We start from the raw sequence: 100,894 nt of genomic DNA on the forward strand, positions 1-100,894 counted from the left end.
CCAAGTTGGAAATTGACGGGTTCAACCAAGCCGTCACCGAACGCTTCGGCGAGCGTACCATGCTCACCAATGCCGCGCGCGAACCCTCCGGAAAGCTCTTCGACAAACTCTCCGAAGGGATGCTGCCCGAGCAGAAGGAGCGTCTGACAGAGGCCTGGCCGATCATGCGCACGTCCCAGCAGCTCGCCGCTCATGAGCGCACCGTTCAGACCCTGCGTCAGGCCGAAGATTTGCGTCTCGCCCAGCGCCAGACGCTGGTGATGAAGCAATGAGGCGGCGCGTTCTCCTGTTCCTGGCCGGCCTAGGTGGGATGATCGCCGCTCTGGCGGCAATCGCATACTTCGGCGGCTTTCGATTGAACCTGACGCCGAGCGAGCCGCTTGGGCTCTGGCGTATCATGGCCCTGCAGCGTCCGGTCGAGGTCGGCGATCTCGTGTTCATCTGCCCACCGCCGACCGCGTCTTTCGAGGAGGCGCGGCGCCGCGGCTATGTTAGGCGTGGCCTCTGCCCCGGTGGCTTTGCGCCGCTGATCAAGACAGTGGCGGCGCTTCCCGGACAGCATGTGGAAATCGGCGTAAATGTCACTGTCGACGGCAGGCCTCTCGCCTCATCGATCAATCGCGCGAGCGATGGAGAGGGCAGGCCGATCACACCATTCAAAACCGGCATCGTGCCACTGAGAAATCTGTTTCTTCACTCATCCTTTGCGAGCTCCTATGATAGTCGGTATTTTGGACCGGTTCCCGACACGGGCCTTCTCGGCCTGGCGCGGCCAGTCCTCACTTTCGAACCGTAATTGGCGGCGATCCTGCCTGCTTATCGCCGTATCTGTTGCTTGCGGCTGGACTGCCTGGAGCGGTCATGTCCTGACCCTTCCGGTCGCTGTGTTGTTTCCGGCGCTCTGGGCGATGTCGCCGTCGCGGCTAACGGCGATGCTCGTGTCGGCCGGATATTTTCTGGCTGCCTCGCGTGGGCTGCCGCAGGGTGTCGCCAACTTCTATGCCGCCGATCTCTGGCCCGGGCTTCTGCTCTGGGCAGTTGCTTCGCTCTCCTTCGCCGGCGTGCATGCGGCGCTCTGGAAGGGGCAACCGGAAGGCAAGTCTCCGGGAGAAGGTCGAACGGGAATGGCAATGGCGGGGCGCTATCTGGCGGCGGCGATGCTCATGGGACTGCCGCCCCTCGGCATAACCGGCTGGGCGCATCCGCTCACCGCTACCGGTGTGCTCTTTCCGGGATGGGGATGGTGGGGGCTGGTCGCGATGACAGCCGGCCTCGCGATGATGACATCGCGATATTGGCGGGCTGTCGCCATCGTCATGGGAGGATTCTGGCTCTGGTCCACTGCCACGTGGACATCACCGAAACTACCCGAGGGATGGAAGGGCGTCGACCTCGAACAAGGTCAGAAACTCGGACGAGACGGCTCGCTTGACGATCACCGTGACCTGATCGCAACGGTGCGCGCGGTTGCGGGAGAGAAAACCCGGTTCATCGTTCTTCCCGAAAGTGCATTGGGCTTCTGGACGCCGACCGTCGCGAGGCTCTGGAGCCAAGGCTTGCAAGGCTCGGAGCTCACTGTGATCGCCGGCGCGGCCGTCATCGATCCGGGCGGCTACGACAATGTAATGGTGGCGATTTCGGCGGAGGAAGCACAAATTCTCTATCGCGAACGCATGCCGGTCCCGGTGTCCATGTGGCAGCCATGGCGGGCATGGACCGGGCAGGGCGGTGGAGCCCGCGCCAACCTCTTCGGCAATCCAGTTGTGCAAAACGACGGCCAGAAGGTCGCCGTGCTGATCTGCTACGAACAGCTTGTCCTCTGGCCGGTCCTGCAGTCGATGCTGCATTCCCCCACCGCAATCGTCGCCCCGGGCAACGGATGGTGGACCGCGGGAACGTCGATCGTCGCCATTCAAAACGTGAGCGTGATGGCCTGGGCAAAACTCTTCGGACTGCCCGTCGTCACGTCTTTCAACAGATAAGGAATTGTTTGCGATGGTCGATGCCGCCCTAATCAAGGAATGCAGCGATCCCGGCCTGAAGCCGGCGATCGTCGAACAGTTCATCGAGCAGGCAGGGTCGCAGGATCCATTGGCGGTCACGGTTCGCTCCGGAAACCGCGTCGTGCTGGTGCCCAGGCCGAAGACGGCGGAGGAAGCGTTGGCGCTGATCAGAGACAACCTCGGTCGCAATACCGTTCGCGTCGGGATCACACAATATCCGGCCGGCCTCGGCATCCTGGAGGCGGGCCAGCTGAAGCCGGACCTGGTCGATGCTTGCGAGAACATCCGCATGGGCACGGCACTCTTCGCCAAGGTCTATCGGATTGTCACGAAATGGTATGGCAATCCGACCGAGAGGCAAGTCCTACCGCAAGTGTTCGACGACGCGATCATTGCCTGGCAGACGGGATACTTCGAAGGAACGGCGGTGTTTCGAGCGGAAGATCCAGGAAAGATGAAACTCGCCGATCCTGGGCCTGTGAAAAAGGACGGAGCTGAACCGGCCACCAATGAGGCTCCGGCCGGTGACGGCTCCGAAAACGCAAAACAGGACGACGCTCCGTCCGATCCAAACACTTCCGACATTCGCATCGATCTGTCGGGGATTGGCGCTCGAAAACCATAGGATTGACCCTGGTTTTACGTGGTGGTCATCCCCAGCCTTTCGCTCAACCTCGTCATCAGGTCCATGCGCTCATGGAAAATGCCGACAATCAGCGCGGGCTCGTTGTCGCGCGGCAGGCAGAAGACGTAGTGGTGCTCGCAATGGACCATGCGGAGCGTCGGATAAAGCTCGCCCAAGTCTCTGAACGGTGGTTGCCCCGAGGCAAGCCGGGCAAAACCTTGCTCTAGCCTGGTAATGTATCGGCGCACCTGCGCATCGCTCCATTGTTTGCGCGTGTAGCGAATGATTCCGCGCAGGTCCGCTTCCGCGCCATTCGCCAGAACATAGGTTGTGGTCAACCGCGGCTATCCTTGGCCAGTTCCTCGTCAAGAACCTCGCTTACGCTACGGGTGGACACTTTTCCCGCCAGACTTTCACCGATGCGATCGCTCAGCAGCGATTTCAACTGCTGCCATGCCACTTCACCATCCGCGTCCCCGGGAAACAGGCGTTCCAGCGCATATTGCTTGATCGTCTTTCCCTGTAAAGCGGCAGTGGCCTTCAGATTTTGATGCTGCTGGTCGGTAATATCGATTGTCAGTCGGCTCATACAACAAGCTCCGGATATTGTCACAAACCCACATTAGCACAAATGTTGGCATCTGGCCAATTGGGCTGTTCTCGGGAGGCGCATGCAGCGGAAAAGTGCGTACATTACGGCTGGGTCCGGCCACATAGTGTGTTTCGCCAAACTGCAGGCGATGCCAGCCTCACATGAGAAGGAATTTCCACCACTTGTCGTAAAGCTGGAACAAGTTTGTCCCATGATGGCGTTGTATGGTGTTGAATATCTTTGGCCGAGGACAGGATGTGAAGATTTGCACCGCGGTGATTTCGATCGACACTGGCGTCATTCTGGAATGTTTCTTATAAGAGGGCACGCAGTACGTGCTGCGTTGCGGCTTAGAATCCGCAGATGAACGGTTGGCGCTGACCGGAATGGCGCCAGGAACCCTCTGACCTTGTGTCCGGGGGCCTGTGACGTATGTCCAGGCTCCGGCTAAAGGTCGCAGGGCCGATTCATCTCGGATTCTAACCCCCGGGCAAGGGTTCAAAGGGTTCAACGTTTGCGGGGGCGTACCGCAGACTAACCAGGGTTAGGTCAGGAATGGAACTGGAAGATGCAATCGTGACGAATAGGGTCGAGCTCCGCCCATTGATCGGGCTGACGCGTGGACTACCTCCGGCGGACCTGGAAGCAATCACGATCGATGCTATCCGGACACACCGGCAGTTGGTGGAAAAAGCCGATGAACTCTTCCAGGCTCTCCCGGAGACTTACAAAACCGGAAAAGAAGCTGGCGGCCCACAGCATATTCGATACATTGAAGCGAGCATCGAAATGCATGCGCAGATGAGCGCCCTGAACACGCTGATCAGTATTCTTGGCTTCATTCCCAAGGTCGTCGTTAACTGACAGCGGTCAAAGTCAGGCGCCGACATCATCGTGTGATGGCGGATATGGCTGTATAGTTTGGTTTCCGTGCTTAAGCTGCGCGATCTAGTGGTGGCGTTGCCCATTGTGCTCCCCGGCGGGAGCAAGCTTATTCTGTGTCGTCGATCATTTCAATGATTTCGAAGCTTTTGATGAGCGTCGAGATGTCTTCATTTAGTAACACAAGCGCCACGTTCGGCGAAATTGCGCGGATCTGAATTTTCACGAGATAACCGGTTTCCACACATGTTCAGGATACTCGGCCGCCTCGCGCTTAAACCGGTAAACTGCCTCACGGGCGGCATCCGAACTCTCGTAAAAGTAAAGGGCCATGACCCCGGCACGGACAGAACAGACTTGACTAAGTCGCAATCAAAGGGCCGATTGACAGCGACCCTTCCAGCGCTCCTCGCTGGTTTGCCTATCGGTGGCCGCTACCAACAAGGCATTTTGCTAGGTGTCATCGGTGCTGACTGGGACGACGGGGAGGTCTGCTTAAACGTTGAAGGCTCTAAGCGCGAATGACAGAAACGACAGTTGACGACAACTTGATGTCTTAATCTTCAAACAGTTTGTTCAGTACTGACCGCAGGAGAAAGAGAGCGGACAGACTACCGCAGATTGCTCTTAAATTTATAAGTTTTTCTCTTCAGTATTCAAAAACAGTAATCTTTTTCTTAGCTGCGTCGGAAGATGGCCAGACCAACGCTTTGATGATGCCGAAGCTGATCAATTGTGCCGTAAAACTACAAATGAAACAGAAAAATTCTTAATCGTCTCCACCCGAGTAGCATATTATCCTTTGATGAACAAAGGAGCGATATCATGAGAAATTCGAGTTTGCATGATGCATCTGGGAACGACGATGCACAGGTACCCCACAAAACAGAATTGCTTGATCTGCCAGACCTTGTGCTGACGGAAGTTGCCAAACGTCTAGCGACTGACAATCCAGTTGAGTCCGCGGAGAATATAGCTAATTTTAGCAAATCCCATCGCTCGACAAGGGACGTGGTTCGAACGGAACCTTTAGAAAAATTCTCGTCACGCCTTAAGATCCTGGCGCCACAGGCGAAACTGTTGTGTCATGCCGTGCGGCAGGCAGCAACACTGCCGGATGGAGAACAACTAAGTGAAGCGCAACTATTGCAAATGCAAAATGAAGTCGCAATTCGCCCAGTCTTAGGCGTAGCGTATACCCATCACGACGGCCAACCAGGAGAGAGTTTGTCAGGGAACGACCTGAACCGTAAAATTGAGAATATTCCTGATTTGGTCTTCAATGTTGCGGAACCCATTATGTTTAATGAGATCTCCGCTACCGAGGTGATGGCAAAAGTTCGGCCTATCGCCAGATCGATCAAAGAGGCCCACGACGATGCGCGAGCGGAATTGATGTCGGTGGAAAGGCCTCGAGGAACGCGCGGTCTATGACTATATGCGCTCTTCGACGCGCGCCTAGAAGGACCTGCTCGCACTCTTCTTAAGACTGGCGGGTTGGGTACACGCGGCCTGATCTGATGGGGGCCAGGTTTTGCGACTTGGTGCTCGCGACCTTTCGTGCGTCTGAGTAAATCACGGGGAGATGGAGCCACAGACAATGCGGCGCCCGCTCTTCCGGCGTGGCCAAGGCAATGTGTAATTTTGTGGAGCCCGTTATGAAATCTTTCCCAATGGGCGACGATGATTGTCCCTAGCACTGCCATCGCGCCGCCGAGGATGGTGTAGATGGATGGACTATCGCTGAGAGAAGCGAAGCCAAACAGCGTTGCCAGGGAGCGACGAGATAGAGGAAATTCACCGCCATGCCCGCCGGCGATTTGCCAGGTCCGTAATCGCAGGCGAATTAGGCGAGGAGGGTCAAAACACAACGCTAACCCTGTCGCTGCCTTGGTAGAAGACGAGGCCTGCATGAACTGCATTGCCGTCTCCGGTGCCCATGACAGCAGCAACAGGTTGGCCGAACATCCCAGCCATCCGAACAATCTGAAGCGCTCGCCTGGTATTTCCATGCGAGAAGCACCGTCATGATGGAGTAATGTTGGAGATGAAAATGGCCGGCGGTGCGCGAATCAAACAGGATGAGAGGCTTATATCGATCGCATATATGTTCGACTTTGCCCTACATTCCGTGCGAGATGCGCACTGGCGGTGGCGGACCTGATGACGGGCATATTTGACTTCCGCCGGTTCTCGTGGCCATCGTACCAGCGCAAGAGCTGAGACGGCGGAGACTTCGCTCTATATGATGATCGATCTCTGCTGTACCGAACGCAATCTGTAGATGCATCTAATCAGCCGCCTCGGACGCCAACTCCATTGTCATAAAAGTCACGGACAATAACAAGACAGTCAGCAAATTCGACCTCAAGGCAAAGCTCGCGATACTTGCGGACAACAACAGAATGTCTATCAAAACGATGGTGGCTAAATTCGTCGACTATCAAATAGTCGACTTTCCGATCAATGCATAATTGCACGCAATCTCTTACCTGCAGCTCTGACTCACAGATATAGACAATTGTGCACGAAGATGAATTCGACGGCTTTTCCCGTCTAACCGACACGCGCCACGGTCTCATCAACATGTTTTTTGCTGATTCAAGAAATCTACACATCAATGCTTGGCCCTCTTTCTGGGACGGCATATTGGTGCATTGAGCTGTCCTAGCAATCCATGTTGGAAAAAACCGGGTTTCAACTGAAACACTGAAGTTTTTGTGGCAGGTTCCGGCAGAAACAAAAAGCAAGGCGACATAGATCGCCGGTGTTCCAGACGTTCGTGAAGGTATCGATCTCCCGTGTCGCCTCGAGTTCGCATGGGAGGGCGAAAGATGGCGTGCTCGATTTCATGGTCGAGCTGCTGCAAATTCTGTCTTTAACTTAGCTCGCCGTCACGAGGTGGTGTGCGTGGATCACCAGATACTTCTTAGCCATGTGATTGAATTCGGTAGCGTTGTATAACGAACGACGTCGCTCCCCAGTATCCCCCAGCAGCAAACCGATCGCGGGCGTTACTGCTGAAACACAGTTTCTGTTTAACCAGCATTCAGGGAATGATAGTCCTGAAGCGAGATCGCGGCCAACAGGGACAATTCGAATATCCCTGAATATATTGTTACAAAATCGGTATACTGAAGAGATGTGTTTTGTAAACCTGTATTGATACAGCATTATCTAAATATAGATATCGTATTAACATGATATATATAATGACAATTGTGCGTATATACAAATATGGAAAGTATGTATGGCTAAAAGTGACGCTTATAGGCTAATAATATTTGATTTTGATGGTACATTGGCCGACAGCAGCGCCTGGATGATAAGCGCTCTGAGGGAAATGTCCGAACGACACCGATTTGTAACGCCCAGCGACACTCAGATTGAATATCTGCGTGGCCTTTCAGTTTGCCAGGTTTTGAAATGGCTGAGAGTACCGGTATGGCGCGTTCCTCTGATCGTGAGAGATTTGCGTAAACTGGCTCGCGAAGCAACGTTCGATATGTTCCCTAGGACAGAAAAGGTCTTATTTCTCCTCCAAGATCAAGGGGTGGAGCTTGCAATCTTAAGTTCGAACAGCATTGAAAATATTCAGCGCGTGCTCGGGCCATTGGAGAGATACTTTGCTTATATAGAGGGTAGCTCGCCGGTATTTGGGAAGGGCAAAAGGATCAATAAGATACTTCGCCGGTGCAAAAAGTCCCGGAATGAAGTCCTTCTTGTCGGAGATGAGGTTCGTGATATTGAGGCAGCGACGAGTCAAAACATTGCCTCCGCGGGAGTTACGTGGGGTTATGCCAAGAGAGAGGCTTTGGCCTGCAGCAATCCCACTCACATTCTCGAAGATATTGAGGATTTAATAGACTTGAAACCTCTATAGAGAAGAAGAACAACTCTTGCAGTGCTAATGCTGTTATATTTACATTGAAATTACTTCACATGTCGGGGCTTCGGGCTGAAAGCAGATGTCGTCAGATTTGCCAGCAGTCGTTCAACGTCCCCCTCATCGGCGGTACCGCGCATCTTTTAAGCCAACGGAGTGATCGCCTTGGAACGGCAGTCACGGCATCCGTTCGATTGCGCTAGACGGGATTATCTGGGGTCATCATTGGTGAGCGGGGCGGTTTGAGTACCGCAAAGCCGCGCAGCCTGCGTCGGCAGAAGCATATTACAATTGAAATGAAATACGGCGAACCTGAAATGACCGGTTAACTCACCTCTTACAAGATTTGGGAGCGAAGCGAAATCTGTTGGCTCACTAAACTTGGCAGGAGCTGTTATGCACTCAACCAGATTGCGAACAAATGAAGTTGCGGTCGCGCTACCCGAAGACGGTGACGCATCGCTTTTCTTTGTTGGAAAGATCCGGACCCCCTGGAAAAGTCGAGCTGACACTCCTCGGCAGGGCAGTGAATCGGGGCCACTATGCACGCTTGAGATTTCGGAACCTTGGGCCTTGGCGCTGAAGGGTGTCGAGGTGTATGCGAAGCTTGAAGTTCTTTATTGGCTGCACGAGTCACCGCGCGATATTGTCCTACTAAGTCCCGCTGACGATGGAGAGATTCACGGCGCTTTCTCTCTGCGATCACCTGTGAGGCCCAATCCGATCGGAACGTCGATCGTGAAGGTGGAACGAGTATCTGGAAACTCGATTGCCGTACGTGGCCTTGACTGCCTGGATGAAACACCGCTGTTGGATATCAAACCGGATCGCTCGTTATCAAAGCCGCTAGCCCCAGTGAGGAAAAGTCCCTCGGTTCCGGCCGCCTGACTGGCATGATGCACCACCCTTCGTTCCGCAGAGAAAGCCGCGGGTCGAGATAGGCATTTACGGTGAACTAGGTTTTCGCGAGGTTTCGGACGAGCAGCGCAGCGACGGAAGCACACCTTTTGCCAATTCCACCATCATTGCAGAAGTGGCTGCTGCTGCAAACGCGTTCAATCGAATTGATGAACTTGCGGCATGGGCTCCAGGATTTCTCCGAGGCGAGTAGTCGCGACATTCCATTTATCCCGTGAGTTTGAGCTGTTAAGACTGGACTTAAGAGCCCACTGAGCAATTCATGCGATATAAACGTTTTGCTGAAAGTACCGGAGCGGCGTTTCCTTCCAAAGTGTGCTCAAATTGTTCGTTTTCGATCGGAACCGTGCTGTTAGGCGGTTAAGGGGATGCTGGGGATCGACAACGTTCGCCGTGAACTCTACGGCCCCTTGAGCAGATGGAACTGCAACTCGCGGCAGACCCGAATGAAGACGAACTTGCGGCTGAAAGTGCAGCCAAATCCTCAGCCCTCAAAGCGTTCGAGCGCAAACGCCCATCACGCAAACCATTTTCTGAACATCTGCCGCGCGAGTGCGGCCACGGCCCCTCCTTCTATGTGACGTCCCGCGGACGCACCTTGTCGAGAAGTAACTGGACAACCTACGCGTATTGGGTTCGCCCCGTCACAGCACGATTGATGCGTTAACTGCCGGATTTGCTTTAACCCTCAAATGAGTTTTCGTCGGATTGCCAGCGCGGTAAGATGCGCGTTGGGCAGACGTCGAAGCGCTTCATGGTTTCGCGAAGCTTGACGCGGACGCTGTTGTATTTGGCGCCTTCCACGTCAGCGATTTCTTCCATCGTCTTGCCCAAGGCAATCCATCTCAGATAGGTCGCTATCCTTCGGATCGAGCCATACGGCACCTTCCGCACTGGGCGTGGTGCGAAGGGATGAAATACGGGCATGGATCTGTCCAATGGTCGCCGCTACTGCAACTGCATCGATCTCACGATCGAGATCGATCGCGGGCTTCTCCGATGCCAGTATGCCCGCGACCGCTCGGCCAGATGCGGACTCATGGCGTAGGTCCCGCACCATGGCATGACCAGCGCTGCCTCCGTCGGCGCGGACACCCATGAGCAGAAAAGCTCGCTTCTGCACATTTCGCGGTGGCGACCTCGACTGCTCCCTGGAGCGATGATCTCCTTCATCAAATGAACATCGAGCGGCGTTCGGAACCGCTCAAATTTCTGTTGGGGGGAGGGGCGATGTGAACGTGCCCATGCAACCTCTCACCCTCAGACCATCCACGCGCTCGACGCCGCGAGCAATCGGCAAAAACAGCTGGATCTGGCTGAAGTGTGAAGGGGTCAACAAAACAAATCATTCATGCCAATTTCTCCCGCCATGAGTGAATCAAAATACTGCCGAATTGGAAAAACCATTAAATAAGGGCGAAGCTAAGCACTCTAAACGTTATTAATGTCTTAGGCGTGTCACGAGGCCTGAGACGATGCGCTTAGACAATCCATTGAAATCATTATCAAAATGATGCCCGCCACTAAAGCCAATAACTTCGGCGCCGGTCTGCCGGAGCGATGGGCAAGCATTATTGCGGTCATCGCGCCCGTACATGCATTGGACGATTGTTGGGTCAATCGATGTGAGGTCATTCAGAGGATTGCCGCCTTTACCTTCGGTTTCGAGTTGAAGCCAGCCCCTGAGTGAAACGACATAGTCGACCTGATGTGACAATGCCAGGAGGGAGATTTGCTTAACCTGCATTCTTTGCTCGTGGGTAAGCCGATTGAAGCTTGCTGGCATGACGTCAGCGCCGAAGGAATATCCTACAAGTAAAACATTCTGCACGCCGAAAAGCTTGGTGTAGACATCAATTAAATGTCCAAGATCTGCCGCAGTTCCGCTTGGAGACCGTTCGGACCAAAAATAACGGAGCGAATTGACGCCAACGACGGGAATCCCTTCCGTCTGCAGATAGTTAGCAATCTCTTCGTCGATATTCTGCCATCCAGCATCGCCAGAGTAAAAGATCGCGACCGTGTTCTTGGTTGGATTGGCGCTAAACACGCGAAGAGGAATCCCTAGTCGATTTGCGCCTCTATTCGACCACATGACATGGTTGACGCGTTGGTTTGCGTATGCGGAATTTACTCCGGGAATAAGTGTTAACGCGAATACCAATAACAACTTTATTACCATGTCGAGACCCTGCGTCAGTTGTTAACCTGCGTGTCGGATATGGATAATTTCCAACTGCTGTTTCAAGTTGATGTCGGCTGTGTTGTGAGTTGTTACAGATGAAACAGAGGCAGATAATCTTACCAGCGATGGATTAAACTCGCGGCCAGGTGGCTCATCAAAGGACGGCGCCACTGCCAAATCTTTGGTGATCAACAAGGTGAAGCCTCTGGCTGGCTGGGGACGAATGAAAATTTCCGTCTATATCAATGTTTTGGCGCGGGCTCTCCGCCAGAACGCCGAATTGCTTCCGAAGCATGTCTGCTCCAAAGTCCTCATCGCGCCTCTGGCCTTTGCCCCACCTCAAAAGCCATGCGGGCGGACGCCGAAAAATACTCAACTCTCCTTGGCGTCCACATCGGCATAACTGGGGCAGATCTCAAACAATGACTTGCGATCCCAGTTCGACCACGCGGTTGGCTGGCAGGCTGAAATAATCTGACGGCATTGCGGCAGCATTTGCAAGTACGATGTAAAGTCGGTCCTGCCAGTAGGGCATACCCGACTTGGCATCCGGCAGGAGCTTACGGCGACCGAGATAGAAGGAGGTCGACATGATGTCGAACTTCAATCCGGCCTTGCGCAACGTCGCCAGGGCTTGAGACACATTATGCGGTTCCATGAAGCCGAAGAGCAGTTCGACGCGAGAGAAACGCTCGGAAATCTGTTCTATCTTGTAACGGGCGTGGCTCGGTACACGCGGTTTGCTGATCGTGCGGATCGTCAGGATGACGTTGCGGTCGTGAAGCACGTGGTTGTGCTTGAGATTGTGCAGCAAGGCGGCGGGGGCGGACTCCGGATCGCCGGTCAGGAAGATCGCGGTGCCCGTAACCTGGGCCGGCGAATGTTCACCCTTGCGCTCGATCGAGCTAAGGAAGGAGGCAAGCGGAATATCGGCGTGGCGGGTCTTTTCCATCAGGATCGCCGTGCCGCGACGCCAGGTCCACATGACGACGGTAAAGGCGGTGGCGATCATGATCGGGATATAGCCGCCGTCGTGGATCTTCAAAAGGTTGGCGCCGAGGAAGATCATTTCGAGCACTACCAGTGGCACGAGCGCGATCACCGCAACCGGGAGCGACCAGTTCCAGCGGGCGCGGACGAATTCGAAGGCCATGATCGAGGTGACGACCATGGCGCCGGTGACGGAGATGCCGTAGGCGGTCGCCAGTGCGTCCGATGTCTTGAAACTCAGAACCAGGAAGATGACGCCGATGAACAGCACGGCATTGACCGAAGGCACGAAGATCTGCCCGGCATTGGTTTCCGAGGTGAACAGGATTTCCATGCGCGGCAGGAAGCCGAGGTTGATGCCCTGGCGCACCATCGAGAAGGCGCCGGTGATGACAGCCTGGCTGGCGATGATCGTCGCGGCGGTCGCCAGGATGACGACAGGCAGCAGCGCCCATTTCGGATACATCAGATAGAAGGGGTCGGACATCGTCCCCGGATTGCCGAGAACGAGCGCGCCCTGCCCGAGATAATTCAGCGTCAGCGACGGGAAAACCAGCAGGAACCAGGCCCACTGAATCGGACGACGGCCGAAATGGCCAAGATCGGCATAGAGCGCTTCCGCGCCCGTCACCGTCAGGAACACGGCGCCGAGCACGACGACGCCATCGAAGCCCTCATGCAGCAGGAAGCTGACGGCATAATAGGGATTGAAGGCGGCCAGAATGCCGTAGTCGTCCGAGATATGAGAAATGCCGGCAGCGGCCGTGACGAGGAACCAGATGGCGGTGATCGGGCCGAAGAACTTCGCGACGGCGCCGGTGCCACGTGATTGCACGACGAAGAGCAGCGCCAGGATCACCACCGAGATCGGCACGATATAGCCCGCGAGGCGGGGTGCGACGAGCTTCAGACCCTCGACGGCCGACAACACGGATAGAGCCGGGGTGATCATCGCATCCCCGAGGAAGAGGGAGGCACCGATCAGGCCGAGCAGCATCAGGATGGCGGTATGGCCGTTGGCGGTCTTCATCAGCAGGGCAAGTAGCGACAGCGTGCCGCCCTCGCCGTCGTTGTCCGCGCGCAGCAGGAAGAGCACATATTTGATGGTGACGATGATCGTCAGCGCCCAAATCATCAGCGAGATCAGGCTGATGATCTCGAAACGGGTGGCGCCGTCATGGACCACCGGCTTCAGCGCTTCGCGAAAGGCATAGAGCGGGCTGGTGCCGATATCGCCGTAGACGACACCGACAGAACCCAGCGCAAGACAGAACCGCTTTCGCGGCGTCATGTGGCGTTCGTTCAGATGGCTCTCTTCGGACATGAAGTTGCAACAGGCTCCTTAGAGCCAGCCTCTTTTTCCCACATTGTTTAGATCGCCTAACGCAAAAAAGGCGTTCGTAGAGGCGGGCGATCATTGACGCGGCGCTGTTTTCCTCGCTGATGCGAGCGTTCGTTGAGGCCTTATCTCACAAAGTCAAAATACAAGGAAAGTTGAATCGAACTTCATCTGTAATGCATAAGAAGTAGCAGATGTGTCGGCCGAATTGCTGACTTGAGGGGGCTCTTCGGAATCCTAAAGCGGCAGATTCTCGGCAATAGCCAGATATTCCTTATTTGACAATCTTGATCGAAGACAAAGCAGCACGCTCGACCCGCCAGCCAATACGCCTTCGATCGACAAAGATCATGCATTTTGCCGAGGGAGCGAAATTTGGTTTCGTTTGTAACAAGCGACCACCAGTCAATTGAAGTCCGCAGTACGTTTAAGATAGAAGACGGCTGAAGGCTTCCTTTTGAAATGCTTGGATTGACCGCCATGTTCGTACGAGCCGATGCTCTCTCCAGCGTAAAGCCTTCTGCCACCAACGTCATGTCGCAGAGATTTCGTGAGCTTAAAGTTGAGCATAGGGACTTCGTCCGCCTTAAGATCGGCGGGCCAGATTTAGATACAGCCGACAACATCAAAAAGGCAGCCATCGACGCGATCAACCTCGGCGAGACGAAGTATACACCGGTTTCCAGCAGTCCTGGGCTGCGCAAGGCGATCGCCGCCAAGTTCAAGCGCGAGCACGGCTTCGAATATTCCTGGAGGCAGGTGATTGTTGTCACCGGCGGCAACCACTTCCTGTTCGACGCCTTCATGGCGACGCCGAACCTCGGCGAGGAAGTCGCCATCTCGGCGTCTTACTGGGTTTCCTATCCGAAGATGGTGACGCTTTGCGCCGGTACGCTGGCTTTCGTTTCGGTCACGCACGAGAACAACTTCAAGATCCAAGCCGCCGATCTCGAAAAGGCGATCACGCCGAAGACCAAGTGGTTCATCTTTCACTTGCCTTCCAACACGACGGGTGCCGCCTATGCTCATGACGAGATGAAGGCACTGACCCAAGTGCTCGTCAGGCATCCGGCATGTTTGGATTCTGACCGACGACATGTACGAGCACTAACCTATGGCGACTTCAAGTTCATCACGCCCGTCGAAGACGAGCCCAAGCTTTACAACTCCACGCTGACGATGAACGGCGCCTCCAAGGCTTCTGCGACTAAAGATCCTCTCGAGCAGGCCTGTCGCCGCATCCAGCGCTTCTGCTCGAATTTTGCCAAAGACTATATCATCTGGAGGTTGCTATGAGTGTCGAAGTCCCTCAAGAAGCGTCGGAAGAAGCCGGATCAATCAGAGCTGCCTTCCTCGACCCGGACAATGTTAGTGTCTCAGACTTGGATCGCTGTGGCCACGCTATTTTCACCGAGTGGCGGCCAAAGCGCCCCTTCCTTCGTAGGCAGGACGGCGTATATCTTGTTTTGAGGGCTGACGATGTATTTGGCTTGAGCAGCGATCCGCGCACCCGTCAGATAGAGACGGAGTTGATGCTCAATCGTGGCGTCAAAGAAGGAGCAGTTTTCGACTTCGTTCGCTTCAGCATGCTTTTCTCAAATGATAAAACCCACAGCAGGCGTCGCTCTCCTTTTACCCGGACTTTCGCATTTCGCATGATTGAAAACCTGCGTCCGAAAATAAGGCAACTGACCGAGATCCTTTTTCAAGATTTGAAAGAGGTTGGTTCCTTCAACTTCGTCGAAGAATATGCTTCTAAGCTCCCAGCCGCTGCTATAGCAAGCGTGCTAGGTCTTCCGCCAGGCGACGTTCCTTATTTTACACAGCTTGTCTATCGGGTTTCCCGCTGCCTGAGCCCTTCATGGCGAGACGCAGATTTTTCAGACATGGAGGCTTCAGCAGCAGAGTTTAAAAACTATGTGCAGGCGGTGATTGATGATCGTCGAAACGATCCGCGCGATGATTTCCTTTCATCGTTCATAAATGCCACGCGAGAAGCAGAAGATCTCTCATCCGATGAAGGGGTCGTGCAACTGATGCTGATTATCTTGGCTGGAAGTGACACAACCAAAACCGGCATTACTGCATTGATCGGCTTGCTTTTGCGACACCGACAGGCATGGGAAGCCCTATTGAAGGATGAGACTCTTGTGCCCGCTGCCGTCGAGGAGGGATTGCGTTTCGAGCCACCAGTCGGATCTTACCCAAGGATCGCACTCGCAGATATTGACCTTAATGGGTTCCTGCTACCAAAAGGTAGTCTTCTCGCGCTTTGCACGATGTCTGCGCTACGAGACGAGAAACACTACCTACACCCTGAACTTTTTGATATCCACCGCAAGCAGATGCGCTGGCATATGGTTTTTGGTGCGGGTGCACATCGATGTCTTGGCGAAGCGCTGGCTCGTTTAGAGTTGCAGGAGGGACTTGCAACAATACTCAGACATGCTCCCGCTCTCTCTATCGAAGGGGCGTGGCCGACGTTACATGGTCATGGAGGGGTGCGTCGAATTGCGGAAATGAGAGTTTGCATCAGGGGGGAGAATTGAAACCGGGGCCTCGTGGCGCCGATCGTCGTGGAGGTGAGGAAGACAGCATCTAAGCGCCGCCGCCTATAGTCTCGCATGGACAGCTTGGTTTCTGCTTGTTTGGCTGGAATTTTCTTCCGTGCGGCAATTCGTATCACGGATGTAAGAATGATAAGTAATTCCGGGGTGAGATCATCGGGTGACGCTAATCCCTCGACATCCGCATAATCGGGTCGGCTGTTGCAAAGAGAGGTAACTAAATGACTTGGGATCGTTTGTTACCTTCCCGGAAGGTTCTGCTCGCTATCAATTCCTGGTACGTTTTAGCATTGGTAGTTGCGGCTATATCTTTTGCGGTTCTGGCCATTGGACCCTGGAAAAATGAAAAAAGCAGTGAAGCGATTCTAACTGAGTTGCAGTCAATCGACGTCGATTGTGCGCTGCTCCAGCGGAACGTGTTGCGTGCTCACGCCGGCCTTCTTCGGAATTACCGTCCTCTTATCGTTCCTCTGGGGCGAGTGCGCTCGAGCATCGCAAATCTACAGCAGCTTTTTAAGAAGGCGCGTCTTGAAGATGTAGGGGAACTCTCCGAACTGCTTGCGCGACTGAAGTCCTCGATAAACACGACCGACGCGGCGGTTGCATCGTTCGGGGCGCAAAATGTGGTGTTCGAGGATTCATTGGCGACCTTTAATCAGTCAATAAGCTCGCTTCTGAGAACCTCGGATAGCCGAGATTTGAACGCAGCGAAGGTGCCTGAGCTGGGCTATTTAATGCTGCAGTTTTCGTTTCGACCAAACACCGAGCTCGCACTACAGATCACTCAAAGTCTAGACCAGCTTCAGATGTCGACGAACGCGGATAAGGTCGCTATTCAGGAGGTCGTCCGTAATGGAAGGGTTATCCTAGGCGTACTGCCGAGGTTGAATGAAACTGTAAAGCTGGTTCAGGCCTCTGGAACGTTCGAGAATACGAAGAAGTTGCAGCGGGCATACCTGGAAGCTGACAGCTTGGCCAGAGTGGTTGAGCAACGGGTACGAACATTTCTCGGTGCTGTTTCAGTATTCTTCTGCTTTGGGATAGTAATTCTGGTTCACAAATTGCGTCGACGAACCGACAGGTTGGCGAGACGCCTGGATTTTGAAGAAGTTATCAAGAAAATTGGGGTTTGCTTCGAAGATTCTACAGAAACAAAGCAGTCACTGAAATCCTCAGCGGAAGCCGCACTGGGAACTATTGAGAATTTTTTTGAAGCTAACCAGTGTGTGCTAGGGTTAGTGAACGTTACTGAAAACGAAATTGCCGAGACGTTTTCCGCAAGCGCGCCTCCGCCGAGCTGGAACGAGCGGCGGATCCGGAAAATTGTTTCTCTGGTCCAGGCCGACGAGCACGGATCGATCTTTCGAGACTATCCTGCCCGAAAGGCAAGTTGCTTTAATGAAGACGCCCCTGGCCGGTGGGCGTTGGTTGCGTTCAAGGTGTCCGATCGACTAGTTGCTGTTTTCGGCCTTAGGTTCGATCGAGACCCCGTGCAGCCAGCGTCAAGTGAAGTTCAACTTATGGAACTTGCCGCTGGCTGTGTCAGCCATTATGTGGTCATTCGGTGCAAGCAAACCCAGCGAGACATTCTTGAGCGTCGTTTGAAACATGCGGAACGGCTTGAAGCCGTTGGGACACTTGCAGGAGGCATAGCGCACGAATTCAACAACATTCTTGGGGTAATTCTCGGCTACGCCGAAATGGCACAAAACATTCTACACCGCCGCACTTACGCTCGACACTACATCGATCGCATCAATGCTGAAAGCAATCGAGCGAGACTGATTATTGATCAGATTCTTGCGCTTAGCCGGCGACGTGAACGGACAGCAAGGCCGTTCAACCTGTCGGCGTTGGTGAGGGAGATTGCACCTTCGTTACGTGTTGCGCTGCCTTCAGAGGTGGAGGTCGATTTCAATATTCAAAGCGCTCAGATGATTGTCGAAGGAAATCCGCTCGAAATTGAGCAGATACTGATGAACCTGTGTAAGAACGCCGCAGAGGCTTGTATAGGCTCCGGGCGTATCGAGGTCAGCGTCTATAGATCGTTTGTATGGAAGCATAAGGTACTTGCGAACGGCACGATACCCGCTGGCGATTACATCCTTCTTTCAGTTGAGGATAACGGTGGAGGCATAGGCGAAGCCGCATTGCCACATATTTTTGAGCCTTTTTTTACCACGCGCGCGCAATGCGGCGGCACTGGGCTGGGGCTCTCCACCGTGCACGGCCACGTCAGCGCAATGGCGGGTTTTGTCGATGTGATCTCAACTGTTGGCAGAGGTACGCGCTTCGACATTTATCTGCCAACTTCGGCGAAGAAGCCAGTGAATTCAGAGAGTTTTTTTGGACCTGAAAAAATACCGCTCGGTAGCGGAGAGATTGTCGCTGTGGTTGAACCCGATCCGGTGACGCTTGAAAGGTATGAGGAAACGATCGCGGCGCTCGGTTATGAGCCAGTCGGCTTTAACACGTTCAAAGGGCTGACTGACTGGGTTTTGGCAGGCAAAGAGGCAGATATTGTTCTGATTGATCATTCATCGTTTCTCGATGGAGAACGTGTAGGCTCCTGGGTCGCGACACTAGAAAAAGTGCCGATCATCATGATCGGGCAGCATCAAAAAAACGTTTCAATTTCGGCGGACGGCGAGGCATCTAACCACTTTTTGCAAAAACCGGTGTCATCCAAGGCTCTCGCCTATGTGGTTCGCGCGAATATCAGAACGGAATAAATGGACAGATTAAGGATGGGGTCGGCATAATTCGGGTAGAGATGCAACGCAATAAAGCTTTCAATGACGCACGAACTGGGTGGGATTCCGGATGACCCGAGATCTCCTGCGCTACGGCAGCGAGATGCCTCCAATGGCGTTGCTGAGACACTCAGGGGACAGCATTGTTGAATAGGCCGACTCGATCAATCTGCTGGTCGTGATTACTCGAATGATCCCGTATGCGCATTTATATGATCTGTTTTGACTGCACCGCCGTGACAGCCCCGCGAGATTTGTGACGTTTCTCGGTCAACGTCGGTTAAAACTCAAAACAAAGAGAAATGTGCTTCTCCGCAGCGGAACCAAAGAAGGCACGATTCGACAGCAATACCTGCCCCACGCAAACAATCCGCCCGACCGTCTCTTTTAGGTGAAATTGGCTCGTACTCAGCTCGGCCAACCAAACAAGCATCCATCAACGACGTCATTTGCTTCAAATGAAATCAATAACGAAAACATTAAAACCCAAGAGTAACAGATCCTTCCCATAGTCGCGATCGTTAGCGGTCACGTCATCTTGAGACTGCAGCGAAGATCAGTGCGAGACGTAGGAGATATAGAATGCTGAAGGCGGCAGGATCTTTCGGGATCATTTTTCTAATGGTCCAGCCAAGCGAGGCCGCGCCGCTCTCTCCGGCCGATTTCAGTCAGCTTGCTCGCGAATGCGCCCCTTCGGTTGCTCCATCTACGCTTGCAGCGATTGCCAAAGTCGAAAGCCGATCCGATCCACTCGTGCTTCATGACAATACTACCGATGAAACTCTTCACTGGACTGATCAGGCGGATGCCAGGCGAAGTGTGGAAGATCGTCTCGTAGCAGGGCATTCAATCGATGTCGGCCTTATGCAGGTGAACTCGAGCAATTTCGCGATGCTGGGTTTGACGTCTAGCAATGCATTTGAGCCCTGTGCGTCTCTATCAGCCGCGGCGCGACTGCTTGTACGGCACTTTACGGGCGGGAACACGGCGCAAGAAGAACAGCTCGCGCTTCGGCGAGCAATCTCGGCGTACAATACCGGCAATCTCAAGCGCGGCTTCACGAACGGATATGTGCGAAGGGTCGAGTTGGCGGCTCAGCAACTCGTGCCTCCACTAGCTCAGTCGGCGAAAAATCAAGATCATGATGAGCAGAGCCCAGAAGAACCGTGGAATGTCTGGCGTTCTTACGACAACACCCGCTCAGCAGGTGGGGCAGGCGGTTCATCTGGTTCGCCAGAGCCGCAGGAGCCGAATGAACACAGAACTCCGGAAGACGATCAAGTTTTTTGAATTGAGTAATGGAGATGTACCCTCATGGCATGCTTTGAAAAATACCGCGTGCGTTCGACGTTGCGTTGCCTCAGGGAGTTGGTTGTGCGCCTGGCGGTTACTTACCTGCCGAGCCTCAGCGGCGCGATCGGCTGGAGTTTGCTTTTCTCTGAGCCAGCCGCTGCACAAGCGGCGGGCGGAACCGATCCCGCCACCATGGTCAACAATATCTGCACCTTTATTCTTGGTCCGTTTGGTCAATCGCTCGCAGTTCTTGGCATCGTAGCCATCGGCATATCATGGATGTTCGGTCGAGCTTCTCTTGGTCTCGTAGCTGGCGTCGTCGGCGGGATCGTTATTATGTTTGGAGCCAGCTTTCTCGGCCAAACGCTCACCGGGGGCGGCGGATGAAGGACCGTCTCGAAGAAGCCACACTCTATTTAGCGGCGACGAGACCTGCATTGTTCTTTGGCGTGCCGCTTACGCTGGCTGGATTGTTCATGATGTTGGCTGGCTTTCTTATCGTTATTGTCCAGAATCCGCTCTACGAAATCGTTCTCTTGCCGCTGTGGCTTGGAGCCCGGCTCGTCGTAGAGCGCGACTACAACGCCGCAAGTGTGGTCTTTCTGTTTCTCCAGACGGCGGGGAGAAGTGTTGACAGCCATACGTGGGGCGGGGCGAGTGTCAGTCCCAACCCAATCAGAGTGCCGCCGCGAGGAAGAGGAATGGCGTGATGTTCGGAACAAATGGAGCGACCGAGCGATCTGGTGAAATCTACCTGCCTTACATTGGACACCTCAGCGACCATGTCGTCCTTTTGGAGGACGGCTCCATCTTGACCATGGCACATATCAGTGGTGTGCCCTTCGAACTGGAGGAGGTTGAAGTCCGAAATGCGCGCTGCCGTGCCTTCAACACGCTCTTTCGCAATATCGCCGACGACAACGTCTCGGTGTATGCCCATCTTGTCCGTCATAACGATGTGCAGGCACCGCCCCCAAGGCATTTTCGAAGCGGCTTCGCTTCGAACCTAAGCGAAACGTTCGAGCAACGTGTTCTCGCCGGCAAGCTTTTTCGGAACGACTACTTTCTCACACTCATGGTATATCCTCGCACTGCTCTCGGCAAAGTGGGAAGTAGGTTCACCAGGCTGTATGGGAAGAACGCTGGCGATCTTGCACATCAGATCCGGCATCTGGAGGACCTTTGGAATGTTGTCGCTGGCGCGCTTGATGCCTATGGTCTCCGCCGCCTTGGTATCCGAGAAAAAAACGAGGTGCTTTTCACGGAGATTGGTGAGGCCCTCCGGCTGATAATGACTTGTCGCTTTTCAGCGGTCCCCGTCGTTAGCGGTTCGCTTGGCGCCTCCATCTATACTGATCGAGTCATTTGCGGCAAACGTGCCTTAGAGATTCGAACGCCGAAAGATCACTACGTCGGATCAATTTTCTCATTCCGTGAATATCCCGCGAAGACGCGGCCTGGTATGCTCAACACGCTACTGTCCTCAAATTTTCCGCTGGTTTTGAGCCAGAGTTTCTCTTTTCTCACTCGCGCGCAGGCTCACGCCAAGCTCAGTCTTAAGTCAAACCAAATGACCAGCTCCGGTGACAAAGCAGTCACCCAGATTGGCGAACTCGCGCAAGCAGAGGACTCATTGGCAAGTAGCGAATTCGTGATGGGTTCGCATCATCTCAGTCTTTGCGTCTATGCCGACCATCTCCATACTCTTGCTGACCATGGGGCGAGCGCCCGAACAAGCCTGGCGGATGTAGGAGCGGTTATTGTCCAGGAGAGCATTGGAATAGAGGCTGCGTACTGGTCTCAGCTTCCAGGAAACAGCAGATGGCGTACGCGTCCTGGGGCTATCACCTCGCGCAACTTCGCAGGACTGGTCTCCTTCGAAAATTTCCCAGGCGGGAGGACTTCAGGCCATTGGGGTGGTGCCGTTGCACGCTTCCGGACGAACGGCGGGACTCCCTTCGACTATATTCCGCATGAGAACGACGTTGGCATGACGGCAATATTCGGGCCTATCGGTCGAGGAAAAACGACACTTATGACCTTTATCCTGGCGATGCTCGAGCAGAGCATAGCCAATCGCAGTGGCACGCTCGTCTTCTTCGATAAGGATCGTGGCGGTGAACTGCTGGTGCGCGCTACCGGAGGGACTTATCTCACGCTGCCTAGAGGTGTGCCAAGCGGCCTTGCACCTTTGCGCGGCCTGGAGAATACAGCATCGGCGCGCGATTTCCTCCGCGAGTGGATCGTGGCGCTGATTGAGAGCGACGGCAGGGGCGGAATTTCACCGGAAGAAAATCGCCGGTTAGAGCGCGGTATCCAACGGCAGTTATCGTTTGAGCCGAACATGCGGTCGCTTGTGGGCCTACGAGAATTCTTGTTGCACGGGCCGTCTGAAGGTGCAGGAGCCAGATTGCAGCGGTGGTGCCGGGGGAATGCGCTTGGCTGGGCGTTTGACGGCGAGTCTGATGAAGTGAAGCTAGATCCTTCGATTACGGGCTTCGATATGACTCACCTCCTTGAATATGAGGAGGTATGCGCGCCAGCCGCGGCATACCTTTTGCATCGAATAGGCGCCATGGTTGATGGCCGACGGTTCGTTATGAGCTGCGACGAGTTTCGCGCCTACCTGCTGAACTCGAAATTCGCAGCAGTCGTCGACAAGTTCCTGCTGACTGTTCGTAAGAATAACGGAATGCTAATTCTCGCGACACAGCAACCTGAGCACGTGCTTGATTCCCCGTTGGGCGCCAGCCTCGTCGCACAGTGCATGACAAAGATCTTCTATCCATCACCCACGGCCGACCGGTCCGCCTATATAGACGGGTTGAAGTGCACAGAGCGAGAATTTCAAGCTATCCGCGAGGACATGGCAGTCGGCAGTCGCAAGTTCCTGCTTAAGCGCGAGAGCGGAAGTGTCGTTTGCGAATTTGATCTTCGCGACATGCCCGAATACGTTGCTGTGCTGTCCGGGCGGGCCAATACGGTGCGTTTGGCGGAACAGTTGCGCGAGACCTATGGAGGGGATCCCTCTGCCTGGCTCGAAAAATTCATGACGCGCTACCATGAAGCACAGGATTGATCTGGAGATCGAAGTCATGAAAACCACGAAGCTTGCAATAAACGCACTATTCATATGCCTGCTTCTGTCGGGGACCGCCAGAGCACAGTTTGTTGTCAGTGATCCTCCGACGGAGGCCGAAACGCTGACAACGGCCATCAATACCGCGGCGAACCTCGAACAGTTGATCACGATGGTGACAATGTTGACATCGTCGTTTGGCGTCACCGGCCTGTTGTCCGCGCTCGATCAGAAGAACCAATATCCTTCTCCCAATCAACTCGACAGGGAAATGTTTTCGCCCCAGATGCCCGCTTCGACAACGGCGCGTGCGATCACCTTGGATGCCGACCGGGCAGTCGTGGGTAACGACGCTGAAGGAAGTCTCCTGCGCGAACAGATTGCGGGCGCTGCAAATGCTGCCGGTGTCGCTGCTGATAATTTGGATGCAATGGACAAGCGCCTTACGGCAAATTCTGAGACAGCGACCCAGCTCTCCCGTTCACGCAACATTATGCAGGCAACTGTCACCAACGGGTTGCTTCTCAAACAGATCCACGATGCAATTATCCAAAACATTCAGGCAACCAGCCTGTTGACGATGACCACAGCACAGGCGGGCCTGCACGAAGCTGAAGAGGCGGTGGCCCAACGAAAGGAACACCAGGCAACTGCGCTCATGTTTGGCGCGGCTTCGCTTCATTGAGCCCCTTGCTCCTCGTCCAGAAGCAGAGCCGACCTTTCCTACAGAAATCTAAGGCTGAATCCAGGTAAGGGCAAATGAATTTTAGCATTCCAGCGCCTTTCACGGCGATACACACGATTTTCGATCTCGCCTTTACAGTCGGACTGGACACTTTGCTTGGGGATATTCAACGGGCAGTGAGCGCACCTCTCGTGGCTTGCGTGACACTGTGGATCATAGTCCAGGGCATCCTTGTAATGCGTGGAGAGATGGAGGCACGCAGCGGCATTACTCGGGTTATCATGGTATCGATCGTCGGTGCCCTTGTCGTTGGGCAAGCAGACTATCATGATTACATCGCCTCGGTTTTCGAGGATACGATTCCAAACTTCATTCGGCGGTTCAGTGTCAGTGGTCTTCCTTTGGAGACCATCCCCGCCCAACTCGACACGATGTTCTCGCTAACACAGGTAGCCTTCCAGAAGATTGCTTCTGAGATCGGGCCGATGAACGACCAAGATATCCTCGCCTTTCAAGGCGCACAATGGATCTTCTACGGAACGCTTTGGACGGCGTTTGGAATTTACGATGCAGTCGGAATTCTCACCAAGGTGCTGCTGGCGATCGGCCCATTGTTCCTGGTGGGCTATCTCTTCGATCGCACCAGAGATATGGCAGCGAAATGGATCGGCCAACTTGTCACCTACGGGATACTTCTTTTTCTACTGAACATAGTGGCGACTATTGTGATTCTGACGGAAGCGACCGCGCTCGCAGTAATGTTGGGAGTGGTCACTTCTGCCGGCACGACCGCCGCCAAGATAATCGGCCTTTACGAGATCGATATGTTCTTCCTGACGGGAGATGCTCTGATCGTCGCACTTCCGGCAATCGCTGGAAATATTGGAGGTAGCTACTGGAGCGGTGCGACGCAAGCTGCAGGTAGCCTAAATCGCCATTTCGCCCGGGTAGTCCGCCGTTAGCTTAAGCCCCATGAATGGAGGAATCCTATGAGATATTGTCTGCTCTTTCTGATCCTCGGCCTGGCGTCTTGTCAATCACATGACCAGTTGGCGAGCCCCAAGGGGCCCATATTCCCGCTGAACGTCGGGCGATGGCAGCCTGCTCAGCCGGACCTTCAGCCTGGAAACGCGGGAGGAGCAAATGAAGGACCCTGAACATGCCCTGCTGGTAGAGCGGGAAGCATTGGCGGACCACTATAAGCAAGTACAAGCGTTTCAATCTGCGCGTGCCAAATCAGCTCGGCGAATTTCCAGAGCCTTGGGCGCTATGGCAATTGTCGCGGTCGTGGGAAATGTGGCGCAGGCTTTCGCTATCGCCACGATGGTCCCACTGAACAAACTTGTGCCAGTCTATCTGTGGGTACGCCCTGACGGTACGATTGACAGTGAAGTGTCTATTTCGCGCTTGCCTGCAACGCAGGAGCAAGCAGTTATTAATGCATCTTTGTGGGAGTATGTCCGTCTGCGCGAAGGCTATACGGCGGATACAGCCCAATATGCCTATGATCTGGTCTCGGACTTCAGTGCTCCAACTGTGCGCCAAGATTATCAGCAATTCTTCAACTATCCCAATCCAAGCTCGCCCCAAACCATAATCGGCAAGCGCGGAAAGCTGGAAGTCGACCATATCGGCTCAAATGAGATCATGCCGGGTGTGCAGCAGATCCGTTACAAACGCGCCCTCCTCATAGACGGGCAGACTCCCATAGTAACCACCTGGACCGCAACAGTCCGCTATGAAAAACTGACGAACTTGCCAAGCCGACTGAGGCTGACCAATCCAGGCGGTTTAATTGTCACCTCCTATCAAACCTCGGAAGATACGGTTTCGAACGCGACGCGGAGCCAGCAATGACCAAGCTTCTGTTTTTGGCACTGGCCTGTGTGCTTTTTGTTACGAGCGGGGCGAAGGCGGAAGACACGCCAGCGGTCGGCACCCAAGATCCACGAATGCGCTATCTCGCCTACAACCCTGATCAGGTTGTGCACCTTTCAACCGCTGTTGGGGCCACCGTGGTCGTAACATTCGGTGCCAACGAGACCGTGACAGCCGTCGCCGTTTCCAACAGCAAGGACCTCGCGGCTCTGCCCCGCGGCAATTATCTGTTCTTCAAGGCAAGCAAGGTCCTCCAGCCACAGCCCGTCATAGTGCTGACTGCAAGCGACGCAGGAATGCGGCGCTATGTTTTCAGCCTCACGACAAAGACGATGTCTCGTCTCGATAAAGAGACGCCCGATCTCTACTACAGCGTGCAATTCACTTATCCCGCCGATGCTGCCGCTGCTCGCCGAAAAGAGACAGAACAGAGAGAGCTGGCGGGCAGGCTAAGAGCGCAAACACAATACCAGCATCGAGCACAGGACTTGTTGGATCAGCCGACAGCAACCGGCGTCCCGGGTGCAAAAAATTGGAACTATGTTGCCCAAGGAAACCGTTCGCTGGGGCCGCTCGAGGTCTTCGACAACGGATCTACCACGACATTCCGCTTTCCCGGAAACGTGCGTGTACCTTCGATCTACGTCGTCAATCCAGATGGGAAGGAAGCCACTGCCAACTACTCAGTTAAAGGAGACTACGTGGAGGTCGCCTCGGTCGCCCGGGAGTGGCGTCTGCGGGACGGTCATACCGTGCTGTGCATCTGGAATAAAGCATATGACGCCATCGGACGAAAGACTGGGACTGGTACGGTCAGACCCGATGTAATGCGCGTGCTGAAGGGGGCGAGGCGATGAATGAAGTCAACTCTCAACCTGGAGCAGCTATAGATGCATCGGCATCTCTGGTCTCCGATCCTCATCGCCGACGTCTTTCGGGATCGCAGAAGCTTGTTGTTGCCGGTCTGGTTCTCGTACTGTCGTTGGGTCTGATTTGGCTTGGTGCGCGTCCAAAGAAAAAGACCGAGCCCTCTCCCCCAGACACAATGATCGACGCCAACACCAAGCCTTTTCGGCCGACGCCGATTGACATCCCCTCAAACCCTACGGCTTCCCAGCCAACCACTGAGGCAACCTCTCCGCCCGATCAACATCAGCGAGAACACAACGAAGTGCGGCCGGAAGAAACACCAATCTTTGCCTATAGCGGAAGTGATCAGAGTGACAAACCTACGCGGAACGCCGATATTCACAGCGACGGGGAGGATAATAGGAAATCCAGCTCATTACCGGAGTCTGAGGCGTCTGCTGAAAACGATCTTTCAATCCGCATGAACCCCACCGTGTTGGAACCCAGCCGTGCTGCGCTTTTGCCGCACCCCGATTTCACAGTTACGCAAGGGACGATCATTCCCTGCATACTGCAAACAGCCATTGATACAAACCTGGCAGGCTATGTAAAATGTGTGCTGCCCGGGGACATACGCGGAGCAACCGGCAATGTTGTGCTCCTGGATCGCGGCACGACCGTGGTGGGCGAAATCCAGCATGGGCTGCAACAGGGAGATGCCCGTGTTTTTGTTCTCTGGAATCGCGCCGAGACGCCGGCTCACGCCGTCGTTTCTCTTTTTTCTCCGGGTGCTGACGAACTTGGCCGATCCGGACTGCCAGGCACGGTCGACAACCACTTCTGGAAGCGTTTCGGTGGGGCTATGCTCCTGAGCGTCGTCCAGGGCGCCGTGCAAGCGGCAAGTCATTACGCTGGCAGTTCGGATGGCGGGACCAGCTTCAACAGTTTTCAAAATAACGGTGAACAAGCGGCCGACACAGCCCTGAGGGCGACCATAAACATTCCCCCAACCTTGAAGAAGAATCAGGGTGATACCGTCTCCATCTTCGTAGCACGGGACCTGGATTTCTCAGACATCTACCAGCTTCACATAACTGGTGGATTGGCGAAGAGTTGGCATCGGCGTTAATTCTCAGATAGCCAAAGCATCGGAGATGCACACATGGCAGTAAATCCGCAATTGCGCTTCCTTCTCAATCCCGTCTTGAAATGGCTCGATGATCCGAAGACTGAAGAAGTGGCGATAAATCGGCCTGGGGAAGCATTTGTACGCCAGGCAGGGGTTTTCACTAAGTTCTCTTTACCCCTCTCTTATGATGATCTCGAAGATATCGCCATTTTAGCGGGCGCATCGCGCAAACAAGATGTCGGCTCGCGCAATCCTCTTTGCGCCGCTGAACTCCCCGGCGGCGAACGAATACAAATTTGTTTGCCGCCAACGGTCCCATCGGACACGGTGAGCTTGACGATTCGACGGCCAAGCATTCGCGTTTCGGGACTGGGCGAAGTCTCGTCTCGTTACGATGCTCGCCAGTGGAACAAGTGGCGGATGCGGAAAACGTGCCAAGATCGACAAGACGAAGATATTCTTCGACACTACGACAGCGGCGATCTGGAATCATTCTTGCGTGCATGCGTCGTCGGTAAGTTGACAATGTTGCTTTGCGGTCCCACTGGAAGTGGCAAGACAACAATGAGCAAGACCTTGATCAGTGCTATTCCGCCGCAAGAAAGGCTGATCACCATTGAAGATACGCTCGAACTCGTCATTCCCCATGAGAATCATGTCAGGCTGCTCTACTCCAAGAATGGGGTCGGACTGGGTGCTGTGACTGCGGAACAACTGCTCCAGGCAAGTCTTCGGATGCGGCCTGATCGAATACTGCTGGGTGAGATGCGTGACGATGCCGCGTGGGCCTACCTGAGTGAAGTCGTCTCAGGACATCCCGGGTCGATTTCAACCATACATGGGGCAAATCCCGTCCAAGGCTTCAAAAAGCTGTTTTCGCTGGTGAAGAGCAGCGCCCAGGGGGCCAGCTTGGAAGATCGCACGCTAATCGACATGCTCGCAACGGCAATTGATGTCATCGTCCCGTTCCGCGCCTACTGCGATGTCTACGAAGTTGGCGAAATATGGCTCGCGGCCGATGCCCGCCGGCGCGGCGAAACGATAGGAGATCTTCTAAACCAGCACTAGATATCCATGCCAAAATCCTGGCTCCGCCTTTTGCAGCGTCAAGTCGGAGCAACCTTTGTCATCAAACTGAAACAAGCCGTTAGCATTGTCATGCGCGGTTTAGCCGAAAATTTGCCGAAGTATCCGTATAGCGAGAGAAAATTGACGAGCGGTACGATGCGTACAGCCTTTGCTTGTCTAGATACTGTGAGTTCCACAGAATCGGGAATTGAAAGGTAAACTGTTGAAACACGTTCTTGTCATCGATGACGATGCCGCCATGCGCCATCTTATCACTGAGTGTCTTACGGTCCACGCGTTGAAGGTCACTGCCGTATCAGACAGTCAACAATTCAACCGCGTAATGTCGTCTGAGACGGTCGACGTGGTCGTCGTCGATCTCAATTTAGGGCGTGAAGACGGACTTGAGATCGTCCGCAGTCTGGCCACAAAATCCGATGTTCCGATTATAATCATCAGCGGCGATCGCCTTGAGGAGGCAGACAAAGTTGTTGCGCTCGAACTGGGGGCAACCGATTTTATCGCAAAACCTTTTGGAACACGCGAGTTCCTGGCGCGCCTCCGTGTTGCGTTGCGCGTGCGACCCAATGTGGTGCGAACCAAAGACCGGCGCTTGTTTTGTTTCGCTGACTGGACACTTAGTCTCAGGCAACGCCGTTTGATGTCCACACAGGGTAGCGAGGTGAAACTTACCGCAGGGGAGTTCAATCTTCTCGTCGCTTTCCTTGAAAAGCCAGGTGATGTCCTGTCCCGTGAGCAGCTTCTCATCGCGTGTCGCGTGCGTGAGGAGGAAGTATATGACAGGAGCATTGATGTTCTCATATTGAGGCTGCGCCGGAAACTTGAGCGGGATTCGACAAACCCAAAGTTGATCAAAACAGCGCGGGGTGCCGGCTATTTTTTTGACGCGGATGTGAATATCTCTTACGGCGGGGTAATCGCCGCCTGACGGACCCGAATTTTCGCGTTATCGTAGTGTGTCACAATTCGCTTGGTTGATCCGACTGCCAGGGACAAACTTTCCTGGCCACACCTGCAAACGATCCGCCTTCGGGCGGCCTGTCGCGTCATTCTTAAGAGGTCAACGGCGGGTCTTTTCGCCAGCAAAGAAGGATGCCAGCGCCGCAGTGGCGAGCTTCTGTCCGAAGGCCCGCGCGGTCTCTAGTCCCACGGGATCAAAATGACTGCGAGCGACTTGGAGCAGCGACACCGGGAACATACGGGAGGTCTGAACAAGGATGGACTTTTCAGGGGTGATATCACGGACCGGATAGCTTTTCGGCGCGGCACGAAACGATCCATCGGCCAGCATTATCTCGAAATCGCTGAGCGCTCGGCGCAAGATCATTTGCAGCGATTTGCAAGGGCTGTATTGACGGATAAGGTTGTCATAAACCGCCGATACATCTGGCGCAGGCGGACGGGCCGAAAGAAACACTTGTACCTTCTCGGAACCTGCAGGCGCGCTAAGGGCATCGACCGTAGGCGTTGGATGCTGATCGGGATGATCATGTCTGGTTGCGGCTGGCCGACTTTGACGCGGCGCCAGATCGATATCGGTGGAAAACTGCGAAACGGCCAAGTTGGGGGCTGCTATCGGCAGGAGAGGCCGTACTGTCTCGGTTCGAGCAACAGCAAGCTGCCTAGCCTTCTCTACCGACAAAACGGGTTTGCGAATTCCCATTTTCAGGTCTCCAAGGCATCGCCGATCAAGTGTGAAAGGACGACGAGTTCATCCATTGCGATCCTGAGGTTCCGCTCGATGAGGCGCATCGTTGGATCGGTTTTCGTATTCAGCAGCGTTAGATGCAACATGCCCCGTTCTTTCATCGCCGCGAATGCATCTCTCTCGTGCATGGGCGACTGAACGACGGGGAGGTTCTCTAGCATGTCTGACATTGCCCGTTGCGAGGCGGTGAGGCGGCCGACCGGCATGCGCTGGCGTAACACGGCCGTTGGAATCGTCAGGTTCTCGCTCAACAAGAGCTCGATCACATAGCGATAAGTTGAAAGTGCTTCATCAACATCAAGCGGCGTTAACATAGTCGGGATCAAAAGCATGTCTGAGCTAGCGATAATCGTATTGTTGAGTTCGCTCGAACCACCATGTGTATCCGCTAGCGCATAGTCGAAACCCTGGCGCTCGGCCTCCTCATATCCCGCTTCGAGAAGCGACATTTCCTCTGCGCTATAAACTTCACAGAGAGGATCCCAAGTGTTGCTTCGTATAGCATTTTCCTTCCATCGCCTGAGTGGTCGGTTCTCGTCCGCGTCCAATAGAGCCACTCGTCGACCGCTGTTTGCAAAGGCGGCACAGAGACCCATAAGCGCAGTCGTTTTGCCAGCGCCTCCCTTGAATGAGCAAAATGTAAGTAGTTTCATGTGATTCCTGCCGTATCGCGGGTGATGACAAATTGTATTTCTGTTGGTTCATGTATTCGCACGAATAGCATGAAAGGTATGCTGGTTCACGCGATTTTATATTTCAGATTCGTTTCATATAAATTGCAGATGTAACGATAGACTATGCAGTATTCCTCTTTTATTCTTGATTGCGATCGTTTTGAGCACTAGTTATTGACTTTGCCAACGCGGTGGTTCCGCGAAAAAACTAGATCTTTCCATCCTTCAGTGGAGGAAGCTATGTCGCAAAACAGCACGCCCACCTCGAATGGCGTCGCCACCGCCTCGTATGAAAGTGTGAAGATTGAGAGCTTCAAAGTCGTGAGCGCGCGTTTGCGATTGGCCGAGTACGAGAGTTTTTCCAGCCAGGCACGGTTGCTCGGGCTCTCCGACAGTATGGCCATACGAGTCGCGGTACGCCGCATTGGCGGCTTCCTCGAAATTGAAGCCGAGACCCGTCAGAAAATGGAGGCAATACTTCATTCAATAGGAACGCTTTCAAACAATATCTCGGCGCTGCTTTCCGCCTATGCCGAACGTCCGGAAATGGATTTGGAGGCTCTGCGAGATGAACGCATCGCTTTCGGTATGGCTTTCGCTGATCTCGATGGCTTGCTCCGTTCCATCTTATCCGTATCACGACGACGGATAGATGGGTGCTCAATGCTTAAAGATGCTCCGCAGCATTGATGTTGCGCCTGCTTAGGAGGGTGCGGGATGGCCGATCCAGCTCAGGTTGTCATTCGAATTGTGCCTAGGGGCGGAACTAAAACCATTCAGCAGGTTATTAATCAGTGGGAATATCTCTCCAGGAAGGGCAAGTTGGAGCTCCGGCTCTCAGCCCGGCACCTCGATATTCCGCTACCGCCTGATCAAATTACCAGGTTTGCTCGGAGCTGGGTTCTGGAGACCGGAAATTATGACGAGAGCCTGCCGGACGAGCAAAGGCAACAGGACTTAACCACGCACATTATCGTAAGCTTCCCCCCAGGTACGGATCCTACGTCGGCTCATGCAGCAAGCCGCGAATGGGCGGCCGACATGTTTGGGTCAGGCAATGGTGGCGGCCGCTACAACTATCTTACAAGCTTTCATACAGATCGCGATCATCCGCATCTGCATGTCGTGGTCAACCGACGGGAGCTTTTTGGGCGGGAATGGCTGAAAATATCCCGACGCCACCCCCACCTCAATTACGACGCATTGCGTGTCAGGATGGCAGAGATATCGCTTCGCCACGGCATTGTTCTTGACGCAACCTCGCGAGCAGAACGTGGCATTACCGAGCGGCCAATCACGTATGCAGAATATCGCCGTATCGAGCGCGAACAGGCCGAACAAGATCGTTTCGAGGATTTTGATGTCGAATCGTGGTCGCCGGGAGGAACTCACCGGGAACTGAAACGATCTTTCGATTCTTCGCACGGTGAGCCACTCCCAAATATGCCAGAAGGCTCGGCACGAAACGGGCGTCTGCAGTCGGCGTCTGGCTACGATGCTCAACCGCGCAGCTCTGAAGCCGATGGGCGCGATCACAATTTGAAGAACGGCTCTCCCAGTGTCGCCGGAGACACCGGGCGGAACCTTGAGGGGCGTTCTGGTCCTCGCCGCCTGGCAATAGAACCCGTCACGCGCACAACAAGCAAACGTGACGATCGGCAACGGCTTCATCCAAAACGGTCTCGCCGTGACGAGGAAGAGCAGAGCGGCGCAAAGCGCATTAGGGTGAACAATCTTGAGGCGGGGAGGGCCCACACCGGCGTAGGGGAGGACCGGGACGATCCGGATACATCGCCGATAGAGCCTGTTGAATCAACTCCTCTGCGGGCCCCTGGACAGACCAACAGCGCAGCAGACCTGTTGCCGCCTCCAGCCGATCGGCCGCGGCAGGGAGAACCAAATTCTAAGCGTCCACGCGATGATGACGCCGAACCGAGCGTTCGCAAGCGTGCAAGAGATGGGCGCAGCCAGGATGGATGAGACATCGAAGGTGGAAAGGAACTAAATTATGGCAGACGAAGAGTTCCGTCGAGACTTCAGCAGCTCCGCTCCCGTGACTTCGAATAGCCCAGGAGCCAGAACTGTACCAGTCCCGCTCACACCACGATCGACCGCTGTCCGACAAGACGGCACGGACCCCATGACAACAACTGGTTTCTCACGATCACCAATTTCTGGCGGCCTACCCGACCTTCCGGGTACTTCAACCGCAAATCAGGGGCCAGCAGCCCATGTCCGGAATACCCATGCCGGAATCCCACTGAGATCAACCGAGGCTCCCGCGGGCGGACCTGCAGATTTACCGATGAGCGAACGGTATCTTCGTGCGACAAGGCAATACTTGCGTGAGACTGAACAGGAATACGCCGCCGAAGGCCGCCGCGAAGCGACTCCATCGTCACGTTTTCGCAAAGGAGGAACAAAGCGATCACGCGAAGATGAGCAGTCTGGTGACGATAGTGAATCCGTTGCGAAGCAGCGCGCCCCCTCAGAAAACGAGATCAATATGATTGCAAGACCTCTGACTGTGGAGGAAGGCGCGACTACGGCGCCCAGGTCGCAAGGGTCGCACGCGTCTGTGATGGGGCTGGATGATCTCGAGGAGATTGAAGAGAGTTATTCGGAACCTCAACATGAAATTTCGACGCTTCCTGTTGACACAACCACGTTGGTTTCAAGTCTGGACACCGTCATTGCAGGAGAGGGGCAACCTGAAGAAACATTCGACGCTGCGCCATACGCGATCGAAGACGACAGGGATAATGAGGGGGCGGCTAACAGCGTTCCGTCGACTCCACAACTTTCCTCATGGCCGGGGTTAGATGACCTTCATGAGTTTGACGATAGTGCTTCGCCTTATGGACACAGTACTCAGAGTTTTCCTGCTAACATAGCCGCTGGGGATTCAAGCACTGACGCAGGGTCCCCCAGCATTGCAAGCACCCAAATCCTCGAAGACGTTAACACTGACGATTCCGACGAGCGGAACGAGCTCGATGGCCAAACAGTTTCAGGATCGATCCATGAAAGTTCGGTTCAAGCTGTGAGGCCGCGGCAAGAGCGCTTCGATGACTTCCCCGATTTGACCGACGAGGAACTGGCTAGAATCGACGCACTATCTGAAACTCGCACCACTTCGAAGGGGAATTCTGCATCCGATATTCATGCGGTCATGCCGGATAATGTTCTCTCGCGAGTGGATTTTGCTGTGGGTGCCGACGAGCTGCGTGCAATCCCTGCGGTCCATCGGGAGGGTTCTCGGCTCGAGTTGAACCCACCAGAAGGAAAGTTCGATGACTTCCCCGATTTGACCGATGAGGAACTGGCGAGAATCGACGCACTATCTGAACCTCGCACCACTTCGAAACGGGATGTTGCACCCAATATTCATCCGGTCATGCCGGATAATGTTCTCTCGCGAGTGGATTTTGCTGCGGGTGCCGACGAGCTGCGTGCAAGCCCTGCGGTCCATCGGGAGGGTTCTCGGCTTGAATTTAGCCCACCAGAAGCAAAATCCGATGACTTCCCCGATTTGACCGACGAGGAACTGGCTAGAATCGACGCACTATCTGAAACGCATTCCAAGAGACCTCGCTCCGCGCGGGATGTTACAGGCGATTTCCATGGGGTCAGCTTGAATGAGGCTTTCGAGAAAGTGGGTTCGCCCACTATTGCCCCGGAAACGAGCATCGAACGCGCGCCTGGATCATCACAAGCGATCCGCAAGGACCTTCCTGGCTTGAGCACCGTAGAGCCCTCGCATATCAGCGAAGCATCGCGTGTTAACATAGCTTTTGAAAAGGGGAAACAAAAGGTCGCGTTAGGAGATGAGGTTCGGCCAGACCTCAGCACGTCCCAAGCTTACCAGCCGCGGCACCCGTCAACCCATACGATTTTTGATGCTGAACATATTGGTGATAACCTGCTGATCGGGAACGAGCCAGTTCCCCCGTGGCCCCATCCGTGGGAGCATGTCGTGCTCTTTGAGACATGCCGACAAATATTTGAAAGAAAAGGGAAGTGGCCCATTGCGGAGGACTTGGACAACAGTGTGATCCTGGTCAAAAAAGTGGATGGCGCACAAACATCTTATATGCCCCGAAATCAGCTTCTTTTGCATCTCGGTCCCCAAAAGTATCTCGAACGAATGAAGGCGCTCGGTCTTTCCGAGAACACTTTCAGCAGGCTGAAGACCGATAGGCAATATCACTATAATACACCTGCTGGACCACGAGTCAGCGATCATGACTATGAGTTCCCGCTACAGGCAGGTGTGCACAATCCGGAGGTGATGGTTCAGCATCGTGGTGGAACCTTCTTTGCGTTTTGGCCAAAGCTCCTCAGGCTGGAAAAACTTGCCACTGTGACGAACACGTATGGCACGGAGAATGTTTGGCTCAAATCACCAGACAACGCTTACATGACGCCGGCGACGTATAATTCCAGAGCGGCGGATGGCGCCGAAGACCTTTTTGCCAAGTTCATACATCCCGCTCATGTCTTCGACCACGCCGATAACCCTGAAACTTCAAGCGTAAAAAATGTCCGCGACATCATGCCCGGCGCAAATCGCGCGCAACCTACCGATCGCACCGGGGCGCAATCCGTGGGTCGCAGCGGACACAGCCGCGACGCGCCGCTTGATACGAGGGAATCCCGTATGCGTGAAGACTATGGGCGGTAGTTTCAGCTATCCGCACAACAAGTTGCCCTTTCCGATAGGGGATCGAAGCGTGGTCACGTGATGAATTCAGGCAAGTACACGCCAATACGCCTAGCTATAAGCATAGTATGTTCACTGGTCGCTGGGTTTTGCGCGGCAAGTCTCTATGCAACATTCCGCCATGGCTTTACTGGCGAAGCGATGATGACGTTCAGCGTTTTCGCGTTCTTGTACGAGGCACCACCTTATTTGGGATACGCAAGCCCCATCTTCTATCACGGATTGGCGATTATATTTGCCACCTCCGCGTTCATACTGCTGTGCCAACTATTCCTATCGATGCGCGATCCCGAGCATCACGGAACTGCTCGCTGGGCCGGGGTTGGCGAAATGCGATACGCCGGCTACCTCCAGCGATACAGTCGCATCAAGGGCCCCATCTTCGGAAAGATATGTGGGCCGCGCTGGTTCGGAAGCTATCTAACCAATGGAGACCAACCTCACAGCCTTATTGTCGCGCCAACCCGCGCCGGTAAGGGCGTTGGCGTCGTTATTCCGACATTGCTAACCTTTCAGGGCTCGGTGATTGCTTTGGATGTGAAGGGTGAGCTTTTTGAACTCACGTCGCGAGCGCGTAAATCGAGCGGCGACGCGGTTTTCAAGTTCTCACCGTTAGATCCAGAGCGGCGAACGCACTGCTACAATCCTGTACTGGATATCGCCGCGTTGCCACCCGAGCGGCGCTTTACCGAAACGCGCCGCCTCGCCGCCAATCTTATCACAGCCAAGGGCAAGGGAGCAGAAGGTTTCATTGACGGCGCAAGGGATCTTTTCGTTGCAGGCATCCTGAGCTGCATTGAGCGCGGCACACCCACAATCGGTTCCGTTTACGACCTATTTGCTCAGCCGGGCGAGAAATACAAGCTTTTTGCTAAACTCGCGGAGGAAACCCAAAACAAAGAGGCTCAGCGCATATTCGACAACATGGCAGGAAATGACACCAAAATTCTGACATCCTATACATCGGTGCTCGGCGACGGCGGGCTCAATCTTTGGGCCGATCCGCTGGTCAAAGCAGCGACAAGTCAATCCGATTTTTCCGTTTACGACCTACGTCGGAAGAGGACCTGCATTTATCTTTGTGTCAGCCCAAATGATCTTGAGGTCGTAGCGCCGTTGATGCGCCTCCTCTTTCAGCAGGTTGTGTCAATCCTTCAGCGAACGCTGCCTGTTAAGGATGAACGGCATGAGGTCCTGTTTCTCCTCGACGAGTTCAAGCATTTGGGCAAGCTGGAAGCGGTGGAAACGGCAATCACCACGATTGCCGGTTATAAGGGCCGCTTCATGTTTATTATACAGAGTCTGTCGGCCTTGACCGGAACTTATGATGAGGCCGGCAAGCAAAATTTCCTCAGCAATACGGGCGTGCAGGTATTCATGGCTACGGCTGACGACGAGACACCAACCTACATTTCTAAAGCTATCGGCGAATACACGTTCCAGGCTCGCTCAACGTCATACAGCCAAGCTCGCATGTTTGATCATAACATCCAGATCTCCGATCAGGGTGCTCCTCTTTTGCGACCCGAACAAGTCCGCCTGCTCGACGACAACTACGAAATAGTCCTTATCAAGGGCCAGCCTCCTCTCAAACTCCGGAAGGTGCGATATTATTCCGATTTCATGTTGAAGCGGATTTTCGAAAGCCAAGCGGGTTCCCTTCCCGAGCCCGCATCTTTGATGCTCCCGGAAGACACGAATCTCTTTGGCGACAATCTCAGTCAACGAGCAACTGGCACCACTATGCTAGAGGCGGTGCAGATCGAACCGACAGACTATGGAGAAGCCGATACTTCCCTGAGTAAAACCATGGTTGATGGAGAGGATAGTGTCGCAATTGGGATGGAGGTTTACCCTGGGTCAAACGAAGTTGGTGACATTGGCGAGTGCAGCGGTTCCGCCGCCGCCGAACCTGTGTCCGAGATGCCTCCGGAAATAGCTCCAGCACTATTGGCGCAACGCGAGCTCCTCGAGCAGATCATTTCGCTCCAGCGACGCGGTGAAATTGCGCCTGACACTTGAAATGCGTTGTGACGACATTTCCGATCGAGCCTTGTGAGCGCCGTTAGATGCCAGTTCGTGAATTCATGACCAACGAAGTTTGCAGATTGATGAAACATCGCCATGAACCCGCCGGGAAATTCAAAAATTGGGCTCACCGCGTCGGCTAGATCCTCGCCCGACGTTCACTCCGGAGTTAACCCTGTCCTTCGTCCCAAGGAGTTCAGGAACCGTTGTGCTGGCTCCTCATCTGGCAGTCAAACGGATCGCTGGGAAGAATCATCTGCATCTTTCTTTTACGATGGAATGAGACTGGGCGCTGCAGAGCGGTCGGCATACGAGGCCTGGAATGAAACGGGCCGACCGACGTGGAAAGACCTCGTGCTGAGTGCCCGTCTTAATGATATCGACAGTTCCGCTTGGAATTTCGATGGCAGACAAACGACCTCGTCGGTTTTTGTCTATGAGGGTGTTCCTCTGGGGGAAGGAGAACGACGTGTCTACGAGGAATGGCCGGAGCCCGGACAGCCGGGGTGGCAAGAGCTCGTTGTGAACGCTCGCATTGCAGAACTACACCCGTCTGCTTCAGTTTCGCATGAGCGCGATCCCCCTGAAAGAAGCACGGAGTTCCGGTCCGATGCGCCCAAGCGCAAGCGGAAAGGCTCAATAGACCAAGACGAGAGTGTCCCTGCATCATTTTACTATGATGGGATGAGGCTCAGCTCACCCGAGCGCGAAGTATATGACAACTGGAGCAAACCGGAACCACCTTCGTGGAGAGACCTGATAATAGACGCGCGTCTTGATGCTATTGACAGGTCCGCCTGGTTCCATGAATCGGGAGGCGCTTCGGTCTTTGAGTACGAAGGGATCCCGCTGGGTGAGGGGGAACGCCTGGCATATGAAAGGTGGCTGGAGCCCGCGCAGCCCGGATGGGAAGATCTCGTCGTGAACGCACGCGTTGCTGAATTAAACCAGTCTGATCGGACCTCGTGTGAGAACGAAAGTCTTGAAGCAGGAAAGGAACTTCCACCTGACGAATTGGAGGGCATGTTGGGCTCCCCAATTGACGGTGCGCAGGACGCTCGTGCATCCTTTGTGTATGATGGAGTGACACTCGGAGCGCCCGAGCGTGACGTGTACGAGAACTGGGACAAGCCCGAACGACCCTCATGGGAAGATCTAATCCTGGATGCCCGCCTCGCTGCGGTACAGGATTCCTCGATCTCAAGTTTGGCGCCTGGAGAAGAAACCAACTCAGCTTTCTTTTATGACGGGATTGCGCTGGGAAACGCGGAACTCCGGGCATACGCAAGGTGGAGGCAGCCTGCTCAACCGCGGTGGCAGAATTTGGTGGTGAACGCGCGTTTGTTGGAACTTGACCCTTCGGCTTGGATTCGCGATGAACATGACCCATTTGAGGAAGTCGAGGAGCTCAACTCGCCTTCGCGATCGACTTCCCCAAGTGAGGCCAAGCGCACTTTGGGTAAGCTTGATCTCAATCGACCGGCCCACAGATGTGAAAAAACTTCAAAAGAAACGTGTCAGACAGGGCCCGGGACGTGCCTACGGTCGGAGATGCGGAGCGCAGCTCATGTTGAACTTTCTGGACTGAACGCGTGTCGGGAGAACACAATTGCCAGTGGCCATGCTCTCAATGGCGGAGGCAAGATAAAGAGGCTCGGCTTCAAAAGCCACTTGACTGGAAACGGGGCTCTCCAAGGGCTGAATCCCGGTACGAAAGGAACAGCGTCCGACGAAGGCGGACAAGTTGTTCCGCCAGTCCGATCCAGTTGCCCGAGAGGCGATAATATCGGCACATACGGAAGTCGTAGGAACGAACGGGCGCGGCTCGCTACCGAGACTGGACAATTCGAGTCGGAGCACATTTTTGGCTTTAAGGTGGTCCACGAAGTTTTACGCAGAACGAAAGAAGGCCGTCGTCTCGAAAGGCCAATGCCTGCCTATCTTGAATGTAAAGAGCTTCATCGGCAGCATGTTGGAACTGGATGGAGGCGAAGCGGGCTAGTTGGGCGTGGATGGACAGATGATTCCAGTTATCGCTCAGATCAACGAGCAACCTTGTCAGACCCTGTCGCGTCTGCTGAAGGTGCAGCGGCTTCAAACGGATATCAGTTGAATCAACTGGGTTACGCACACCAACTCGCCAAGGATGGCCTGCAAAGCGTATCGTCCGACAGCGTTACTATGCCAATTCGTGTCGCAACAACCAGCTACAATTATACGGTAAGCCGTGATCCCCTGCTGTCACCTCCCAGCAAAGAGCAAGAGCCGCCAGTGCTTCATCTTGGGCCTCGTGGGCAGACAGAAGCTGTACTCGCGCGCGAGACTGCACTGACCGGACAATGGCCAACGCGCGATCGTGAACGTGAAGTCTATGGAGAGTTCCTGGCCCTGTACGATTTCAAGATGAAACTTGAGACCAGCTCGCTCAGTGTACGGCAAAAGAGAAAGGAACTCGTCTCCGCGTTGGACCGAACCGCCAGTTTGATAGGGGCGGCGCCTTTGAAAGCTCAGTCGCAAAGCGCGGAACACTATAATACGGCTGAGTTGCCAGACGAACGGCGGGAGTATGATCCGCGCGAGCGAGGCCGACGAAGCCTCTTTCAGCGCTGACGGTGGTACAGGAATGACCAACCGATATCTGCAGGCCACCGCGTGCCGATCCTCTCCGGAAAATCGCGTCGAAGATATCTGTGCTTGGCCGTTTGCCCTTTTCGCATGAGAACTACCAGATCGCGCAAAGCTGAACGAGGGTTACAGATGAAACGATAAACCCGTTCAACAATTTGGTCCCGGATGGTAGTTTCGACATGTTGTCGATTTCCATCCGGACTCTGAATTATGCTGCAGGAAAGACCTGCTGGCACAGGAATCCGGAGAGATCAACAGGCTGTCACGACTGGCCATCGGACGACTCGCGCCCCGTGTCGCTGAGTTAATCGGCACCGCCACGTAGAGCAACCGTTCACGAATGACCGTGATTGACTGGAGCAGCAATCAACAGGAGCCGGGCTCTGCCCTGCAGGAGAACAAAAATGGCGATAGTCAAACTCAATCCCAGCAATAGCAGCAATTCCTCGTCGCCCGAGACACATCGAGAAATCCAACAGAAAAAGACCGATAATCACGAACCAAGCGGTTTCACACAGTTGGACCTCGACATGATCGAGCTGGAGAATTTTGTTCATCAGTGCCCGCTTCCCAACGAAGACCTGGCTGACTGAAAGGAGTTCGATAATGAATCCGAACAGTGAAGGCAGTGATGAAAACAGCGTCGTAGTGGGCGTGCACAGCATCGAAACTGCCAATGACGGTTCCACCAAGCGGCAGAAGATAGTCAATTCCGACACGACCAACGATTTCGAGATGGTGAGTAGCCAAGAAACCCACGAGTTTGGCGACCACGGCAGCAGCTCCGCTCAGACTGAAAGCCTCGAGTCCCGTCTGCATGAGACGAGCTCCCACCTTACGCAAGCTGACACACACAATGATTTATCCAGCTTGTTTGCAAACATGGCATTGCCGGGTCACGACCGGCGGCCAGATGAGTATATTCTTGTCCGACAAACCGGAGGTGACGCGGTCGCCGGTGTCACTAAAGGTAACCTCGAACATCTACCGACCAAGGCGGAATTTAATGCGAGCTGCCGTCTCTACAGGGACGGAGCAGGCAACTACTTTCCGCCGCCGCTCGCATTTGAAAGGATTGCCGCTCCGCAGGAACTCGATACAAAATCGCGTTTTCAACACAAGCTGGAAGTGTGGAATCGCGCTCATGCCGAGATGGGTATCACGGGTACCAATATTTTTTATCAGACAGATAAAAATATAAAGCTTGATCAAAACTACAGATTGAAGCCAGAAGATCGGTATATACAAACAGAGAAATATGGCCGCAGAGAAGTTCAAAAGCGCTATGAACACGAATTCCAGGCAGGATCGCTGCTCCCTGACATTCTGATCAAGACTCCGCAAAACGATATCCATTTCGTCTACAGGTTCGCAGGTGACAACTATGCGAATAAACCCTTCGATGAATTCCAACGCACCATAAAGGCCCAATATGGCAACGACACCGAGATCAAGCTTAGGTCGAAGTCAGGTATTATGCATGATTCCAAATACTTGGAAGCATGGGAAAAAGGCAGCGCGGATGTACGCTTTGCCGAGTTTGCAGGAGAGAATCGAGCCCACAACAAACAATTGCCGCTCGCGACGGTCAATATGGGACGGCAGCCAGACGGGAGCGGCGGGATGACTCGCGATCGCTTGGTTAGTGTTGGTTTCCTGATGCACAACGCACCCAATTCCCCCTGGGCGCTAGCGTTGAAAAAGGGAGAATTATGGGATCGCGTTCAAGTCCTTGCTCGCGACGGAAACCGTTATATGACACCTCCCAGACTGGAATATTCCGATCCCGAACACTTCACGCAGTTGATGGGCCGAGTCGGATTGCCCCTTTCGATGGGCCGACAAAGCCATGCGAACACCGTCAAGTTTGAACGGTTTACCGAGCAGGCAGCGGTGATTGCTTCGAATGGCGCGGATCTACGCGACATTCGAGACCTCTCTCCGGACAAAGTGCAGCAGCTGACGGATAAAGATGTGCTCATTGCGGATCGCAATGAAAAAAGCCAGCGGACCGGCACCTATACGAGCGCTGCGGAATATAAGCGCCTTATGATGAAGCTGCCAGAGGACGCTGCCCAACTGCTTGGCGGTCCCGCCGATAAGTATTCACGTGATTTTGTCCGCCCAGAGCCCACTTCCCGACCGATCATTGATAGCCGTCGGAGCTACGAAAGTCGGCCGCGGGGCCAAACTGAAAACAGCCTGTGACTTTGCTACTGCCGCGCCGGCAATGAGACTTGTCACGTCACAAGCATCTGATTGAAAGAGCTTAGTCATGGTCAACATCACAAAGAAAACGGTCGCGAAATCCCCTACAATCGACATGCGCCGCGCTACTCAGCGCCTGGTTGAGCAAATGCGCAACGCGGTGCTTACGGAAGAGAAGGCAATGAAGCGGCGCGGGCGGTTCGAAGCTCCGCAGAAGAAGCAAAAATACGCTGCGGATATTCGGCTCGTCGACAAGTTGGGCGCCAGCTTTCGGGGTGAAATCAGCTATAAACTTCTCGGAAATAAAAGGCTGCGAGTTGACAACGCAAGAGAATTGACGCGCGAGCACGGCCTACTAAGAAAAAACATGAAAGTTTTGAAGCGTAACCTGGAGACAGGAGCGTTTTATTTGAGTCTTCACGAAAGGAAGACGTGGGCAAGTGTTACCAGGCATCAATACGGTGAGGACGGCACTCTTCGTACAAAGCATGTAAAACATAGAGACGGACGTTTTGAGGAAAAATGGGAGCGGGACGAAAACGACACCCTGATCCGTACACGGTATGTCAACCGAGGCAGGCTCAACCGGCGGCTGTTTCAGGCCACGTCCGAAGAGATGACTGCGCCTTACCGCAGTGGACGAGAGAACAGACTTTATCGCAAACTAACCCGACAAGTAGGTTCCAAACGGGAAACATTTGAGCGGGACGACAAAGGTAATCTTGAACTTATCGCTCGCAAAGGACTTGGTTTTTCCAAGAATTCAACAAAATCGGAAGATCACAATACCTCATATACAAAGATTCGGAAACTTGGGGGCACTTTCAGCAAATCTTATAGATCTCTCCTGGACAAGGAAGGTAATGAACTGGGCCGAGATATCTTAAGTCACCGGCGGCTGTTCAATAAGAGATCGGCGATCTACGACGACGCCACAGGGGAACTGAAAGGCACTAAACATACTTTCGGCAAGCTTTATAAAAATGAAGCCGAATACCTGAGCGATCAGGTGATTAAAGTTTCGAAAAAAATACTTGGCGTGACAGTTCAACGGAGGCTGCGGGGGCTAAATGAGCAAGAACACGACGCCCAGACACTGCGCGCGTCAGAGTCCGTCCGTCATAAGCAGGCTTGGCAGGAGCGCGAGGCTGCTTCCAAATTCCCGACTCCAGATCGTCAAGCGAGAGTGGTGACTTTGGACGATAGCCGAGCGTTGCACATTCTCCCGCACCACAATCAAACCGGAGTGCAAGCGGGAACAAGCCTGTCGGAGCCTGTGGAACATCAGTTCTCGCCAACTTATCCGGAATCAAAGGTTCCGGCTCCTCTTCAGTTGGAGGGAATAGAGGGGCAGGGCAAACTCGAGGCATCGTCACACGTGTTATCCGGTGTGCGAGAACCGGCAAAAAAGGTGGATTCTCAGGGCCAGTCGGTGCCGTTAGTGCCGAACAGTCATGCGTTAGATCAAGGACACCAGGAGCTGTTGAACCTCCTGCAGAGTGTGCCAGTCCCGACTCTGCCAGCACATAATGGCGACGGGCTTGGGTACGATAACCCTGGTACATCCTTGCCAGAAAGCTCTGTGGCGGAGAGCTTGGTCCATGAACCTTCGGAGGGGCATGTGGGACGTGATCGCTTGACTAACGCCTCCATCGATCCACAAGCATTATTCGGCGAACCGGAATTGTCGCGCCTTTCAGAATTTAGACCAGCATCTCCCTCGCGAGTCGACCACCTGACAGGCTCGGAACAGGAAGCGTTGCTGAATGAGTTGCTTGGTATACCGCTACCTGTTTCTTCGCAGACGGTCGAACCGCGGGAGCTCAACACTCCTGAAAATTCGCGGAGTCGAGAACGCTCGGCGTCACGAGGTTTTTCACTCTAGACGGATTCACATACCAAGCAGCTCGAGCCTTCCGCCAGCGGAGCTGCGGGCTGAGACCGCCTTGCCAGGCTTGATGCGATAAGGGCCTTGGTCGCCACCATGATCCGTACGCGGTTCTTCCATGCGACCAAGCTGAAGAGCGGCATGTAGTAGAGCAGGTTGATTTCGTCCGGGTTCACCGGGTCAACACCGGTGCCCATCAACTCGGCGTCCACCATTACACTGAACAGATGGGTCTTTCTAATTGCAGATGGGGAGTCAAAATTGTTTTTTTGCATTCCGCTGCCGGGTCTATCGCGGAAAACGCCTGTCGCCCCCTCAAGGAGCTGGCCTTTCCACTGTTTATATGAGGTTTGTCAATCAGGGTGTTGATTAGGGAGGCATCTTGGCTTCTCCGATAGACTGCTCCAGATGTGAACCCTTGCGTGACGCGGCTTTTGAGCTAGCCGGATCCAGCTTATATACGGTCGCTGTGATGAGCAGCAGCACCAACATCCTGCTTTCGACGGACAGGGTTCAGGTGGACGATACCATACTTAAATATCGGCGTTTTGAATGCCAAACAGTGGATCGGCTCGCCCCACCTGGGGTCTTCCAGGACTGATCACATCCTGGAGGATGGCGGAATTTGAACGGTGGACGATCAGGCAGGCTGCACGATAGCCCCCTCGATGACCACGCCTGCGGTGATATATTTCCATAGGGCAACGAGTAGCTTGCGGGCAAGAGCGACAATCGCTGGCTGCTTATGTCGGCCGCCCGTTTGCGCCATTCGCTGCTTGAACCATACGGCGAGCGCCGATTGCGGCTGACGTCTTATGCGTCGACTTTGTACCGTTCACGGCGTCGTACCTGTGACGGCGGGAGCAGTCTTCGCCTTCCGGGGCAGATTGCCTCGGGATCTGCAAGGAAGCTTCACCGGACGCAAGCGACGCGTGAGCGTCCGGTGAGCTGTTTTTGCTGATCGGGCAAATCAGGCGATGTTCTGGCATTCGAACCAGCATTAGTGCTGACATTAATACCAGAACAAAGAGGTTTCATGGCTCGCATGGAGATCATGTCCGGTACCGAGCGCAGGCGGCGCTGGTCGGACGAGGCGAAGCTGAGGATACTGGCGGAAGCTGATGAACCCGGTGCTCGCATTGGTGAGGTGGCGCGCCGGCATGACGTTCATCCTGGCCAGATCCGCTTGTGGCGGAGGTCGTTCATCCGAAAAGACTTGCCTGAGTCCATGATCCTTGAGTACCCGCTCAAGGTCCGTCAGCGCTTGTAGCGATACCTGCGGCTCTCCCAGCTTCATCGCGGCACAGATCGCGCGGTCGAGCATCCACCGCTCCACGGCCGTCGTCACTCCAGGTTCGTGCTCAACAACGACGACTGCCGATCCGCGGCGATGTTCGCCGTAGTAACGGCGGACATGCCGACCGTAAAACGCATGCCAGCGGTAATGGATCTCGACTTCTGCCCCGATATGGGCAGAATGTTCGGTAGATGTGCCTCGGCAGAAAAAACTCTTATGACCATTATCAAGGTTTGAGGCGCGCTTTAAAACACCGCCTGCAAAGCAGGCAGTGTTTTAGCATTACGTAACGGTCGGGATGGGTCAGAGCGCCGGGAATACTCGACGGTTGCTCAAACTCTTGTCCTGGGATTGGCTACCCAATGGTGACGATGCGTCGGAAGGCTGCCTCGATCTGGCTGCGGACATAGGATAAACCCGTCCAAATTTTTGCCCGAGGATTCCTTCTCCGCTCCCGACGCCCTGACCATTCCCGATCGCTGATTATGGGTTAGCTGCTCAAGAAGCAGCCGACGTTGTTTCGGATTCAGTTTTGCGAGCAACATCCCATAGGAAGCCGACAAGCTCGCGAGCGACCGCGGTGATGGCCACGTTGCTCTTCTTACCTGATCCGACTAATTTGCGGTATCGTGCGCTCAACCTAACCTGGGCTTTCCAGGCGATGTCATTAATGGCCTGCGGGACGTCCGGGCGTCGCTTATGCATCCAGTTCCCAACCTTGGCCTGAACGCGGTAGGACCAGGCAGCTTCGAACAGCAGGGCGCGAAGGGCCGAGTTGCCTGTCTTGGTTATCCCGCGTGGCCGAACGGAACCGCCGCTTGAGTGCTCTCCAGGAATTAGTCCAAGGTATGCCATTAGCTTCCGGGGATTGTCGAAACGCGAAAATATTCCGATCTCGGCGACCAGTGTTGCGGCAATGACCAAGCCTATGCCTTTGAAAGCCTGCAGGTTCACCACTGTACGTGCCAAGGACCATGTCTGAGAAATGACAGCGATCTGATCTTCCAACTCCTTTTTGCGGGCCTCGGCCTGTTCCAGTCGATTCAGATAGCTTTGAAACGCGATCTGCTGCGCATAATGTTGGAAATGTCGATTGCGTAGCCAGGTCCTATGTCGCGACGTCCATGACTTGGCCGAATACCGAAGGTCATGCTTCAACAAAAACAGTTGGATCAGTGTTCGAGCTTTCCGCGCATCGTGAGACGCGACAGACCGGGCTCGCACTAGGTCCCGCATCGCCTCGTGCACGACATCAGGAACCCAAACGAAGGTAAGTTCTCCGGCGCGCAACAGCCTTGCAAGCATCACGGCGTCGCGGGTGTCGTTCTTCTGCCGATTGCCGGGCCGGACAGGGGTATGGCTTGGCGCGACTACCCGGCAAACAAAGCCCAACGCCTCAATTTGCCGAAAGACATTGTATCCACACGGCCCCGCCTCGTACAAACTCAACCCGTCCGTGCCTGCTCGAAAGTTTCTTTACAAGTTTGGAGATCGCGGCTGGCTCGTTCGGAATAGCTCCGAAGAGGCGGACCTCGCCAGAACGGCCAGCGTCTGCAATGGCAACGGAGATCGAGTCTTTGTGGACGTCCAACCCAATATATGCATCGTAGTCAGTCATGATGAATCCATCCTCCTATCGGCCGAAATGGCACCAGGCTATGCTGCGCTCACTGAGCGACATCGCAAGAAGGAACGGTCATAGCATCTGGTTATTCGCAGGCTCGGACAAGGGCGGTGAGCGCATCGCCAACATCCTGACCATCATCGAAACGGTCAAACTGCACGGCCATAATCCGGAGCTCTACCTGACAGATGTCCTGACCCGGATCCAGGATCACCCCAAAGACCGATTTGAAGATCTGCTGCCCTGGAACTGGATGCCAGCAAAAGCTCGATGCGAGGCCGCCTGATGGCTCGCTCGAGGTTCATCTATACGCTCAGCCAAGTCGCCGGCATGATCGGCGAAAACCTCGAACTGATCGAAGAAGTAACCGCAAACCCGGACAACATCTCCGAGGGCGAACTGGTTTACGTCAGCGATGGCAGTGAAGATGGCCCGAAGGGTCTGACCGGGAATGGCATCGAAGAACTTCAAAGCCTACTTGCCGACATCAGGACGTGGGACGGCGGTATCCGCGAGTTCCTCATCGACACACAGTGCGATCCTGAAATAATCGACCGCGTCATGGCCGATGAAATGAAACGCGGCTCGTAGCTTCCATCTCTCGACACCCGAAAACGCTTTCGCCGGACGCTCACAGCGACGCGGCGGCGGCGGCAGGATATATTGAATTGTAAATGTATCCAGTCTCGAGAATTATACACGGATCGCCAATGAATATGATGATAAAATTTGAATATAATTAAAACAAATCTATCTATTTAGTGTAAAGTGGAAATATATGTGAAGCACAGTTTCATTACATTGGGAAAATAAACAGATACATTTCGAAAAAATACATTGATTTGCTAAACCTAATAAACAAATTATTCTGGTTTCGATATTTTTATTCCGACGTTCCTACATCGACATCCAGATGGGGGCTTAGATGAGAAACTTCACGATCGATGCCCTGATTTCGCCATTCCCAGATAGCCATTTCATCTTCAGATCGATCTGAGATTACCCAGTCCGCAATCGTTGCAGAATTTCCTGGTGTTCCTTTTCTCCAACGTATGTGTTTCCGCTCGTCTGTCTCATGAGGTCGAGCCCTGCCTGTGTTAATGTCGATTGAGAACTCAGCCCTCTCGCCGGAATTCAGTAAGGCCGCGAAGTCGTAGCATCTGGTGACCGCAGCGAACTTTAGGTGAGGGCGTTTAGCTTTGATCATTGTATCCTCCTTGACGTAGTGCGCGAGTCTCACTGCAGCTTGATCAGAGTCGAAAGCCAACAAGACATCTTTATCGACAACCCGATCCAACAAATTTCTGGACACTTCGGAGAAAACAACATGTACCGCCACAACCCGCATGTCCTGCATCAGCAAGGAATCAATCCAGGCTTTGCCTGCCAAATACAAATCATCGACTGTGGGTTCACTAACTTGACGCAGACGGGCTAATCGGCAAAGTTCTTCAGGAAAAAGAGCGGGCATCAAAGCGATTGATTTTCTCCAATCAGATGCGGGCTGGGCTGTTAAAACTGCGTCGACAAAGGCACCACCGTCCGGGTATTCAAATGTGTAGAAAAGTACAACAGCTCTTTGATGGTATACCGGTCGGTGGCTAAGCCAAGCCACAATCACGTGAGCCTCGTAGTTCCTGCCGTCTAGGAAAATGGTGGCATCTGGATTAGCCGAGAATACCTTCCCCAATATTTCGTCTAACAAAGGAATATGATCAATGGTTTCACGATACCTATCCTGTATTATCCCATTGGACACCTCTCGAATAATAACAGGCACATTATTGATGTCTGATGAGTGAATTTCATTGAAAAATTTATCTCCCAGTTTTTCAGACACTCGCCAGGTATTAAGATCATGAGAAACCACAGGGATATTATCTGAAGTTAAACAGACGTCTAACTCGCTCAGATTACGTCCTCCTTGCCCCAGCGCGGCTAACAATGAGCTCGCGGTGCATTCTTGAATGCGGTTCCCTAAATTGAACATTCCTCTATGCTCAATGACCTGTAAGGGCAGGTTCTCCTCGAGCCGCTCTAGAAGCTTTGGGACAGAATGGCGTGCGAGAACCTCAGGGGGAGTGACGTTTTCTGGAAGATCCCAATGAAGCGTCCAAGCCGGCCAAGCGGTTCCTTCCATCTTGTGTGGCCTACGCTGACAAAGCACCTGCGCAAAAAAACGGGACGTCAGGACGCGTCTTGATGAGAAAACAACAAAGCATTCTTACATTCATAGCCATCTGCGAACTAAAGCGGATTGCCGGGAGCAAAATTTGAATTGTTGCGATCTCGAGCTAAAAGTGACAAGCAAAAAACTCGGTGCGACGTATAAAAATACCGGCAAGATATATATTTAAATGATGGATAAAGGCTGACAGTTTTAACTAATAATGTAGTGGGGCTCATTAACCTAGCTGGAATCACTGCCCGCCTAATCAGTCAGTGTCTTATTTTCGGTGTCAGTTTGTCCCCCACTATACGATTAGTTGCGCAAAATACTCAAACTGCAGGCCTCACATCGCGCCGTTGCCGGCGGTTTCACCGAAATGTGGGCCCTACTTTGAAAAATCGTCCAACAACATAAATTTGATGAGCTAAAAAACGAAATGCTTCGGTGCGTCTCAATTGATTCAAACCGCAATCCCGTGATTGATGCTATCGGGTAGCCAATATTAAGGGTACTCAAGCACGTATAATAATCAACCTAGACTGATTGACATTCAAAAAAGAACCCTCTTGTTCGATATGGATCACAGTCGGCCGATATTCAACGTTATCGACTGCTCGCATATACAAGACCGGCGTGAACTTGAAATCGTCCTACTTGCTACAAGGAGAGCTTATCTTAGGTTTGCACAACAGGATCTCATACCTGCTCAACGCTCCTGGATAGATTCTATCATTGATACCAATGTACCGATTGATCCAGCTATAGACGAAGTGGTCAAGCGCTTTCGCAGTGTTGCTTGCTTGCCAGCACCGGTAGGTATGTCCCTGAATATTGTACTCAATGATTCTCTAATGTACGTTTATTGTTCGTTTCAAGAAATGCGAAGGTATGCATGCGAGCGATTTTATGAGGGCTTTTCCGGCAAAGGCGTGGTCATCTCCACCGTTCCACCCTATTCCCAAGGAATAACAAAAGAAGCTATGAGGTGTTGGCAGAACGAGGTCTGTCACATTACAAACAATGAAAAAAATGATTTGGATGCTTATATTGCTTTCCTTCCGAATACTTCGCTTCAGAACACAAGTTTCTCGCACGTGAAGATCGACGGCGATGCCTTCCTGGCGCCATCCCGGGCTGACCCTTTCTGTGTTGAAATAGTCGCGGTCGGCAAAGCTCTCTTTCAGGATAACGGCCTGAAAAAGGCACCCAAGGCGGGGTGGTCAATGGCTCTCACCTCCTTGTTGAAGCGCTTGGTCTAATACGCACATCTGTGCGAGCGGGAATGAAGCAAAAGTGTCCGATTGTAACGAAATGTATCGATCCTATGTAATGATAATAAAATTATGTAGCCTGCATGCAGAGAATCAGTGTATTTTGAATATGTACTTTAATCGCCGATGTCGTATTGTTGTGTGTTTTATGAATAATAAACTATTCTCTATGGATATATCTGGTTAATATTTGGTCTTGAGCCGCAATCTAATCTTTGAGCCGTTCTGGCACTCAAAGCAAACTGTAGGTGCAGTCTATGGAGTTCTCTGATTTAATTTTACTTGGGAATCCTGACTGCTGAATTATAAAATAATTCATGTTCTAATCTGTGAAGACGCATTAACTATAAATTTTATATATCGATTTTTATTATATCAAGCAGATGTTTTGATTTTGGGAACGACAAAGACGAACTGAATATTCTATCAATTTCAAGAATAATTCTAAATGAAGCGCAGATTTGGAAAACAGCTAATTCAGAACATCGGGGAAAGAACGAAAATTTATCGCTTTTTCTAACGCTGCCCCGATTGCTAACAGACGGTGGTCTGAACCCGCTAATCCATCAATTTCCATTCCAACAGGCAAGCGATCAGGTGTAAGGCCGACAGGAAGGCTCAACCCAGGTAGGCCTGCGTTGCTGCTTGGATCCACGTTTCGCACGTAGATCTTGAAAGTGTTCACCATTGAGCCATTGTGGATGACTGAGGAATCCTGACCTATGGCTTTGGCCGCCAAGGGTGCAGTTGGGAAGAGGATTGCATCTAACCGATAGAGTCTGAAGTAGTTGCGATAAGCGGCTTGGAGCCTTGGCCTGAAGGATTGACGCGCCAGTTCATATTCAGCGTTGGAAATTTGATGTCCATCAATTTGTGCATTGACAATGTTCGCTACATCGGGACTACGAATTTCTTTGATAACGTCAGAAAAAGAAACTGTTCCCACAAAATCGTCGAGATACTGTTTTAGGGCGTGCGGAAATTCATAAAGCGCAATTGGCAAACTTGCACCGCTGTTCAGATCCTCTAGGTGGGGGATATCGGCTTCAACAAACGTTACGCCTCTGTTGGCCAGCAAGCGAATCGTCGTTTCAGCCGCGAAGGCCACATCAGCATCAAGGTCATCGTAAAAGTAGGTAGTGGGGAGGCCGATCCGAAGCCCCTTCAGCGGTATGGGTAGAATTCTCGCCGGTCTTCCGGAAATAACCTGGTCGAGGATTACAACATCGGCTACGCACTGCGCTATGATTCCGGCGGTGTCCCGGGTGGGGCTGACCGGTATTATCCGATCTCTTGGATATCGACCAAGCGTCGGTCGAAATCCTACTACGCCACACAGGGCTGCGGGTAGGCGAACAGATGCCCCGGTATCGGTGCCTATGCCGCCTAACATCAATCGGCTTGCCACCGCAGCAGCCACACCACCGCTTGAGCCTCCTGGTATCAGACTTGGATTCCACGGGTTCCGCACCGCCCCGGTGGCATAGTTGTTGCTCGTAATTCCGAACGATAACTCATGCATGTTTCCCGAGGCACCCGGCAGTGCTCCAGCTGAAAAAAGTCTTTCTGCGATGCGGGATGGTATCTTTGGCAAGTGGTTTATCAGCGCTGGCGTAGCAGCGCTTGTAGGAAATATGCCGGTCGCGATGTTCGCCTTGAAGCAGAGCGGAATGCCGCGAAGACCTACCCCGGCGTTTCCATGGCGATCAATTTTTTTGGCCCTCCGCCGCAAGCCACCCCAGTCTGTTGCCAGAAGGGCATTCAATGCTTTTGCAGCTTCACAACGCGCGATTAGAGTTTCTACTAGTTCTAAGCATGAGTAGTCTTTCCGTCTTAGGCGTTCTAGGGTTTGTGCTAACGAGGTAATGGGCACCATCTTTCTGGATTGGGGATTTTAAGCCCATTTCAGATCAAATAAATATACCGCGCTTGGGCCCAAATTGCGCGATTATTGGAGGGAATTTCCCAATCACGGCGTATGATGCGAATTATTGGAGGTATTAAGGGCACTTTTTCAAACGGAAACAGTATTGTATCAATCAATATTCAACCTGATTGAGCGGCGAGGTGGACCCGCGTGAATATTCTATTGAAAAACGCCAAAATTGTCGCTTTCCATTGGGATGTCAATGCACAGTATTCCCCGATTCTCAACTTAAATAGAAACGGTTGATGTCTTTAGTTATCTACACAAAGACCAATCTTCCCTAGCAATGTCAGCCTCATCTCTTCTTGATAAACAATGCGATCATTTCTCTACCAAAATTGTGGATCTGATAATGGTCGACAAGGCTGATGAGTTGGACCGCCGCGTTGCCGCAGCCTTCTCAGAACGAGAAGCTTCGAGGGAAAGAAGAATTAGTCAAATTTCCGGCGAGTGCAACGCTGGGTTAGCTTGCAAAAGGCTTGCCGACGGTCGCTTTCCGGAGATCTCAGCCGGTCAGAGGGTCGCAGTCCTCTCCGCTTACATCTATGTTGGCGAGGAAATTCTGAGGTGGATACTCGAACCAGAAGCTTCGGTGCGAACAAGAGTGAGTGGTCTCGTTGCCATCGACCTTGCACCATCTTGCATGGATATCTCCAGAGCTCAACTTCTCCAAACCATGAATTTGCTGAGTGGTAAAAGATGTGCACCCAGCGACCTTAGTCATTTCGTGGCCATTTCAATCTCTGAGACTGCCCGCTCCCGAACCCTGCAAATGGCGCCGTACGAAGAAGGCTTGTTGAAAAGCGTTACCGGGTTTACCGTAATCATTGAAGAGGCAGTACCATTTGACATGGTAGCTTATGGTCGAAACCTGATGCTGAAAGCCTCGGCAGGGTCCTTTCCAACGATCGACTTGCTCTACGACTACAGGTTGTTTCTCGACAAATGTTCAGATAGTGGGCGGATCGGCTTCTTTCCAGAAGATGTTCCCAGGCCAAAAGTAGCGGTCATTGGGGCTGGCATTTCCGGGCTCGTGGTGGCAAGCGAACTGCTTCATGCTGGCGTAGACGATGTTACAATATATGAAGCAGGTGATCGGGTTGGAGGCAAGCTTTGGTCACATGCTTTCAAGGAAGCTCCGAGCGTCGTGGCCGAAATGGGGGCGATGCGATTTCCTCCTGCTGCATCGTGCTTGTTTTTCTTCCTCGAGCGGTACGGTCTGTCTTCGATGAGGCCGTTCCCAAATCCCGGCACAGTCGACACTGACTTGGTCTACGAGGGTTGCCGATACATGTGGAAAGCCGGGCAGCAGCCACCGAAGTTGTTCCATCGCGTTTATAGCGGGTGGCATGCGTTCTTGAAGGACGGTTTCCTTGAGGGAGATATTGTGTTGGCTTCGCCTGATGCTATCACTGAGGCCTTGAAATTAGGGGACATTAGGCGGGCTCATGACGCCTGGCAAATTTGGCTGAACCGTTTCGGGAGGGAGTCGTTCTCTTCAGCGATAGAGAGGATCTTTCTGGGCACGCGTCCTCCCGGTGGTGAAACATGGAGTTTCCCTCATGATTGGGACCTATTCAAGCTAATGGGAATAGGATCTGGCGGGTTTGGTCCAGTTTTTGAAAGCGGGTTTATTGAGATCCTTCGCTTGGTCATAAACGGATATGAAGAAAATCAGCGTATGTGCTCTGAAGGAATCTCAGAACTTCCACGTCGGATCGCCTCTCAAGTGGTTAATGGCGTGTCTGTAAGCCAGCGTATACGCCATGTTCAAGTCAGGGCGGTTGAGAAGGAAAAGACAAAAATAAAGATAAGGCTTAAGAGCGGGATATCTGAACTTTATGATAAGGTGGTGGTTACATCTGGACTCGCAAATATCCAACTCAGGCATCGTCTGACATCCGATACCACCATTTTTCGTGCACCAGTGAACCAAGCCGTTGATAACAGCCACATGACGGGCTCTTCAAAATTGTTCCTGCTGACTGAACGTAAATTTTGGTTTGACCATATGCTCCCGTCCTGTGTCCTCATGGACGGGGTCGCAAAAGCAGTGTATTGTCTGGACTATGAGCCGCAGGATCCGAACGGTAAAGGTCTGGTGCTCATCAGTTATACATGGGAGGACGACTCCCACAAGCTATTGGCGGTCCCCGACAAAAAAGAGCGATTATGTCTGCTACGGGACGCAATTTCGAAATCGTTCCCGGCGTTTGCCCGGCATTTAGTTCCCGCTTGCGCTGATTACGTCCAAAATGTTGTTCAACATGATTGGCTTACAGACGAGAATGCCGGCGGAGCTTTCAAACTCAACCGGCGTGGCGAGGATTTTTATTCTGAAGAACTTTTCTTTCAAGCGCTGGACATGACTAATGATACTGGAGTTTACTTGGCGGGTTGCAGTTGTTCCTTCACCGGTGGATGGGTGGAGGGCGCTATTCAGACCGCGTGTAATGCCGTCTGTGCAATTATCCACAATTGTGGAGGTGTTTTAGCAAAGGACAATCCTCTCGAACACTCTTGGAGGAGATATAACTACCGCAATAGAAATTAATCTGCGTATCCTGTTACAAGTATTGCACGTTTTATAAATTGCTATTAATGAATCTTGATGTTTTAACAACGAATATGATGGTGTAAATAAAATTTCTGTAATTCTATTAACTTCCATTATGTTGAAGTGCGCAGTAATATGTTGAGGTATAGTTAAAATATCAACTGTCGCGTTTATTGAAATGGTAATATTATTACAAATATAGAATATCTTTTATTTTGTCACAATGACAACGACTGCAAGAAGTAAATAATAGACACCGTTGTTAAGGAATTGCTATCATATGTGCCTAACAATATGGACATATTTAAGTCAAATATGAAATAGTCGCCCTTATTTTGACGTCTCACCTAATCAACTATTACAAACGATTTCACTCTCTCGCCAGCAATGATGATTAATCAGCGCAGACAAGTGGCAGTAAAGCGCGGAAAAACGTCCTCAAGTGGCATGAATAGCTGCCTCTATAGTGCTGATTTAGTCAGCCTTATTTTGACTTAAAGGCGCCTGCGTTGGTGACAAATTGCTTTCAAGGAAACAGCCGTGCCCCACACTTTGTTGAAAAACAAGTTGCCCTTTGGAGAGACGCTAAAGCCATTTGCTCTTCAATAAGGAATCTCGAGGAAGACAATATAACAGCCTGTGATGATACACTTCTCGAACCAAAAAAATATCAATTTGTATTCAAGATATCGCAAAACACTTATGGATCTCTGTCTAATTTTCGGTCCAACTTGTACAGGAAAGACATCGACCGCGATAGCTCTTGCCCAGCAAACCGGGCAGCCAGTCCTTTCTCTCGACCGGATCCAATGCTGTCCTCAACTGTCAACCGGAAGCGGACGACCAACAGTGGAAGAACTGAAGGGCACGACCCGTCTATACCTTGATGAGCAGCCTCTGGTGAAGGGTATCATCTCAGCCAAGCAAGCTCACGAGAGGCTGATCGCGGAGGTTTATAATAATGAGGCTCACGGTGGGCTTATTCTTGAGGGAGGATCTATCTCGTTGCTCAAGTGCATGGTGCAGAGCAGTTATTGGAGCAACGATTTTCGTTGGCGTATTATTCGCCACAAGTTAGCAGACGAGGAGACCTTCATCAAAGCGGCCAAGGCCAGAGTTAAGCAGATGTTGCGCCCCGCTGCAGGCCTTTCCATCATCCAAGAGCTGGTTCATCTTTGGAATCAGCCTCAACTGAGGCCCATACTGGAAGGGATCGATGGGTATCGATATGCTATGTTGTTTGCTAGCCAAAACCAGATTACACCCGATATGCTATTGCAGCTTGGCGCAGACATGGAGGATAAGTTGGTGGAAGGAATAGCCCAGGAGTATCTCAGGTATGCTCGCCTGCAGGAGCAGGAATTCCCTTCAATTAACGCAGTCGCTTTCGAAGGATTCGAGGGTCATCCGTTCGGAATGTAATAGGATCTCCTGGCGCCCTGGGGATTCGCTATGTTTGCGATTGGCAACGACGAACAGCCCTATCCGATGAAGACAAAAATCGCAGAACGAGTTGGTGGAAGGGATAGCCCAAGAGTATCTCAGCTATGCTCGGCTGCAACATCGCCGCTACGCAAAGCCAAAGATAGATCTATCTTTGCATAATAAAATACGATTAAGTATATTATGGAATGTTCGATTGGTATTCGTAGATGTTTTATTGTTCATGGGCGTGTTTCATTGTGTATTGTATTCTCATAGTTTTGAAACGAGACGTTTCATAAATAAAATTACGCACGACTAATAATAGTAATAATAATATGTGTTTGGGCCACAATTGCTGTATTTAGACCATATTAATTGCATTGCGAGAGACGAAAATGACGAATTTTATTTCGGTACTGGATGATATTAGAAACATGAAAAACAACAAGATTCAAAGCACGCGTTGATAGATTAAGTTTTCTGGTAACCGCGACACCTAACGTGTGAGATGGCACGATCCCAATGCGACAATGGGATAGTGAATGAGATCGGATAATTGGAACTCTCTCGTTTCCTCTTCCTCTTCCTCTTCCTCGTTTTCGATACCTTCGTTATCCTCTCCTTCCTCAACATAATTACCTTGCCTGGCGTACCAACCATAACCTTGACCGCGGATTACATCAGTCCTGATCCGTATGAACAACTGGCTCATCAGGATCGCTAAAAAAAAGCCGTTTGTACTCGGACCGTGGTGGTAATTAACGAAGCCTCCTTGACCGCAACTCTGTTGCAAGATTGCGTTCATTTCTTGTGGATCCAATAGCCATGGGGGCATTGCGGTAGCTACTGTCCCGAAGGCCGGAGAGTTGGACGGTAATAGGCGATTGAGACCACACAATTGCGCTGTTACTTCATCGACGTAAACATAGGTGAGCCTCTGGTCTGAAAGGAGATACTCGTCATCGTACTCATTTGGGTTAACAACGGAGCGGTTAAAGTATACGAGTTGTGACAGGGTGGATCTGAAATCGGTACGAGCCTGGCGCAAGTGTTGACTCAACTCACTAACTCGTAGGATGCGTCTAAGATCGCGAACCTGCCAAGTAGGAACCGTCATTTCGTATATTGCCGATTTGCCGAGGGGCTGTGACAGAAATGGAGTGATGATTCGTGTTCTTATAGTGAATGGGCAAGCGATTGTGGCCGACTCGATAGCATTTTCACGAGTGCACTTGGTAGCCTCGTCAGGCAATCAGCGCGCAATAGTCGCCGCATGTGGAAATATTTCTCCAATCAGGCGCATTTTTCGCAAAATGTGTCATATTTTTTGTCTTTTTTGTCCCAAAAGTCGTGGATTGGGTAATTAGATCGCAGAATGTGGCAAATTCTACGCCGAACTGCTTTTTGACATTTACGCCCCAACTTTTTCTTCGGTGGACCACCGTCGGCACGAATTGTTTGTCTTTTTTAAAGAGCGCTTGGTGCAAATTTCAGATTTCAGAGAAGATATCTATTCCGTCTGAGGCAAGTTTTCTGCTTCTCAATTACAAGTTGGAAATGGAATACAATCGTCCAATGTTCCGACCGAGATACGTCAAATTTGTATCTGATTCATCGTTGGGAGATTTCCGTCTTAGGGAATCTAGGGACGCATATGTAGGGTTTATCAATAGTACATTAGCTAGTGCTCAGAAAGTGTTGGAGGAATCAATTCTAAAAGCTAAGGTTTGCGCAGCCGACGGGAGGTTATCGCATTTTTCTGAAGCGCCGTGTCTGCAGGGTCCTTCTTTTGACACCTTGTATTCAGTGCTTCCCGGCACTGATTTGTGGTACGTCTACGGTAGTTCCGACCAAATTCATCGGTTTGTGGAGTGCGGAGAATTTTTGTGCACTACGGCTTCCAGATTTGTCGCCTGTACTGAATCGCCTTACACCGACGGAGTGACATCCCAGACGATATGGAAATGGCACAACCAGATCTCACCTGGCTCTCGGCTTTCCCTGAAGGATGTGGAGGCGTTTTTCGCTTTCCTGCCGAATTTATCTTTTTTCAAGACGAACTATTCACTTCTCGAAATCCATGGCATGCATCAGCGCAAGTTTCTTGCCCCAATCCCAGGTTCACGGTTTAGATGCGAAGTTGTCGCGTTTGGTGAGGCCTTTCCGCCGTCGCCTAAGCTCGTACCAGATGCGAAGATTGTCAGCGTTGAGAGGCTTTCTAAGTGGTCCTACGGTAGTTGTTTCCGGTGTTAGATTAGCGCAGAGTGTTGATTGCGGATGTGTATTGCTTTTCAAATATTAATGTTAACTGAATCTTGAGTGTGTTTTTAACGTTATATTATATCATGGGGTTTTTGTATTGTAATATAAAGTAATTCCGGATGTGATAATTAGTAGTTAAGAATGTCTGTGTGAGGTGATTTCCTCTAGGAAAAAATTTGCTTTTATACGAAATTAACATCCTCTATTTTGTTGCTAGATCAATATAGAAAACATAAAAATAACAAAGTCGAAAGCACAAAAAACACATCTGATAAGAAAAAAACGCGTTACATATTACATGAATATGATAATTCAACAGAAAATATATTAGATGCATCGCAATACGGTGATAGGGGTGCGGCCTTATGGAACTTTATTACAGGAGGTTGGAACGAACTGCTTGGCGCACGTCTTCTTTACTTCATCTTCTCGTCCTTAACAAATATGGTGGCACCAAAGCGGATCAAGTCTCCTGACCTGAAGTTACCAATCACGCTGGATGTTTTGTCAGTTGGCGGAAAGTTTCCTTTTCCCGCATGAATAATATTGATGAACGCGCGGGTGAGGGGCATCTCGATTTTGGTAATAGTTGCAATTGCCGCGATATCCTCCAATGAGCATAATTCCTCAGAAAAATAACGATGTTCCATGTTGTCAGGGCATGCATAATGCACGTTATGAGGTGATGGTGCGAGGCAATATTCCCTTAGGGTCGCATAATCAGTGCCATATTCATCGTTGCATTCCTGCAAGAGAGAATTGAGATGCAACCCACACGCTTTGGCAACCTTCCGGCGCTCTTGGTCTATCTGCTCTTGGACCTTGCAAACGTAAGTGTTGGATCCTTCACCATAAAAGAAAAAGCCCGTCTCGGCTCGTGGGGTTCGCTCGTCTAGTTCAAGAAGCCACTGCTCAGCTCTTTTGGTAAGGGAATTGACAGGGTCGCGCAGCCTTCCGATGTTCATGACAGCGGCAACCGCATGAGTGATATAGTTGGAAAAGAACAGCACCTGCAATGGTGGGATGGGGATGATCCTAGCCGTAAATAGCTGGGCGAAGATGATCTTGATATCTTCGGGTAGATCGATGACGCCAACATCATTTCGATGAATTGGGAAACACGACAGTCCGAAAGAAGCTTTCATTTCCTTAATGTTGACCTTACATTTTTTTTTATCCGATAGCTTAGACGTTGTGGGCGAATTATCCGTCTCGAGTATTCGCTTGCATTGCAGTTGCCTCTCGTACTTCATGGAAAAGCCATGGCCGCAGACGACGAGAATATCCTTTTCTGCGAGTTCACCGTTGAAGTTGGCGAGTTCACTGACGAAGCTGTCGTGAACGTCCGCACGGGTGACAATAATCAGTAGATGGCTGGAGCGAATAACTGCGAGCAGATCATCAGAGGCTGAGACCGTAAATGAACCGTTGATCACTCCCTCGGTGGTGACGACTCCTTCATTGGCTTTGATTGCTGAGATCGATCCTGGATGATCCGCTGGTGCCCACAGAGCCGTGGAAACGTGCCGAGAGGCGAACCAAGCCGCTAATGCAGTCCCAGCGTGACCAGAACCGAGGACCCCTACAGTCAAGGGAAGGGGATGATGACCTGCGGCGGGAACAGGTAGAGAAGTTGAGGATGAAGCGAGAGCCATTGTCGAATATTTTGGTTGAGAGAGAATATGAGATATCTGATTGAGTTCCGAAAGGAATTTATGTGGAACGTCAGTTGCGTTGTGGCAAGAAACTCTTGCTGGCTGACAGTGATCTGAGGCGACTTTTGTACGCACAATAGTGGTTTCTGACGTATGTGCTTAGCTCATTAAAGCTCTAGCAGCCGGCGGCTGAGTGACTCCTTCAACTTTAAAGTTCAATCCATCCCAAAATTAAAACGGCTTGTCCAACGTCATCGCCCGGGTCAATAGCGTGGCTGCCTTAAATTTTGCGCTCCTGATCTGTTCGTCATTTTCCGTAATCAATTGTAAATATCAGCGTTTGACAGGATATATTGGCGGGTAAACCTAAGAGAAAAGAGCATTTATTAGAATATTTGTATGTTTGTAAGGGCGTGAAAGACTCACTCGATCGTTCGTTTGTTTGTGCGTGCCCCATAGAGCCCGTTCTGGATGCTTGACGGTCGACGCGCTATTGGCGTCTCTTCAACTTGCCAAAGTTCGGAAAGCCTGACGACGCAATACCGCTCGAACGTTTTCACCATCAGAGTCAACCTTATGCAGCCTGAACGGTCGCACGCGCGCAAAACCATGGTAGACGGCTGTCTCCACCGCTGCGACCGGCGAAATCTGGTAGGCTGATCCAGCCAGCTGAATTTTTCCACCTTCGATACGGTTGCTGAACGGGGCAAGGATCCCATTCCTCACGCCATTCTGCGATTGCAGCTCTTCGATATCCCGATAGCCGTCGACGATACTTTCGCCTTCCTGTCCATCGGCACTGACAGTTCGCCAATCGAGAAGTGTCGCCCCGACCAATGCAATCCGGGCTCGATAACCGCGACCGGGGACCTCTATCGCATCGATGCCGGATACCATTGTCGTCAAGACCGATGTTAGGTCCGGGTTGTTCTTTGTGCCGAGCAATCTTCTCTCTCTCATATTAGTGGCTAACCAGGAGACCTTGAATTTTTCTCCGCTACCGGTCGATCCTAGTAAGGAGGCGACTTTCGCCGAGAAGCCCCTGCTCATCCATGATCGGATGGGCGACCGACGTTATGTGCGCGTTGATCCGTTTGAGGTCGCGCAAAATGTCGAGATGCAGGGAGCTTGTCTGGAGACTTTCGACGCGACCGGCCCGGAGACGCTCAAGATGGCGCTCCGCCGATCGCTTCTCCATCCTGCGCACATCGATCTTTCGCTCCATCAGCTGTCGCGCAAGACCCGCATCACGGGTCATCAGGATAGTCTGAGCGATACGGAGATTATCGATGGTGAGTTGGAACAGCTGCTGCAGTTCAGCAAATCCATCCTCGGAGAAATTCAGGCCCTGACCAACCTTTTTAGTCACTTCAGGCAATAGGCCTTTTTCGATGATGTCGCCGATATGTTCGAGGTTAATCGCGTAGTCGATTATGACAATCGACCGCCGGCCCTCCTCGTCAGATAATCCATTGCGGCCAAGCTTGGATAGATAGACCTTGATCTCCTGTTGTATTCGGTCGACCTGGCGCTCAAGCGCGGGAAGCTCAGTCAAACCCGCAGCATCATTCTGTTCGAAGGCGTTGGAAGCCCGCAACAACATTTTTTCAACGAGATCGCCGACGCCCAGCACCTCCCGCGCCGCGCTGGTGAGCGCAACGAGCGGCGTCGAAAGTTCATCCTGATCGAGGAATTTCGGTCCGTTTTCCGGCTGGATCCTGTCCGGGATGATTTTTGCCATCCGGGCTGATAGAAAGCGCGAGCACGGCCAGGCTATAGCGGCCAAAGCAATATTAAAGGCAAGATGGGCATCAACGGGAAGCTTTGACGCGGGTAGCGGCAGAAGTGATAGTAAATTTGCAAACTGCTCAGCGAATGGAAGGGTCAGGAGACAGCCGATCCCTCGAACAATTAGGTTTCCAAGCGCTACGCGTTTGGCTGCGGCCGAACCTGACAGAGTGGCAATCACCGGCGGGATCGCACCTCCCAGATTCGCGCCGAGAATGAGCGCGACAGTCAGGCCACCTGAAAGCATCCCGGTTGAGGCCAATGACAGAACAAGGATGACGGCCGCTAGGCTAGATGACGAAATGAATGCGATGGCCGCGGAAAGCAGCATTGCGACCGGCAAGGCATTGTCGAGTAGGCCGATAAAAGCTGCAAGCGCCCGCGAATGTCGAAGTGGTTCCGTCGCGCTACTGAGCAAATGAAGAGATAGCAGCATGATTGCGACGCCGATCAAAGCCGCGCCGGCGCCTTGGCGTGGGACTGACCTACTCCGATGGAGTACGATTCCAGCCGAAAGCAGCAGTGGGGATACCCATTCGATCCCGGTCGCAACAATCCATGCCGTGACGGCTGTTCCGATGTTCGCACCGAGGAGCACGACTTGCGCCATCCGCGGCTTGATCAGTTCGCGCTCGACAAAGGAAGAAACCATGAGAGCCGTTGCGGTCGAACTTTGCAACGCGACTGTCGCAAGGAAACCCGAGAGCAGGGAGCGCAGGCTCGTGCGCGTGCCTGTCGCAAGTCCCGTTCTCAACCTTGCTCCGAGCGCGCGCGTGGCGCCGTCCTTTACCAATGACAGGCCGAACAGCAAAAGCGCGATAGCGCCGAACAGATTGATCATGACGAGCGTAGAGCCCAACAGTTAATCCCCTCTTTCGGTTTGACGGGACCCATGGTCATATGTGCGATCCCCTGACGCCGAAGGGGAACCGCACCGAGCAAACATGTGGTGGACAGCGCGGGAGGAACGCCGTCCACCAACATCCTGTCGCTCTCGCCGCTTCGACAGGACTGAAATCATGGCTCCTCCATCGATGAGCTGTAGTCTGGGCGTCTCCCTCATTTGGATTGAAACTCCAGCCGCAGCCTGTAGCCACGGCTTTCGCCAGGCCCGAGCTTGCTACCGTCGACTGGTCGAAGATCTGATCGAGGTTCGATCCCAAGTGCAAATACGCCGGACTGATAGGCACGCCAGGTAGCAAACCTCGGGAGCGCTTGTTGATCATAGGTGAGGGAGAGCGAGAAACCGCATCGCTCGTTCTCAAGAACAATTGGCATGTCATGCGGAGTCACACGGCAGTCGACATGATCCACCTTCTCACCGAAATCATCATGCGGGATCGGCGGGGTCGAGTTGATCTGTGTTAGTACAGCTTCTGGAAGCCCTCTTATCGTCAAACTGTCGTCCAAGAATGGATATCCGACATTGAAGTGGTACAAAATAGCGTGGTCGGATGGCCGAAAACTTCTATTCGTCACGGTGTCTTCGATGAATACGACAGGTTCGAATACCGGCACGGTTATCTTGCGGTGCAGTTCCAAGACCTCTCCGAAAACAGTTGATTGCCGTACGGTTCCCTCGCAGATGATGACCAGTGTCTCGACGTCGACACCGTATCGATTCAGTCGCGCCTTTTCTGACGAGATCCGACCGTGCTGCGGTAGGCGGCGTGTCTTGAAATTTGGATATCCGTAATGCGTAACATCGGCCTCATGAGGCTTGCTGTACTGATCCAGACCGCAGGTCACGAGGAACCCATCGAAATTGCGGAAGAAGCCCAGTCCTTCCTCCGAATCCGGGTCATGTGGCGAGAACGGCAGTTGATTGGGCGAGTGCCACCCGACATTCACCCCTTTGAACGACAGGGATGACAAGTCGAAACCACGATCGACCGAGATCTCGAATCCGACGCCGGCTCCATTCCTGGCAACGATAAGACGTTGTCCCCTGCCAGGGCCGTCTTGCAGTGTTAAGAGCCTAGCGTCGGCAACCGAACGGAGGTCTGCGGTTCGGCGGAGCAAATCCATGTCCATCAACTGGTCCTCATTTCACGGCGCGGAGCGCTGACGCATCGGCAAAACCATAGTTTTCAAGTTTGGAGATCAAGCCACGAAGCTCCGGCTCCTTCACTGACGAAGCGGCTGCCGCCGGTGTGAACCAACTTAGTCTGCGCTCATTCTTTTCGGGGTAATCGGTCTCAAGTTCTTGCACATCGAGCAGGTGGACCTGAACCATTGCGGGGACGAGCTTTCCGTCATCCAGCTTCTTCACATAGGTGTAATGACCCCATGCCTTCTTGTGGATACGGCCTCTGACCCCGGCCTCCTCCCAGGCCTCGGCGCACGCAACCTGGTGGGGCTTCTTTTTTCCCATCGGCCATCCCTTTGGGATGACCCAGCGGCCGCTGTCCCTGCTCGTGATCAGCAGGACCTCGATCGCTCCGTCTCGGCTCGGCACGCGTCGAAAGCAGATAGCAGCATATTGCGTCCTGACATCGCCTTTTGGAAGCTTGTCGGCTACGGCTGCAAACTCCGTCGATGGCGAAAGTTCGGTATTTTCGTGTGCCAAGTCGAGGGCCTTTCACACTCTCGTCATGCAAGATTGCTATAGGATTGACGAACCAAGGACGACGAATGTCCCGACTATTCAACGCCTTGATTGACGAGGTGCTTGCGCGTTTTGTCTCATGGTGAGGGGCGTCGCACGTGTTCTCGCGCGACAACCGTTCGTACAAGGCGATCGAGGGTTAGGCAGCCGCCGAGAGATTGTTGAGCACGGGCTTTACTCGATTAAGAAATTCGTCCGAGCCGCACACGAAACGAAGTTTCTGGGGAAGCTCCGTCTTGTCCCAATCGATCGTGTGACTGACGCCCAAGCCGGCGAGAATTGGCAGCGCCGCCATGACGTCCCAAGTGGAGTCGCCGACAGAAACGTAGCCATCCGTCTCACCCATCATCACTTCGATCAACGAGAGCGTCGCTGACCCCGTGAAGCGGAAGCTTATGCGAAGGTCATCCGAGATGAAGCGCAGGACCTCCAACCTGTCAGCCGTCGAAACCGACGGATGAAAGCTGAAGCCAGTCGATGCACGAGACATGTCGAGCGCGGGCAATGGACCGAGAGGCTTCCCATTGAGTTGCGGTACGATGGCGTGACCACCAATCAACAGCAGATCGCGCGCGGGAGCGAAGATAACGCCAAAGGCAGGGCGGCGGTGCTCGTACAGCCCGATAGACACCGCCCAGTTCTGGGCGCCGCGGACATAGTTGAACGTTCCGTCGATCGGATCGATGACCCAGATGCGACCCGAAGTCCCGGTGATCTCGCCACCCTCTTCCCCGAAAACGCCATCGTCTGGAAAAGCTTCACGAAGCCTTGCGATAATCAGGGCTTCGACCTGTGTGTCGGCTTCGGTGACAAGGTCGAGGTGCCCCTTCTTTTCAACCGGCAAGGTGGCCAACTTCTTGAAATAGTAGAGGGCCAGGTTTCCCGCTTCTCGCGCAATACCCTCGACGATGGTCGCCTGCTCCGAAGAGACTGCTGTGATGGCCTTATCCACGAGCCTGATCCCGCAACCGTGCGACCTGTGCGACGTCGTCACCGAGGAGCTGATCGAGCTGACCTTCACGGACCCACTGGACGACCTGAGACTCGACGTCCACGCCGTACTTCATCAATTTCTCATGGTGGCCGGCCGGCAGATAGCAGAAGGCCGCGAAACCATCTTCGTGAAGCTGGCGGGCCTCGCCGCTGGCGAAATGGTAGACTTCGATATTCATGGCATCGAGATTGGCCTGGCGAGCAAGGGACGCAGGGTCGATAAGGCGAGAGTGCATCAGGCCGACCGTTGGAACATCCGGGATAGCTTTCTTGACATCCCTGAGCTGGACATAGTCGAACGACGAGAACTGCAACAGGTCCGCGGCGCCAAGCTCATCGATTAACGCCCGAAGCTTCGGGAAAAAAACGTCGTTCTGGTCGTAGATCTTGAGTTCGAGCTGATAAATGATGCCAAGCTCTCGAGCGAGTATGAGCGCATCACGAAGTCGCGGTACCTGCTCACCCGCAAACTTTTCATTAAACCAGCTGCCGGCATCTAGCTTAGCGAGCTCAGCATAAGTCATTTTGTGCACGATGCCGTGACCGTTGGTCGTGCGATCGACTGTCTTGTCATGCATGAGGACGAGTTCGCCATCGCTTGTAATCGAGAGGTCCGTCTCGCAGGTGGTCAGCGGACCGCCATACTCAAAAGCCTTGCGAAACGCGACCAGCGTGTTTTCCGGAGCGCCCGCACTGTGGCCGCGGTGGCCGCCTATACGCATGTTCTCGATCGACATTCTAAGGGGGTTCATTTTCTCTTCCTTCATTTATCGGAGGCGCGCGTCGAGACGATCGCGCAAATAGTCGCCAAGCAGGCTTATGGATAATGTTGTGAACACGAGGACTACGCCTGGGAAAGCAGCAAGCCACCAGGCAATCGCAAGGTAGTTTCGCCCGTCGGCAACCATAAGTCCGAGGCTTGTGGACGGCGGCTGGATGCCGAGCCCGAGAAAACTCAGACCACTCTCGAGCAGAATGAGCTCCGGATAATTTACAGTGAGTTGAACAACGAGCGGGCCTGCGATGTTTGGCAGTATGTGACGCAGGTAGATGCGCCATGATGGTACGCCGACGATCCGCGCCGCCTCGGCGTAACCGTCCTCGTTGGCACTCAGGACAAGGCCGCGCGTCAGACGAGCATAACGCCACCAGTTGTAGATCCCCGCTAGTAAGACAAACAGCAGCGGGTTCGAACCGAAAAACGCCAGTACGCCAAGAGCCACGATGATGAAGGGAACGGACTGCATGGCATCGGCAAAGCCCATGATGAGGTTATCGACCCAGCCCCCAAAATGCGCAGCCAGAAAACCCAGAATGGTGCCGATAAGCAAACAGATCACCGAGCCTGCGAAGGCGATCATCAATGTCATCTGGATCGCAGCAAAAAGGTTGCTAAGCACATCCCGGCCGAGATAATCCGTGCCAAGCAGATGTCCTGGCAGGGTGCCCGGCAACGCGAAGCGTGCAAGTGGCGACTGTTGCAGATAGTGGAAGGGTGCGATCCATTGCGCCGTCGCACCGACAATTACGATCGCAGCGATCCATATTATGCACAGCCAGATGCTGATCGGGGTTCGGGTGGCAAAATTCCAGAATTGCCCCCTCGGCAAGGAGAGTATCTTAGCGTGGGTCATTATTTCTGAAGCCTGATCTTCGGATTGAGGACCGCGTAGAGAATATCGACGGCCAAGTTGATCGTGACCATAAAGGCCGTGAAAAGAAGGATCATTGCCTGCACAACGTTGAGATCGCCGTGGGTCGTTGCATGAACGAAGCCGCTTCCGAGGCCCGGCCAGGCAAAGACGGTTTCGATGAGCACCGAACCGCCCAAGAGACCGCCTGCGACAAAGCCCAGCATGGTCACCATCGGGATGGCGGCGTTAGGCAGCGCGTGTCGAAGAATGACTTCCCACTTTGGTATCCCATCGGCTCGGGCGGCGGCGATGTACGGCTGCTCGAGCACCTCAATCAGCGTCGAGCGCGTGAAGCGCGCGATTGTGGCCGCGTTGAAAAGGCCGAAGGTTGCGACGGGCAGAATCGCGTGCTGCCAGGTAGAACTGCCAGAGCTCGGCAAGACACGCAGCCAAACGGCAAACACGAAGATGAGAGTGAGACCAAGGAGAAAGTTGGGAACGCTGTATCCGAGCACAGCTCCCGTTATGACGGCTTTGTCGACAGGGCTATCGCGTCGAACAGCAGCGACGATCCCGACCGGTATGCCGAGGAGCACACTCAGAATGAAGGCGGATACCGTCAACACCAGTGTCTTTGGTATGCGCTCGGCAATGATCGAAAAGACCTCGCGTCCGTCGGAGGATGAGACGCCAAAATTTCCTTGGAACGCATTGGCCACATAGATCAGGAACTGCTGGAGGATCGGCTTGTCGAGGCCCCAGTCGGCGCGGAACACCGCCAGCACCTCCGGCGTTGCACGCTCGCCCAGCATCGTCTGCGCTGGATCGCCGCTCAGTCGAAGAACGATGAAGACAAAAGTCACGGTGAGAAAGAGAACGACCAAAGCCCGAAGGGCACGAGCGATTATGAAGCCTATCATTATGCGATCTCCTTCCGGCAAATCTCGGATGACACGTCTTCGGCGCGGTGACATGCCACCTGCTGGCCGTCGAATTCGCGAAGCTTCGGCGTTTCGGACGCGCATCTGTCGATGGCAAACGGACAGCGCGTCCGGAAAACGCAGCCTTCGGATGGTTTGCTCGCATCGATTTCGCCCTGTAGCGGTGGCGGAAGGTTGCGCACGCTCGGATCCATCGTCGGAACTGAATCCAGGAGCGCTCTCGTATAGGGATGGCGGGGCCGTTCGTAGACCGAACGGATATGGCCGGTCTCAACGACCCGCCCGAGATACATCACGGCGATCCGGTCGACCAGGTGTCGAACGATGCGAAGATCGTGGGTGATAAACACGTAGGCAAGATCCAACTCCTGCCAAAGCGACTGGAGTAGCGCCACAACCTGAGCCTGGACGGATACGTCCAGCGCCGAGACGGCTTCGTCGAAAACCACCAGTTTTGGGTCGAGGATCAAAGCACGGGCAATGACGACCCGCTGGCGCTGGCCACCCGACATCTGGTGCGGGTACCGGGTCATCATCGCACTTGACAGCCCCACACGCTCGAGAATAGCGGCTGCGCGCTCATACGCGCTCGCGCGACCTGCAACGTGATGAACAAGAAGGCCCTCGGCGATCTGCTCTCCAATCGTCATCTGCGGGTTCAGAGCCGACAGCGGGTTCTGTTGCACAAGCGAGGTGCGCATACGGAACTTCGTCCAGTCTTTAGAGCTGCGGTCCTTGTGGTTCACGCCCTCGAACAAGACATCTCCGCTTGTCGGTGGGGTCAGGCCGAGCAGGAGCCGACCAAGTGTCGATTTGCCGCTTCCGGACTCACCGACCACGCCGAGGCGTTCCCGCGGCGCGAGGTCGAAGCTGATGGAGTTGACCGCAAGCTGGCTCGTCGGCTTGGCGAAGAACCCGGTCTTGTGGCTAAAGGCCTTGACCAGATCGTGGGTTTGAAGCAATGGCGTATTCATGCGACCACCGGATGGTAACAGGAGGCTTCATGGACGAGGCCTATATTTTTGGGCGCTGGGAAGCGTACGGAACATTCGCCACTCGCACGCGGACAGCGTGGATGGAAATGGCATCCCTCCGGAAGGCTATCGAGAAGGGGTACCGATCCGGGGATAGGGATCGGAGGTTCGCGGTCCGCGGGATCGATACTGGGCATACAATCGATCAGGGCCTGGGCGTAGGGATGAGCCGGGCGCCGGAGCAGTTCTGTCACGGGCGCCGTCTCGACGATCTTACCGCAATACATCACCGCTGCGCGGTCGGCCAAACGAGCGATTACTCCGAGATCGTGCGACACGATGAGGAGTGCCATGCCGGTTTCGGCCTTCAATTCTTCCAGCAAATAAAGGATCTGTGCCTGCGTCGTCACATCGAGCGCGGTAGTTGGCTCATCGGCGATCAGCAATTGGGGCTTTGCCGCAAGCGCATGAGCGATCATGACGCGCTGGTTCATGCCGCCGGAAAACTGGTGCGGATAGGAACGCAACCGGCTCTTGGCACGGTCGATGCCGACGCGCTCAAGAAGCCGCATCGCCTCCAGCCGCGCGTCGCTGCCCCTGAGACCCTGATGCCGGAAGAGGGCAGATTCGAGGTAGTAGCCAATTGTGTGCACTGGGTTCAGGCTGCTCGTCGGATCCTGGAAGATCATGGCGACCGATGGTGCTTTCCCCTGGCTGTCGGCCTGCGCACCAGAACTCAACGTTACCGTTCCGCCCGTTTGAGCAATGCCGCGCGGCAGCGCTTTGGCAATGGCATAGCAGGTCATGCTTTTTCCGCAGCCGGATTCGCCAACGAGGCCGAGCGTTTGACCCGCACCCAGCGAAAAACTGATGCCATCGATGATCTTGAGCGCGCGCGCCGGCACCTGAACGGTGAGGTCGCGAACTGCTAGTAGACTTGTCACTTGAAAACTCCTCCCCGGCGGCGCGCCTCCAGATACGCGCCACCACCAACGAAACTCACGCTCAGGCGAAGCTGAGGTTGTTCCGGAACTCCATCATTTCGAAGCTTACGGGCGTCCAGTGGACATCCTTGCGGGCGGCGTAGACGTCATAGGGCTGGTAGAGAATGACCGCGGGGGCCTCAGCTTCGAAGATATCTCGCATGCGATTGTAGGCGTCGGAGCGTTCTTTGCCGTTCGGCAGCACCGTGACCTTATCGCACAGCTCGTTGAATTCGGCCGGCGCTTTCCAGCCCCACCGCTTCTGAACCTGGCCGTTGGGCCCGAACTCGGGAACGATGGTGGCATAAGCGTCCGTCATCCACTGACCGTTGGACCAGTTCCGCATCCAGCTCTTTTCGTCAGGCACCGTTGTGCCCGGTGCATAAATTTCCGGCACGACGGTGACGCCGATTTCCTTCCACATTTCGATCATCATCATCAGCGCCGGAACTGCGTTGGCGTAGTAGTTGCCCATCGTACGATAGGTGATCGGCGTGCCGTCGTAGCCACTCTCCTTCACCAGGCGCTTGGCTTCCTCGACATTGTATTCCATGGCGGGCCGATTTGGATCGAAGGTTTCGCCATAGTTCGGGAAGTTGAAACCATGCGGGATCGAGGCCTTGTTCTTCCAAAGGGATTCGACCATCAGCGGGCGATTGACCGCAAGCGCCAGCGCACGACGAAGCGTCTTTTCCTTGAAAACCGGCTGGTTCATGTTGAAGGTGAACATCTGGAAGTTCTCGATGAGCGTTCCACGTGTTTCCAGGTCGGGGTAGCTGTTGATCAGTTGGATGTCGTCGGGCGTCAGCGTTGTGACGATGTCGTATTCGCCGCTGATCAGGCCGGCGACCCGCGTGGCTGGCTCTGCGACAAGCTGGTACGTGATTTTCGAAGCCGTCGGCTTTGAACCCCAGTAGTCGTCGTTCGCTTCCAGCACGACACGGTCGCCGCTGACGAGCTCGACAAACTTATACGGACCCGTTCCGATCGGCTTGTTGCCGAATGCAACCGCTCCAAGGTTCTTGTAGTATTCCTTGGGAACGATGCGACTCATCCAGGACGCAGCGTAGGTTTCGATGAGATAGCTCGGGGTTTTCGTGCGAAGCACGACCGTATACTTGTCCTCGACGACGGGCTCGTCGAAGGCGAGCGAATAGGACTTGCCGAGCGGGATTGTCTTGATCGCTTCGGGCCCCCAGAGCCGCTCCGACGAGAAGGTATACGCGACATCGTCTGCGGTCATCTCCACGCCGTCGTGGAACATGACCTTCTGGCGTAGCTTGAAGCGTACGGATTTGTCGTCGATCCGCTCCCAGCTCTCGGCAAGCGCCGGCACCAGCGTAATGCCGCTGCCTGGTGCGCCTTTTCCAAAAAAGTCGCGGGCCACGAGCGTGTCGTAGATCTGGTTCACGATACGCGGACCAACGTTGCTGATCGCATTCACCGGCTCAAGGGTCGGCGGCAGGCCATTAACGCCAATCCGGAGCTCGCGTCGTTGCTGCGCGAAGGCGAACTTCATACTTGTGGTTGATGCAAGCGCTGCAACGCTGGCACCGATGATGAAATTTCTGCGGCTAGTCGAAAGCATCTAAGAGCTCCTGCTTGGCATGATGTGAGGGAAAGGTGAGTGAGGCTTAAGTCGCGATGACAAACTTTTTGCGCAGCTTCTCGGGCGCGGCTTCGATGATGGTTTTCGATCCACTGTCGGTGACCACGATGCCGATTTCTTCGATCTTCCCGACGACAGACAGGCTGCTCTTGGTGAACTTAGAATGATCTGCGACGACAATCGTCCGCCGAGAGACTTCGACCATGACCTTCGCGATGCTCGCGTTGACCGGTTCAACGGTGCAGACCAGACCGCGATCGACGTCGATTGACGCAGCATTCAAGACAAGCTTGTCGACGTTGAACTGCCGAATGAACTGCTCTGCCAACGGACCGCGGAAGGAGTGATTCGAGTCGGTGTATTCACCACCTACGGAATAGATCTTGTGATTACCCTGGCGCGCCAGCTCCGCAACGATGTCGAGGCCGTTCGAGATGATGGTAAGGCTCTGGCGACCCGCGAGCATTTTCGCGACTTCTAGCGCGGTTGTGCCTGCATCGAGCAGGATCGTGTCTCCGTCAGAAATCATGCCAACAACGGCGGCAGCAATTGCAGCCTTTTCAGCCTGCTTCCAGACCAGACGGGCGGAGTTTGTCGCATCTTGCGCTACCTGGTTAAGCCCGACTGCGCCACCATGCGTCCGGCGAAGAACGCCCGACTCCTCAAGTTCCACGAGATCCCGACGAGCCGTTGCCACAGAGATCTCAAAACGCTCCGTTAGCGTTTTGAGATCAACGAAGCTCTGCTCACGCAGAAGCTCGACGATTTTTGCCTGTCTGCCTTCGGCCTGTGTCGGGATTGGATGCGTTTCATTCATGGTAATGACGTTTCTCGTTCATGTGTGAGCGTTATCTATCTACCCTAGATGACACCCATATGACGAAAACGGCATGCAACGTAAGTACATTGTATTTTGCGGGGCACCAATTCGATGCTGCAGTGCGCTAATCTGCCTCAGAATGAGCGATATCGTTCACGTTCTGAAGGATAAATTTATCTGAGAGTGTTAGGCATTCAATCACTCCTCGCGGGCGCGGTCTCAGAGTGGCATTAGGCGAGCACTTAGTCTTGGGTTCCCAATGCTTCGCCATTCGCAAGGCGGTCAAGGAGTTTCAGGCCCGAATGACACGCGGTGATGTCGAGCGTGGGCCGGAATAGGCCCGTGGCCCTTTTCCTCGCAAAAAGCCGACAGTATCGTGCGCTCCGCATCCCTATCAGGCTCTACGGATTGAAACGCAAAATGGGCAAGACGAGCTGGCGTTTCGATCGGGCGAAACGGGCGCGCATGAACCTCGCCGAGAACAGATGCACGATCGCGATGAGGCGAGAGCGCTTGTGTCGAATTCTCAGGCGAAGGTGTCATGGTGAGTGTCTTCCCAGTTCAGGACGCGGCCAGCAGGGCTTGCCGCCGGAGCAGCATTCCGAAAAGATCCCTTGGCTCGTCTGGGTCGGCTAGAAGGTCGAGTGGGCTGCTGTGGCTTGATCCCTCAACGCGGTCGCGGACGTAGCGCAGCGCCGAAAAATCCTCGATCGCAAATCCGACGCTGTCGAAAAGCGTGATTTGCTTGTCGCTCTTTCGGCCGACGTCCTGGCCAGTCATCACGCGCCAAAGTTCCGTCACAGGATGATCTGGCGCGAGTTGCTGGATCTCGCCTTCAATCCGGGTCTGTGGCGGAAACTCCACGAAAATATCCGAACGCAGCAAGATATCGCGGTGCATCTCGGTCTTGCCCGGGCAGTCTCCGCCGACACCGTTGATGTGGACGCCGGGGCCTATCATATTGTCACTCAGGATCGTAGCGTTGTTCTTGTCGGCGGTTACGGTCGTGATGATGTCCGCGCCTTCCACCGCCTGTTCGGCGGATGTGCAGGCCTCGATCTGAAACCCGAACCGCTGGAGATTGCGGCTGCAGCGAGCAGTCGCCTCCCGGTCGATATCGTAAAGCCGTATCCGATCGATACCGAGCAGCGCCTTGAAGGCGAGCGCCTGGAATTCGCTCTGGGCACCGTTGCCGATCAGCGCCATCGTGCGCGCATCTTTACGGGCCAGATACTTTGCCGCGATCGCGGAGGTCGCGGCCGTTCGCAAGGCCGTCAGGATTGTCATTTCCGACAGCAGCAGCGGATAGCCGCTATCGACATCGGAGAGCACGCCGAACGCGGTCACCGTCTGGCGTCCCGACTTCGTGTTTTTCGGATGGCCGTTGACATATTTAAAGCCGTAGAGCGTGCCGTCGCTCGTCGGCATGAGTTCAATCACGCCGTCCCGCGAATGCGATGCGATGCGTGGAATCTTGTCAAAGCTTTCCCAGCGCCGGAAATCTTCTTCAATATAGCCGGCCAGTTGAACAAGGAAGTTCTCGATCCCGGTGCTGACCGCCAAATCCATCATGTTTTCAACACTGATGAACGGAACGATGTTGAGGTTGGCAATTGCTGGCATCTTTTGGCCCCCTTTATTGGTTTGATAGACTGCCGGACGAGCCCCGATCACACGGGTTCGGCCGTGATCGCGTACCCGGTAACTACCCGTTTCTTGAGCGTGGGCAGATCCAGCGGGCCGAGGTCTGGAAGCAGGTCGTTTTCTTCGGAAAAGTCGCGTCCGTAGCAGGCGCTTAAAATTCGCACGCCGCTTTCATGCAAAGGCGCCGATACGCCGGCTGCTTTTGCCAAATGCAGGGTGGGGATCAGACCAAAGGGAACGTCTTCGAGCACGTAGCGAGTATCAACGCTCTTTGGGCCTGCCGGGTCGCTTCCGCGCTCGACCAGGATCGACGATATTTCCGAAACGGATTGGCCGGATATGTCGAACGACAATCGGAAGTGATCGAAGGTGGATCGGACCGTCTTGCCGAAGGCGGAAGCGATTGCCAACCTCTCCAGATCGAGCGCCTCAAGGAAGCGGCCGACGGCAGGCGTGACGTTGGTGTTCTGACCCCATTCCTCAGCTCGCTCGATACGTGACAGATTGCACAGCGCGATGCCCATATGGTCCTGGGGATTGAGATTGCTCAATGCGATCGTGAGGATATCGTCCTTCACGTCGAAGCGATCACCGAACAGAGCGACACAGGTGTCGTGCGCCCGTCCTGCGAAACGTGCCGGCACGGTCGCCATATCGACCTTTGCCCGGATGGCGCCGATGTTGAACGTATCCGCCTCCCGCGGCTTGCATGTCAGCACAGTTGTGCTCCATGCCGTGATTGGGATCTCGATTCCACGCTCGGCCAACCCTTTGGCGAGGTAGAGCGCCGCAAAGGAAAGATGGGCGCTGATGATCACCGAATGACGTGCGCTGAGGTGCGGCAGAAGAGCGTCGAGAACAAAGCGGTGACCATAGGCGGGCAGCGCCAGCACGATCACATCGGCTTCGGCCAATTCCTGGGCGTTCGTGCAGATATGCGGGTGGAACTCCGTGCTGATCGCACCCGTGATCTTCACCGGTGCGCCGGCAGAGAAAGCAGCAGTTCTTTCGCGTGAACGCGACCAGATCAATGGCTCATGTCCATTCTGCAAGAGGAACGCCGCATACCCAATGCCGATCGATCCTGCTCCGGCGATTCCAACCTTCATCTTCTTCCTCCTGGTTTCGAAGGGTCGTCTCGATGCGAGAGGCAAACCTCGATCGCACCGGGCCACACCCGGTGGTCAAAATGCTGTTGTCACCCTGTCGAACACGCGCCGGCCGAACAGGCTCGCGGCAAGATCGGTCATCAGTCGGGCCGTACGTCCTCGCTCGTCCAGAAACGGATTGAGCTCCGCAAGGTCGAGCGAGGTGACGAGACCGCTGTCATGGAGCATCTCCATGATGAGGTGTGCCTCTCGGAAAGTCGCCCCGCCCGGAACCGTGGTGCCCACCGCCGGCGCAATCCCGGGATCGAGGAAGTCGACGTCGAGGCTGACGTGCAATCTGCCCTTGGCCTTGCTCACGCGGTCAAGAAAGACGCCGAGCGGGCGTACGACGCCTTGCTCGTCCAGAACCCGCATGTCGGCGACTTCGATACCGATCTCGGCAACCCGGCGCCTTTCTTCCGGGTCGACCGAGCGAATCCCCATCATGGATACGTTGCGGGGATCCACAGGCGCGGCCAGCGGCGGTAGCCCTTCGAAGCCAGGCTGGCCCGTATAGTAGGCGACCGGCGTGCCATGAAGATTGCCGCTTGCAGTCGTGTGTAGGGTATGCAGGTCTGCGTGCGCGTCCAGCCAGAGGACGAATTGCTCCTTGTCGAGTTCGGCCGCTCGTTCGGCCACCCCGGAAACGGTGCCGGCAGACATTGAGTGATCGCCGCCGAGAAAAACCGGAAGATCGCAGCTGCGGGCCATCTCCAGCGCTTTTTTGGAGAGACTGCGCGTCCATCCCACCATAGCGTCGAGGTTCTTAACAGCGGAATTGGTGTGACTGATTTCGGGCTCCGCCGTCGGCGTCGCATCTCCGAGATCAGTGACGGCCCAGCCCAGTTCCGTCAAAGCTCGCGACAAGCCGGCAGTCCGAAAAGCATCAGGCCCCATCAGGCATCCGGGTTGGGATGCGCCGCTTTGAACGGGGGCTCCCAGGATTTGGCACGTCTTCAACTCATTCTCCTTGCGACGCCGCGAGGCGTTCATTTCTTGACTGCACCTTTGGTCACCACGCTGTGGCGATGGCCGAACGATCACTCATGTGTCGACGCTGAAACGACTTCCTCGGCCTGCTGAGCTGCAAGCATCGATACCGTTAAGGGAACGAAGGGAGGCCGCGGATTGAATAGGCCGACCTCGCCAGCGGTCAGACCGGCGACGGACTTCACCAGTTCGTGCACCGGGTAGCCGCACTGCCTTCCCTGACAGGGACCCATGCCCGCGCGTGTAAAACTCTTCAGCTGGTTAGGGCCTCGGCAAGCGCCACGGACAGCAGCTTCCCTCAACACGCCCGCGCTCAACTCTTCGCACCGGCAGACGATCGTTGCGTCGTCCGGCTGGGTCCGCGCAATATTCGGCGGATAGACTCCATCCAGAAATCGCCGGAACGCCTTTTGCCCGGCATGATGTGCCCTTAGCGGTTTTGTCTCGGCATCCGCCTGAGCGGCCGTCAGGGCGCCGTCACGAAGAAGGATACCGGTCGCGGCGATCTCTCCTTCGATCTCGGCATTGACGGCGCCGCCGATCCGAGCACCGTCCCCGGCTATGTACAGTCCGTCCGGACCTGCGTTCATCCACTCGTCGCGCTCAAGCCGGAACGCTGACTGGCCGACATCCCACATCAGTTGCGCGCCGACCGACACGGCCAACTGATGGCTTGGCACCAGCCCCTCGTGTACAAGAAGGGATTTGACCTCCAATCGGTCGGACCTGCCGTTTGAAGTTTCGAACCGTACAGTTTCCAGTCGTCCGCTTCCTTCGGCGCTGATTTTGACCACGTTGCGTACGTGCCGAACGCCACTGAACTGCGGTAACCAGGCAATCCCTTTCAGGATTTGGCCGGGCTCCTTTAGCGCCCCGCGAAAACCGCGCAGCGAACGGCTGATGAGACCCCGAGGGGTCGTATCGAGATAAGCGACGGGCTTTGTCCCGGCGAGCCGCATCTGCTGCATGTATAGTAGGGGAAGAGGTCCGCTCCCGACCACGGCAACTGGCCCCCGTGGCAGTTGGCCCGCCGTCTTAAGGAGAATCTGTGCGGCGCCGACCGTCATGATGCCGGGTAGCGTCCAGCCGGTGAACGGAACCGGGCGTTCCTGTGCGCCCATAGCGAGCAAGAGATGCCGTCCCATGACAGAACGAATTTCTCCACCCTTTACATATTCCACCGTCCAACCCTGGCTGAGCCTGCTTACCTGAGCCTCCGGAATGTAGTCGGCGCCGCAGGCCAGGAATGCTTCGATTTGCCGGATACCGCGTCGATATTCCGCCCCCAGAACGTTTATGACCGGGCTCGTCGCGTTGCGGCCGGCATTGCGCCAGATCTGACCTCCAGGCTGTGATTGCGAATCCAGCAGGATGACGGACAGACCGCCGCGCACAGCGCGCCTCGCGGCGGCAATGCCAGCGGGGCCGGCTCCGACGATCAACAGGTCGGCGCTCGAATGATGGTTCATTTCAGCCTCTTCGGATGGTCATGGCGTTCGACCCTCATGCCGGCTTGAACCGCTTGCTGACAGCTTCGGATCGTGCCGATGTCTTCGATGTACACGATACATTCGAAACAGACGCCCATCATGCAGTAGGGCGCCCTGGGCTGGGCGGAAGGAAAGGAGGTCCGCGTATGGATGTCGTCCAGACGCAGAAAGACGGCGGCCAGAGGCTCCCCATCACGAGCGGTCACAGTTCGACCGTCGATGGTGATTTCCACGCTTGGGCCGGAGGGAAAGAGAACTTCACTCGTCACGCCGCGATCCCCATCTTGAATCTGCTGCCGCGGAAAGCGTCGTAGGATGGCTCCCTTCCATCGGCTGCCAACCATTCGGCAAAAGGACCCGCATGCAGAGCGGCAAGGGTGACGCCGGAATGGCATGCGACGACATGGATGCCGGGGTATCGCCGCGACCGATCGTAGACCGGCACCCCATCCGGGGTCAGCACGCGGAGTCCCGCCCATTGCCTTATGACACGCAACGCGCCGACGTCAGGCATCACACTGATCGCGCGATTGGCGATATGACGTGCGCCGCCAGCTGTCACATCGGTAGACCGGCCCACACGTTCATTCGTAACGCCGAGCTGAAACGTGCCCGTCATAGTCTGACGAATACCGCTGGCGGCGTAAGGAAATACCGGGGCGACCCGTTCCGTGATGAGAAGCTGCCCCTTTTCCGGAACGAGCAGAAGTGGAAGGTCCAGGCTCTTGGCAAAAGCCATGGAGTCATTTCCCGCTGCAATAATCACCCGCTCCGCTTCTATCGTGAGGCCATCCGTTGCCAGTCGGAAGCCACCAAGCGTGGGCGCGATGCTGTCGACGTGTTCGCCCGTCACCAAGGTTCCACCGAGGCGCACAAATCCCTCCAGCAAAGCGCGAAGGACCAGGAGAGGATTGACGTCACCGTCCATATGACTGAACGACGCTGAACACACCTTCGGCCCGAGACGGATGTCGGGAAGCATGCGCTCAAGGCGCGAGCGCTCCAGCATCTCGAAACGATAGTCAGGATGAATGGCAGCCATCTTCTCGCCGATGGCTTTTTCTTCTTCCGCCTGAGCTTCCGACACACAAAAGAGCAAACCACCGTTGCGGCGGTACTCTACGTCGACACCGGTCAGCTCTTTCAACTCGGAGGCAAAACCTGGCCACAGCTCAGCGCTTTGCCGCGTGATGCGATGATATTCAGGATATTCGTCGCCCTTGCCTTGAACCCAGATCAGGCCGAAATTTGTTCGGGACGCACGCAGCGCATCGTCCGCGCCATCGATGATGATCACCCGGCGCCCCAACTTGGCTAACCCGTATCCAATTGCGGCGCCCACTACGCCGCCGCCAACAATGGCCGTCTCGAACTCGTGATCCATTTAACCTTCTCACAATACGAAGGCTTCCGTGCCCGGGCGAAACGTTCGATCCGTGGCCATTAGCCCCCAGTGAGCCAGACGCATCCTTCAATCCTCGTGCGGTCGGCTATACAGTGTGTCCAGCTGTCGCCGTTTGACGGCCAAGTTTTGAGGACCTTCTTTGCTTCGGTTTCATCAGTCTTGAACAGATGATCACCATGTGAAGCGGGTCGATTGCAGATCTGGCTATCTTGGAATTCTTGCCTTCCAGCTTAGGGATAAGGCGTTGCCGTCCATGCTACAAGGGCAGTAATAGGCATACGGCGATGTTCAAATGTTATGAAGGCGGCATGGTCCTAGGGCCGTCGCGAGCGACAGGACGAGATCTCAGTCACCTTCGTCGCCCTCAGTTTCTATAAAGCAGGCGAGTCTCATCCGTTCCGATTGATTGCCGTTGCCAATCAATCGGTGGGATATGCAAATTCTCCAAGCGGAGTGAGCAGCGTATTCATCGCTGAAATATCGCGATGATCATTCCAGGACGGAGACAGGTTTCATGCAGATCAGAATAGATCGAAATACCCCGCAGGCCGACCAACTGAAGAAGCGAGGGTGAGCGGCAGATGCTTAGAATCGGCGTTGATATCGGTGGGACGTTCACAGATTTTTGCGGGTGGCGTGAAGGAGAGGACAGGATCGTCACTCTGAAGGTACCTTCGACTCCTCCCGCTTTCGAAAACGGTTTCCGCGAGGGATTCGAAAAACTACTGGAACGGCTCGCGCCCGAGCCGGGCGAGGCAGCCTTCGTCATGCACGGCACCACGGTCAGCACGAATGCCGTAATCGAGCGAAAAGGCCCGAAGATCGCGTTCTTCGTAACGAAGGGATACAGGGATCTGCTCGAACTGCAGCGGATCGGCGTCCGCAACCCTCTGAACCTGTTCGAGATCCGAACCAGGCCGCTGATCGATCGCGAGATGGTTTTCGAGGTTGAGGAACGCCTGCTGCGCGGCGGCTTGGTTCGAACCTCGATCGACGAGGCCGCAGTCGAGGCACTTGCCCGTCGTGCAGCCGACGCAGGTGCTGCCGGCTATGCGGTCGCGCTGCTTCACAGCTACGCCAACCCGCAGCATGAACAAGCGGTCGCGCGGGCTATCCGTAAAGCGGTCGGCGAAGATGCCGAGGTCAGCCTGTCCAGCGAGATCTGGCCGCGGATCGGAGAATACGAAAGAGCGATCGTCAGTGTGCTCAACGCTTTCGTGAAGCGCCGGATGAACGAGTATATCGGTGCGGTCGAAACTTATGTGGCTGAACGGTTGCCAGGGTCGCAACTTTTCGTCACACGCTCGAACGGTGGTGCGATGGCCGCCAGTGAGGCGCGCAACTTCCCCGTCCATACGCTTCTGTCGGGTCCGGCGTCTGGCGTGACGGCTGTGCAATATCTCGGCCGCGCCTTGGGCGAACACAACATCCTCACCATGGACATGGGTGGCACCAGCACTGACATCTCGCTCGTGCGCGATGGCGAAGCTCTGACCTCGACTTCGGCCGAGGTGGGTGAGTTTCCGGTTGTCATGCCAGTTACCAGCATCGAGGCGATCGGCGCAGGCGGCGGTTCGGTCGTCACGATTGATGGCGGGGTGTTGCGTATCGGCCCGCGCAGTGCTGGGTCCTATCCTGGCCCTGCCTGCTTCAGCCGAGGCGGCACGGAACCCACGCTGACCGATGCCTTTTTACTTGCGGGCTATTTGCCTGAAGCCCTTCTTGGCGGCGATATGCTGCTCGATCGTCATGCCGCCGAACGCGCTATGGCGCCGATTGCGGAGACTCTCAAGACGGACGTGCTCAGCGCCGCGGAAATGTGCGTCACCGTCGCAAGCTCGAACATGGTGGCCGGTGTCTTGCCTTATCTCGCACGCCAGGGCGTCGATCCCGAAGATCTGACGGTGCTCGTTTACGGCGGAGCTGGCGCGATCCAGGGGCCGCTCCTTGCGGCCGAGATCGGCGTGAACCGCGTTCTTGTGCCGGCGACACCTTCCGTATTCTGTGCCCTCGGGGGCCTTGTCTCTGATTTGAGCAACGACGCGCTCGAAACCGTCCACGGCCTTGATATCGATGGTTCTCTCATCGCGAAGAAGTTTCAGGTCCTTCGCGAGCAGGGAGCCGAATGGTTATCGCGGCAGGCACCGCCGGAGCGTCTCGTGTCGAAAACGTTCGAGTGCTGGGCCGAGATGCGCTACGTCGGGCAGTCCTTCCAGGTCGACGTGCGGCTGCCGGATACGGCGATCGAAGCGCACGACATTGCCGCAATGCATGCCGCCTTCCACCAAGAGCACGAACGCATCTACAGCCATGCCGACAAAGCGGCGCCAGTCGAGTTCGTCGACCTGCGCATGCGCGTGCGTGGATCGATGTCGATACCTCAGCCCACAACACCGGAAACGTTCGGGGCTGGCGGTGCGCTCAAAACGGTTCGTTCGATGCGCTTCCACAACAAACTCATTCCCGAGGTACGCGTCTTCGATCGCGCATCTCTCACCCCCAACGATGCGATCCAGGGGCCGGCCGTCATCGAGCAGCGTGATGCGACGATCGTCGTTCCGCCAGAGTTCGTTGCCCGCGTCGGAGCCTTTGGCGCAATTCTCATGACCCGGAGCTGATCAATGGATGCCGTTCGTACTGCCGTCATGAACAATCGATTCAACGCGATTGTCGAAGAAGCCTCTGCCGCGATCTACCGCACCGCCCACACGACTTTCGTTAAGATCGTGCAGGATTATCAGTGTGCGATTGCGACTGCCGAAGGCGAAATGTTCGCTTATCCGATGTTGTCTGGCGTCAATGTCTTCGTCGGCTCCCCGTTGAAGCCGACGCTGGATGCCATCGGCCGGGAGAACCTGAAGCAAGGCGATATCATCATCACCAACGATCCCTTTGCCACGGACGGTCTGGTGACGCACCTGATGGACGTTACGCTGCTTTATCCGATCTTCTACGACGAGAAGCTGATCGCGATCGGCTGGGCATTTGTCCATGCGTCCGATATCGGCGGCGCCGTTCCAGGAAGTATCTCGCCAGCCTTCACGGAAGTATTCCAGGAGGGCCTCCGTGTCAGGCCAATGAAGCTCTACGAAGGAGGGGTGTTGAACGAAGCGATCAAGTCGATCTTCCAGGACAACAGCCGAATTCCGACCGAGTTGTGGGGCGACATTCAGGCCATGATCTCGGGCCTGAAGAGCATGGACCGGCGCGTCAGCGAGCTTTGCGAGCGATATGATCGTGAGAGTGTCGAGGAGGGGATGCAGGACGTCATCAACTACGCGGAGACCAAGGCCCGCGCGGTGATCAGGACGATTCGGGACGGTGTATATACCTTCTCGGACTATCTTGAAGGGATCCATGATGGTCAGCTGGCCTATTTCAGCGTGACCATGACGGTGAAGGACAGCGAGATCGAGGTTGATTTTACCGGCACGGATCCGCAATTGGCGGCCGCCTACAACCTGGTAACGGGGGCAACCACCCACCCCTACATTATCCAGTGCCTTTACGCCTACATCCTGACCGTTGATCCGCTGACGCCGCGCAACTCCGGTATCTTGCGGGCGATCCACGGCCATGCTCCGCGCGGCACGGTTCTCAACGCGGTCTATCCCGCATCCGGCGGGTCTCGTGCTGCATCAGCGACACGCGCCTACGACGTTATCCTGGGGTGCCTCAATCAGGCACTACCGGAGGGCCTTGCCGCAGCCGGTGGCGGTATGAGCGGGGTTATCGTCGTTTCGGCTCCCGATCCTCGTACAGGCCGTGACCGTGTCAACGTGGTGGGTACGATCGACGGCGGCGGCGGTGCCCGCCGTGGCGTTGACGGCCTGGACGGATCGGAAGTACGCTACTCACAGCGCAGCGTGCCAGTCGAAGTCATCGAGATCGAAACGGTGCTGGTCATGCGGGCGCTCCGCCTCGTGCCGGACAGTCGCCGCGCGGGAAGATTCGCCAGCGGCGCCGCGCTCGAAATCGAAATGGAAAACACGTCAAATCGCGCGGTCATAACGGTCAGAAACCTGAACCGGTTTGTGTTCGCGCCGTGGGGCTTCAAGGGGGGAGAGATCGGTCTTCTGGGTAAGGCAATCGTCAATCCTGGCCGACCCGATGAGCGATCGGTCGGCAAGATCTCGGTGCTGGAGCTCGGACAGGGCGATATTCTCAGGATCACCAGTTCCACAGGCGGGGCGTTCGGCGAACCTCTTGAGCGGGATGTGGCGGCGATCGCGCGCGAGATCGAAAACGGCATGATTTCCCCGGAGCGGGCCGCCGACGTCTATGCTGTCGTCTTCGACCGGGACGGTAAGATCGATGAGGCGGCGACTGCGGAACATCGCCGCGAACGCGGGAACCAGAGGTCCGGCGACTTCAATTTCTGCATCGAACGCCAGCGTCAGGACCAGGTGTGGTCGCAGCAGACACGCAGGGAACTGGCATCGCGAGCACTGACCTATGAACAGCGCATCCGCAGCCAGCTTGTCGATCGCGTTCATCACCGCCTGTTGGCGAAAGGTGAACGGGTTGATGCCGGGAAACTGGATCAAGTCATCGCCGAAGAAGCTGGCCGGTTGTAGCGGCGATGGTCCTGTGATCGTAAGCAGTTAGTGTGAACGGTCGTCTGAAAGTGCGGCTATTGGAAGGGATGCCTCCTCCAAGGGGGCATCCCTTGTTCATTCAGGATTTCAAAAGCGCCGCTATTTTCGCGCTGAAATCAGGTTTTGCGCAGCCAACGTCGCAAACTCGACGAAAGGCAGTATCCCTGGAACCGGGCAATCCGGATTCCAGCCCACGGCCATCGAAATTTCGACGGACATATCGTCCACAACTCGGGTAACAACGCCGTCGGGGGTCATCGCAGACACCCACTCCGGCAGGAATGTGATCCCGACGCCGGCAATCACCAGGGCCAGAGCTGTATTGGTGTCGGAGACCGCTATGTCGTTCTCGATCAGCAGGCCGGCGCCGACAAGTTGTTCGTATACAGTCTCAAAACACGATAGCTCGAAGCGCTTGAGCGCGAAAACACCGTGCCCGGCGAAATCTGACAATCTCAACGCCGGTTTCCTCGCAAGTGCCGATTGGCGAGGCATGACGGCGACAAATCGTTCCGAGAGCAGGTGGCGAAACCGCACGAGATTGCTATTTGATGGCGGTCGCATCAACCCGACATGGAAGTCACCGCGCTCGATCCCCCGCAGAAGCTCGATAGAATCGACCTCTTTGATGACAAGCCTTGTCCTGGGAAACCTTTGCCGGAAACGGCTCAAGATCAAGGGGAGCAATTGACTGGTGGCCGGGCTGATCGCTCCGATGATCAGCTCTTCTCCGCCGGGACTGAGACCGCCGGCTTCCAGCTTGGCATTGAGGATCGCCTCGTCGATTTTCAAAAGGATCTCGCGCGCGTGATCAAGGAATGACGCCCCCGCACGCGTCAGCTCCACGCGCCGCGTAGAGCGGATGAACAGTTGCACCCCCATAAGCTCTTCGAGCCGCTTGATCTGCTGGCTGAGCGTTGGCTGCGACATGTTCAGTCGGATCGCGGCTCTGCGGAAATGTAGTTCTTCAGCGGCAACGACAAAGCAGCGGATGCTTCCGATCTCTATTTGATACGACATCTCCGCTCACCAATACAAAGCAACGTAACAGTCAAACCCGAATATTTGAATGTTACGTCGAGTTTCGCCTGAGCGCACTCTTTCGATCGGTAATCCAACGGGGATTTCCAAGTTCTAATGCGTCTCCACGGCCTTCGGAGCCGTTCCGCCCACCCGGGCGCGCATGTGCGGATTGAGCCACCACTCCGCCAGCATGACCAGACGGCTAACAACGAACGTGATGGACAGGTAGATCGCACCGGCGACGATGAACACTTCGACCGGGCTGTAGGTAGCCGAGATGATCTGCTTCGCCAGACCGGTCACTTCGACGATCGTGATTGTCGAAGCAAGCGACGTCGATTTGATGATGAGCATCACTTCGTTGCCATAGGCCGGCAACGCTTGCCGGATGGCGATCGGGAACACGATTCTCCTAAACTGGAGAATTGTGGACATGCCAACAGCGCGCGCGGCTTCGATCTGCCCGAGAGGAACCGCCTGTATGCCGCCCCGGATGATTTCGCTGGTATAGGCTGCGGTATTGAGGGCCAGAGCGAGGATCGCGCAGAACCACGGTTCGCGGAACGACGACCACAGACCAACTTCCGTGAGGAACACTCTGAACTGAGCCGACCCGTAGTAAATCAGGAACATCTGCACCAGAAGCGGGGTCGATCTGATCAGGTATACGTAGCCGTATGCTACCGAAGAAACGATGCGGTTTTTCGAAAGCCGCATAAGCGCGACAGGCACCGAAACAACAAATCCGATGAGAAGCGATATGAACGCGAGCGCCAGCGTCGTGGGGACGGCAGCAATGAGTTTGGGGAACGACTCGATGATGAGTTGAATATCCATATTATTGGCTCCTCACACCGCGGTTCGCCCACTTTTCAGCTTTGAGAAAGCCCCGATTTGACACGGAGGAAAGAAGAAGGAAGATCACGAAGGCGGTGATGTAGAAGGTAAAGGGCTGCTTCGTCGAACCTGCGCCCATCGCCGCCGTCCGCATGATTTCGACCAGGCCGACAACGGAGATTAGCGACGTGTCCTTGAGCGTGAACTGCCAGACGTTTCCAAGGCCTGGGAGGGCGAACCTAGCCGCTTGTGGGATCAGCACCCGGCGCAGCCGCAGCCATGGACCCATCCCAATGGATTTCGCCGCTTCGATCTGACCGGGGGGGACAGCGAGAACGGCCGCGCGAATGACCTCGGTGGCATATGCTCCGGCACTCACGCTGATACAGAGCACGCCGATCACGAAGATTGGAGGCTCGATGTATCCGCCGTATCCGAACAGTCCGTTGGCAATGGTGCGCAGGAGTGTCCCGCCACCGAAGAATACCAGAAAGATGATGAGTAGTTCAGGGACGCCGCGAACGACCGTCGTATAGACGTCACCGAGCAGGCGTAGTGACCAGAAACGGGATAGCTTTGCCGCAGCAAAAATCGAACCAAAGATGATTCCGAAAAAGTACGAACAGGCTGCGACGACAACGGTCATCATTGCCCCACGCACCAGTTCATCGCCCCAGCCGGCATCTCCCCATTGTAATAGTGTTAAATCCATCGCCCACGCCTCAAGCTTGCAAAACGGATAGAGCGCCGGACGCACGAGTGCCGACGCTCCAACTAAAAGAGATTTACTGCTTGGGAGACGCGTCGTAGCCGAACCACTGTTGGGACAGCTTCTGGACCGTGCCGTCCGCGACGGCGGCATCAATTGCTTTGTCGAACAGCGCTTTGAGATCGGAATCCTCTTTGCGGATGCCAACGCCGACACCCTTTCCGAATAGTCCCCCCGTCATTCTCGGGCCAAACATCTTCAGGTCCTTGTTATCGGGCTTGTCCGTCAGCGGCTTCAGGAAGCTGACCGAAGCCAGGCTCGCGTCGATCCGACCGGCCTTCAAATCCATCACGACGTTGTCGATGGTGTCGTAGGTCGAGATCTGCACGCTCGGCATCATCTGTTTCATGAACGTTTCATGAGATGTACCGGCCTGAACGCCAAACTTCACGCCCTCGAAAACCTTGGTGAATTTATCCAACTCGGCTTTCTGCTCGGGGGTGATATTGTCGAGCGGAAGGTTCTCGACTGTAGCCGGAGTTTTCAGAAGCGGGCTGTCCGCTGTCGTCAGGAACGTCATCGGCGTGAGGAGATACGGGCGGGAGAACGAAATGACCTTTTCGCGCGCCGGCTGGATGCCCATCGCTGCCATAATGGCATCGTACCGACCCGCGGTAAGGGAAGGTATGATCCCGTCCCAAGCCTGCTCGACGAATTTGCATTCGATGTTCATGCGCTTGCAAAGGTCGTTTCCGAGATCGATGTCGAAGCCGATCAGCTTTCCGCCCGCATCCTTGAAGTTGTAGGGCGCGTAAGATCCTTCGGTCGCAATTGTGATGCTCTTGTAGTCCTTGGCCACTGACGGGCCTGCCGCGACAAGGACGCCGGTCACAATTGCCGCAAGCGCATTCAAGTTGAAGAATTTCATAACGTTCACCTCTGTTGCTGTTATTGTTTATTTCGAATCTTGACTCTTCTGCGCGCTTACGCGCTCACAGAACGCTGGAGAGGAAGGCCCGACACCTTGGTGACGTCGGGTTCTGGAACACTTCTTGCGGCGTTCCCTGCTCTTCGATTTGCCCCTTTTCGAGGAAGAGAACCTTGTTCGATACGTCGCGAGCAAAACCCATTTCGTGCGTCACCACGACCATCGTCCGCCCCTCCTCGGCGAGCTTCCTGATCACCTTCAGGACTTCACCCACCAATTCCGGATCGAGGGCAGAGGTTGGTTCGTCGAAGAGAAGCGCGCTCGGCTGCATAGCCAGTGCGCGTGCGATGCTGACGCGCTGTTGTTGCCCACCTGACAATTGAGACGGGTAGGCGTCGTGCTTGTCGGCAATACCGACCTTGTCCAGGAAATCCATTGCACGGTCGCGCACGTCGCCCTTGGGCTGCTTGAGAACGTGTACGGGGCCTTCCATGACGTTCTGCAGGACAGTCATATGTCCCCACAGATTGAAGCTCTGGAACACCATGCCAAGTTGCATCCGCATGCGTTCGATCTTTTTGCGATCGACTCCGACCAATCGGCCGGCCGCATCGGTTTTGACGACAACCTCCTCCTGCCCGACCGCGATACGGCCCTTATTCGGCGTTTCGAGGAAATTCATACAGCGAAGGAAAGTACTCTTACCGGAGCCGGAGCTGCCAATTATCGAAACGACGTCACCCTTATCGGCCGTGAGTGAAATCCCCTTCAGAACTTCGAGCGTTCCGAAGTTTTTATGCACGTCTTCTGCCACCAAGGTGGGTTGAGTAGCGTCCATTCGCGTTCCCTTGTTTTTCATTCCTAATCTCTTGCAATGCAGCGGAAACTCTCACGGCAGGACAGCCGAGAATGACGCCGCTGGCATCTGCCAGCATTTATTTTCAACGATGCAGCACGTGTTAACATGCCCGCCGAAGTGCAATTCGAGATTAGGACCCAGTTTTCTATTGTTACTAAAAGCTTGCCTTCCATATCGCAAGGGCAGTAATAAGCATGCGCCCATGCGCATATGTTATGGAGGGGACAATGATTCAATCGCGTCAGTTGGAAGCGTTCCGGGCTGTGATGCTGACGGGAGGTATGACGTCTGCAGCTGATCTTGTGAGGATCACACAGCCCGCAATTAGCCGGCTGATCAGGGATCTCGAAGACGAAATAGGGATCAGCCTGTTCGAGAGAACGGGCAACCGCTTACGACCCACTCGTGAGGCCGGTATTCTGTTCAAGGAAGTGTCGCGACATTTCAACGGGATTCAGCACATCGACAAAGTCGCGGCTGAACTGAAGAAGTCTCACATGGGGTCTCTAAGGGTCGCCTGTTATACGGCGCCGGCTCTGAGTTTTATGTCCGGCGTCATTCAGACGTTCATCGCCGATCGGCCCGACGTGTCGGTCTACCTCGACACGGTTCCCTCCCAGACGGTCCTCGAATTGGTCTCGCTCCAGCACTACGATCTCGGAATATCGATATTGGCTGGCGACTATCCTGGTCTCACCATCGAACCTGTCCCTTCCTTTCGTGCGGTCTGCCTGCTGCCGCCGGGGCATCGTCTCGAAGACAAGGAAACTGTTCATGCGACGGACCTTGAAGGAGAGTCATTGATTTGCCTCTCTCCAGTAAGCCTTCTACGGATGCAAACGGACGCCGCACTGGACAGCTGCGGCGTCCACTGTAATCGCAGGATAGAAAGTAGTCTGGCGCTGAATCTCTGCGATCTGGTAAGCAGGGGAATGGGGGTTGGTATCGTCGACCCCTTCACTGCCGACTACTACAGTGCAAATCCGGTTATTCAGCGCTCCTTTGATCCGGTTGTCCCCTACCATTTTGCTATCGTTCTTCCGACCGACAGCCCACCGCCGCGCTTGGTTAGCGAGTTCCGGGCAGCGTTGCTTGATGCTTTGAAAGCCTTGCCCTATGAAACCATTTGATCGTCAGGATCGCAGCAAGTTGTCAAAGATATCGAGTCCAGCCCGGTGTCGTGGTCGAAAGGCTGGCGAACCCGGCTTATTCCGTTCTAGAGGCCACCAGTCGGCGAGATTTACCCGCACGAAAACATTGTTGCTGATGCGATAGGCAGCGGGACCGGCGCGCAGCTCGTCGAAATCACGGCTAGACGGAGATTCTGTGGCGACTGCAGATAGAAAGATGCCTCCGAACACTGTGGTTCCCGGAACGCTGTAATTCGAGCGGTTGGGTACTTTCGACACGGTGATGTTTTGCCCGAACACAACAGACTTGTTGGGTCTGGGCACGTGTCTCATCGATATGCTCCTGGGAAAACAATGTCCTGATCGACCAGCACATTGAATTTGTAACCAGGCCGGATCTCGAGCGTAGGCTGCACGTCCATGTTTCTCTGGATGGTCCGGTCAGCGACGCGCCCGAAAGTCTCTGCGAAGTTCCTTCGCGCCGCATCTGATGCCGTATCCTGCGTCGCCAGTGTCGAACTCTCGGGCACGGCCATGTCGATCCCCGTGCCGATCACCGCAATAAGGACGGCCGAACCAAACGTCTGGAGCCACTTCCGATCCACCTTATCGCGGAAACCGCTGTAGCCCTGCGCGTCCGTCCCGGACATGCCGCCGATCTGGAGCGTCGAGCCATTCGGGAAGATGATGTCCGTCCAGACGACGAGCACACGGCTCTGGCCGAACGACACCTTGCTGTCATAGCGGCCGAACAGTTTCGTTCCCTGCGGGATCAGGAGGCGGTGTCCTGTCGCCGAGTCATAGACGTTCTGGCTTACCTGGGCAGTGATACGCCCGGGCAGGTCGGAATTGATCCCGGTGATCAATGTCGCGGGAACGACCGAGCCACGTTTGAGTTCGTAAAGCGACTGCTGGGGGACGACACGGTTCGGAAGATAACCGAGCTCCTTGAGGTCGGCATTGAAGAAATCCTCCTTCGTCTTCTGGCCGTTCGGATCAACATTTTGCCCGGCGAGACCCGCACGAAGATCGGCGGCGTAGAGGTCGGATGCTCCGGGAGCCGTTGCCGTGGAAACCTCGTTCGTCGTCCCGGCCGTGTCGTTTGCATTAGCTCCCTGCCTGTCAAACTTGCCGCGGTCGATAGCGATCGGTGAGTCATAGGCGGCGTCATTGGCCTGCAGCCGGGCCATTCTCTGGCGCTGCCGCTCACGAAGATATTGCTCTTCCTGCTCGCGCTGCAAGCGGGCGCGCCAGACCTGTTCAGATTCCAGTTGCGGTTCCGTCCGCGCATCTTCCCTTTGACCGGGCTGAGGTGTGAATGGATTGACGGAGCGCTTCTCCTCTTCCCTCTCGACCGGCGTCGGCTGCAGCGTCGTCACCTGCTGCGGCTCGCCGATGATGCCGTCGGAAACGCCGCGCTTGATCTGATCGGCGAAGGTTGACGCCGGATTGCCGGAGCTTGTGTCCGGGCCGGTGTCGCGGAAATACAGTCCGCGTGAGGTCAGGCCGTAGAAGATGACGGCTAGAAAGACGACCACAAGCACGATCACGACGATGATCGGCATGCGGTTGATCCGGCGCATGCCGGAGCCCACCTCCTCGTTTTTAGAGCCGCCGAGCTTGAGCGATTGAACCATGACCGCCCTCTCCACTAACCGCGTTGCATGACCGAGAGCGCGCTCGCCGGCTGCGCGCTCATCGTTGTGACGGTATAGGCGCGGCCGAGTTCGACGCTGTTGGTCGACAGACGGGCGAGCACTTGCCCCTCGAAGGGAATGACGACATAGGCGAGCGGCACGGTGCGCGTCGTGCCATCCGTCTTCTGGTCGGTCACGACCGCATAACCCCATCCCTTGAGGGACGCCTCCAACGCTTGCCCGAAGGGCGAGCCGTCCTGCTTCAGCGAGACGGTCGCGGTACCAGGGCCGATCTGCTCGGCGAGCGTGCTCACCATGTCGCCGGCAATGGCGCTGGCCGCCGGCCCCGAGATTTCGGCAGGGGCATTGCTGGAGCTCAACCCGTCCGTCCCGGCGGATTGGCATCCGGAAAGGAGGAGGGCGAGGGCGCAGGTGGCAGCGAGGCTGCGGAGGGGGCGCAAGGGGTGCGTGCGGGAGGGCAGGCTTGGCATCACCGCCCTCCCCTTTTGATTGTCACCTTCTCCTGTTTCCAGCCGACGCCGGAAACGAGAACCGCGCGATCGACGTGATAGTCGACCACCATCATATCGCCCTTCATCCGGTAGTTGACGATGCGGTTCTGACCGCCGGAGACGACAAACAGCACCGGCGCGTCCTGGCCGGAGATCGAGCGCGGGAACTGGATATAGGTCTTTTCCCCGTCACTATAGACCCGTGTCGGCCGCCAGCCGGCATTGCCGGAGACGGAATAGGAGAAATTCAACTGCTCGGCCGGTACGCCGGCGCCGGGGATCGTGCTCGCCTCCATCCGTGCGTTGATGTCGGCGAGCTTGTTGGACACGTCTTCCGGATATTCGAATCCGACGCGGGCCATGTATTGTGTCTGATGCGACTTGAGCTGGATGTGATAGGTGCGGCGCGAGGTCGTCACCACCATCGAGGTGACGAGGTTCGGCTCTGATGGCTTGACGATCAGGTGGATCGCCTGCCCACCCGCAGCACCTGACGTCGCCGGCTCGACCTTCCACCTTACGGTGTCGCCGACGAGGACGTCGCGCACCACTTCGCCGCCCTGAAGCTCGATGTCGCACACCTGCAGCGGCGAGCAGACGACGGAGGGCTGCACCTCGCCGTAAAGGAAGATCACCTTCCCGTCCGGTCCTTTCGTGACAAGTCCGCGTGAGCCGCGCCACTGAGTGGAAATCCCCATCCCCTTCGCCTCATTGGCGGTGACGCCATCGGCTGCGAGCGCGCGTGAGGAAAGAGAAGCCGACAACGGCACGAGAGCAACGACGATCGTGGCAGCAGTCAGCGTGGCCGAAAAACGTCTCAGTCGAATGTTCATGTTCGGGGCCATGCCTTTCAAAGCTGCGCGGTCCAGTCGAGATCCCTGAGATAGAGTCCGATCGGGTTAAGCCGGATGACGCCCTCGTCCTGCGGCGGTGCAAGCGTCACGGTGGCGATCCCGCGGAACCGGCGTGTGGCTGTCTCTTTGCCGCGGCGATCGCGCTCGAATTCAGTCCAATCGATCTGGTAGGACTGGTTCGACAGCGCGACGATGTTGTTGACCTCGACGGCGACCGTTGCGTTCTTCGCTTTCTCGAAGGGCGAGGAGGAGCGAAACCAGGCGTTGACCTTCTCGGTCGCCGGATCCGAGGTCCGAAGCAGCGCATAGGTGCGGTCGATATATTGCTTCTGCACGACCGCATCCGGCGACACCGACCGGAAGTTCGAAACGAAACTTCCAAGCGTGGCGCGCACCACGCGCGGGTCGGCATATTCGATCTGCTGCGGAAAGCCGGCGCTTGAGGCCGTGCCGAGCTTGTCGACCTCGACGATATACGGGACCAGCTTGACCTGCGTGCTCTGGTAAAGAGCGTAGCTGAAGCCGACGACCGCCATGGTCATCCCGGTGACCCCGATCAGGCGCCAGGCCGCGGCTGCCTTCACATAGGAGCCGTAGCGCTCGTTCCATTCCGTTCTCGCAGCGATATAGGGATTGTCGGGCGGGGTTCGTCCGGCCATGTGCGGTCAGCCTTGTTTGTTTTCGTTGACGGGTGGAGGCGGAGGAGGCGTCGAAGGCCTGCCGGTTTGCCGGGTCTGATCAAGCTTGGCATTGGCGAGGCCGAGCAGAGAGCCGGCATAGGCGCCAGGCGACGCGATCGCCTTTTCTCGTGCCGCTGAGCCTGCCGCCCATCCGGCGTTGCCGATGCCGGACGCCATGCCGCGAAGTGCAGCTCCGGCCATGGACGAGCCCCCTGCCCTCGCCGAGCTCGCTGATTCTGCTCCCTTGATCGCGGCGCCCGCGCCAAGGAAGGCGCCACCGGCGGCGAAGGCGGCCGTCTGACCACCATGACGGATCGCCTCCATGCCGCCTGAGACCGATGCGCCCTGCACGACGCCCTGGATAATCGGCGGGACATACATGGCGATAATGAAGACCACGACAGAGATACCGGCGATGCCGATCGTGGTGATGAACTGGTCGGAGGTCGCCGTCGGCGCCTCGGCCAGCCCTATCAGAATGTCGGACCCGATCTTGGCGATCATCACCAGCGCCATCAGCTTCATGCCGACGGAGAAGGCGTAGACCAGATACCGGACCGCGAAATCCTTGGTATAGGAGCTGCCGCCCAAACCGAGCATGATCATGCCGGCGAGGAGGCCCACATACATCTCAACCATGACGGCGACGAAGATCGCTGCGACGAGCGAAAAGGCGACGACGACCACGATCATCGCGAAGACCGCTGCGATCGCCAGCGCATTATCCTCCCAGAGGCCGAACTTCGCCTGTTCCGACATTTTGGAGGCGACGCGGATACCCGCGTCGAAGATGTTGGCCGGCGAAGCCGAGCCCCCGCCCGCGCCGATCTGGAACAGGCTGTCAACCACCGCCTTGGCCAGCGCCGGGCCGCGGTCGAGGATAAAGGCGAAGAGACCGATAAACATGATCCGACGCACGAGCTCGGCGAACCAGGCGTCGAGGCTTGCCGCATTGATAGCCAGCCACACGGCGGCGATACCGATCTCGATCCCGGCAAGGATCCAGAACAGCGACCGCGCCGCGTTCATGATCGTCGTCTCCCAGCCCTTGGCGGCGGTAACAACCTGGTTCTCCAACGTGGTGAGCACGGAACCCTGTTGGGCGAGCGCCGGCGCTGTCGCAAGAGCCAGGATCGCGATGACGATGAAAGCGGTTTCGAGCTTGCGGGACGGGCGGACGACTACCATCGCGGCTTCATTTCCTGCCCGCCGCGCACGTCGCGATCCGGGTCGCCGCCGAGGAAGCGCTCCCGGTGCTCGCGCTGCGCTGCGCCAGAACCGGACGTCCCGGCCGGTGTTTCAGTCGCAGCATCCGGTTGGACCACCACCCAGACGATCATGCCGGCTCCGAAGGCGACCAGACCCGCGACTGCGAGGACGATGAGGATGCGCGGGCTCACCAGCGCGGCTCCATCGTCTGCCCGCCGCGAATGTCATTGGTCGGCGCGTTGAAGAATTTTTCGCGTCGGGCCTGGGCGAGGTCCTTCTGTGCCTGTTCCGACTGAAACCATGTTCCCATCATTGTGGTCTGCTGCGACACCAACCCACGCAGCTTCTGCATCTGCGCCACCTGCTGGGTGGCGATCTGGTGCCCCACCTGCAGGGCCTTCATCTGGCCGTCGGCGCTCTCCGACATCGAGCGCAGCGAGGACATGGTGGATTCCTCGCTTGAAAACTGCTCGGCCGTCAGGTTAGCCGCCTTCAGCGTGCCGGCGATGGTGTCGCGATTGGTATCGGACCAGTTCTGATAGGTCGACGAAAAGCTCTGGCCGTCCGGCAGGTTGCTCTTCATGTCGGCGAAACTCTGGAAGCGCTGCTTCACGACGTCGTCGATGTTGCCCATCGAAAAGGCGACGCCCTGCCCCTGCGCGACGATGTTCTGGAGCTTGTTGAGGTCGTTCTCGACCTGGCCCCAGATATGGTCCGGCAGTTGCGCGGTGTTCTGCAGCAGATTCTTGTAGATGTTGATCTGGTTCTGAATCTGCTCGGCAAGCTGGCTGATCTGGGTAATCTGATTGTTCACCTGCTCGGCGGACTTGCCGACGAGACTAATGAGCTCCGCATTGTTGGCGAGTTGGGTCCATTCGGTGGCCTGTCCGGTAACGCCGCCGGCATATGCGGTAAACGGCAGAGCGACCGGGACGATGATGGCCGTGATCATGGCGGCGCGCGCCGCTTCAAGCGGCCTGGAAAAGTGTTTCGGCATGGGCGATCCCCCTTTGCTGGAGCCAGTGCTTGGGCCAATCCGCCCCGTGTTGGAAGTGAAGGGCGCGGATGCGCTTGAGGTCCTCCTTGCCGGACGCACCGACGAAGGAAAGCGCTACGGGACCAAGCGACATATCGAACAGCCGGCGACCCTCGGGCGAGGCGACGTAATATTCGCGTTTTGGCAGTGCGGTGGCGACGATCTCGATCTGCCGTTCGTTGAAACCGATGCGCTCATAGAACTCGCGCGTCCCTGGCTCGCGTGCCGCGCCGTTGGGCAGACATATCTTGGTCGGGCAGGATTCCTTCAGCACGTCGATGATGCCCGAGCGCTCGGCGTCGGATATCGATTGTGTGGCGAGCACGACGGCGCAGTTAGCCTTGCGCAGGACCTTCAGCCATTCCCTGATCTTGTCGCGGAATGTTGGATGGCCGAGCATCAGCCAGGCTTCGTCGAGGATGATCAGGCTGGGTGCGCCCGTCAGCCGCTTCTCGACCCGCCGGAACATATAGAGCAGGACCGGAACGAGATTGCGTTCGCCCATATTCATCAATTCCTCGACCTCGAAGCACTGGAAGGCGCCGAGCGCCAGTCCGTCCTGTTCGGCATCAAGCAACTGGCCCATTGGACCGTCGACCGTGTAGTGGTGCAACGCGTCCTTGATCTCGCGCATCTGCACGCCTGATACGAAATCCGAAAGCGAGCGGCCGCGCGATTCCGCCATCAGGCCCAACTGCCTGGAAATGGCGTTGCGATAGTCAGGCGTGACCGTGACGCCCTGCAGGGCAACGAGCGTCTCGATCCACTCGGCCGCCCAGGCGCGGTCGCTGTCCGTCGCGAGTTCGGCGAGCGGGCAGAAGGCCAGTCGCGGCGAGTCCCCCTCCCCTCCTTCGGCCGCCTCCCCGCCGATCTCGTAGTGATCGCCGCCGATGGCGAGCGCTAGCGGCAACATCGACCGCCCCTTGTCGAACGCAAAGATCTGCGCATCCGCATAGCGTCGGAACTGCGCCGCGATCAGCGACAGCAAAGTCGATTTGCCCGAACCGGTCGGGCCGAAGACCAGCGCATGCCCGACATCATCGACATGCAGGTTCAGGCGGAACGGCGTCGAGCCGCTGGCGACCTGCATGAGCGGCGGCGATCCCGGCGGGTAGAATGAGCATGGCGCGACGGGGCTTCCCGACCAGACCGAGTTCAGCGGAATGAGGTCCGCGAGATTGCGCGTGTTGACGAGCGGCTCGCGGATATTGGCATAGGAAACTCCCGGCAGACTGCCGAGAAAGGCATCGGTCGCGTTCAGCGTCTCGATCCGGGCGCCGAATCCTTCGGCCTGGATCAATCGGCGGATCGCCTCGCACTTTTCCTGAAGCCGTTCTTGCTGTTCATCGAACAACAAGATGACCGGCGTGTAATATCCATAAGCGACGAGCTGCGACGATGCCTCGGCGATTGCGTCCTCCGTCTCGGCCACCATCATCATGGCGTCCTGATCCACCGAACGGCTCTGGGTTTGGAAAAGCTGATCGAAGAACGGCCGGACCTTCTGCTGCCATTTCTTGCGGGTGCGCTCCAGCTTCTGCCGTGCCTCCTGTTCGTCAAGAAAGACGAAGCGCGATGACCACCTATAGGTGAGCGGCATCAGGTCGAGACTGTTCAGGATCCCCGGCCAGCTCTCCGCGGCTAAGCCGTCAATGGCGACGACGCCAAGAAAGCGGTTCTCGACGGTCGGTGTAAGACCATGCTGCAGCTCGGCCGTGACAAGCCAGTCGAGATACATCGGGATATCGGGGAGGCGGACAGGGTGGTTCTCGCCGGTGATGCAGAAGCGGATGAATTGGAACAGCTCGTCGTAGCGCGCAACGCGAAAGCCGCCGCGCTCCTCCGTTTCCTGCGTCACCATGCGGCGGATGGAGACGACATTGGCGAGATACTGTTCGAATTCGCGGATGGAGGTCCGGAAGGAGTCGAGCGCCGTATCGGCATAGGTGGCGGAACGGCTGACCGTATCCGAATAGACATAGCGCGTGAGGCCCGATCGGCGTGGCTCCGGCGGCCGCCAGGTCAGGATCAACGCGTGCCGGCTCTCGAAATGCCCGCTCTCCCGCTCGAAATGAGACCGGCGCTCCGTATCGATCGCGCGCGTGACCGGATCAGGAAAATGGCAAGTGTCCCCGACCGGATAATCGATCGTCGGAACCCGCAATGCCTCGACCTGAACCATCCAACCCGAACCCAGCCGCGACATGATCATATTGATCTGCCGCGACACCTCGTTGCGCTCTGAATCTGTCGAGCTTTCGCTGTCCGGGCCGGCAAAATACCAGCCGGCCATCAGTGAGCCATCCTTCAACAGGATCACGCCATTGCCGACCAGGCCCGCATAAGGAACCAGATCGGCAAAGGACGGGCCGGAGTGTCGGAAGAGCTTTAGTGCGACCATGCCCGTCTCCTCAGAACTTGCGCCACGGTGTCGAGGTGGGCCGGTAGAGCGATCGGTAAGACACGTGCCGCAGATATACGCGGCGCATCAGCGGATCGGCCTTCGCCATCATACGAAGGGCGGCGACCGCGATCAGCCAGATGGCCACGCCGAACAGTGCGGCGTACCAGGTCAGCACCACGAAGATCAGGATCACGGCGGTAAGGCCGGTGAGCAGCACCAGTTCGCGGTCGGCGCCCATCAGCAGGTTCGGGCGTGACAGCGCTCGATGGACCCGTGAGCGGGCGAGGTTGGAGCCCGGTTCAGCCATGAGCCCCCTCCCCTTCCGGTCGAGGTGCCGCCGACATCTTGACATTCCCAGACGCGGGTCGGGCCTCGAACTTGCCGATCGAAGCGCCTGTCGCTCCGAAGAGAGCGACGATCTGGGTCGCGCCGAGAAGTACGCCGCCCACGAGGGCGACGTAGCAAAGCCTCCTTGCGAAATCATTCAACTCGCCCCCGAAGATCAGCATTGCGCCGGCGATCGCCACCGCTGCGAGGGCGATGAAGCCGGCCACCGGTCCCGTGATCGACTGCTGGATTTGCTGGAGCGGAGATTCCCACGGCAACCCACCCCCGCCCGAAGAGGCGAAGGCTGGGTCCGCCAGATTGACGCAGAAGACAACGGCGAACGCCGCAAGTGCAATGGCAGTCTCGGTCTTACGCGACATGGCTGTCCTCATCGATCTGGGCGTAATGTTCGGTCTGGTAACGGGAGTTGGTGAAGCCCTCGACATGGATCACTTCGCGAACCCGTCTCCCCTTCCCCGTTCGTTCGATCGAGACGATCAGATCGACTGCCTCGCCGATCACTTCCTGCATCGGCTGCTGGCTCGCTTCTGCTGTCAGCTGTTCCAGTCGACGGAGAGCGGACATCGCCGTGTTCGAGTGAATGGTGGTGACACCGCCAGGATGGCCGGTATTCCACGCCTTGAGCAGTGTAAGCGCCGCCCCGTCGCGGACCTCGCCGACGATGATGCGATCGGGCCGCAAGCGCATCGTGCTCTTGAGCAGGCGGGCCATGTCGATCGTTTCACTTGTATGGAGCGCCACGGCGTTCTCGGCCGCGCACTGAATCTCGGCGGTGTCCTCCAGCATGACGATCCGATCGTCCGGCGCATTCGCGATGATTTCGGCAATGACGGCATTGGCGAGCGTCGTCTTGCCGGAGCCAGTACCGCCGGAGATCACGATATTCATGCGAGACGCGATTGCGCTGCGCAGAACCGACGCTTGCGCCTCGGTCATGATCTTGTGTTTCAGATAGTCGTCGAGCGGGATCAGGCGTGAAGCACGCCGGCGGATCGTGAAGCTCGGCCCGGAAACGACCGGCGGCAGCAAACCCTCGAAGCGGTGACCGCCGATCGGGAGTTCGCCAGAGATGATCGGTTGCTCGTCGTCGGCCTCTGATTGTAGTGCGTGGGCGACGCTGCCGATGATAACTTCTGCGGCGGCGGGGCTGAGTTGGCCAGCCGGGGCCATGCCATGACCCAGGCGCTCAATGAAGAGCTTGCCATCGGGATTGAGCATGATCTCGACCACCATCGCATCATCAAGCGCGACGCAAAGCTGATCGCCGAGGGCGTCCTGGAGTTTCCGGACCAGACGCGAATGGGAGCGCAACTGGGTCACGCGGCACTCCTGATCGCTGCCACGTCGATCCGGGGGATCGAATGATAGCCCGGTGGGCAAACCTGCCGGAAGCTCGTCCTATCTGCCGGCAGGCTGCCCGCAATGGCGATGGTGTTGCCGATTGCGACCGGTGGGCCGAGCCGTTGCATTGGCCAGCCCGCCCGCTTCAGGATGCGCTCGAAGCGAAGATCGGTCGCGGTGACGATCTCGTTGTAGCCATTGGCCATAGACCATTCGATGATGCCGGCGAACAGGGTGAGCGTGGCGACATGCAGTTGGCTTGCGTCCCTCCGCGAGACAAGCGCGGTATCGACACAGAAGCGCGAGCTCTCGACCATCCCGGAATGCGCGACGAGCGAACCCGTTTCGAGGAGTTGCGGAAAAGTCTGCTCCAGCATCGTAGGGCCGAAAGCCGGAAGAAGACGGGCGCAACCTGCGACACGTCCACTATCGGTAATCGCCAGAAGGTAGGTCGGCTTGTAACCATCGTACTGGTCGCGCTCTTGCCCGGCTGTAATGGAGACTTCCCATTCCAGGCGGCCGCCGAACACCGTCGCGCGAAGACGGTGCATTTGTTTGAGGAAGCTTCGACTACGTTCGTATTGGTCCGGCGAGACTGTCAGTATCTGCATCACGATCTCCACATGAACAGGTCATGCGAACAAAAAATCATCTCGCGGCGCGTGTGCCTACGTGCAGATTTGCACCTGAGGTGATTCTACCGAGTCGGTGTTCCAGGGCATAGAATGCGAGTGGGTGAGAACGGCTAGATGCCGACAAGGTTGTGCAAATCTGCACGTGGTGACACGTCGCACAGAAGGAGGGAATCTGTCTAACTAACAGATAGCATTTGAAGAATCGGCATTTTTTATGATTTCGATTGAAACGTGTTTAACCTTTCATTAACCAAAAACGTCTTGCAACCTCACACGCATTGGGTAATCGTCACGGATAAATGGCAATACGCGCCAATTAACCGTGACAAGAGATTACACC

General features: G+C 55.2%; 87 protein-coding genes and 5 pseudogenes (1 of these 92 running past the window's edge). 42 read left to right on the forward strand and 50 right to left on the reverse strand.

Annotated features, from left to right (window positions below; translation table 11 throughout):
* The 4 genes in view from traA to G6L01_RS27645 are tightly spaced (at most 16 nt apart) and all read left to right on the forward strand, a layout consistent with a single transcriptional unit that may run on beyond the window.
* Nucleotides 1–272 carry the 3' end of a Ti-type conjugative transfer relaxase TraA gene (traA, locus tag G6L01_RS27630; protein ID WP_070167549.1) on the forward strand. 3,031 nt of this gene lie to the left of the window's left edge, so 272 of the gene's 3,303 nt are visible here — the last part of the coding sequence; its start codon lies off the left edge, out of view; its stop codon occupies nucleotides 270–272.
* A complete protein-coding gene (gene traF / locus G6L01_RS27635) occupies nucleotides 269–796 on the forward strand; it encodes a conjugative transfer signal peptidase TraF (protein ID WP_070167486.1) in 528 nt (175 codons plus the stop codon). Before traA ends, traF begins: the two co-directional genes overlap by 4 nt.
* A 16-nt stretch (nucleotides 797–812) precedes the next feature.
* Complete coding sequence (locus G6L01_RS27640; RefSeq protein WP_070167550.1) at nucleotides 813–1,982, forward strand: conjugal transfer protein TraB; 1,170 nt, start codon at nucleotides 813–815, stop codon at nucleotides 1,980–1,982.
* 13 nt (nucleotides 1,983–1,995) lie between these two features.
* Nucleotides 1,996–2,628: a TraH family protein gene (locus G6L01_RS27645; RefSeq protein WP_060716560.1), complete on the forward strand. Its 633-nt coding sequence runs from the start codon at nucleotides 1,996–1,998 to the stop codon at nucleotides 2,626–2,628.
* 14 nt (nucleotides 2,629–2,642) lie between these two features.
* On the opposite strand, the gene G6L01_RS27650 is transcribed toward G6L01_RS27645, so the two are convergent.
* Together G6L01_RS27650 and G6L01_RS27655 are read right to left on the reverse strand one after the other, a co-directional pair.
* Entirely contained in the window at nucleotides 2,643–2,966 is a 324-nt protein-coding gene (locus tag G6L01_RS27650) for a type II toxin-antitoxin system RelE/ParE family toxin (RefSeq protein ID WP_060716561.1), read from the reverse strand.
* Nucleotides 2,963–3,217, reverse strand: coding sequence for an antitoxin (locus tag G6L01_RS27655; RefSeq protein WP_060716562.1), 255 nt, complete (start codon nucleotides 3,215–3,217; stop codon nucleotides 2,963–2,965). The genes G6L01_RS27650 and G6L01_RS27655 overlap by 4 nt, the downstream gene beginning before the upstream one ends.
* Nucleotides 3,218–3,775: 558 nt before the next feature.
* Between G6L01_RS27655 and G6L01_RS27660 the strand changes: the two genes are divergently transcribed.
* The 5 genes and pseudogenes from G6L01_RS27660 to G6L01_RS27680 all read left to right on the forward strand — a co-directional run.
* Entirely contained in the window at nucleotides 3,776–4,084 is a 309-nt protein-coding gene (locus G6L01_RS27660) for a transcriptional repressor TraM (protein WP_060716563.1), read from the forward strand.
* 843 nt (nucleotides 4,085–4,927) lie between these two features.
* A complete protein-coding gene (locus G6L01_RS27665; protein ID WP_060716565.1) occupies nucleotides 4,928–5,536 on the forward strand; it encodes a hypothetical protein in 609 nt (202 codons plus the stop codon).
* Nucleotides 5,537–7,352: 1,816 nt separating this feature from the next.
* Nucleotides 7,353–7,985: an HAD family hydrolase gene (locus tag G6L01_RS27670; protein ID WP_060716566.1), complete on the forward strand. Its 633-nt coding sequence runs from the start codon at nucleotides 7,353–7,355 to the stop codon at nucleotides 7,983–7,985.
* Nucleotides 7,986–8,384: 399 nt separating this feature from the next.
* Complete coding sequence (gene tsaA, locus G6L01_RS27675) at nucleotides 8,385–8,876, forward strand: tRNA (N6-threonylcarbamoyladenosine(37)-N6)-methyltransferase TrmO (RefSeq protein WP_081088910.1); 492 nt, start codon at nucleotides 8,385–8,387, stop codon at nucleotides 8,874–8,876.
* A 433-nt stretch (nucleotides 8,877–9,309) separates the two neighbouring features.
* A pseudogene (locus G6L01_RS27680) lies at nucleotides 9,310–9,459 on the forward strand (IS66 family transposase); the annotation flags it as partial.
* Between the two features lie 135 nt (nucleotides 9,460–9,594).
* Here the strand turns inward: G6L01_RS27680 and G6L01_RS27685 are convergent.
* The 3 genes and pseudogenes from G6L01_RS27685 to G6L01_RS27695 form a co-directional block, all read right to left on the reverse strand.
* Nucleotides 9,595–9,915 (reverse strand): annotated as a pseudogene (locus G6L01_RS27685) (transcriptional regulator TraR); the annotation flags it as partial.
* A 432-nt stretch (nucleotides 9,916–10,347) separates the two neighbouring features.
* On the reverse strand, nucleotides 10,348–11,088 hold the full coding sequence (locus G6L01_RS27690) for an AcvB/VirJ family lysyl-phosphatidylglycerol hydrolase (RefSeq protein ID WP_081088911.1): 741 nt from the start codon (nucleotides 11,086–11,088) through the stop codon (nucleotides 10,348–10,350).
* Nucleotides 11,089–11,506: 418 nt separating this feature from the next.
* The gene (locus tag G6L01_RS27695; protein WP_060716569.1) at nucleotides 11,507–13,405 is read right to left on the reverse strand and encodes a potassium transporter Kup; all 1,899 of its coding nucleotides are present in this window, start codon (nucleotides 13,403–13,405) and stop codon (nucleotides 11,507–11,509) included.
* 495 nt (nucleotides 13,406–13,900) lie between these two features.
* Between G6L01_RS27695 and G6L01_RS27700 the strand changes: the two genes are divergently transcribed.
* The 15 genes from G6L01_RS27700 to virG all read left to right on the forward strand — a co-directional run bounded on the left by G6L01_RS27700 (nucleotide 13,901) and on the right by virG (nucleotide 29,670).
* Nucleotides 13,901–14,716, forward strand: a complete 816-nt coding sequence (locus tag G6L01_RS27700) for an aminotransferase class I/II-fold pyridoxal phosphate-dependent enzyme (protein WP_158544235.1) — start codon at nucleotides 13,901–13,903, stop codon at nucleotides 14,714–14,716.
* Complete coding sequence (locus tag G6L01_RS27705) at nucleotides 14,713–15,969, forward strand: cytochrome P450 (RefSeq protein ID WP_060716570.1); 1,257 nt, start codon at nucleotides 14,713–14,715, stop codon at nucleotides 15,967–15,969. Before G6L01_RS27700 ends, G6L01_RS27705 begins: the two co-directional genes overlap by 4 nt.
* 239 nt (nucleotides 15,970–16,208) lie before the next feature.
* The gene (locus G6L01_RS27710; protein WP_060716571.1) at nucleotides 16,209–18,719 is read left to right on the forward strand and encodes a two-component system VirA-like sensor kinase; all 2,511 of its coding nucleotides are present in this window, start codon (nucleotides 16,209–16,211) and stop codon (nucleotides 18,717–18,719) included.
* Between the two features lie 603 nt (nucleotides 18,720–19,322).
* On the forward strand, nucleotides 19,323–20,030 hold the full coding sequence (locus G6L01_RS27715) for a type IV secretion system lytic transglycosylase VirB1 (protein WP_060716572.1): 708 nt from the start codon (nucleotides 19,323–19,325) through the stop codon (nucleotides 20,028–20,030).
* A gap of 24 nt (nucleotides 20,031–20,054) precedes the next feature.
* Entirely contained in the window at nucleotides 20,055–20,420 is a 366-nt protein-coding gene (gene virB2 / locus G6L01_RS27720; protein ID WP_060716573.1) for a pilin major subunit VirB2, read from the forward strand.
* The gene (locus tag G6L01_RS27725; protein ID WP_060716574.1) at nucleotides 20,417–20,743 is read left to right on the forward strand and encodes a type IV secretion system protein VirB3; all 327 of its coding nucleotides are present in this window, start codon (nucleotides 20,417–20,419) and stop codon (nucleotides 20,741–20,743) included. The genes virB2 and G6L01_RS27725 overlap by 4 nt, the downstream gene beginning before the upstream one ends.
* Nucleotides 20,743–23,112, forward strand: a complete 2,370-nt coding sequence (gene virB4, locus G6L01_RS27730; RefSeq protein WP_060716575.1) for a type IV secretion/conjugal transfer ATPase VirB4 — start codon at nucleotides 20,743–20,745, stop codon at nucleotides 23,110–23,112. The genes G6L01_RS27725 and virB4 overlap by 1 nt, the downstream gene beginning before the upstream one ends.
* Before the next feature lie 16 nt (nucleotides 23,113–23,128).
* Nucleotides 23,129–23,797: a pilin minor subunit VirB5 gene (gene virB5, locus G6L01_RS27735; RefSeq protein ID WP_060716607.1), complete on the forward strand. Its 669-nt coding sequence runs from the start codon at nucleotides 23,129–23,131 to the stop codon at nucleotides 23,795–23,797.
* A 74-nt stretch (nucleotides 23,798–23,871) separates the two neighbouring features.
* Complete coding sequence (locus G6L01_RS27740; RefSeq protein ID WP_070167485.1) at nucleotides 23,872–24,759, forward strand: type IV secretion system protein; 888 nt, start codon at nucleotides 23,872–23,874, stop codon at nucleotides 24,757–24,759.
* A 27-nt stretch (nucleotides 24,760–24,786) separates the two neighbouring features.
* Complete coding sequence (locus G6L01_RS27745; protein ID WP_081088913.1) at nucleotides 24,787–24,954, forward strand: type IV secretion system lipoprotein VirB7; 168 nt, start codon at nucleotides 24,787–24,789, stop codon at nucleotides 24,952–24,954.
* Nucleotides 24,941–25,654, forward strand: a complete 714-nt coding sequence (locus tag G6L01_RS27750; protein ID WP_060716577.1) for a type IV secretion system protein VirB8 — start codon at nucleotides 24,941–24,943, stop codon at nucleotides 25,652–25,654. The genes G6L01_RS27745 and G6L01_RS27750 overlap by 14 nt, the downstream gene beginning before the upstream one ends.
* A complete protein-coding gene (gene virB9, locus G6L01_RS27755; RefSeq protein WP_060716578.1) occupies nucleotides 25,651–26,532 on the forward strand; it encodes a P-type conjugative transfer protein VirB9 in 882 nt (293 codons plus the stop codon). Before G6L01_RS27750 ends, virB9 begins: the two co-directional genes overlap by 4 nt.
* On the forward strand, nucleotides 26,529–27,653 hold the full coding sequence (gene virB10 / locus G6L01_RS27760) for a type IV secretion system protein VirB10 (protein WP_070167484.1): 1,125 nt from the start codon (nucleotides 26,529–26,531) through the stop codon (nucleotides 27,651–27,653). The genes virB9 and virB10 overlap by 4 nt, the downstream gene beginning before the upstream one ends.
* A gap of 33 nt (nucleotides 27,654–27,686) precedes the next feature.
* Nucleotides 27,687–28,721, forward strand: coding sequence for a P-type DNA transfer ATPase VirB11 (gene virB11 / locus G6L01_RS27765; protein WP_070167483.1), 1,035 nt, complete (start codon nucleotides 27,687–27,689; stop codon nucleotides 28,719–28,721).
* A gap of 259 nt (nucleotides 28,722–28,980) precedes the next feature.
* The gene (virG, locus tag G6L01_RS27770) at nucleotides 28,981–29,670 is read left to right on the forward strand and encodes a two-component system response regulator VirG (RefSeq protein ID WP_070149667.1); all 690 of its coding nucleotides are present in this window, start codon (nucleotides 28,981–28,983) and stop codon (nucleotides 29,668–29,670) included.
* 132 nt (nucleotides 29,671–29,802) lie between these two features.
* Here virG and G6L01_RS27775 read toward each other — a convergent pair whose 3' ends face one another.
* Together G6L01_RS27775 and G6L01_RS27780 are read right to left on the reverse strand one after the other, a co-directional pair.
* Entirely contained in the window at nucleotides 29,803–30,405 is a 603-nt protein-coding gene (locus G6L01_RS27775; RefSeq protein WP_070149663.1) for a conjugal transfer protein VirC2, read from the reverse strand.
* A gap of 2 nt (nucleotides 30,406–30,407) precedes the next feature.
* Nucleotides 30,408–31,103, reverse strand: a complete 696-nt coding sequence (locus tag G6L01_RS27780) for a conjugal transfer ATPase VirC1 (protein WP_060716582.1) — start codon at nucleotides 31,101–31,103, stop codon at nucleotides 30,408–30,410.
* Between the two features lie 261 nt (nucleotides 31,104–31,364).
* Here G6L01_RS27780 and virD1 point away from each other — a divergent pair, with 261 nt between their 5' ends.
* The 8 genes from virD1 (at nucleotide 31,365) to G6L01_RS27820 (ending at nucleotide 44,596) form a co-directional block, all read left to right on the forward strand.
* Nucleotides 31,365–31,814 carry a T-DNA border endonuclease subunit VirD1 gene (virD1, locus tag G6L01_RS27785; protein ID WP_060716583.1) on the forward strand — a complete coding sequence of 150 codons (450 nt, stop codon included), beginning with the start codon at nucleotides 31,365–31,367 and terminating at the stop codon, nucleotides 31,812–31,814.
* Between the two features lie 27 nt (nucleotides 31,815–31,841).
* The gene (locus G6L01_RS27790) at nucleotides 31,842–33,104 is read left to right on the forward strand and encodes a relaxase/mobilization nuclease domain-containing protein (RefSeq protein ID WP_081088915.1); all 1,263 of its coding nucleotides are present in this window, start codon (nucleotides 31,842–31,844) and stop codon (nucleotides 33,102–33,104) included.
* Between the two features lie 325 nt (nucleotides 33,105–33,429).
* On the forward strand, nucleotides 33,430–35,808 hold the full coding sequence (locus G6L01_RS27795) for a hypothetical protein (protein ID WP_060716585.1): 2,379 nt from the start codon (nucleotides 33,430–33,432) through the stop codon (nucleotides 35,806–35,808).
* A 60-nt stretch (nucleotides 35,809–35,868) separates the two neighbouring features.
* Nucleotides 35,869–37,869: a type IV secretion system ATPase VirD4 gene (virD4, locus tag G6L01_RS27800; protein WP_060716586.1), complete on the forward strand. Its 2,001-nt coding sequence runs from the start codon at nucleotides 35,869–35,871 to the stop codon at nucleotides 37,867–37,869.
* A gap of 102 nt (nucleotides 37,870–37,971) precedes the next feature.
* Nucleotides 37,972–40,485 carry a virA/G regulated protein gene (locus G6L01_RS27805; RefSeq protein WP_070149665.1) on the forward strand — a complete coding sequence of 838 codons (2,514 nt, stop codon included), beginning with the start codon at nucleotides 37,972–37,974 and terminating at the stop codon, nucleotides 40,483–40,485.
* 422 nt (nucleotides 40,486–40,907) lie between these two features.
* Nucleotides 40,908–41,096, forward strand: a complete 189-nt coding sequence (locus tag G6L01_RS27810; protein WP_060716588.1) for a hypothetical protein — start codon at nucleotides 40,908–40,910, stop codon at nucleotides 41,094–41,096.
* A 13-nt stretch (nucleotides 41,097–41,109) separates the two neighbouring features.
* Complete coding sequence (locus G6L01_RS27815; protein ID WP_060716589.1) at nucleotides 41,110–42,711, forward strand: VirE2 family protein; 1,602 nt, start codon at nucleotides 41,110–41,112, stop codon at nucleotides 42,709–42,711.
* Nucleotides 42,712–42,778: 67 nt separating this feature from the next.
* Entirely contained in the window at nucleotides 42,779–44,596 is a 1,818-nt protein-coding gene (locus tag G6L01_RS27820) for a hypothetical protein (RefSeq protein WP_060716590.1), read from the forward strand.
* On the opposite strand, the gene G6L01_RS27825 is transcribed toward G6L01_RS27820, so the two are convergent.
* Together G6L01_RS27825 and G6L01_RS27830 are read right to left on the reverse strand one after the other, a co-directional pair.
* The gene (locus G6L01_RS27825) at nucleotides 44,593–44,874 is read right to left on the reverse strand and encodes a hypothetical protein (protein WP_060716591.1); all 282 of its coding nucleotides are present in this window, start codon (nucleotides 44,872–44,874) and stop codon (nucleotides 44,593–44,595) included. The two genes, G6L01_RS27820 and G6L01_RS27825, sit on opposite strands and share 4 nt — an antisense overlap.
* Nucleotides 44,875–45,239: 365 nt before the next feature.
* Nucleotides 45,240–45,416, reverse strand: a pseudogene (locus tag G6L01_RS27830) (IS110 family transposase); the annotation flags it as partial.
* 237 nt (nucleotides 45,417–45,653) lie between these two features.
* On the opposite strand from G6L01_RS27830, the gene G6L01_RS27835 reads away from it, so the two are divergent.
* Nucleotides 45,654–45,869, forward strand: a complete 216-nt coding sequence (locus tag G6L01_RS27835) for a transposase (RefSeq protein ID WP_233741861.1) — start codon at nucleotides 45,654–45,656, stop codon at nucleotides 45,867–45,869.
* Nucleotides 45,870–46,394: 525 nt separating this feature from the next.
* Here G6L01_RS27835 and G6L01_RS27840 read toward each other — a convergent pair.
* A pseudogene (locus G6L01_RS27840) lies at nucleotides 46,395–47,514 on the reverse strand (IS110 family RNA-guided transposase).
* A gap of 76 nt (nucleotides 47,515–47,590) precedes the next feature.
* Between G6L01_RS27840 and G6L01_RS27845 the strand changes: the two are divergent.
* Nucleotides 47,591–47,806 (forward strand): annotated as a pseudogene (locus tag G6L01_RS27845) (transposase domain-containing protein); the annotation flags it as partial.
* A complete protein-coding gene (locus G6L01_RS27850; protein WP_070147012.1) occupies nucleotides 47,806–48,111 on the forward strand; it encodes a hypothetical protein in 306 nt (101 codons plus the stop codon). The pseudogene G6L01_RS27845 and the gene G6L01_RS27850, both read left to right, overlap by 1 nt.
* Before the next feature lie 292 nt (nucleotides 48,112–48,403).
* Here the strand turns inward: G6L01_RS27850 and G6L01_RS27855 are convergent, their stop codons facing one another.
* The gene (locus G6L01_RS27855; protein ID WP_081344251.1) at nucleotides 48,404–49,660 is read right to left on the reverse strand and encodes a glycerophosphodiester phosphodiesterase family protein; all 1,257 of its coding nucleotides are present in this window, start codon (nucleotides 49,658–49,660) and stop codon (nucleotides 48,404–48,406) included.
* A gap of 605 nt (nucleotides 49,661–50,265) precedes the next feature.
* Here G6L01_RS27855 and G6L01_RS27860 point away from each other — a divergent pair.
* On the forward strand, nucleotides 50,266–50,949 hold the full coding sequence (locus G6L01_RS27860) for a RolB family protein (protein ID WP_070167544.1): 684 nt from the start codon (nucleotides 50,266–50,268) through the stop codon (nucleotides 50,947–50,949).
* A gap of 484 nt (nucleotides 50,950–51,433) precedes the next feature.
* Here the strand turns inward: G6L01_RS27860 and iaaH are convergent, their stop codons facing one another.
* Nucleotides 51,434–52,837, reverse strand: a complete 1,404-nt coding sequence (iaaH, locus tag G6L01_RS27865; protein ID WP_070167543.1) for an indoleacetamide hydrolase — start codon at nucleotides 52,835–52,837, stop codon at nucleotides 51,434–51,436.
* A gap of 403 nt (nucleotides 52,838–53,240) precedes the next feature.
* On the opposite strand from iaaH, the gene G6L01_RS27870 reads away from it, so the two are divergent.
* On the forward strand, nucleotides 53,241–55,442 hold the full coding sequence (locus G6L01_RS27870; RefSeq protein ID WP_234887852.1) for an FAD-dependent oxidoreductase: 2,202 nt from the start codon (nucleotides 53,241–53,243) through the stop codon (nucleotides 55,440–55,442).
* Nucleotides 55,443–56,147: 705 nt separating this feature from the next.
* Entirely contained in the window at nucleotides 56,148–56,867 is a 720-nt protein-coding gene (gene ipt / locus G6L01_RS27875) for an adenylate dimethylallyltransferase Ipt (protein ID WP_070167542.1), read from the forward strand.
* Nucleotides 56,868–57,366: 499 nt separating this feature from the next.
* On the opposite strand, the gene G6L01_RS27880 is transcribed toward ipt, so the two are convergent.
* Nucleotides 57,367–57,987 carry a RolB family protein gene (locus G6L01_RS27880; protein ID WP_174089376.1) on the reverse strand — a complete coding sequence of 207 codons (621 nt, stop codon included), beginning with the start codon at nucleotides 57,985–57,987 and terminating at the stop codon, nucleotides 57,367–57,369.
* 458 nt (nucleotides 57,988–58,445) lie between these two features.
* Here G6L01_RS27880 and G6L01_RS28225 point away from each other — a divergent pair, with 458 nt between their 5' ends.
* Entirely contained in the window at nucleotides 58,446–59,123 is a 678-nt protein-coding gene (locus G6L01_RS28225; protein ID WP_419178744.1) for a RolB family protein, read from the forward strand.
* Nucleotides 59,124–59,548: 425 nt separating this feature from the next.
* Here G6L01_RS28225 and nos read toward each other — a convergent pair whose 3' ends face one another.
* From nos to G6L01_RS27980, 20 genes are all read right to left on the reverse strand, one after another.
* Nucleotides 59,549–60,787: a D-nopaline dehydrogenase gene (gene nos / locus G6L01_RS27885; protein WP_070167540.1), complete on the reverse strand. Its 1,239-nt coding sequence runs from the start codon at nucleotides 60,785–60,787 to the stop codon at nucleotides 59,549–59,551.
* 504 nt (nucleotides 60,788–61,291) lie between these two features.
* Nucleotides 61,292–61,684 carry an aldose epimerase family protein gene (locus G6L01_RS27890; protein WP_234887849.1) on the reverse strand — a complete coding sequence of 131 codons (393 nt, stop codon included), beginning with the start codon at nucleotides 61,682–61,684 and terminating at the stop codon, nucleotides 61,292–61,294.
* 100 nt (nucleotides 61,685–61,784) lie between these two features.
* On the reverse strand, nucleotides 61,785–63,434 hold the full coding sequence (locus tag G6L01_RS27895; protein ID WP_070167538.1) for a Na/Pi cotransporter family protein: 1,650 nt from the start codon (nucleotides 63,432–63,434) through the stop codon (nucleotides 61,785–61,787).
* 200 nt (nucleotides 63,435–63,634) lie between these two features.
* Nucleotides 63,635–64,609 (reverse strand): DUF4432 family protein, encoded by a 975-nt coding sequence (locus G6L01_RS27900; protein ID WP_070167537.1) that lies wholly within the window; start codon nucleotides 64,607–64,609, stop codon nucleotides 63,635–63,637.
* 10 nt (nucleotides 64,610–64,619) lie between these two features.
* On the reverse strand, nucleotides 64,620–65,144 hold the full coding sequence (locus G6L01_RS27905; protein WP_070167536.1) for an NUDIX hydrolase: 525 nt from the start codon (nucleotides 65,142–65,144) through the stop codon (nucleotides 64,620–64,622).
* Nucleotides 65,145–65,322: 178 nt separating this feature from the next.
* Entirely contained in the window at nucleotides 65,323–66,135 is an 813-nt protein-coding gene (locus G6L01_RS27910; protein WP_070167535.1) for an inositol monophosphatase family protein, read from the reverse strand.
* Nucleotides 66,128–66,928 carry a glycerophosphodiester phosphodiesterase gene (locus G6L01_RS27915; RefSeq protein ID WP_070167534.1) on the reverse strand — a complete coding sequence of 267 codons (801 nt, stop codon included), beginning with the start codon at nucleotides 66,926–66,928 and terminating at the stop codon, nucleotides 66,128–66,130. The genes G6L01_RS27910 and G6L01_RS27915 overlap by 8 nt, the downstream gene beginning before the upstream one ends.
* A gap of 15 nt (nucleotides 66,929–66,943) precedes the next feature.
* Complete coding sequence (locus G6L01_RS27920) at nucleotides 66,944–67,810, reverse strand: ABC transporter permease (protein ID WP_070167533.1); 867 nt, start codon at nucleotides 67,808–67,810, stop codon at nucleotides 66,944–66,946.
* Entirely contained in the window at nucleotides 67,810–68,730 is a 921-nt protein-coding gene (locus tag G6L01_RS27925; protein WP_081344248.1) for an ABC transporter permease, read from the reverse strand. The genes G6L01_RS27920 and G6L01_RS27925 overlap by 1 nt, the downstream gene beginning before the upstream one ends.
* A complete protein-coding gene (locus G6L01_RS27930; RefSeq protein WP_070167532.1) occupies nucleotides 68,730–69,725 on the reverse strand; it encodes an oligopeptide/dipeptide ABC transporter ATP-binding protein in 996 nt (331 codons plus the stop codon). Before G6L01_RS27930 ends, G6L01_RS27925 begins: the two co-directional genes overlap by 1 nt.
* Nucleotides 69,722–70,669 (reverse strand): ABC transporter ATP-binding protein, encoded by a 948-nt coding sequence (locus tag G6L01_RS27935; RefSeq protein WP_070167531.1) that lies wholly within the window; start codon nucleotides 70,667–70,669, stop codon nucleotides 69,722–69,724. The genes G6L01_RS27930 and G6L01_RS27935 overlap by 4 nt, the downstream gene beginning before the upstream one ends.
* Nucleotides 70,670–70,730: 61 nt before the next feature.
* Nucleotides 70,731–72,296 carry an ABC transporter substrate-binding protein gene (locus G6L01_RS27940; protein ID WP_070167530.1) on the reverse strand — a complete coding sequence of 522 codons (1,566 nt, stop codon included), beginning with the start codon at nucleotides 72,294–72,296 and terminating at the stop codon, nucleotides 70,731–70,733.
* Between the two features lie 46 nt (nucleotides 72,297–72,342).
* Nucleotides 72,343–73,134 carry a DeoR/GlpR family DNA-binding transcription regulator gene (locus G6L01_RS27945; protein ID WP_070167529.1) on the reverse strand — a complete coding sequence of 264 codons (792 nt, stop codon included), beginning with the start codon at nucleotides 73,132–73,134 and terminating at the stop codon, nucleotides 72,343–72,345.
* Nucleotides 73,135–73,419: 285 nt separating this feature from the next.
* Nucleotides 73,420–73,680 carry a DUF3422 family protein gene (locus tag G6L01_RS27950; RefSeq protein ID WP_234887850.1) on the reverse strand — a complete coding sequence of 87 codons (261 nt, stop codon included), beginning with the start codon at nucleotides 73,678–73,680 and terminating at the stop codon, nucleotides 73,420–73,422.
* Between the two features lie 18 nt (nucleotides 73,681–73,698).
* The gene (locus G6L01_RS27955) at nucleotides 73,699–74,760 is read right to left on the reverse strand and encodes an ornithine cyclodeaminase (RefSeq protein ID WP_070167556.1); all 1,062 of its coding nucleotides are present in this window, start codon (nucleotides 74,758–74,760) and stop codon (nucleotides 73,699–73,701) included.
* Nucleotides 74,761–74,807: 47 nt separating this feature from the next.
* On the reverse strand, nucleotides 74,808–75,890 hold the full coding sequence (locus G6L01_RS27960; RefSeq protein WP_070167528.1) for an NAD/NADP octopine/nopaline dehydrogenase family protein: 1,083 nt from the start codon (nucleotides 75,888–75,890) through the stop codon (nucleotides 74,808–74,810).
* Nucleotides 75,891–75,965: 75 nt separating this feature from the next.
* Nucleotides 75,966–76,922: an arginase gene (gene rocF, locus G6L01_RS27965; protein ID WP_085946471.1), complete on the reverse strand. Its 957-nt coding sequence runs from the start codon at nucleotides 76,920–76,922 to the stop codon at nucleotides 75,966–75,968.
* Between the two features lie 47 nt (nucleotides 76,923–76,969).
* Nucleotides 76,970–78,388 (reverse strand): FAD/NAD(P)-dependent oxidoreductase, encoded by a 1,419-nt coding sequence (locus G6L01_RS27970; protein WP_045025077.1) that lies wholly within the window; start codon nucleotides 78,386–78,388, stop codon nucleotides 76,970–76,972.
* Nucleotides 78,385–78,678 (reverse strand): (2Fe-2S)-binding protein, encoded by a 294-nt coding sequence (locus G6L01_RS27975; RefSeq protein WP_041723965.1) that lies wholly within the window; start codon nucleotides 78,676–78,678, stop codon nucleotides 78,385–78,387. Before G6L01_RS27975 ends, G6L01_RS27970 begins: the two co-directional genes overlap by 4 nt.
* Complete coding sequence (locus tag G6L01_RS27980; protein ID WP_012654952.1) at nucleotides 78,675–79,793, reverse strand: NAD(P)/FAD-dependent oxidoreductase; 1,119 nt, start codon at nucleotides 79,791–79,793, stop codon at nucleotides 78,675–78,677. The genes G6L01_RS27975 and G6L01_RS27980 overlap by 4 nt, the downstream gene beginning before the upstream one ends.
* A gap of 602 nt (nucleotides 79,794–80,395) precedes the next feature.
* Here G6L01_RS27980 and G6L01_RS27985 point away from each other — a divergent pair.
* Nucleotides 80,396–82,432, forward strand: coding sequence for a hydantoinase/oxoprolinase family protein (locus G6L01_RS27985; protein ID WP_070167527.1), 2,037 nt, complete (start codon nucleotides 80,396–80,398; stop codon nucleotides 82,430–82,432).
* Between the two features lie 3 nt (nucleotides 82,433–82,435).
* Nucleotides 82,436–84,391, forward strand: a complete 1,956-nt coding sequence (locus G6L01_RS27990; RefSeq protein WP_070167526.1) for a hydantoinase B/oxoprolinase family protein — start codon at nucleotides 82,436–82,438, stop codon at nucleotides 84,389–84,391.
* Nucleotides 84,392–84,511: 120 nt separating this feature from the next.
* Here G6L01_RS27990 and G6L01_RS27995 read toward each other — a convergent pair whose 3' ends face one another.
* The 5 genes from G6L01_RS27995 to nocP form a co-directional block, all read right to left on the reverse strand.
* Entirely contained in the window at nucleotides 84,512–85,432 is a 921-nt protein-coding gene (locus G6L01_RS27995; protein ID WP_070167525.1) for a LysR family transcriptional regulator, read from the reverse strand.
* A gap of 114 nt (nucleotides 85,433–85,546) precedes the next feature.
* Entirely contained in the window at nucleotides 85,547–86,272 is a 726-nt protein-coding gene (gene nocM / locus G6L01_RS28000) for a nopaline ABC transporter permease NocM (RefSeq protein ID WP_045023350.1), read from the reverse strand.
* Nucleotide 86,273: 1 nt separating this feature from the next.
* Nucleotides 86,274–86,984, reverse strand: coding sequence for a nopaline ABC transporter permease NocQ (gene nocQ, locus G6L01_RS28005; protein ID WP_045023353.1), 711 nt, complete (start codon nucleotides 86,982–86,984; stop codon nucleotides 86,274–86,276).
* 73 nt (nucleotides 86,985–87,057) lie between these two features.
* A complete protein-coding gene (nocT, locus tag G6L01_RS28010) occupies nucleotides 87,058–87,909 on the reverse strand; it encodes a nopaline ABC transporter substrate-binding protein NocT (protein ID WP_174089377.1) in 852 nt (283 codons plus the stop codon).
* A gap of 64 nt (nucleotides 87,910–87,973) precedes the next feature.
* Entirely contained in the window at nucleotides 87,974–88,747 is a 774-nt protein-coding gene (nocP, locus tag G6L01_RS28015; protein WP_070167555.1) for a nopaline ABC transporter ATP-binding protein NocP, read from the reverse strand.
* Between the two features lie 248 nt (nucleotides 88,748–88,995).
* Between nocP and G6L01_RS28020 the strand changes: the two genes are divergently transcribed.
* On the forward strand, nucleotides 88,996–89,898 hold the full coding sequence (locus tag G6L01_RS28020; RefSeq protein WP_070167524.1) for a LysR family transcriptional regulator: 903 nt from the start codon (nucleotides 88,996–88,998) through the stop codon (nucleotides 89,896–89,898).
* 329 nt (nucleotides 89,899–90,227) lie between these two features.
* On the opposite strand, the gene trbI is transcribed toward G6L01_RS28020, so the two are convergent.
* From trbI to traI, 12 genes are read right to left on the reverse strand one after another with little or no spacing between them, the layout of a single operon-like run.
* Nucleotides 90,228–91,535: an IncP-type conjugal transfer protein TrbI gene (trbI, locus tag G6L01_RS28025; protein ID WP_070167523.1), complete on the reverse strand. Its 1,308-nt coding sequence runs from the start codon at nucleotides 91,533–91,535 to the stop codon at nucleotides 90,228–90,230.
* Nucleotides 91,536–91,549: 14 nt separating this feature from the next.
* Entirely contained in the window at nucleotides 91,550–92,026 is a 477-nt protein-coding gene (gene trbH, locus G6L01_RS28030) for a conjugal transfer protein TrbH (RefSeq protein ID WP_070167522.1), read from the reverse strand.
* Nucleotides 92,026–92,880 carry a P-type conjugative transfer protein TrbG gene (trbG, locus tag G6L01_RS28035; protein WP_070167554.1) on the reverse strand — a complete coding sequence of 285 codons (855 nt, stop codon included), beginning with the start codon at nucleotides 92,878–92,880 and terminating at the stop codon, nucleotides 92,026–92,028. The genes trbH and trbG overlap by 1 nt, the downstream gene beginning before the upstream one ends.
* Before the next feature lie 17 nt (nucleotides 92,881–92,897).
* Nucleotides 92,898–93,560, reverse strand: a complete 663-nt coding sequence (locus G6L01_RS28040) for a conjugal transfer protein TrbF (RefSeq protein ID WP_070167521.1) — start codon at nucleotides 93,558–93,560, stop codon at nucleotides 92,898–92,900.
* Between the two features lie 6 nt (nucleotides 93,561–93,566).
* The gene (trbL, locus tag G6L01_RS28045; RefSeq protein ID WP_070167520.1) at nucleotides 93,567–94,769 is read right to left on the reverse strand and encodes a P-type conjugative transfer protein TrbL; all 1,203 of its coding nucleotides are present in this window, start codon (nucleotides 94,767–94,769) and stop codon (nucleotides 93,567–93,569) included.
* Nucleotides 94,763–94,981 (reverse strand): entry exclusion protein TrbK, encoded by a 219-nt coding sequence (trbK, locus tag G6L01_RS28050; protein WP_070167519.1) that lies wholly within the window; start codon nucleotides 94,979–94,981, stop codon nucleotides 94,763–94,765. The genes trbL and trbK overlap by 7 nt, the downstream gene beginning before the upstream one ends.
* Nucleotides 94,978–95,787: a P-type conjugative transfer protein TrbJ gene (trbJ, locus tag G6L01_RS28055; RefSeq protein WP_070167518.1), complete on the reverse strand. Its 810-nt coding sequence runs from the start codon at nucleotides 95,785–95,787 to the stop codon at nucleotides 94,978–94,980. Before trbJ ends, trbK begins: the two co-directional genes overlap by 4 nt.
* The gene (locus G6L01_RS28060) at nucleotides 95,759–98,227 is read right to left on the reverse strand and encodes a conjugal transfer protein TrbE (RefSeq protein WP_070167517.1); all 2,469 of its coding nucleotides are present in this window, start codon (nucleotides 98,225–98,227) and stop codon (nucleotides 95,759–95,761) included. Before G6L01_RS28060 ends, trbJ begins: the two co-directional genes overlap by 29 nt.
* A gap of 10 nt (nucleotides 98,228–98,237) precedes the next feature.
* Nucleotides 98,238–98,537, reverse strand: coding sequence for a conjugal transfer protein TrbD (locus G6L01_RS28065; protein ID WP_070167516.1), 300 nt, complete (start codon nucleotides 98,535–98,537; stop codon nucleotides 98,238–98,240).
* Complete coding sequence (gene trbC, locus G6L01_RS28070; protein ID WP_060716499.1) at nucleotides 98,530–98,937, reverse strand: conjugal transfer pilin TrbC; 408 nt, start codon at nucleotides 98,935–98,937, stop codon at nucleotides 98,530–98,532. The genes G6L01_RS28065 and trbC overlap by 8 nt, the downstream gene beginning before the upstream one ends.
* Complete coding sequence (gene trbB / locus G6L01_RS28075) at nucleotides 98,927–99,898, reverse strand: P-type conjugative transfer ATPase TrbB (protein WP_060716500.1); 972 nt, start codon at nucleotides 99,896–99,898, stop codon at nucleotides 98,927–98,929. Before trbB ends, trbC begins: the two co-directional genes overlap by 11 nt.
* The gene (gene traI, locus G6L01_RS28080) at nucleotides 99,895–100,530 is read right to left on the reverse strand and encodes an acyl-homoserine-lactone synthase (protein ID WP_060716501.1); all 636 of its coding nucleotides are present in this window, start codon (nucleotides 100,528–100,530) and stop codon (nucleotides 99,895–99,897) included. Before traI ends, trbB begins: the two co-directional genes overlap by 4 nt.
* Nucleotides 100,531–100,894 lie beyond the last annotated feature (364 nt).

This window comes from Agrobacterium vitis (genome assembly GCF_013337045.2).
Classification (GTDB): Bacteria; Pseudomonadota; Alphaproteobacteria; order Rhizobiales; family Rhizobiaceae; genus Allorhizobium; species Allorhizobium vitis_B.

Bases quoted from the DNA above. Each gene is read 5' to 3' on its own strand.
- traF (WP_070167486.1), top strand. From the start codon at position 269: ATGAGGCGGCGCGTTCTCCTGTTCCTGGCCGGCCTAGGTGGGATGATC.
- G6L01_RS27645 (WP_060716560.1), top strand. From the start codon at position 1,996: ATGGTCGATGCCGCCCTAATCAAGGAATGCAGCGATCCCGGCCTGAAG.
- G6L01_RS27655 (WP_060716562.1), bottom strand. From the start codon at position 3,217: ATGAGCCGACTGACAATCGATATTACCGACCAGCAGCATCAAAATCTG.
- G6L01_RS27660 (WP_060716563.1), top strand. From the start codon at position 3,776: ATGGAACTGGAAGATGCAATCGTGACGAATAGGGTCGAGCTCCGCCCA.
- G6L01_RS27665 (WP_060716565.1), top strand. From the start codon at position 4,928: ATGAGAAATTCGAGTTTGCATGATGCATCTGGGAACGACGATGCACAG.
- G6L01_RS27670 (WP_060716566.1), top strand. From the start codon at position 7,353: ATGGCTAAAAGTGACGCTTATAGGCTAATAATATTTGATTTTGATGGT.
- tsaA (WP_081088910.1), top strand. From the start codon at position 8,385: ATGCACTCAACCAGATTGCGAACAAATGAAGTTGCGGTCGCGCTACCC.
- G6L01_RS27690 (WP_081088911.1), bottom strand. From the start codon at position 11,088: ATGGTAATAAAGTTGTTATTGGTATTCGCGTTAACACTTATTCCCGGA.
- G6L01_RS27695 (WP_060716569.1), bottom strand. From the start codon at position 13,405: ATGTCCGAAGAGAGCCATCTGAACGAACGCCACATGACGCCGCGAAAG.
- G6L01_RS27700 (WP_158544235.1), top strand. From the start codon at position 13,901: ATGTTCGTACGAGCCGATGCTCTCTCCAGCGTAAAGCCTTCTGCCACC.
- G6L01_RS27705 (WP_060716570.1), top strand. From the start codon at position 14,713: ATGAGTGTCGAAGTCCCTCAAGAAGCGTCGGAAGAAGCCGGATCAATC.
- G6L01_RS27710 (WP_060716571.1), top strand. From the start codon at position 16,209: ATGACTTGGGATCGTTTGTTACCTTCCCGGAAGGTTCTGCTCGCTATC.
- G6L01_RS27715 (WP_060716572.1), top strand. From the start codon at position 19,323: ATGCTGAAGGCGGCAGGATCTTTCGGGATCATTTTTCTAATGGTCCAG.
- virB2 (WP_060716573.1), top strand. From the start codon at position 20,055: ATGGCATGCTTTGAAAAATACCGCGTGCGTTCGACGTTGCGTTGCCTC.
- G6L01_RS27725 (WP_060716574.1), top strand. From the start codon at position 20,417: ATGAAGGACCGTCTCGAAGAAGCCACACTCTATTTAGCGGCGACGAGA.
- virB4 (WP_060716575.1), top strand. From the start codon at position 20,743: ATGTTCGGAACAAATGGAGCGACCGAGCGATCTGGTGAAATCTACCTG.
- virB5 (WP_060716607.1), top strand. From the start codon at position 23,129: ATGAAAACCACGAAGCTTGCAATAAACGCACTATTCATATGCCTGCTT.
- G6L01_RS27740 (WP_070167485.1), top strand. From the start codon at position 23,872: ATGAATTTTAGCATTCCAGCGCCTTTCACGGCGATACACACGATTTTC.
- G6L01_RS27745 (WP_081088913.1), top strand. From the start codon at position 24,787: ATGAGATATTGTCTGCTCTTTCTGATCCTCGGCCTGGCGTCTTGTCAA.
- G6L01_RS27750 (WP_060716577.1), top strand. From the start codon at position 24,941: ATGAAGGACCCTGAACATGCCCTGCTGGTAGAGCGGGAAGCATTGGCG.
- virB9 (WP_060716578.1), top strand. From the start codon at position 25,651: ATGACCAAGCTTCTGTTTTTGGCACTGGCCTGTGTGCTTTTTGTTACG.
- virB10 (WP_070167484.1), top strand. From the start codon at position 26,529: ATGAATGAAGTCAACTCTCAACCTGGAGCAGCTATAGATGCATCGGCA.
- virB11 (WP_070167483.1), top strand. From the start codon at position 27,687: ATGGCAGTAAATCCGCAATTGCGCTTCCTTCTCAATCCCGTCTTGAAA.
- virG (WP_070149667.1), top strand. From the start codon at position 28,981: ATGCGCCATCTTATCACTGAGTGTCTTACGGTCCACGCGTTGAAGGTC.
- G6L01_RS27775 (WP_070149663.1), bottom strand. From the start codon at position 30,405: ATGGGAATTCGCAAACCCGTTTTGTCGGTAGAGAAGGCTAGGCAGCTT.
- G6L01_RS27780 (WP_060716582.1), bottom strand. From the start codon at position 31,103: ATGAAACTACTTACATTTTGCTCATTCAAGGGAGGCGCTGGCAAAACG.
- virD1 (WP_060716583.1), top strand. From the start codon at position 31,365: ATGTCGCAAAACAGCACGCCCACCTCGAATGGCGTCGCCACCGCCTCG.
- G6L01_RS27790 (WP_081088915.1), top strand. From the start codon at position 31,842: ATGGCCGATCCAGCTCAGGTTGTCATTCGAATTGTGCCTAGGGGCGGA.
- G6L01_RS27795 (WP_060716585.1), top strand. From the start codon at position 33,430: ATGAGCGAACGGTATCTTCGTGCGACAAGGCAATACTTGCGTGAGACT.
- virD4 (WP_060716586.1), top strand. From the start codon at position 35,869: ATGAATTCAGGCAAGTACACGCCAATACGCCTAGCTATAAGCATAGTA.
- G6L01_RS27805 (WP_070149665.1), top strand. From the start codon at position 37,972: ATGAACCCGCCGGGAAATTCAAAAATTGGGCTCACCGCGTCGGCTAGA.
- G6L01_RS27810 (WP_060716588.1), top strand. From the start codon at position 40,908: ATGGCGATAGTCAAACTCAATCCCAGCAATAGCAGCAATTCCTCGTCG.
- G6L01_RS27815 (WP_060716589.1), top strand. From the start codon at position 41,110: ATGAATCCGAACAGTGAAGGCAGTGATGAAAACAGCGTCGTAGTGGGC.
- G6L01_RS27820 (WP_060716590.1), top strand. From the start codon at position 42,779: ATGGTCAACATCACAAAGAAAACGGTCGCGAAATCCCCTACAATCGAC.
- G6L01_RS27825 (WP_060716591.1), bottom strand. From the start codon at position 44,874: ATGCAAAAAAACAATTTTGACTCCCCATCTGCAATTAGAAAGACCCAT.
- G6L01_RS27835 (WP_233741861.1), top strand. From the start codon at position 45,654: ATGTCCGGTACCGAGCGCAGGCGGCGCTGGTCGGACGAGGCGAAGCTG.
- G6L01_RS27850 (WP_070147012.1), top strand. From the start codon at position 47,806: ATGGCTCGCTCGAGGTTCATCTATACGCTCAGCCAAGTCGCCGGCATG.
- G6L01_RS27855 (WP_081344251.1), bottom strand. From the start codon at position 49,660: ATGGAAGGAACCGCTTGGCCGGCTTGGACGCTTCATTGGGATCTTCCA.
- G6L01_RS27860 (WP_070167544.1), top strand. From the start codon at position 50,266: ATGGATCACAGTCGGCCGATATTCAACGTTATCGACTGCTCGCATATA.
- iaaH (WP_070167543.1), bottom strand. From the start codon at position 52,837: ATGGTGCCCATTACCTCGTTAGCACAAACCCTAGAACGCCTAAGACGG.
- G6L01_RS27870 (WP_234887852.1), top strand. From the start codon at position 53,241: ATGGTCGACAAGGCTGATGAGTTGGACCGCCGCGTTGCCGCAGCCTTC.
- ipt (WP_070167542.1), top strand. From the start codon at position 56,148: ATGGATCTCTGTCTAATTTTCGGTCCAACTTGTACAGGAAAGACATCG.
- G6L01_RS27880 (WP_174089376.1), bottom strand. From the start codon at position 57,987: ATGACGGTTCCTACTTGGCAGGTTCGCGATCTTAGACGCATCCTACGA.
- G6L01_RS28225 (WP_419178744.1), top strand. From the start codon at position 58,446: ATGTTCCGACCGAGATACGTCAAATTTGTATCTGATTCATCGTTGGGA.
- nos (WP_070167540.1), bottom strand. From the start codon at position 60,787: ATGGCTCTCGCTTCATCCTCAACTTCTCTACCTGTTCCCGCCGCAGGT.
- G6L01_RS27890 (WP_234887849.1), bottom strand. From the start codon at position 61,684: ATGGTATCCGGCATCGATGCGATAGAGGTCCCCGGTCGCGGTTATCGA.
- G6L01_RS27900 (WP_070167537.1), bottom strand. From the start codon at position 64,609: ATGGACATGGATTTGCTCCGCCGAACCGCAGACCTCCGTTCGGTTGCC.
- G6L01_RS27915 (WP_070167534.1), bottom strand. From the start codon at position 66,928: ATGAACCCCCTTAGAATGTCGATCGAGAACATGCGTATAGGCGGCCAC.
- G6L01_RS27920 (WP_070167533.1), bottom strand. From the start codon at position 67,810: ATGACCCACGCTAAGATACTCTCCTTGCCGAGGGGGCAATTCTGGAAT.
- G6L01_RS27925 (WP_081344248.1), bottom strand. From the start codon at position 68,730: ATGATAGGCTTCATAATCGCTCGTGCCCTTCGGGCTTTGGTCGTTCTC.
- G6L01_RS27930 (WP_070167532.1), bottom strand. From the start codon at position 69,725: ATGAATACGCCATTGCTTCAAACCCACGATCTGGTCAAGGCCTTTAGC.
- G6L01_RS27940 (WP_070167530.1), bottom strand. From the start codon at position 72,296: ATGCTTTCGACTAGCCGCAGAAATTTCATCATCGGTGCCAGCGTTGCA.
- G6L01_RS27945 (WP_070167529.1), bottom strand. From the start codon at position 73,134: ATGAATGAAACGCATCCAATCCCGACACAGGCCGAAGGCAGACAGGCA.
- G6L01_RS27950 (WP_234887850.1), bottom strand. From the start codon at position 73,680: ATGACACCTTCGCCTGAGAATTCGACACAAGCGCTCTCGCCTCATCGC.
- G6L01_RS27955 (WP_070167556.1), bottom strand. From the start codon at position 74,760: ATGCCAGCAATTGCCAACCTCAACATCGTTCCGTTCATCAGTGTTGAA.
- G6L01_RS27960 (WP_070167528.1), bottom strand. From the start codon at position 75,890: ATGAAGGTTGGAATCGCCGGAGCAGGATCGATCGGCATTGGGTATGCG.
- rocF (WP_085946471.1), bottom strand. From the start codon at position 76,922: ATGAACGCCTCGCGGCGTCGCAAGGAGAATGAGTTGAAGACGTGCCAA.
- G6L01_RS27970 (WP_045025077.1), bottom strand. From the start codon at position 78,388: ATGAACCATCATTCGAGCGCCGACCTGTTGATCGTCGGAGCCGGCCCC.
- G6L01_RS27980 (WP_012654952.1), bottom strand. From the start codon at position 79,793: ATGGATCACGAGTTCGAGACGGCCATTGTTGGCGGCGGCGTAGTGGGC.
- G6L01_RS27985 (WP_070167527.1), top strand. From the start codon at position 80,396: ATGCTTAGAATCGGCGTTGATATCGGTGGGACGTTCACAGATTTTTGC.
- G6L01_RS27990 (WP_070167526.1), top strand. From the start codon at position 82,436: ATGGATGCCGTTCGTACTGCCGTCATGAACAATCGATTCAACGCGATT.
- G6L01_RS27995 (WP_070167525.1), bottom strand. From the start codon at position 85,432: ATGTCGTATCAAATAGAGATCGGAAGCATCCGCTGCTTTGTCGTTGCC.
- nocM (WP_045023350.1), bottom strand. From the start codon at position 86,272: ATGGATATTCAACTCATCATCGAGTCGTTCCCCAAACTCATTGCTGCC.
- nocQ (WP_045023353.1), bottom strand. From the start codon at position 86,984: ATGGATTTAACACTATTACAATGGGGAGATGCCGGCTGGGGCGATGAA.
- nocT (WP_174089377.1), bottom strand. From the start codon at position 87,909: ATGAAATTCTTCAACTTGAATGCGCTTGCGGCAATTGTGACCGGCGTC.
- nocP (WP_070167555.1), bottom strand. From the start codon at position 88,747: ATGGACGCTACTCAACCCACCTTGGTGGCAGAAGACGTGCATAAAAAC.
- G6L01_RS28020 (WP_070167524.1), top strand. From the start codon at position 88,996: ATGATTCAATCGCGTCAGTTGGAAGCGTTCCGGGCTGTGATGCTGACG.
- trbI (WP_070167523.1), bottom strand. From the start codon at position 91,535: ATGGTTCAATCGCTCAAGCTCGGCGGCTCTAAAAACGAGGAGGTGGGC.
- trbH (WP_070167522.1), bottom strand. From the start codon at position 92,026: ATGCCAAGCCTGCCCTCCCGCACGCACCCCTTGCGCCCCCTCCGCAGC.
- trbG (WP_070167554.1), bottom strand. From the start codon at position 92,880: ATGAACATTCGACTGAGACGTTTTTCGGCCACGCTGACTGCTGCCACG.
- G6L01_RS28040 (WP_070167521.1), bottom strand. From the start codon at position 93,560: ATGGCCGGACGAACCCCGCCCGACAATCCCTATATCGCTGCGAGAACG.
- trbL (WP_070167520.1), bottom strand. From the start codon at position 94,769: ATGGTAGTCGTCCGCCCGTCCCGCAAGCTCGAAACCGCTTTCATCGTC.
- trbJ (WP_070167518.1), bottom strand. From the start codon at position 95,787: ATGCCGAAACACTTTTCCAGGCCGCTTGAAGCGGCGCGCGCCGCCATG.
- G6L01_RS28060 (WP_070167517.1), bottom strand. From the start codon at position 98,227: ATGGTCGCACTAAAGCTCTTCCGACACTCCGGCCCGTCCTTTGCCGAT.
- G6L01_RS28065 (WP_070167516.1), bottom strand. From the start codon at position 98,537: ATGGCTGAACCGGGCTCCAACCTCGCCCGCTCACGGGTCCATCGAGCG.
- trbC (WP_060716499.1), bottom strand. From the start codon at position 98,937: ATGTCGCGTAAGACCGAGACTGCCATTGCACTTGCGGCGTTCGCCGTT.
- traI (WP_060716501.1), bottom strand. From the start codon at position 100,530: ATGCAGATACTGACAGTCTCGCCGGACCAATACGAACGTAGTCGAAGC.